Genomic DNA, 115343 nt, shown 5'->3' on the forward strand with positions numbered 1-115343 from the left:
CGATGCCGGCGAGGAAGCCACCGACCATGGTGGCGCGCAGCCTGATCAGAAGCACCGAATGGCCCATCGCACGCGCCGCGTCCGCGCTCTCGCCGGCGGTGCGGATCAACAGGCCCCAGCGCGTGGTCCTGAATGCCCAGTACAGCAGCGGCGCGATCGCGACGCCGATCAGGAACAGCACGTTGATGCGCAGCGCCGCGCGGAGCTGCGGGATGTCGCTCCACCAGCCGAAATCGATCGCCGGCAGCCGTGCCGCGGTCGGCTCGATCAGTGGCTTGCCGAGGAAGAACGCGAGTCCGGTGCCGAGCAGCATCAGCGCGATGCCGACCGCGATGTCGTTGACGCGCGGCAGCGAGCAGATCCCGGCATGCAGCGCGCCGAACAGCGCGCCGGTGATGCCGGCCGCGAGCACGCCGAGCCATGGCGAGCCGGAGAGATAGGAGATGCCATAGGCGCTCAGCGCGCCCATCACCAGCGTGCCCTCGAGACCGAGATTGATGCGGCCGGATCGCTCGGTGATGCACTCGCCGAGGCTGACGAACAAAAACGGCGTCGAGACGCGGATGGCGCCGCCGAACACAGCGAGCGGGACGGTCCAGAGCCCGAGCGATGCGTCCGCCATGTCAGGACTTTCCCTTCAGGAAGCCGATCCGTCCGTAAAGCGCGTCGCTCGCCAGTACGAACACGAAGATGATGCCTTGCAGCACCAGCACCGAGGCGTCGGGCAGGCCGAGCCGCCGCTGCAACAGTCCGCCGGAGGCCGAGATGCCGCCGAGCAGGATCGCCACCGGAATGATCGCCAGCGGATTCTGCCGCGCCAGGAACGCGACCAGGATGCCGGTGAAGCCGTAGCCCGCGGCGAGGTTGGCGTTGGTGCGGCCCTGCACCGCCGCGACCTCGATCATGCCGGCGAGCCCGGCGCAGCTGCCGGCGAGGAAGCAGACGGTCAGGATCAGCTTGCCGACCGAAAGCCCGACGATCTTGGCGGCGCGGATGTTGCCGCCGGCAACGCGCGCGGCGAAGCCGAACGTGGTGTGATAGATCAGGATGTAGGCGGCAATGGCTGCCACCAGGCCGAACACCAGGCCCCAATGCACGTCGGTGCCGGGAATCGTGCCGATCATGTTGGCGGCGCCGATCTCGCGGGTCGACGGCTTGTTAAGGCTCGCCGGATCGCGCATCGGTCCCTCGACCAGATGGTTGAGGATCGCCAGCGCGATATACACCAGCAGCAGGCTCGAGATCGTCTCGTTGACCCCGCGATACTGCCGCAGGCCGCCCGACAGCATGATCCAGAGGCCGCCGCCGATCATGCCCGCGATCACCATCGCGATCTGCACCACGAGCGGCGCCGCACCTTGCAGCGCCAGCGCCGCCGATGTCGCCGACAGCGCGCCGATCAGCAGCGCGCCTTCGCCTCCGATGATCACCATGCCGAGCTGCGCCGGCAGCGCCGTGCACAGCGCGGTCAGGATCAGGGGCGCGGCGCGGGTCAGCGTGTTCTGCCAGGAGAAGGCGGTGCCGAACGCGCCGTAATACATGTAGAAATAGAGATCGAGCGGGTTCTTGCCGTAGAGCGCGACGAAGATGCCGAACACCGCGAGCGCGCCGACCAGCGCCGCGCCGGGGATCAGGATATATTCGATGCTCGCGCCGTAGCGCTGGAGGAAGCCGGGATCGGCGGCCGGAGCAACGCCGGCCGCCTCCACCGATTCCGCCGCCTCGGTCGTCACGCGGTGGCTCCGATCACGCCCTCGACCAGATAGTCCATCTTCTCGAGTTCGGGATCCTGCTGGCCGCGATCGGTGCCGCCGGCGATCACCGTCTTGCCCTTGTTGTCGGCGATCGGGCCCTTGAAGATCGTGTATTCGCCGGACATGAACTTGGCCTTGACGTCGTCGGCATGCTTGCGTGCTTCCGCCGAGACCATCTCGCCATAGGGCGAGACCTTGACGATCTCTTCCTTCAGGCCGCCGCGATAGAAGTTCGGGATCGCTTCGCCCGCCACGATCATCTTGACGAACTTCGGATACAGCGCCTCCCAGTTCCACTCGGCGCCGGTGAGATAGGCCTTCGGGGCCAACGGCGACTGGTTGACGTGATAGCCGCACACCATCGCGCCGCGGCGCGCGGCGTTCTCGACCATCGTCTTCGGTCCGTCGACATGGCAGGTCAGCACGTCGACGCCCTGGTCGATCAGGCTGTTGGTGGCCTCGGCTTCCTTGACCGGCATCGACCAGTCGCCGGTGAAGATCACCTGCGTCGTCGCCTTCGGATTGGCGAGCCGGGCGCCGAGCGTGAAGGCGTTGATGTTGCGCAGCACCTGCGGGATCGGCTTGGCGGCGACGAAGCCGAGCTTGCCGCTCTTGGTCGAATAGCCGGCGACGATGCCGGAGATGTATTGCGCCTCGTCGATGTAGCCGAAATAGCTGCCGGCGTTCTTCGGGTCCTTGTCGGTCCACAGGCCGCCGCAATGCTCGAAGTGCATCTTCGGAAACTTGGCCGCCATCTTGAGAACGTGCGGGTTGTAGTAGCCGAACGAGGTCGGAAACAGCAGCGAGGCGCCGTCGAGGTTGATCATGGACTCGATGGTCTTCTCGACCGCGTCGGTCTCCGGCACCTTCTCTTCCTCGACCACCTTGATGCCGGGCAGCTTCTTCAGCGCCGCGGCGCCCTGGGCGTGGGCCTGGTTGTAGCCGTAGTCGTCGCGGGACCCGACATAGATGAAGCCGACCGTGGTTTCCGCAGCCGCAGCGCCGCGAACGCCGAGCGAGCTGCCTAGCGCCAATGCCGCGCTTCCCTGCAATAAATGCCTTCTCGAAATCCTGCTAAAATCCATCGCCTGCTCCCTCCGGCGGGGCGGGCCCGCCTGTCCTTGTGCAGCCGCCGTAACGGCGGCGCTTGACAGAGTGTCGCAAGCTTCATGCCAGAGCACGTTTGGCGATCACGGTTCCGTAAGTAGCTGATTATGAATGCGAACGACGGTCGACGTGGTTCGCCTTTGGAATCGGCAGAGCCAAAATTGCCTAATTTGTATGCGATCAATCCTCATTGTATGCAATGCCGTTAAGCAGCCGCTAACCGCCGAGCGGCCGATGCGCGCCCGGCCGGAAGGCGGCATTTGCCGGCTGGTGAATCGGACCGGGCCTGCTACGAGTGGAGTGGGCTCCGGCGCCGGTTCGACCGATGGGAAACAGTATGAGCGAGAAGAATCCGTCTTCCCTTGGCGACGAGATCGTGGCGCGGATCGATCAGCTCGCGGCGATCTCGGAGACGCCGGAGCATCTGGCGCGCATTTTCCTCACCGAGGAGCATCGCAAGGCGGCCGACCTCATCCTGTCCTGGATGCGCGAGGCCGGCATGAGCGCGCATCTCGATGCGATCGGCAATGTCTGCGGCCGCTACGAGGGCGAGCGGCCGGGCCTGCCGGCGTTGATGCTCGGCTCGCATTACGACACCGTGCGCGATGCCGGAAGGTGGGACGGCCCGCTTGGCGTCATCACCGCGATCGCCTGCGTCGCCGACCTCAACCGGCGGGGCAAGCGGCTGCCGTTCGCAATCGAGATCGTGGGCTTCGCGGACGAGGAGGGCGTGCGCTTCGCCTCGACCCTGCTCGGCAGCCGGGCGGTTGCCGGCACGTTCGACGAGAGCGTGCTCAACACAAGCGACCGCGCCGGCATCTCGATGCGCGATGCGCTGATCGCCTTCGGCCTCGATCCCGATCATATCGGCAAGGCGGCGCGCGTGCGTCGCGAGCTGCTCGGCTATGTCGAGCTGCACATCGAGCAGGGGCCCGTGCTGGAACAGAAGGCGCTGCCGGTCGGTGTCGTCTCCGCGATTTCAGGTGCGACGCGGCTCGCCGCCAGTCTCACAGGATTCGCCGGCCATGCCGGCACCGTGCCGATGCCGCTGCGGCGGGATGCGCTGGCGGGCGCCGCCGAATGCATCGTTGCGATCGAGCAATTCTGCCGGAGCGATGAAGCCGGCCTCGTCGGCACCGTCGGCTATATCAACGCGATGCCCGGCGCCACCAACGTGATCCCGGGCAAGGTGTCCTTCACCATGGACATCCGCTCGCAGAGCGACATGCATCGCAAACGCGCGGTCGCCGACATCGTGCGGCAGATCGAGGCGATCGCAAAGCGACGCGAGCTCGCGCTGCAGATCGACGTCACCCACGAGAACCGCAGCGTGCCCTGCGCGCCATGGCTGAAGGCGCAGATCGCCGAGGCTGTCGCAGCCGAGGGCCATACCGTGTTCGAACTGCCGAGCGGGGCAGGGCACGACGGCATGGCGATGGTCGATGTCGCCGATATCGGCATGATCTTCGTGCGCTGCCGCGGCGGGATCAGCCACAATCCGGCCGAGCACGTCGAGCTCGCCGACGCCGACACCGGCGCGCGGGTGCTGCTGCGTTTCGTCGAGAATTTCCGACCGCACGGTACAGTGAATATGTGAAGGTGCCGCGGCTGGGCGGTCGTCCGTCCGTGCCGAATCTGGACAGATTTGATCGCCGTTGCCTGGCACAGTCGGCCTATTTGCGCGCCGGCCGTGAACGGCTAGACTTGGTGCCAACGGGGGGAAGGACATGCGGTCGTCCGTCGTCCAGGACGTTCAGTTCCCAAAACAACCGGCGCTGCAGCTGATCTACGACACTGCACCGATCGGTCTCGCCTACCTCTCTCCGGACTGCCGTTATCTCCAGATCAATCAGCGGCTCACCGAGATCTGCGGCATCTCGGTCGAAGGCCATCTCGGACGCACCGTGCATGATTGCGTGCCCGCGCTGGCCACCGCGGTCGAAGGCATCGTTCGCTCGATCATGGAGACCGGCGAGCCCGTGACCGGCGTCGAGGTCTACGGCCAGCGTCCGGGCCACAATGACGAGCGATGCTGGATCACGCATTGGCATCCGCAGCGCGAGCCGAACGGCAGCATCGTCGGCGTCAACGTTGCGGCTGAGGAGATCACCGATCGCAAGCGCAGCGAACGCGAGATCCGCGCGGCGCGGGATGCGGCCGAGAAGGCCTTGCATCATCTGCAGGAGACCCAGGCGTCGCTGATCGAGGCGGAGAAGCTCGCGGCGCTGGGCCGGCTGGTGGCCGGCGTCGCGCATGAGATCAACAGCCCGGTCGGCACCAGCCTCACGGTCGCCTCGGTGCTGGAGCAGAAATGCGCCGACTTCGCCGCCGAGGCAGCGCGCGGCAAGCTGAAGCGCTCGAGTCTGAGCGATTTCATCGAGGTCGTCGAAAGCGCGTCGTCGCTCTTGGTCGGCAACCTCAAGCGCGCAGCGGACCTGGTGCAGTCATTCAAGCAGGTCGCCGTCGATCGCAGCTATTTCGATCGCAGCGCGTTCGATCTCGGCGAGGTGACGGAACAAGTTCTTTCGAACCTGCGCCCGGCGTTGCCGAAGAACAATCTGGCGCTCGAGGTCGATTGTCCGTCGGGTCTGGCGATGAACAGCTATCCCGGTCCTTACGGTCAGGTGCTGACCAATCTGTTCGTCAATGCGGTCGCGCATGCATTTCCGGACGGCAAGGGCGGCACCATCACGATCCGGCTGCGCGCGTCAGGCGCGGACCGGGTCGAGATCCTGTTCGCCGATGACGGCTGCGGGATGGACCGCGACGTGCTGCGGCAGGCCTTCGATCCCTTCTTCACCACGCGCCGCGACATCGGCCGGATCGGGCTTGGCCTGCACATCGTGCACAACATCGTCACCAACCGTCTGGGCGGAGAACTGCATCTCGACAGTGCCCCAGGCATGGGAACGCGCGTGCGGATCACGCTGCCGCTCATCGCCCCGCAGCGCGGGACGGACAGCTGAGGCCGGATCAGGTAGCCGAGAAGGAAATACTCCCCGGCCAGGGAGTCGGAAAACGTCCTTCCAAGGTACGGGTGCAAAAGGCATTCCGGGACCCTTGCTTCTGCCCCCGCCGTCGCGACATTGTCACGGCAGTCCCTGATGGTCGCGACGATGAGCCAATCCGCATTCGATCCCTTCGGTGAGCCGGTTCCCGCGGTCGATTCCTCGGCCGGGAGCGAGGCCGTGTCGAAATGGCTGAAGACCGCGGGCACCGGCGTGTTCTGGGTGCTGGTGGTCGGCATCGTGCTGGCACGCGCGGTGTATTTCGAGCCCGGCGTGTTCAGCTTCGAGCGTGTCGTTGCCTGGGCGCAGGGTCTGTTCGCCGCGCTCTGAGGCGCAGGATGGTTTGGTCTCGGCCTATCTCTCGTATAAGGGCTCTTACTCTCTCGATAGACCGTAATCACTCAACCGATTCGCTGCGTGATATGAAAGAAGCCGCGAACGGAGGCGGCTTCGGTTTGCAGAGCTAGCTGCGTCTAGCCTGCTCGGCTGCAAGACGAGCATCGATCGCGTCGAGGACGGCGAGTTGTGCCTGTTCGACCGACGCTATGGCGTAGTCGACGGCGAATCCGGCGTCTTCTTCCAGAAGGTTTGCGCGGTCCTCGGCGAGGTTCGCCTTGATATCATGCTTTGCCTGGAGCGCGTACGCCTTCAAGGTGTTCACGTCCGCAGTGATCTTTGCTTGCAGCGCTTGCCTGTCTCTGCTGGCAGACTCGCCGACCGACTTGATTTGCTGGCTGATCTTTTCGACTGCTGTCTTTGCAGCCGAAAGCGCCTCCGTTTTGCGCGCTTCGATCTTGTCACGCGCTTCCTTTTGTGCGGCTGCAAACGCAGCTTCGGCGTTTCTTGCGCGCACCGACAATTCGGCGAGTTGTTCAGAAAGGGGCTTCATGCGCTCCTCCTTCAGTTGAACGTTTCACGACCGGCTCGCAAATAACGTGCTCTCGTCCGAGCCATGTTGATTTGGATCAACTTACTTGGAAACGAGCAGTAAGCGGCCGCGCGGAGCGAAGTCTCTATTGGTCAAAAGCGTTGGTTTCAGCCATCCGGCATTCGGGTCCGGACCGTTCTCGAATCCGGCGGTACGTATGCGCTCCGCATTTTCGTTTAATCGCGTCTTCGGGTTACAAGAAGATGATATTGCCAGGGTCGGATCGCGTCTCGGCTTTGCCTGCGAAAGCGGGCGTTACTCCGGTCTCATCGCGCTCTGGCGGCCCGCGTCCGCGGCGCCGTGTTCGCGGCCCTTGTCTCCCGGATGATCCCCTCGAACGCGACCGCCGCCGGCACATCCAGCCGGCCGGGCGATTTGAGCTGCCACAGCGTGCGCTCGATGTGGACGCCCTTGATCGGGATCACCTTCAGTTTTCCGAGCTTGACCTGATCGTCGATCGTTGCAACCGATACGATCGCGACCCCGACACCCGCTGCGACCGCCTGCTTGATCGCCTCGGTGCTGCCGATCTCCAGCGTCCGCTGCGGCTCGACGCGGTGGGCGGCCAGCGCCTGTGCCACCACCTCGCGCGTGCCGGAGCCCGGCTCGCGCACGATCAGGATCTCTTCGTTGAGCTGGCGGACGTCGATCGGGCCTGCGGCAGCCGCGAAGCGATGATCAGGGCCTGCGATCAACACCATCACGTCGGTGCGCCAGGCGTCGCTGGTCAGGTTCTCGTCCTCGACCGGCCCTTCGACCAGCGCGATCTCGATCTCATGCCCGAGCATCAGCGCCGCGATGTCGCTGGTGTTGGCGCTCACGACATGCAGGTCGATGCCGGGAAAGGCGCGGTGGAACACGCCGAGATATTCCGGGACCATGTAGGTCGCGATCGTCGTGCTGGCGCCGATCCGCAGCGAGCCGCTGTCGAGGTTGCGCAGCGCCTGCAATTCGTCCTCGGCGGCGCGCTCGGCCGCGAACAGCGTCTCGGCATGCCGGGCCAGCGCCGCGCCCTCCCGGGTCGGCCGCACCCCCTTCGGTGTGCGGTCGAGCAGCCGGCAGCCGACCTGCAGCTCAAAATCCCGCACCCCCTTGGAGATCGCCGGCTGGCTGATGTGCAGGAGGTCGGCAGCGCGGGAAAAACTTCCAGTCCTCGCCACGGCCGCGAACAGGCGGAGCAGGTGCAGGTTGAGGGACATAACTTCTCTCTATCGGGGCAGTCCGAAAAGATATTAGCCAATGAGTGGGGTCTGGCGCATAAAATCTTCTCCGAAAAGAGGATTTTGTGCCGGAACAAGAACAACATCAGGGGCGGATGCAGGGGGTGCTGAAGGGCATCATCCTGCTCATTCCGGGCATTCTGCTCTGCGGAGCGGTCACCGTCATCTCACTCGGCATCCAGGCCGCCGAGGAGCGGGTTTTCGACCACCCCTATATCGAGGCGCTGGTGGTCGCGATCCTGCTCGGGATGGCGGTGCGGACCGCCTGGGACCCGTCCGAGCGCTGGCGCTCGGGGATCGCCTTCAGCGCCAAGCAGCTGCTCGAGGTCGCGGTGATGCTGCTCGGCGCGTCGATCAGCTTCGCCGCGATCCTGGCGTCGGGCTGGCTCCTGATCGGCGCCATCGCCGCGACGGTCGTGGTCATGCTGGCGGTGAGCTATGGCCTCGCCCGCCTGCTCGGGCTGAAGACCAAACTCGCGATCCTGATCGCCTGCGGCAACTCGATCTGCGGCAATTCCGCGATCGCGGCGGTGGCGCCGGTGATCGAGGCCGATGGCGACGACATCGCCTCGTCGATCTCGTTCACCGCCATCCTCGGCGTGCTGATGGTGCTCGGCCTGCCGCTCCTGATCCCGCTCCTGAAGCTGACCGCGACGCAATACGGCATTCTCGCCGGGCTCACGGTCTATGCCGTGCCGCAGGTGCTGGCGGCGACCGTGCCGGCCGGCATCGTCTCGACCCAGATCGGCACGCTGGTGAAGCTGGTGCGCGTCCTGATGCTGGGCCCGATCGTGGTCGCCCTCTCGCTGGTCGTGGCGCGGCGGCGCGAGGGCGGGCCGGCGAAGGAGGGCGCGGCAAAGACCGCCTCGATCAGCCCGTTCAAGCTGGTGCCGTGGTTCATCATCGGTTTCCTGGTGCTGGCCGCGCTGCGCTCGTTCCAGCTGGTGCCCGACATCGCGATCGCACCGGTGACCAGGACGGCGGCGATCCTCACCGTGCTCTCGATGGCCGCGCTCGGCCTTGGCGTCGATGTGCGTGTGCTCTCGACCGTCGGCGGCCGGGTGACGGCCGCGGTGACGCTGTCGCTGATGCTGCTCTTGGGCTTGAGCATCGGTCTCGTGCACTGCTTCAAATAGCCGCTTGCGGCGGCTATTCGGCGGCTTTCGCGGTCTTGCCGAACATCCGTGTCGGTGCGGCAAAGCCGCAGGACGTGCCGTCGGTGATCTTGACCTGATCCTCCCAGGGCAGACGGAAGCGGCCGGACACCATGTCCTGCATGAAGGTGTAGGGGCAATCCATCGCGCCGCCCTTCACCGCGACATAGCCGCGGTGCCACAGCTGATAGATGTTGTTCTCGACGCCCCAATTGATCCGCGCCTCGCGCACGAGGTCGGGCCGCACCTCGGCGGTGATGATCTCGTCGGCCCGCCCGGTGGTGCCGTGCGCGATGATGCTGCCGTCGAAATTGACGATCATGCCTTCGCCCATCGAGTCGAACGAGCCGTCCGAGCCGCACATGCAGACATTGGCGGTCACCATCAGGTTCTGGAACGCATTGGCCTGGTTGGTGAAGCGCCAGCTGTCGCGGATCGGCGCGGTGTATCCCGCGGTGCGGATCATGATCTCGGCGCCCTTGTAGGCGCATTCGCGCGCCATTTCCGGGAACATGCCGTCGTGGCAGATGATCAGCGCGAGCTTCGCGCCCTTCGGTCCGTCGATCACCGGAATGCCGATGTCGCCCGGCTCCCACGGCTCGACCGGAATCCAGGGATGGAATTTGCGGTAGTAGAGCTTGATCTCGCCGTGATCGTCGATGATCAGTCCTGAATTGTAGGGATTGCCGTGCGGGTTGAACTCCATGATGGAGAAGCAGCCCCAGATCTTGTTGTCGATGCAGGCCTGCCTGAAGGCTGCGACTTCGGGCCCGTCGAGCCGGCACATGATCTCCGGATTGGTATCCATCGAGAGGCCATGCAGCGAATATTCGGGAAACACGACCAAGTCCATGGTGGCGAGATTGCGCCGCGCCTTGCCGACCATCCAGACGATGCGCTCGGTCTGCCGCGCCAGATCGGCCCTGGTCGCGACCACGGGCAGCTGCAGCTGCACCAGTCCGATCACGACGCCGTTGGGTGACTTGTTGAGGCCGCCAAGTCCGTTCATGCCTGTCCTCCCGCCTGTTGAAATGGGCTGTCATTTCGCGAACGATGATCTTCGTTCGGTCGGGCTCCCAGCTAGCAACGATCATGCCAGCAGGATCGGACGATCGGCAAATCAGCTGCCGGTGATTGCGTCGTGGCACGCGGTTTGCTTAATCAAGCGCGGGTCTTCTCGCATTCGGAGCGTGCGCCATGGCGAATTCAGGCGGGACCATCGCGGCGGAGCCGGCGCCGATCACGCTCGACTGGAGCAGGACCGCGCTCGTCATCATCGACATGCAGCGCGATTTCATGGAGCCTGGCGGCTTCGGCGAGACGCTCGGCAACGACGTCAGCCAGCTCGCCCGCGCGGTGCAGCCGATCGCCGCGGTGCTCGCGGTGGTGCGCGACGCAGGCCTGCTCGTGGTTCATACCCGTGAGGGCCATCTGCCCGATCTGTCCGACGCGCCGCCGGCCAAGCTCGAGCGCGGCGCGCCGTCCTTACGGATCGGCGATCCCGGACCGATGGGACGGATCCTGATCCGCGGCGAGGCCGGGCATGACATCATCCCCGAACTCTATCCGCTGGACAGCGAGATCGTGATCGACAAGCCCGGCAAGGGCGCGTTCTACGCCACCGAGCTCAGTGACATCCTCAGGAAATACGGCATCGAGAATCTGCTGGTCTGCGGCGTCACCACCGAAGTCTGCGTCAACACCACGGTGCGCGAGGCCAACGACCGCGGTTATCGCTGCGTCGTGATCTCGGACGGCTGCGCGTCCTACTTCCCGGAATTCCATGAGATGGGCCTGAAGATGATCAAGGCCCAGGGCGGCATTTTCGGCTGGGTCGCCGATTCCGCCGCAGTGCTGAAGGCGCTCGCCGGCTAGGGCACGACGCCAAATTTCGGAATATTAGAATAATATCCCTGAGTTGCCCGACGTGTCAAGTTGCATCGTCGAAGGTTGGCCGCCGACGGCTACTTTGCATGGGGTTGTTTTGCGATATTTTGGCCGAGCCCCCGTGACGGCCGATAACTTCATATTGGCCTGGTCTAGCCACCCTTCACCGCGCCCGCCGTCAGCCCGGCGACGATCTGCCGCTGCGCCATCACTGTGAGCAGCAGCACCGGCGCCGTCACGATCAAAGCGGCGGCGGCGAGCGGGCCCCAGCTCAATTGGTCGAACGAGATCATGTTGTAGACTGCGACCGGCAGCGTGCGGGTCTCGCGCCCGGCCAGCACGATGCCGAAGACGAAGTTGTTCCAGGAGAAAATCACCGCGAGGATGAAGGCGACCGCAAGCCCGGGCCTCGCGATCGGCAGCGCGACATGGCGGAACACCTGCCACCGCGTGGCGCCGTCGATCAGCGCGGCTTCCTCCAGCTCCAGCGGCGTGGTCTCGAAATAGCCGATCATGATCCAGATCACGATCGGCACCGTGACCACGAGATGGATGATGATCTGCGGCACCAGCGTGCCGAGCAGGCCGAGCCACTGGAACAGCAGGAACAGCGGGATCAGATACGACAGGCCCGGCGTGATGCGCGCGATCAGGATCACGATCGCCGATTTGTGCGCCGCCATCCGCGCAATCCCGTAGCCCGCCGGCACGCCGACCAGCATCGCAAGGCCCGTGGCGCAGCCGGTGACGATCAGGCTGTTGCTGAAATAGGTCAGGAAGCGGTTGGACGCGAACACGTCGGCATAGTTCTTCCAGGCGATGTGCTCCGGGAAGAACACCGGCGGATAGGAGGCGTTGTCGATCTCGAATTTCAGCGACAGCGAGCCCATCCAGAGGAAGAACAGGATCGCCGGCGAGACGATGACGAACACCGACAGCCACAGCCCGATCTGCCCGAGGATCTGACGCAGGTTCATGCCTCGCTCCCGAGCTGCGAGGTCCACAGCAGGCGCTTGCGCAAGTACAGCAGCAGCGCCGCCAGCGCGACGATGAGGAGGAAGAACACCACCGCGATCGCCGAGCCGTAGCCGAGGTCGTAATAGACGAAGGCGACGCTGTAGAGATAGACGTTGATGGTCTCCGACGCCGAACCCGGCCCGCCCTGGGTGATCGCGAAGATGATGTCGAAACTCTTCACCGCATCGATCATCCGGATCATTCCGGCGATGAACAGGAACGGCATGATCAGAGGTAGCGTGATGAAGCGGAACACCTGCCAGAAATTGGCGCCGTCGATCTGCGCGCTCTCATAGGGTTCGGTCGGGATCGCGGCGAGGCCGCCGAGCACGATCAGCATCACCAGCGGCGTCCATTGCCAGGTCTCGACCAGCACCAGCGAGGGGATCACCGTCGTCGGGTTGAACACCCAGAGCTGCGGCGGCAGGCCGACCAACGACAGCAGATAGTTCAGCACGCCGAGCTGCGGGTGGAACATCATGGTCCACACCAGTGCGATCGCCACCGGGGTTGCCATCATCGGCATGATGAAGATGCCGCGCAGAAAGCCGCGCGCGGCGAATTTCTGGTGAAACACGACAGCCGCCAGCGTGCCAAACACCAGCGGCAGCACGACCGACAGCGCCGTGTAGGACAGCGTGTGGCCGACCGCTTCGACGAAGCGCGGATCGGTCGGCAGCCGCAAATAGTTGGCGAGCCCGACGAAGGTGGTGGGCGAGCCGACCTTCCATTCCTGGAAGCTCATCCAGATCGTGAAGACCCACGGGAAGATGATGACCGCGAGCACCACCACCAGGGCCGGGATCACGAAGGGCCAGTAGGATGGCTTGCGCCATTCGCGCTCCGGCGCGGCGGTTTCGGCCGCGGCCGGAGAAGCTTGTGTCACCACGCTCACGCTTTTTCACTGCGCTCCAGGATCGGGCGGAACTGATCGTGCGCCTTCTTCAATTCGGTGGCGGGATCGGCGCCCGACAGCGTCGCGGTCAGCGCCGCGCCGACGATGTCGCGATACTCGGCGACCGGGATGATCACCGGCAGGCCAAGCTTCGAGATCTTCGAGGAATCGATCACCGATTGCAGCCATTCCTTGGTCTTGACGCCCTTCGCAACCTCGGGATCGTCGACGATCGAGCTACGGAACGGCACGCCGCCACCAGCCTGGATCAAGCGCGTGCCCTGGCCGCGCGAGACCGCCCATTGGCAGAGCAGATAGGCGGCTTCCTTGTTCTTGCTGGCGGCGGCGATGCCGAGGCCGTCACCATACGTGGATGAGAAGTGGCCCTTGGGTCCGGCCGGGACCACGGTGTAGCCGACCTTGCCGGGCACGCGCGAGGCGGTTGGATCTTCGATCGGTGGCGCCCAGCCGGTGGCGTCGATCCACATCGCGGCGCGTCCCTGGGTAAAGGAAGCCATCGACTCCATCCAGTTGAAGCCGGCGACGCCGGGCGGCGCGCATTTGGTCAGCAGCCGCTGATAGAGTTTGGTGGCTTCAATAGCCTCGGGACCGTCGGACAGGATGTTGCCCTTGGCATCGAGGAATTCGCCGCCATAATTCAAATAGAAGTTGCTCCACATCGCCATGTTGGCGTTGCGCAGGCCGCGGCCGACGAAACCGTAGACGCCTTCCTTCGGGTCGGTCAGCTTCTCGGCAGCGACCGCCATCTCGTCCAGCGTCTTCGGGACTTCGACGCCCTTTTTCTGGAACAGATCCTTGTTGTAGTAGAGGATGAAGTAGTCGACCGACCACGGCAGCGACAGCATCTGGCCCTTGTCGTTGCGCGCATATTGCAGGCCAGCTGCGGAGAAGTCGCTCTCGACCAGATCCGGCAGCGTCAAGCTTGGATCCTTGAGGAAGCCCGACATGTCGGCGAGCCAGCCGGCTTTCTCGAATTGCCGCTTCTGCACGTGATAGCTGAGGTGAACGACATCGAAGCTCGGCTTGCCCGAGGACAGCTCGATCACGCATTTCTGGCGCTGCTGTTGCTCCGGGACTTGCTCCGATTCCACCTTGACGCCGGTGAGCTCGGTGAATTCCTTGATGTATTTTTGCAGATTGTCGCCGCGCGGTCCCTTGGCGAGGCTGACTTCGAGCGAGGTGCCGGAATATTTCTTCCAGTTGACCTCGGCGCGGGCCGGAAATCCGGCCAATCCAACCGCGCCTGCGGCTGCCGTGCCGGCCAGCATCTGCCGGCGCGAGATCAGGTGATGCGACATGTTTCTCTCCCCTGGGACGGTTCTTGTTTGGGAGAGATACTAGAGCATGATCTGGAAAAGTGAACACCGGTTTTCCGGACGGATCGAGCATCAACCGATGCAGGTACAGCATCGATGCGATCAAAGTTCGCATCGATGCTTGAGTGGCGACGCCGCATGATGCAGCGCCGCGCGACGTCGGGCAGCTATGCCTTGACGAAGGCGAGCAGGGTGCCGTTCGCGGAAGCCGGCGGCACGGTGATGCCGTTGCCGCCCTTCACGCCGGTCGCGCCGAGCGCTTTCTCGGTCGCGGCAAGGTCGGCTGCGATGACGAGGCCGGCGCCGCCGCGATCGGACAGGCCATCCAGCGACACGCCGGGATAGCGCTTGCCGAGTTGATCCCTGGTCAGGAACACGAAGTCGGCGCGATCGCCGCCGGACGGCATCGCAATCGCACCGTCGGCATCGTTCCTGACGGCGATGTCGATCATCTTGGAGAGATGCGCGGCGTCAGTCGCGGGATCGGGCGAGACGATGAGGACCTGCTTGAGGCGCTTTGCCCCATTGGCGTGCGTCATCAATTCGGGAATCCACACCGTCTCGCGGGTCTTGTGCTGGCAGGCGAAGATGCGGACGCCGCCGGGCGCTTCTGCCGTCGGCCATTGGAAGGTGCGGAATTTTGCCGCGGAGATGGTGCCGTTCGGCAAGGTCACCGGGCGCTCGAAATCGGTCGGCCCAACCGGCGGATAGCCGCGCGCGCGGATCTCCTCGGCGCCTTCGGCGGAATCCACCGCGGTGAACGCGATCCGCTCGATGCCTTCGCCACGCTTCTCGAGGAAGGCGCGCGCCGGGGCATTGTGTTCGGTCGGCGTCAGCACGCCGAGCAATTCCATGTAGTCGGGGTCGAACATGATGGTGTAGTTGCCCGATCCCATATGCGCGCTGTGGGTGCCGCGCGGCGACACGGTGAAGCCGAGCCGTTTGTAATTTTCGGCGGCCTTGTCGAGGTCCTTGACCATGACCACGGCGTGATCGATTCCGATGACGTTCTTGAGTGCCACTTCTTGTCTTCCCGGCTGGAATGAGTGAGTAGAGTAAAGCTAACCAGAATGACCGGGCACCCGCAAGAAAGGATCATGATGAGCAGCAATGCCGTGCGCTGGCCCAATTCGCTCTGGGCCGCCGTGACGCCGTCAGGCCCCGATTGCCCCGAATTGACCGGCGCGCAGCAGGCTGATGTCGTCATCATCGGCGGCGGCTTCACCGGGCTGTCGACCGCGCTGCATCTGCGCGAGGCCAATGTCGACGTCGCGATCGTCGAGGCGGCCGAGCCGGGCTGGGGCGCCTCGGGCCGCAACAACGGGCAGGTGATCCCGACGCTGTCGCGCCCCGATCCCGATGACATCATCAAGCGGCATGGCTCCGCCGGTGAGCGCTTCGTCGCGATGCTGCGCGACAGCGCGGCCATGCTGTTCGAAATCGTCAAGCGCTACGATATCGCGGCCGAGCAGGAGCAGGCCGGCTGGGTGCAGCCGGTGCACTCGCCTGGCCGCATCAAGATCGCGGAGCGGCGGGTGCAGCAATGGTCGAAATTCGGCGCGCCGGTCGAATTGCTCTCGCGCGACCAGACCCGCGACATGCTCGGCTCGGATGCCTGGTACGGCGGTTTCTGGAACAGGACCGGCGGTCACGTCAATCCGCTGGCACTGGCGCGCGGCCTTGCGCGCACCGTGCTCGGCCTCGGTGGACGGATCTATGCCCGTTCGCCGGCGCTGAGTTTCGAGCGCCGCGGCGATCGCTGGGTGGTGAAGACCGAGAAGGGCGAAATCTCGGGTCGTGCGCTGGTGGTCGCGACCAATGCCTATAGCGGCGAGTTCGCGAAATCGTTGGTGCCCGAGATCGCGACCGAGGTGATGCCGGTGCTGTCCTGGCAGATGGCGACGCAGCCGCTGTCGGACAACGTCCGCAAAACCATCATCCCCGGCCGGCAGGCGATGTCGGACACCCATGGCGAGCTGTATTTCGCGCGCTACGATGCCCGCAATCGCCTCGTCACCGGCGGCGCCGTGCTCGGGTTCGGCGACAAGACCGGGCGGCTGAAGGCGCGGTTGACCGAGCGGTTGCAGCGATTGTGGCCGCAGATCGGCGAGGTCTCGTTCGACTATGTCTGGAACGGCTATGTCGGGATGACCGCGGATTTCCTGCCGCGGATGCACCGGCTCGGACCGAACGCCTATGGCTGGACCGGCTGCAACGGCCGCGCCGTCGCGCTGACCATCCCGCTCGGCCGCGAATTGGCGCGGGCAGTCCAGGGCGTGCCCGACAATGAGCTGGCGCTGCCGTTCACCGAGCCGGTGCAGTATGTGGCGCACGGCTTGTTGCGCAAGCTCGCGCCCTGGATGCTGGTGCTCTACCGGCGCCGCGACGCCCAGGAACCGGTCAGGGGCGATCGCTTCGAGCTGCTGCGCTGGGCGGAGCAAGTGCTCGCCTCGCACCGCTCCAGGTAAGGACCGCCGCCAAGCGCGTGGCCCGATCAGGCGATCAAGGCATCGCGCTTGCGCGTGAAGTCGCCGCCGGGGATCGCCGAAAGCAGCGCCTGCGTATAGGGATGCTGCGGCCTGCCGAACACCTCGGCGGTCATCCCTTGCTCGACCACGGCGCCATCCTTCATGACCGCGATGAGGTCGCAGATCTGCGCGGCGACGCGCAGATCGTGTGTGATGAAGATGATGGACAGGCCGAGCTGCTGCCGCAGCTCGGCGAGCAACCTCAAGACTTGTGCCTGCACCGAGACGTCGAGCGCCGAGACCGGCTCGTCCGCGACCAGCACGTCGGGCCTGAGTGCCAATGCCCGTGCCAGCCCGATGCGCTGTCGCTGGCCGCCGGAGAATTCGTGCGGGAAGCGGTCGCCGGCGGAAGGGTCGAGCCCGACCAGCTCGAACAGTTTTCGTGCTTCCGCAATCGCGGTGGCGCGTCCGGTGCCATGCACGATCGGCCCCTGCGCCACCAGCTCGGTCGCCTTGCGGCGCGGATTGAGCGAGGCGAACGGGTCCTGGAACACCATCTGGATGTGGCGGGTCTCGCGCCTGATCTCGTCGCGGCCGAGCTTCGCCCAGTCCTTGCCGGCGAGTACGATCGAGCCGGCATCGGGGTCGATCAGCCGCACGATGCAGCGCGCCAGCGTCGATTTGCCCGAGCCGGACTCGCCGACGATGCCGAGCGTCGCGCCGCGCGGCAGGCGCAGCGAGACGTTCTTGACGGCTTCCGTGATCCGCGCGCCGCGACCGAGGAAGCCGCCGGTGCGATAGGTCTTGGAGACGCCGTCGATGGTCAGGATGGTCTTGCCGGACAGGATGCGCGGCGGTGGCGTCGTCAGCGGCGGCACGGCGGCAATCAATTGCCTTGTATAGGGATGCTGCGGATCGTTCAGTACCGTGTCGGCCGCGCCTTGCTCGACGATGGCGCCGTGCTGCATCACCACGACGCGATCGGCGATCTCGGCGACCACACCGAAATCATGGGTGATGAACAGCACCGCGGTCTTCTTGCGCTGCTGCAGATCGCGGATCAGTTTCAGGATCTGCGCCTGGGTCGTGACGTCGAGCGCGGTGGTCGGCTCGTCCGCGATCAGGAGTTTCGGGTCGAGCGCCAGCGCCATCGCGATCATGGCGCGCTGGCGTTGGCCGCCGGACAGCTCGTGCGGGTAGGCTTTCGCAGCCGCCTTCGGATCGGAGATCCGAACGTCTTCGAGCAGCGCCAGCACCCGCGCGTTGATCTCAGCCTTGGACAGGCCGGTGTGGATCGCAAACATCTCGCCGATCTGGTCGCCGATGGTGCGCAACGGATTGAGCGCGGTCATCGGCTCCTGGAAGATCATCGCGATCCCCGCGCCGCGGACCTCGCGCATGGCGGCGCCATCTGCGGCGCAGAGGTCGCGGCCCTCGAACATCATCCGGCCCCGTTCGATCGTCACCTCGTTGGGCAGAAGCCGCATGATGGCGTTGGCCATCATCGACTTGCCGGAGCCGGACTCGCCGACCACGCAGAGGATCTCGTTCGACGCGACAGACAATGAGACGTCGGACAGCGCATGCGGCCGGTCGGCGCCCCTGGGCAGGCGCACGGTCAGGCCGTCGAGCGAAAGGACAGCTTCGCTCATCGGCTCTTCAGCCTCGGATTGAGCGCATCGTTGAGGCCCTGGCCGACCAGCGACACCGCCAGCACGGTGACGAGGATCGCGATGCCGGGGATTGCCGAGACGTACCACTGCACGCGCAGCACGTCGCGGCCGAGCCCGATCAGATTGCCCCAGGAGGCGACGTTGGGATCGGACAGCCTTAAGAAAGCGAGCGCGCTTTCCAGCAGGATCGCGACCGCCATCACCACGCTGGCATAGACGATGACCGGCGGCAGCGCGTTGGGCAGGATCTCGCCGAGGATCAACTGGAGGTCCTTCATGCCGAGCGTCTTGCCGGCCTGGACGAATTCGCGGTTGCGCAGCGACAGGAACTCGGCGCGGGTCAGCCGCGCCGGCGCCGGCCACGACACCACGCCGACTGCAATGGTCACCGTGGTCAGGGTCGAGCCGAACACCGCGACCAGCACCAGCAGCAGCACGAAGTTCGGCAAGGTCTGGAACGCCTCGGTGATCCGCATCAGGACATTGTCGACCCAGCCGCCATAATAGCCCGCGAAGGCGCCGACCAGGATGCCGATCACGATCGCGATCACGGTGGCGACCCCGCCGATCAGGAGCGAAATCCGCGCGCCGTAGAAGATCTGGGCGGCGATGTCGCGCCCGGAATTGTCGGTACCGAGCAGGAATCGCGGGTTGGAGAACGGCCAGACCAGCGGCCGGCCCGCCAGCGCGAGCGGATCGCGCGGATACAGGAAGCCGGCGCTGACGGCCATCGCGATGATGAGCAGCAGCAGGATCAGGCCGATCACCGCAGCCGGGCTGCGGAAGTAGCGTTTCACCGCATCCATCGTCAGCCCTCCGCCGCGATGCGCGGATCGAGCCGCGCGTAGAGCAGGTCGACCACGAAGTTCACCGATATCACGAGCAGCGCGGACACGAAGACGATGCCGAGCAGTGTGTTGAGGTCGCGCTGCACGACCGATTCATAGGCGAGGCGGCCGAGGCCGGGCAGCGAGAACACGCTCTCCACCACGACAGAGCCGCCGAGCATGGTGCCGGCCTGCAATCCGATCAGCGTCACCATCGGCAGCAGCGCGTTGCGCAGCACGTGGCGGGTGATGACGTGCGTCTCGTCCAGCCCCTTGGCGCGGGCGGTGCGGACGAAATCGAGGTTCAAGACCTCGAGCATCGAAGCGCGCATAATGCGCAGATAGATCGCAAGGAAGATCAGCCCGAGCGTCAGCGTCGGCAGCACCAGGTGGGCGGCGATGTCGAGCACGCGCCAGATCCCGGTCTGCACGGTGCCGATGTCTTCGAAGCCGCCCGGCGGCAGCCATTGCAGATAGACCGAGAACACCACGATCGCCATCAGCCCGAACCAGAACGAAGGCGTGGCGTAGAAGATCAGGCCGAGTGTGGAGATCAGCGTATCCGGCCAGCGGTTGACGCCACGCGAGGCGATCACGCCGAACACGAGGCCGAAGAAGAACGCAAACGACAGCGACGCGGTCATCAACAGGATGGTCGGCGGCAGCCGTTCCAGGATCACGGTCGCCACCGGCTTGCCGTAGATCGAGGAGAATCCGAGATCGAGCCGCACCAGATGCCACAGATAATTGCCGAGCTGCGCCGGAACCGAGAGGTCGAGCCCGTAAAACTTGCGCAGCGCCTCGGCGGTCGCGGCATCGCCGCCGCCCATCTGCGCCATCAGCGCATCGACGGTGTCGCCGGGTGCGAGCTGCAACAGCAGGAACACGCCGATCAGGATCAGGAACAAGGTCGGAATCGAGGCGGCGAGCCGCCGCCCCGCAAGGCTCAGGATACGCATGCTTCATCTATAGCGGTTTCAGACGACGTGGACACTGGCCTCTCGGTCACCTCGCCCCGCTTGCGGGGAGAGGTCGGATCGCATCGTCAGATGCGATCCGGGTGAGGGGGTACAGGTCTGTCGATGGATCGAAATTGCGGAGAGGGCCCCTCACCACAACCCTCTCCCCGTGAAGAAACGGGGAGCGGGAGAAGCGGCCTCATGCACTCAGCCAAAGATCGTGCCAGCTCGCCGAGCCCCAGCGTGGGGTGTTGGAGTGGTTGCGCGCCTTGGCCGTAATCACGGTGACGAAGATCTGCTCGATCGGCATCCAGACCGGCAGCTCGGTGTTCACCTCCTTGACGAATTCGGCGTACAGCGCCTTGCGCTTCACCGGATCGACTTCGGTGGCGGCATTGTCGATGGTGGCATCGACGGTCTTGTCCTCCCAGCCCCATTGGTTGGTCCACGGCGCGCCCTTGGGCTGGCCGGAGCGGTACCACACCGTGGTCGAGACCGCGGGATCGTTGCGGTACTGGTGCCAGCCGGTGGCGAGGTCGAAGGCGTGATCGTCATAGACCTGCTTGAGGAAGCCGCCGCCGTCGTTCCGCACGATGTCGACCTGGATGCCGACTTCGCCCAGCGACTGCTGGATGAAGGTCGACCACAGCGAGATGTCCTCGCCCCACGGCGCCGGCAAGAGCTTCAGCGCGAAGCGGTTGCCGCCACTGGCCTTGAAGCCGGCCTCATCGAGCAGCGCGATCGCCTTGGCCTTGTCATAGGGATATTGCGGCGTGTTCGGCCCGGGATAGAAGTCGGTCGAGGTCGAGGGGATCGGGCCGGTGCCGAGCTTGGCGAAATCGCCCAGGAAATTCTCGATGAAGAACGGCACGTTGATCGCATGCGCGATGGCGCGGCGAACGCGGATGTCGGACAATTCCTTGCGGCGGAAGTTGAACTCGATGGTGTTGGTGCGGGCGTTGCCCTCATTGCCCTTGGTCTGGACGATGAAGCGCTTGTCCTTGCCGAGCCGGGCCATGTCCGAGATCGTCAGCCCGGAGAACGGGCTGTAATGCAGCTCGCCGGCCTCCATCTGCGCGGCCGCGGCGGCGCGGTCGGTGATCACCTTCCAGACGATGCGGTCGAGATAAGGCGCGTTCGGCCGCCAGTAATCCGGGTTGCGGTCGGCGATGATGTATTGCCCGCGCTCATATTTGACGAATTTGAACGGGCCGGTGCCGACCGGCGCCAGATTGGTCGGGTTCTGGCGGATATCGCCGCTCTCATAGAGATGTTTTGCGGAGACATAGCCGAGGTCGGGCAGGGCGCGGAGCAGCAGGTTCAGCGGCATCGGCCGCTCGTAGCGGAAGATCGCGGTCTGCGGATCGGGCGTATCGACCGAGGTGAGGAACAGCTGCAGCGTCGATCCGTAGTTGAGGATCTTCTTCCACATGTTCATCGCGGTGAAGGCGACGTCCTCCGAGGTGAACGGCTTGCCATCGTGCCATGTGATGCCCTTGCGCAGCTTGAAGGTGACGGTCTTGCCGTCCGGCGTCGCCTCCCAGCTCTCGGCCAGCACGCCGACCGGCTGTCCCTGGGCATCGAGGTCGACCAGGTTCTCCTGGATCTTGCCGCCGATGATGTAGACCCCGGTGGAGGCCTGGATGCTCGGATTGAGCTGGCGCTGCTCGGCGCCGTAGTGGACGTTGAACACGCCGCCCTTGCGCGGGGTCTCCTGCGCGAAGGCCCGCATCGGATTGATGACATTTGCCGCAATCGCGGCCGAGGTCAGCAGGGCCGTGCGGCGGTTGATCTCGAGGCGGCTCAAATCCATACGCGGGTCTCCAGAACTTACATAAAGGCTTGCATCGGGCGGCCGGCCGATCGGCGTGGCGCCCCTCTGTGATGTTACCTTGGAATGGGAACCCGAGTCGAACCCAAGTCGTTTTCTAATGGCTCGGCCTTTTGGAGGATCGTTTCCGAAACCTGAAGTGGCGCATTGCGGCGCGTCGCAACCCGGATTGCGCGCCGCGTCGTCGCAGGCCGGCGGCGCGAGATGTGTTCGGGTGATTCTCTCGAGCGGCCGCTTCGGGAGCCCCGAAGCCGCGCAAACGCTATAATTTTAGGGGTCGGAAGTGCCTTGACTGGAAAAAACACTGGAAAAATCACTGATTCGGGGGCTGTCCACAGCGATATTGCTGGGGTGAGTGCAGAAAACACTGTTTTTCTCGGCGTTTTCCGCCATATCGTGCCCACTCCAGAATCAATGGAGCAACCATGGCTACCCAACTGTCGAAGTCGCAAGTGATCGAGAAGATCGCGACCACCACCGAACTCTCCAAGCGCGACGTCAAGAACGTTTTGGACTCGCTCGTCGATGTCGGCCACAAGGAGCTGAAGAAGGCCGGGGTGTTCCTCGTCCCCGGCTTCGCGAAGTTCGTTGTCGTCAAGAAGCCTGCGACCAAGGCGCGCAAGGGCACCAACCCCTTCACCGGCGAAGAGATGATGTTCAAGGCCAAGCCGGCCCGGAAGATCGTCCGCGCACGGCCGGTCAAGGCCGCCAAGGACGCGGTTTAAGAATAGAAGGCCTCCGGTGACGGAGGCCTTTTGCTTTTGAGCCGTCGCTTCCTGCCGTAGGTTGCTGCCTGCCAAAGCAAGACCCTGGCACTTCGGCTTCGACTGGATCGAAGCCGAAGTGCTAGACCACCGGCGAGCGGCCACCGTCGACATTGATGGCGGTGCCGGTGATGTAGGATCCCTGTTCCGAGGCCAGGAAGCAGGCGAGGTTGGCGAATTCCTCCGCCGTGCCGATGCGGCCGAGCGGCGTCCCCCTGGCAAGGCCCTTGGCGAATTCCTCGAAATCCGTGTTCGGCGCCTGGGCAGCATGCCGCTTGACCCATTGATCGCTCATGATCAGGCCGACCAGCAACGCATTCACCAGGATGTTGTGCTCGCCGCCCTCATTGGCCATGACCTTGGTCAGCGCCATGCCGGCCGCGCGCGACACCGAGGTCGGCGCCGAATTGCCGGCCGGCGCCTTGGCGAAAGTGTTGAGCACGTTGATGATGCGGCCCCATTTGCGCTGCTTCATGCCCGGCCAGACCAGCCGGCTGAAGCGGATCGCGGCGAACAGTTTGAGGTCGAGGTCCTCCTGCCAGGCCTCGTCGCTGATGCTCTCGAACGCCAGCGTGCGCGCGGTGCCGGCGTTGTTGACCAGCACGTCGATCCCGCCGAGATCGGCGACGATCTTGTCATGGGCCTTGCTGATGTCGGCGGCCTTGGCGACGTCGCAGACGTAATCCCGCACCACGAGCCCGTCCTTGGCGAGCGCCTCGCGCGCCGCCGCGAGATCGGCTGCGCCGCGGGCGAGGATCGCGACCTTGGCGCCGGACTCCGCAAACCGCCGCGCCACCGCGATCCCGATGCCCTTGCTGCCGCCGGTGACCACCGCGACGCGGTCTTTCATCGATAGGTTCATTGTTGTTTTCTCCGATGGATCAAGGTCCCGGAGCGACGCTATCAAACCGACAGCGCGACCAACAAGGTCATGCAGAGCAGGTGTGCCGTGACGATCAGGGCGAGATGGAGCGGGCCGGACATCGGGGGTCTCCATGGTTATGCGGGGTGAGTCACCTCGTCAGGTGAGCACGTCGCTCGGCTCCCTCTCCCGCTTGCGGGGGAGGGTTGGGGTGCGGGTCTCTTCCCGAGGCATATCGTGGAGAGAGCCCCCACCCACCGCGCGCTGAGCGCGCGTCGGCCTCCCCCGCAAGCGGGAGAGGCGGAACGGAGTCTACGGACACCAACGTCATACGCGTCCTTTTCAAGGGGAGGTGTGCGCGCGGCCTAGTTCGAGCTCGCGCCAGCCGTAAAGCTGCGATCGACGGCCTTGCTGACATCGAGCGTCTTGCCGAGGATGCCATAGCGCGTGGCGCGGTCAGATGCGGCCTGTACCTCCTTCACCACGGCCTCGTCGATCGCGATCGGCGAGGTCTTCTGCGCGGTGTAGGCGGCGAGCAGCACGTCTTCCGGCAGCTTGGTGAGCTCGGCCGTGCTCCCAGCGTATTCCGCGAGATGGTCGAGTGACCACAGCCGCGCCTTGTTGAGCCGCTGCACAAGGTCCTGCACCGCGGCGCGCTTGGTCGCGATCGCGTTGTCGGATGCGACGATGAAGGTGATGGTCGGCGTCAGGCCCTCGCCGTCGGCGACGACCCGCGCCTTGTCCTTCAATGTCGCGTAGGAGATGTAGGGCTCCCACACCGCCCAGGCGTCGATCGAGCCGGCGAGCAGCGCGATCTTGGCATCGACCGGGCCGAGCGGGGCGAAGGTCGCATCCTCGATCCGGCTGCCGGCCTTCTCCAGCGTCGCGTTGATCAGGAACTGGCCCCAGCCGCCGCGCGTGCCGGCAAGGCGCTTGCCCTTCAGGTCGGCCGCCGACTTGATCGGCGAATCCCCGCGCACCAGGATCGCCTGCGTCCGCGCGTCGGACCGGGTGCCGCCGATCGCCTTGATCGGCGCGCCCGAGGCATAGACCGTAAGGAAGGACAGATCGCCGGTATAGCCGACTTCCAGCGCGCCGGCATTGATCGCTTCCAGGATCGGGGCAGCGGCCGGGAATTCCGACCACTCGATCTTGTAGGGCAGGTCCTTGGCGAGGCCGGAGATCTCGAGCAGCGAGCGGTTGCCTCCCTTCTGGTCGCCGACCCGCAGCACGATCGCGTCGGCCGCGAACGCCGCCGCCGATGTTGACAGCGTGATCACCGCCGTGATCAGCGCGGCCGCGGTGCGGCGAGTGAGGGAATGGCGAGAGCCCGAGCGGGCGAGTTTGTGCATGTCGGTTTTTCTTTCTGATTCAGTCGTTGCTCGGCGAAAGGCGCGGCAGCGTTCGACCAAGTCTATGAGCAAGCCGCTCGCCGTCAACGAAACGGAAATCTGAATTCGCGGACGCTACGACAAGGATGATCTCGTCGAGCAGGTCGCGCGTAGAAGACATCGTGCGTGCGGTCGCTAGCCGCTCAAATTTGATGCAATCGCAGTGTCCGCGCCGCGTCTCTGCGCCGTGCCGACAGCGAAAATCCTTTCATCGTCGCGCGATGCGATCGTGGAGAGATCGGCTGCCGCACCGACCACATTCGAAATTCCATTTCATTGACGGTGAACTTGTCGCGCCGCATCATTTGAGGGTTGCTTTGAGTGCAATAGCGCCGGAGAAATCCGCTTTTTCTGAACCTTGAGCTTCGAACGACGGGGCGTGCAGGTCATGACGATTTGCGCGTGGGGCGGAGCCTTGCCGAAATGCAGGAGTGAAAATGTCGACCAACAAGAAGACGGTGATGGATCGCCGCACATTGCTGCGTGCGGGCGCCGCAGCAGCCTTTGCCGCGCCGATCGGCGCCTATAGCGCGCAGGCCTTCGCGCCGCGCCCGATCACGCCGGCGATCGACTTCTCCGAATTCCCGATCTGCAAGACCGCGTCCGATACGCCGCCGCTGTCAGGTGCGCCGCGCAAGCTGAAACTGTCGTGGAACGCCGGTGCGGTCTGCCTCGCGCCGCTTCCGGTTGCGATCGACCACGGCTTCTTCCAGAAGCAGAACCTCGATGTCGAGCTCGTCAATTATTCCGGCTCGACCGACCAGTTGCTGGAGGCGATCGCCACCGGCAAGAGCGATGCCGGGCTCGGCATGGCGCTGCGCTGGCTGAAGCCGCTCGAACAGGGGTTTGACGTCAAGATCGCCGCCGGCACCCATGGCGGCTGCATGCGGGTGTTGACCCGCACCAGTTCCGGCATCGGCAAGCTCGCCGACCTCAAGGGCAAGATCGTCGCGGTCGGCGACCTCGCCGGCCCCGACAAGAACTTCTTCTCGATCCAGCTCTCCAAGCTCGGCATCGATCCGGTCAAGGACGTCGACTGGCGCGCCTATCCGGGCAATCTCTTGAACGTCGCGGTCGAGAAGGGCGAGGTGCAGGCGTTCCTGTCGTCCGACCCGCTGGCCTATCTCTGGCTGAAGGATACGCAATACAAGGAGGTTGCCTCCAATCTCGACGGCGAATACCGCGACAAGAGCTGCTGCATCGTCGGCCTGCGCGGCAGCCTGGTCCGCGAGGAGCCGCACGTCGCGCGTGCCATAACGCAGGCGCTGCTCGATGCCGCGATGTTCACCTCGCAGAACCCGGACAAGGCGGCGAAATCGTTCCAGCCCTACGCGCCGAAGGCGGCGAGCCTCGCCGATCTCGAAGCGATGGCGCGTTACCACACCCATCACCATCATCCGACCGGCGAGGTGCTGAAGCGCGAGCTGAAGGGCTACGCCGACGATCTGAAATCGGTGCAGGTGTTCAAGCAGAGCACGGATACGGCCAAATTCGCGGAGCGGATCTATGTCGACGTATTCAGTGTCTGACGCGACCGCCGCGGCCGCGCCGCGCGCTGCGGTCACATTCGCGGATATCTCCGGCAGCTACGGTGTCGGGCTTGCGGCTAGCCTTGCATGGGCGGCGTTCGGTCTCTCATGCCTCTATTGGCCCGATGTCGGTGACTGGTCGCGGACCGGATCGCTCGGCATCGGCGCCATCGTCATCGCGGCCTTTATCCTGTTCGGCACGTTCAGCGCGGATTATCTCGGCAGCGCCGGGCAGGCGCTGCGCAAGCGTGCGCCGTGGCTGCTGGCTTTCGGCGCCTTCGTCACGTTATGGGAGGTCGCGACCGCGAAATTCGCCTGGCTGCCGCTGCCGTTCTTCCCGCCGCCGCAGGCGATCCTTGAAGTCTATACCGACGACCTGCCAAAGCTGCTCGACAGCGTGTTCGCCTCGGTCAAGCTGCAGCTCGGCGGCTACATCATCGGCGCAACCGTCGGCTTCGTCACCGGCGTCTCGATCGGCTGGTCGCAGAAGATCGGCTACTGGGTGCATCCGGTGCTGCGCTTCATCGGTCCGCTGCCGGCCACGGCCTGGCTGCCGATCGCCTTCTTCACCTTCCCGTCGAGCTGGAGCGCCTCGACCTTCCTGATCGCGCTTGCCACCGGCTTCCCGGTGACGGTCTTGACCTGGTCAGGTGTCGCCAGCGTCAGCAGCGCCTATTACGACGTCGCGCGCACGCTCGGCGCCAAGCCGTCATTCCTGGTGCTCAAGGTCGCGATCCCCGCCGCGCTGCCGCATGTGTTCGTCGGCCTGTTCATGGGGCTCGGCTCGTCCTTTGCGGTTCTCGTCGTCGCCGAGATGATCGGCGTCAAGGCGGGGCTCGGCTGGTATCTGCAATGGGCGCAGGGCTGGGCGGCGTATTCCAACATGTATGCGGCGCTGATCGTGATGTCGCTGCTCTGCTCCGGCGCGATCACGCTGCTGTTCAAGACCCGCGACCGCCTGCTGGTCTGGCAGAAGGGCGTCGTCAAATGGTAGTGCAGTCCGCCGCCGAGGCGATCACCTATCCCGCCGTCGGCGCCGAGCTCGACATCGAGGGCGTCAGCCACGCCTTCGATATCGACGGCGCGACCCTGCCGGTGCTCGACAATGTCAGCCTTTCGATCGCACCCGGCGAGTTCGTCGCGCTGCTCGGCCCGTCCGGTTGCGGCAAGTCGACTTTGCTGCGGCTGGTCGCGGGGCTCGAGAAGCCGCGCGCCGGCTCGCTGCGGGAGGATGATGCGCGCATCACGGGCCCGCATCCGTCGCGTGTCGTCGTGTTCCAGGATCCGACGCTGTTTCCGTGGCGCACGGTCTGGGACAATGTGGCGCTCGGGCTGGAGGCGCAGGGCATCCTGAAGGCGCAACGGCACCGCGTCGATGAGGTCATCGAGCTGGTCGGCCTGTCCTCGTTCCGCAACGCCTATCCACACCAGCTTTCCGGCGGCATGGCACAGCGCGTGGCGCTGGCGCGCGCGCTGGTCAACGATCCGAAGATCCTGGTGCTCGACGAGCCGCTCGGCAAGCTCGACTCGCTGACGCGGATCGCGATGCAGTCCGAGCTCGTGGCGTTGTGGCAGCGCAAGGGGTTTACCACGCTGCTGGTCACCCATGACGTCGAGGAGGCGCTGGTGCTCGCCAACCGCGTCATCGTGCTCTCCGACCGGCCGGCGCGGATCAAGGCCGACATCGCGGTCGCCAGGCCGTATCCGCGGCATCGCGGCGATCCCTATCTCGCGGACCTGCGCAAGCAGATCCTCGGGCTGCTCGGGCTGGAGGCGACGTGGTGACGACGGCGGCGAGGGAGCTGCCGCAGGCGAATGAGCCGGAACACATTGCGCGTGCGTTGCGGCTCGCCGATGTGTTTGCCGGCCGTGCCGCCGCACATGACCGTGACGCCAGCTTTCCATTCGAGAATTTCGCCGATCTGTCGCGCGAAGGCCTGCTGGCGCTGACCGTGCCAGCGGCGCTTGGCGGGAGCGGGGCGGGCGCGCGCGATGCCACGCGCGTGCTCGGCATCATCGGCAAGGCCGATCCGTCGACCGCGCTGGTGCTGTCGATGCATTACATCCAGCATCTGGTGATGGCGCGCAGCACGCGTTGGCCTGCCCGGCTGTCGCGCAAGCTTGCGAAGGAGACGGTGGAGGGCGTGGCGCTGATCAACGCGCTGCGGGTCGAGCCCGAGCTCGGCTCGCCCGCGCGCGGCGGCCTGCCGGCGACCATTGCGCGCCGCACCGAAACCGGCTGGCGGCTGACCGGCCGCAAGATCTATTCGACCGGAGCCCCGATCCTGAAATGGTACGCGGTCTGGGCGAAAACCGACGAACAGGACACCCGTGTCGGCCAGTTTCTGGTTCCGGCCGGATTGCCGGGAACACGGATCGAGGAAACCTGGGATCATCTCGGCCTGCGCGCCAGCGGCAGCCACACCGTGGTCTTCGACGACGTCGTGTTCCCGTTGGACTACGAGATCGACGTCCGCAAGCCCGACGATTGGAAGGTTCCGGACGTTACCCAGGCGACCGTGCATGCGATCTTCGTTGCCGCGATCTATGACGGTATCGCCCGCGCCGCCCGCGACTGGCTGGTCAAATTCCTCAAGGAGCGGGTGCCCGCCAATCTCGGCGCGCCGCTGGCGACGCTGCCACGGATGCAGGAGGTGGCCGGCGGCATCGAGGCGCGGCTTGCGGTGAATGCGCGGCTGATCGACAGCTTTGCTTCCGATTTCGATAATGGCTTTCCGCTGTCCGCGATCGAGTCTAACATCATCAAGCTGACGGTGACCAATAACGCCGCAGCAGTGGTGGAGGATGCCTTGTCGCTGACCAGCAATCACGGCCTGTCGCGAACCAATCCGCTGGAGCGGCATTATCGCGATGTATTGTGCGGCCGCGTCCATACTCCGCAGGATGATTCCACCCGCGTCGCCGCCGGACGCTTTGCGCTGGGCGTCTGAAACAACGGCCAACAACAACGGAGTTATCAGCCATGCCGGTCGAGTTCATCGGCTTCATCACCAACAACAATGCGTCCGAGACCATCGTGCGGTCAGGTCCGGTGCTCGATCCGCCCTATATCGAGACGGTCGCCAAGGCCCATGAGCTGGCCGGCTTCGATCGCGCGCTGCTGGCGTTCCATTCGACGACTCCCGATGCCTTGCAGGTCGCGCAGCATGTGCTCACCATCACCAAGCAGCTGAAGGTGATGATCGCGCAGCGTCCGGGCTTCACTGCGCCGACGCTGTTGGCGCGCCAGCTCGCGACGCTGGACCAGTTCTACGGCGGCAGGGTTTCGCTGCATGTCATCACCGGCGGCAACGCGATCGAGCTGCGCCAGGACGGCAACACGCTCGACGACAAGGACGAGCGCTACGCCCGCACCAGCGAATTCCTCGACGTGGTCCGGCTGGAATGGACCAGCGAGAAGCCGTTCAGCTACAGCGGCAAGTATTACAATGTCGAGAACGGCTTCTCGCAGGTGAAGCCGTTGCAGAAGGGCGGCATCTACACCTTCGTCGGCGGCGGTTCGGATGCCGCGGTCGAGGTCGCCGGCAAGCACGCCGATACGTTCGCGCTGTGGGGCGAATCCTACGCCCAGGTGCGCGACGTCACCGCGCGGGTGCGCGCGGCCGCGGCCAAGCATGGCCGGCCGACGCCGCGCTTCAGCCTGTCGGTGCGGCCGATCCTGGCCGACACCGAGGAGAAGGCGTGGAAGAAGGCCGAACACATCCTCGAGCGCGCCACCGCGCTGCAGGACCAGACCGGCTACCGCCGTCCCAACCACGCGACCGACGGCGCCAAGCGGCTGCTGGCGCTGGCCGATCAGGGCCAGCGCATCGACAAGCGGCTGTGGACCGAGATCGCAAAGCTCACCGGCGCCAACAGCAACACGACAGCGCTGGTCGGCACGCCCGAGCAGGTCGCCGAAGTGTTCGGTGATTACTATGATCTCGGCGTCAGCCACTTCCTGATCCGCGGCTTCGATCCGCTGGTCGACGCCATCGACTACGGCCGCGCGCTGATCCCGTTGACCCGCAAGCTGATCGACGCACGCGACCAGCAGCGCGGGATCGCCGCCGAATGATCCGCTTCATCGTCGCGGCGGCGCTTGTGTTCGCCGCCATCGATGTCGCCGCCGCGCAGACCATCCTGCGTGTCGGCGACCAGAAGGGCAATTCGCAGGCCGTGATGGAAGCGGCCGGCGTCTTGAAGGACGTTCCCTACAAGATCGAGTGGAAGGAGTTCGCCGCGGCGGCGCCGCTGCTGGAGGCCTTGGGTGCGGGCGCGATCGACACCGGCCTGGTCGGCGATGCGCCGTTCACGTTCGCGGCTGCTGCCAAAATTCCGGTTAAGGCGATCGCGGCGGTACGCCAGTCGCGCGACGGGCTTGCGATCGTGGTGCCGGAAAATTCCGCGATCAAGAGCTTCGACGATCTGCGCGGCAAGAAGATCGCGACCGGCCGCGGCTCGATCGGCCATCAGCTGATCCTGGCGGCGCTGGAATCGAAGGGCTGGCAGGCGAGCGACGTGCAGATCGTGTTCCTCGCGCCGTCGGACGCCAAGGTCGCCTACTCGCAAGGCTCGGTCGATGCCTGGTCGACCTGGGAGCCGTATGTGAGTCAGGAAGAGGTGCTGTTCAAGTCGCGCCGCGTCATCACGGCCGACGGCATCACGCCCGGCCTCGGCTTCCAGGTCGCAACCCCGGACGCGATCAAGGCCAAGCGCGCCGAGCTCGAGGATTTCGTGCGCCGCCTCGCCACCGCGCGCGCCTGGTCGCAGCACAATGTCGAGGGCTATGCTGCGACTTGGGGCCGGCTGATGAACATCCCGCCCGCAGTTGCGGTGAACTGGCTGGCGCGCGCCAAGATCCGCATCGCGCCGATCGACGACGGCGTGGTCGCCGACGAGCAGAAGACCATCGACCTCTACGACCGCTGGGGCCTGATCCGGCAGAAGATCAACGCCGCCGATATTGTCGATCGCTCGTTTGCTGCGGCGGTGGAGAAGGGTGCGGGGCTGTAGAGCGCGACAGCATAGGCGGCAGGCGCTGCAAATCACCATCAGCGTCGTCCTGGCGAAAGCCAGGACCCATTACCCCAATCGTCTGTTTTGGACGAGGCTGGTGCCGCTATCCCGCTCATCATCAAATTCGGTGGTTATGGGTCCTGGCTTTCGCCAGGACGACGGGCGTGGAGAGGATGCGCTGACACTCATCACGCTAACGAATCCGTGATCACCAAAATATCCATTCGTCCCGCGCCAGCCGCACGGCAAGGATTTTCCTCACGTCGTACATTCCGGAACAGCAACGTTGCTATTTTCGCCGCGCCCTTGTCACCCCGGCCGCCGCCGCCAAGATCAAAAGCACCAACAATCGAGTCCGGGAGATCACCGTGGGCCTTCAAGAAACTCGCATCGAGTCGCTGCCGTTTGTGACCGCTGAACTGAATTACCTCGCGCCGACGCCGGGCAAGCCCCGGACTTACGCTTTCGATCCGCCGCCCGGCGAACCCAAATCCACCGCGCTGCCCGAACCCCACAATGTCCCGATCTTCGACGGGCGCCTGATCGCCGACAGCTTCTCGCTCGATCGCGAAGGTTTTGCGCTGGTCAAGCATCCGACCAGCGTGAAGGACTATTACGACGACAACGAAGTCCGCAACGTCTACTACCCCGCCGTCGAAGCCTTCCTGAAGGCGACGTTGAACGCGGACCGTGTCTTCATCTTCGATCACACCGTGCGCAAGCGCGTCGAGGGGGCGGCTGACATCCGCGGCGGCGGACCGCGCCAGCCCGCAACCCGCGTCCATGTCGACCAGACCGCCGTGTCGGGCCTCAACCGCGTGTTCGAGCATCTGCCGGACGAAGCCGAGCAGCTCGTCAAAGGTCGCGTCCAGGTGATCAATCTGTGGCGCCCGATCCGCGGTCCGCTGCGTGATTCACCGCTGGCGATGGCCGACGGCACCACCGTCGCGCCGGAGGATCTGATCGCCTCCGACCTGATCTACCCGAACCGCAGCGGGGAGACCTATTCGGTGAAGTACAATCCGAACCACCGCTGGTTCTACATTCCCGAGATGACGCCGGACGAGGCGATCCTGCTGAAATGCTATGATTCGGCGACCGACGGCCGCACCCGGTTCGGGCCGCACACCGCGTTCGTCGATCCGACCACGCCGGCGGACGCCGCGCCGCGCGAAAGCATCGAGCTCCGCACGCTGGTGTTTCATAAGCAGTAGTCGCGATCAGGTTAGCCGCAAATTCGGTGCGCTCCCTCTCCCGCTTGCGGGGGGGAGGGTCCGGGTGGGGGCTCTCTCCACGAGTTGCGTCGTGGAGAGAGCCCCCACCCGGACCGCATCGGACGATGCGATCCGGCCTCCCCCGCAAGCGGGAGAGGCAAGAAAGCTCAGCCCGATCCGCATGCCTATAAAGTTGGCAGCATCAGCCCAATAATGTTACGCCCTCCCCAAGGCTGCTTGGGAAATGGGCGATTCATGGACGGCGTGGTGACGAAGGAGGAGGCGGGGATCGGGTTCCGCGCCCTGGTTCTTGCGCTCCTGGCATTGGCCTCGGCCCACATGCTGTCGACGCTGCTGCGGACGATCCCGGCGATCAGCCTCGACCTGATGGCGCGGGATTTCGGTACCTCACCGCAGGCGCTGGCGAGCCTTACCTCGATCTATCATTTCTCCTTTGCCGCTTCGCAAATCCCGGTGGGCGCCGCGATGGACCGCTTTGGCGTGCGGCCGGTGTCGCTGAGCCTGCTCGGCGGTACCGTGGTCGGGACGCTGGTCTCGGCGCTGGCCACCGGCCCCGCGAGCTTCGTGCTCGGACAATTGATGCTCGGCATCGCCACCTCCGGCATGCTGATGTGCCCGATGACGCTCGCCGCCAAGCAGATGTCGGCGGCGAAGTTCGGCTTGTGGTCCGGCCTGATCCTCTCGATCGGCAATATCGGCATGCTGCTGTCGGCGAGCCCGCTCGCCTTCGTCGTCGATCAGTTCGGCTGGCGGGCCGGCTTCTGGGTTTCGGCTGGATTCGGAATTGCGGTGCTGATCGCGGTGTTTGCGCTGGTGCCGCGGCAGCCGGCGGTGCATGCGGATGATTCCTCGCCGCTGCATCAGATGGCCGAGGTGCTGCGGCTCGGCCTGTCGCGCGGCCTGCGCGGGCTGATCGCGCTGTCGCTGGTCTCGCTCGGCGCGTCGCTGGTGCTGCGCGGCCTGTGGGGCGGGCCGTGGCTGATGGATGTGAAGGGCTTGAGCCGGATCGAGGCCGGCAACGTGCTCGGCCTGTTCACGCTGGCGATGATCGTCGGCCCGGCCTGCATCGGCGCCTTCGATCGCAAGTTCGGGCACCGCCGCACCATGGTGGCGGCAACGCATGCCATCGCCGCATTGCTGTTGGTAGCGATGGCCGCCGGCGCGCCGCATTTCCCGGTCTCGAATCTGTTCGGCGTTGCCGTGATGCCGACGCAATATGACCTGGTGCTGCTGATCCTGATCGGGCTGGCGACGTCGGCGCAGCCGCTGATCTATGGCATGACGCGGCAGCTCGTGGACGCCCAGAACACCGGCAAGGCGCTGTCGTCGGTCAATCTCGCGTTCTTCCTCGGCGCAGCGCTGTTGCAATCGAGCACCGCCGGCGTTGCGGCGCTGTTCGGGCTGCCTGCCGTGCTGCTGTTCATCGCCGCCGCGCTGGTGATCGGGGTCGTGCTGTTTTGGGTCTATACCTCGACGGCGGTGACGATAAGATAGCGGTCTGTTCCACTGCTTCCGGAAGTCACGTGTCCACGCCTGCCAAGATCGATCCGATCACTCGTTCCGTCGTCCAGCACCGCCTGTCGTCGATCGTCAAGGAGATGGGCGAAGCCATGCTTCGCACCTCCTATTCGCAGATCCTCAATTCCAGCCGCGATTTCTCGCTGGCGATCTGCGATACCAGCGGGCGGTTGATCGCGCAGGCCGATCACATTCCGGTGCATGTCGGCGCGCTGCCGTGGGCGACGCTCGCGGTCGAAGAGCGCTTCAAGGATGTCGCGCCGGGCGACGTCATCCTGCTCAACGATCCCTATCAGGGCGGCAGCCATCTGCCCGATCTCACCGCCTTCGTGCCGGTATTCGATGGCGGAAAAAGGCTGCTATGGACCATCGTGCGGGCGCATCAGAGCGACATCGGCGGCGCCACCCATGGCGCTTACAATCCGGCGGCGACCGAGATCTATCAGGAAGGCATCCGGATTCCGCCGATCAAGCTCTATGAGGCCGGCAAGCCGCGCGAGGACCTGCTCGACCTGCTGGCTTTGAACATCCGCAACCCCCGCGAATTCCGCGGCGACCTCGCGGCGATGCTCGGCGCGGCGCATCTCGGCGAGCGGCGGGTCGCAAAGCTGTTCAGCGAATTCGGCGCCGAGACGGTCGAAGCCGCGATCGAAGCCATTCTCGATGCGACGGAGCAGCAGACCCGCGCCGTGGTGTCGACCTGGAGGGATGGTGTGTTCTACGGCGAGGCGCTGCTCGACGATGACGGCCACGGCCGCACCGACATCAAGATCGCCGCCAAGGTGACCAAGAAGGGCAGCGACATTGAGGTCGATCTCACCGGCTCCGATCCGCAGTCGACTAGTTTTGTCAATTCGTCGCACGCCAACATGCAGGCTGCGGTGGCGATGGCGTTTGCCTATCTGATCGACGCCGATATTCCCAAGAACACAGGCGCGCTGCGGCCGCTGAAAGTGGTGGCGAAGCAGGGCACCATCGTGTGGGCCGATCCCGGCCGTCCGGTGACCTTGTGCACCAGCCATCCCTCCAACGAAATCGTGGAGGCGATCATCAAGGCGATGTCGGCGTCCTGTCCGGATCGCGTGATGGGTGGCTGGGGGCGAAGATTCCGCATCGCGATCCAGGGCGAGGATCCGCGCAACGGACGCAATTTCATCTGGCACATGTTCCAGGCGCGGCCCGGCGGCGGCGCGTCGCCCGGCGGCGACGGCTATTCCTCGATCGGCGAGTGGCATTCGGTGGGCGGGCTCAAATTCGGCAGCATCGAGGTCGCCGAAGTGCGCTTTCCGCTGCATTTCCGCCAGCACGAGTTCCGGCCGGATTCCGGCGGCGATGGCCAGCATCGCGGCGGCCTCGGTGTGGCGCTCGACATGGTGCTGGAGACCGAGAGGCCGGCCAAGGGCAACACCGCCGGCGACGGCGCGCGCCACGGCCCGTGCGGCATGCTCGGCGGCAAGGATGGCGAGCCGCATCACTATCGCCTCCTGTCGGAAGGCCGCGCGCCGCGCGTGCTGAAGACCAAGGAGGTCGGCATAGAGCTGCGCCCCGGTGATTGCCTCGAGATCCGCTCGTCGGGCGGCGGCGGCTGGGGGCCGCCTGAGAAGCGCTCGGCTGAGGCGCGCGCGCGCGACGTCGCGCAAGGTCTGGTTTCGAAGGCGGTATAGGGCAGCGATGTATACGATTGGCGTTGACGTCGGCGGCACCTACACCGACCTGGTTGCGACTGATCAAAGCGGGCGAACCGTGTTCGCGAAATCGCCGTCCACGCCGGCCGATCAGTCGGTCGGCGTGATGGCCGGATTGGAAGAGCTGGCGCGGCGTCTCGGCGTCACGCGCGCGGCGATGCTGGCCGCCACCGATCGCCTGGTGCACGGCACGACGGTTGCGACCAACGCGTTGCTGGAACGCAAGGGCGCCAAGGTCGCGCTGCTCACCACCGAGGGGCATCGCGACGTCGTCGAGATGCGCGAAGGCCTGAAGCCGGATCGCTACGATCTGCGCACGCCGCCGCCCGAGCCGCTGGTGCCGCGCGAGCGCCGCTTCGGCGTGCGCGAGCGGCTGAAGGCCGACGGCAGCGCCGCTGTTGCGCTCGATGCCGCCGCGCTCGGCGATGTCATCGCCGAGGTCAAGCGCTCCGGCGCGAATTCGGTCGCGGTCTGCTTCCTGCACGCCTATCTCAACCCGGTGCATGAGCTTGCCGCGGTCGAGCGGCTGGCGAAGGAACTGCCTGATGTCAGCGTGTCGCGCTCCAGCGACGTGCTGCCGCAGATCAAGGAATATGAGCGCGTCTCGACCACGATCGTGAACGCCTATGTCGAGCCGACGGTGCGGCGCTATCTGACCAATCTGGAGCGCAGCCTGCATGAAGCCGGCTTCAAGGGCTCGCTGTTCGTCGTGCTGTCGCACGGCGGCATGGCGCCGGTGGAGGAAGCCTCGCGGCTCGCTGCCGGCACCGTGCTGTCGGGCCCGGCCGGCGGCATCTCCGGCAGCCGCCGCTGCGCCGAGATGCTTGGGATTCCCGATCTCGTGCCGTTCGACATGGGCGGCACCTCGACCGATATTTCCTTGATCGCTGACGGCCAGGCCTCCCTGTCGGCCGACGGCATGCTCGCCGGCCAGCGCATCGCGCTGCGCAGCCTCGACATCGCCAGTATCGCGGCGGGCGGCGGCTCGATCGCCAGCGTCGACGGCAGCCGCACGCTGCGGGTCGGGCCGGAGAGCGCGGGCTCGGTGCCGGGTCCCGCCTGCTACGGCAACGGCGGAACGGCTGCCACCGTCACCGACGCGAATGTCGTGCTCGGCTATCTCGATGCGGCGGCCTTCATGGGCGGCGCGCGGCCGCTCGATCGCGCCGCGTCGGAAGCCGCGGTTGACCGCATTGCGGCGGCGCTCGAGCTGTCGCGGATCGAGGCGGCCGCCGGCATCTACAAGATGATCAACCTGAAGATGGCCGACGGCATCCGCCTGATGACCTTGCGCCGCGGCGTCGATCCCCGCAAATTCGCGCTGCTCAGCTTCGGCGGCGCGGCCGGCATGCACGCCGCCGAGGTCGCGCGCGAGCTCGAGATCAAGCGCATCATCGTGCCGACGGTGGCCTCCGTGCTGTCGGCCTGGGGCATGCTGACCAGCGATCTGCGCTACGAGGTCAGCCGCACGCATTACGGTACGGGGCGGATTTCCGCCGACGAGGTGCGCGCCTTGTTTGCCGCGCTGGAAGCGCAGGCCGCGGGGCGGCTGCGCGACTGGTTCAAGGGCGACATCGCAATCGAGCGCTCCGCCGAGATGCGTTATGGCGAGCAGGTGTTCGAGATCGACGTGCCGCTCGGCGATCTCGATCTCGGCGCCGCTGACCTCGTGGCGCAGATCGAGGAGCGCTTCCATCGCCGCCATGAGGAGCTCTACACCTACGCCTCGCGCGGGCAGGAGGTGGTGTTCGTCAACGCCCGCGTCGCCGCGGTCGGCAAGGTCGCGCCACGCGGCAGCGATGCCGGAAAGGCCGGCTCGGCTGCGGCCTGCACGCCCCGCGGCAAGCGGCAGGCCTGGCTCGGTGGCTGGCGTGAAGTGCCGGTCTATGCGCTCGATGGCCTCAAACCGGGCCATTCGCTGGCCGGTCCTGCCATTATCGAGGCCGAAACCACCACGGTTCTGGTCGCTGATGGCGACCGCGTCACGGTCAATGCGCTGGGTTGGCTGGACATAACATTGCGCTGAGGTCCACCTCTGCCATCAACATTTCATTTTTCCGGCCTTGGCTTGGGCGATAAAGTCCGCTCGCTGGGAGGGAGCGCCGGTCTGCGCCGGCGTTGTGGCGATGTTGATGCAAACAAAAAGACAAACTGCGCTTTCGATATCGCTGGTCTTCGCAGCCGTTCTTGCGGCGGTGCCGATGCGCGCGCAGCAGGCGCAGGCAGCGCCCGAGGCGGCCGGCAGCGAAATCCGCATCGGCAATGTCATGCCCTACACCGGGCCGCTCGCCGCGTTCGCCACCATCGGGCGGGCGGAAGCCGCCTATTTCGACATGGTCAACGAGCATGGCGGCATCAACGGCCGCAAGGTCAGGTTCGTCTCGGTCGATGACAGCTCCAATCCGAAGACCGCGATGGAGCAGACCCGCGATCTCGTGGAGCATCAGGACGTGCTGTTGATGTTCGGCTCGTTCGGGACGCCGAGCAACCTCGCGGTCCGAAAATATCTCAACGAGAGGAAGGTCCCGCAGCTGTTCGTCGCCTCCGGCGACGAGGAGTGGGCGCATCCCACGAGCTTTCCCTGGACCATGGGCTGGCAGCCGACCTTCCGCGCCGAGGGACGGATCTATGCCAATTACATCCAGGCCGCCTATCCCTCGCGCAAGATAGCGGTGCTGTGGCAGAACGACCAGTTCGGCCGTGACCTGTTCAGAGGATTGCAGGAAGGGCTCGGCGACACCGCGGGCATGATCGTCGCCGACCTCGCCTTCGACGCATCGGAGACCGCGATCCAGAACCAGGTCGGAATCCTGAAAGGTTCCGGCGCCGACATCCTGGTGTTCGACGGCGCCCCGGCGATCGCGGCGCGCGCGATCCGCGTCGCCGCCGACCTCGACTGGCATCCGGTGTTCATCCTCGACAATGCATCGGCCTCGATCGCCAGCGCGCTGCGGCCCGCCGGCCTGCAGAATTCGCTCGGCGTGATCTCGACCTCGTTCCTGAAGGACGCCGGCGACGCCGCCTGGAAGAACGATCCGCAGATCAAGGCGTGGGACGCCTTCATGGACAGGTACTATCCCGACGGCGACAAGGACGACATCTACGCCGTGTTCGGCTATGCCGCCGCCGACACGCTGATGCAGGTGCTGCGGCAGTGCGGCGACGACCTGTCGCGCGACAACATCATGCGGCAGGCGGCGTCGCTGAAGAACTTTCAGAGCCCGATCGCGCTGCCTGGGATCGTGATCAACACCGGGCCGAAGGATTTCCGTCCGATCAAGCAGATGCGGCTGGTGCAGTTCGACGGCAACGCCTGGCAGCCGATCGGCGACGTGATCGAAAGCGCGTTCACAGCTGTCAGGGAGGATAATTGAGGGGGGCGCGGTAGTTGAGGAAGCGTCGTCCCGGCGAAGGCCGGGACCCATTACCACCGAAGCCTGTTGTTATAGCGGGCTGTGGCTCCAGCGCACCGGCTCACTCCCATTCGTGGTTATGGGTCCCGGCCTTCGCCGGGACGACGACGTGGAGAGGATCGGCGCAACGATTTCTACTTCTTCAGCCCGTAGTTCAACAGCCCGCCCTTGTTCTTCGGCGGATGCGCGCGCAGGCCGTCCTCGTTCGGCTCGGTGCCCCAGCCCGGGCGGTCCGGGATCACCAGATGGCCGTCGACGAATTCGGGCACATGGGTGAACAGCTCGTGGTCCCAGGCGAGGCGATCGATGTCGGTCTCCATGATCCGCAAATTCGGCACTGCCGCGCAGAAATGCGCGTTCATCATGGTGCAGAGATGGCCGTAGAAATTATGCGGCGCGACGTTGACCTCGAAATGCTCGGCGGCGGCGACGATCTTCATTGATTGCCAGACCCCGTTCCACGGCGTGTCGATGATCGCGACGTCCATCGCCTGCTCGGCGAAATAGGGGAGGAATTCGCGCAAGCCCAGCAGCGTCTCGCAGGACGAGATCGGGTGCGGGCTCTGGCGGCGGATGTAGCCGAGCGCCTGCGGGTTGAAGGTGTCGATCTCGACCCAGAACATGTCCATCTTCTCGATGGCGCGCAGGATATTCAGATAGCCCTCGGTCTTGGCGTTGAAGTTGAGGTCGAGCAAAAGGTCGACATCCGGCCCCGCGCCGTCGCGGATCGCCTCCAGATGCATGCATAGATTGCGCAGCACATTGCGGTCGACATTGATCTCGGGCTGGAACGGCACGCCGAAGCCGGGACGCCAGCCCGCGGGCTTGCCGTCGGTGTAGACGAAGATGTTGGTCTTCATCGCCGTGAATTTCTTCTCGCGCACCTCGGCGCCGATCGCCTTGACGCCGTCGAGATCGGTGATGGCCGGCTTGTACCAGTCGGGGTGATTGATGCGCCAGGTCGCGCAATGCGACCAGTAGACCCGCACGCGGTCGCGGATCTTGCCGCCGAGCAGATCGTAGCAGGGCACGCCGAGCGCCTTGGCCTTGACGTCGAGCAGCGCGTTCTCGATGGCCCCTAACGCCAGCGCCACCACGCCGCCGGCAGCGGGACGGGTCGCGGCGAACAGCTCGACATAAATCCGCTCGTGCTCGAACGCGTTCTTGCCGACCACCCGCGCCGACAGCCGTTCGATCGCGGCGGTCACGCCGGGCGCGCCAAAACCTTCGTCATACTCGCTCCAGCCGACCAGCCCATCCGAGGTCGTCACCTTGACGAAATGATAATTCCGCCAGCCGGCATCGCAGGCGAGCGTTTCGACGCTTTTGATGGTGGTTGATTTGCTCATGGTTTCCTGCCCCGCGCTTGTTGATGGTTGAAGGGAGCACAATAGCGGATCGAGCAATGCGTCAACCGCACGGCGGCAGACCGTCAACGCACGCTTGCTGCAAAGTGCTGCGGCAATCCAGCGAATTCCGTCAAGCGGAAGAAAATTCCACTTGCATCACACAGTCGGCGCGGCTTCAAGTTCAAGCAACAAGAAACTGAATCAGCCGATGTCATCGGCTGGTCATTTTGTCGCGAGGAAGCGTGATGGGCGCGTTGTCGCATCTGCGGATTGTCGAGATCGGAAGCGCGGCGGCGACGAGCTATTGCGCGCGGCTGTTCGCGGATTTCGGCGCCGATGTGCAGAAGGTCGAACCGCAGGCGGGCGATCCGCTTCGCCGCACCGCGCCGCTGACGCCGCAAGGGCACAGCGCGTGGTTCGCGTTTCTCAACTTCAACAAATCGAGCGTCGTCCTCGCGCAGCGCGATGCATCGCGCCTGCACGAGCTGATCGCAGGCTGCGACATTTTGCTCGACGGGCGCGGCGTCGCTGCGGCCGATTGTCCCGACATCGATCTCGATACGATCAGGCGCGACAATCCGGGGCTGATCCATCTCGACCTCGCCTGGTTCGGCGATCGCGGACCCTATGCCGATTTCGCCGCGACCGATTCCACGATCCGCGCGCTGACCGGACTCGTGAAGCTGGTCGGACCCGAGCAGGGGCCGCCGATGCACGCGCCGGACTTCCAGGTCGGCATCCTGGGCGGGCTGTGGGGCTTCATCGCGGCAGCCGCATCGGTGCTCGGCCGCATGCAGGACGGGCGCGGGCGCGAAAGCCATCTCAGCCTGTTCGAAGCCTCTATCGCGGTCACCGAATACATCATGTTCGAGGCGTTCCAGCGCGGCGACATCATGCGGCGGATCGGGGTCAACCGGTTCTGGCCGACTTTTCCGGTCGGCATCTACGAGACGAGGCAAGGCTGGCTCGGCGTCACCACGGTGACCCCGGCGCAGTGGCGCGCGTTCTGCGAAATGCTCGGGCTGAATGAATTGCGCGACGATCCGACGCTGGTCATGGGCGTCGACCGGTTGCAACGCGTCGCCGAGATCGAAGGCAAGATCCTGCCGAAGCTGAAGCAGCGCACCGCGCAGGAATGGTTCACCGAGGGTCTCAAGCGCAAGATCCCGATCGTGCCGGTGCCGGAGATATCGGACCTCATCGCCGACGAGGAGAAGCGCGCCCGCGGCGCCATCGTGCCGATCGCGGTCGGCAACGAGGCTGGTTTCAGCGCCGGCACGATGCAGCGGCTGACGGCAACGCCGCCGCGGCGCGGTGGCCGCGTGCCCGATATCGGCGAGCAGCAGGCGAGGCTCGAGGCCGCGCCGCGCCTGCCCACGCCGAAGCCGGCTCCGACCATTCGGTTGCCGCTCGAAGGCATCCGCGTCGTCGATTTCTCGATGGGCTGGGCCGGACCGATCTGTACCCGCACGCTCGCCGATCTCGGCGCCGACGTCATCAAGATCGAGGCGACGCAGTATCCGGACTGGTGGCGCGGCGTTGATCGGCGCCCGGCCTATGTGCTGGAGCAGATGTACGAGAAGTCGGTGCGCTACTGCATCATGAACCGCAACAAGCGCGGCATCACGCTCGACCTGACCCGGCCGAAGGGGCTGGCACTTGCAAAGCGGCTGCTCGCCGATGCCGACCTCGTGGTCGACAATTATTCGGTCGAGGTGCTGCCCAAGCTTGGGCTCGGTTACGACGTGCTGAGCAAGATCAATCCGAAGCTCGTGATGATGTCGATGTCGGCATTCGGCGCCGGCAGCGTGCATCGCGATTGCCGGGCCTATGGATCGACCCTTGAGCAAGGCTCGGGCCTGCCGAGCGTGGTCGGCGATGCCGGCGGGCCGCCGGTCATGAGCCATACCGCGTTCGGTGACGCCGTCGGCGGCCTCAATGGCGCCGTCGCGGTGCTGACCGCGCTGATCCACGCCAAACTCACGGGGCAGGGCCAGTTCATCGATCTCGCCCAGATCGAATGCATGATGCCGTTCGCAGCGCCCTGGATCGTCGCGCATTCGATCGACGGCAAGCAGCCTTCGAAATACGGCAACCGCCATCCGGATTTCGTGCCGCATGGCTGCTTCCGCTGCAATGGCGAGGACAACTGGATCGTGGTCGCGGTCTCCGACGACGCGATGTGGCTCAAACTTGCGCGACTGCTCGGCCGCGAGGATTGGGCGGCAGACCAAAAGCTCAGGACTGCCGCGGGCCGTCGTGCCATCGAGGCCGAGATCGAGGCTGCGATCACGGCCTGGACCTCCGCGCGCGATGCCGATGCGGCGATGGCCGCGCTGCAATCCGCTGGTGTTGCATCCGGCGTGGCGCGGCTGCCGATCGATCTGTTGAAGGATCCGCAGCTCCACGCCCGCGGCTTCATCCAGCAGGTCGACCGCGCCTTCATCGGACGGCATCCGCAGCCATCGATGCCGTTCCGTGAAGGCGACGCGCCGTTCGCGATCCGCTCGGTGCCGCCGACGCTCGGCGAGCACAACCGGGAAATTCTTGGCGGCATGCTCGGCCTGTCCGACGCCGAGCTCGAGGAGCTCAGCCGCGATGGCATCATCGGCACCGAGATGCTGATGGAGGAGCAGCTGGTGAAAGAGAAGAAGCGGGCGGCGGGCTGATGGGAGCAGCGCCACCGGCACAGCGCAAGGCGGAGGGCGCGCGCGATGGCGTGCGGCCGCTGCTGTCCGTGCGCGGGCTCGGCATCCGTTTCAGGACCGCGCAAGGCATCTGGCAGGCGACGCGCGGAATCGACTTCGACGTCGCGCCCGGCGAGCGCATCGGCATCGTCGGCGAGAGCGGCTGCGGCAAGACCATCACCGGGCTGTCGATCCTGCGCCTGTTGCCGGGCAATTTCGCCGGGCTCGACGGCAAGATCCTGTTCGACGGCATCGATCTGGCGTCCTGCAGCGCGCGGCAGATGCGCGCCATCCGCGGCAAGCGCATCGCGATGATCTTCCAGGAGCCCATGAGCGCGCTCGACCCGGTGTTCACCGTCGGCCACCAGATCGCCGAGACGCTGCGCGTGCATAGCGATGTTTCCTATGAGGAGGCGCGTACGAAGACGCTGGAGATGCTTCGCCGGGTCGGTATCGCCTCGCCGGAGCGGCGGATCGACGATTACCCGCACCAACTCTCTGGCGGCATGCGCCAGCGCGTGATGATCGCAGCCAGCCTGATCTGCGGGCCGCAGCTCTTGATCGCGGACGAGCCGACCACCGCGCTCGACGTCACCGTGCAGGCGCAGATCCTCGAACTGCTGCGTGACATCAGCGAGACCTCGAAGACCGCGCTGATGCTGATCACCCACGATCTCGGCGTCGTCGCCGAGACCTGCACGCGGATGATCACGATGTATGCCGGCGAGGTGATCGAGGATGCCACCGTCGACGAGGCGCTGGTGCGACCGCTGCATCCCTATACGTCGGGCCTGTTGCGCTCGCTGCCGCATTTGAGCCCGCGTCACGGCCGGCTGCCGTCGATCCGGGGCCGGGTGCCGTCGATATCAGAGATGCCGGCCGGCTGCCGCTTCCGCGCCCGTTGCGCGCATGCGGCCAAAGGCTGCGAGGCCGAGCAAAAGCTGCAGGATGCCGGCGGCGGCAGAAGAGTGCGCTGCCATCGCTTTGCCGAGCTCAATCTGCCAGGTGCACTGCATCCGCCGGATGCGCAGGTTGCCGCGAAGGTCGCGACGCAATGACCGCAGCTTCAGAACAGCGCCGCGACGCCATCGTCTCGGTGCGCGACCTCCAGGTCCGCTTCCAGACCTCGGACCGCCGCGCCACCGTGAAGGCGGTCGACGGCGTCAATTTCGACGTCCGTCGCGGCGAGACTTTCGGCATCATCGGCGAGTCCGGTTCGGGCAAGACCACGATCGGCCGCGCGCTGGTGTTCCTGCTGAAGCCCAGCGCCGGCTCGATCCTGCACGACGGCATCGATCCGCTGGCGCTGTCGCGCGGACAATTCCAGCACCATCGCCGCGATTACCAGATCATCTTCCAGGATCCGAACGCGGCGCTGAACCCGCGCATGACCATCCTCGCCTCGGTGCTGGAGCCGCTGGAGCTCGCCCGTATCGGCGACCGCGCCGCGCGCGAGCGGCAGGCGCGGGAAGCGCTGGAGCGCGTCGGGCTGCCGCAGGAGTTCGGCGAGCGCTATCCGCACCAGCTGTCCGGCGGCCAGAAGCAGCGCGTGGTGATCGCCCGCGCGTTGACCTTGAAGCCGAAACTGATCGTCTGCGACGAGGTGGTGGCGGCGCTAGACATGTCGATCCGCGGCGACGTGCTCAATCTGTTCGCTGATCTGCAGCGCGATCTCGGGCTGACCTACGTCTTCATCACCCATGATCTCGCGGTGGTGTCGCATATCAGCGAGCGCGTCGCGGTGATGTATCTCGGCCAGTTCGTCGAGCTCGGCCCGACCGGGGAGGTCGCCGAGCGGCCGCTGCATCCCTACACCATCGCGCTGCTCTCGGCCGAGCCGCGGCCGCTGCCGTCGTCGATGCGGCAGGAGAGCCGGATCGTGCTGCAAGGCGAGGTGCCGAGCCCGATCGATCCGCCGTCGGGTTGTCGTTTCCGCACCCGCTGCCCGCATGCGCAGCCGCTCTGCACCGAGCGCGTGCCGGAATGGCGCGAGCTGAAGCCCGATCACTGGGTGGCCTGCCATTTCGCCGACCGCCCGATTTTTTCGAACAACGTACCGGAGACAACGCCATGACGATGACGACCCGACGCGAGGCCATGGCGCTGATCTCGGCTGCGCTGGCGGGCACCACGCTCGGCGGCCGCGCATTCGCGCAAGCCGCGCCGAAGAAGGGCGGCACGTTGCGGATCTCCGCGCCGGCCAATCCGTCGAGCCTCGATCCCGCCACCGGCGGCGCCGGCTCCGACCACGCCTTCCTGTTCACGATGTACGACACGCTGGTCGAATGGGAATTCGAGACGCTGAAGCCGAAGCCGGGGCTTGCCGAGAGCTGGAAGTTCACCGATCCCAATACGCTGGTGCTCAACATCCGCTCCGGCGTCACCTTCCATGACGGCACGCCGCTCGATGCGGAGGCCGTCAAGTTCAACCTCGATCGCAACCGGAGCGATGCGAAGTCGAACATCAAGGCCGATCTGCTCTCGGTCGACGCGGTCGTGGTCACCGGGCCGCAGCAGGTGACGCTGAAGCTGAAAACGCCGGACACCGCGCTGCCTGGCATCCTCTCCGATCGCGCCGGCATGATGGTGTCGCCGACGGCCTTGAAGGTGGCCGAGGGCGGCGTCGTGACCCGCAAGCCGGTCGGCGCCGGCGCCTATGCGTTCGTGAGCTGGGCCGACGGCGAGAAGATCGTGGTCAAGCGCAACGAGAAATACTGGAAGCCGAACCGGCCGTATCCCGACGGCATCGAATTCTCGATCATTCCAGAACTCACCACCGGCGCGCGTTCGGTCTCCGCGAGCCAGAACGATCTGATCTATCAGCTGCCGCCGCGGCAGAAGGCGATCATCGAGCGTGCCTCGAGCGTCAAGGTGGTGCACGGCCCGACACTCTACGTGTTCCAGATCTTCCTCAACTGGGCGAAGCCGCCGTTCGACAACGTCAAGGTCCGCCAGGCGCTGAACTTCGCGATCGACCGCGAAGCCTTCGCCAAGGCCGCGCTCGCCGGCCTCGCCGAGCCGGCCTACATGAACCTGCCCAAGTCGCACTGGGCCTATGATGCCGAGGTCGCAAAACTTTATCCTTACGATCCGGACAAGGCGCGCAAGCTGCTCGCCGAAGCCGGCTTCAAGGAGGGCACCGCGATCGAGATCGGCGGCTACACCGATCAGGATTCGGTGCAGCGCGAAGAAATCCTGATCGAGCAATTGCGCAAGGCCGGTATCAACGTGAAGTTCGTCAACGGCACGGTCGCGGAAGCGTCTGCGGCCTTCTTCGGTGCGGAGAAGAAGGGGGCCGGGTTGCTCTCGGCCTGGACCGGACGGCCCGACCCGAGCCTGACCTATTCGCTGATGTTCACCAAGGACGCCTATTATAATGCCGGCCGCGCGCCGGTCCCGCCGGAGCTCGAGGCCGCGATCAAGGAGTCGCGCGCGTCCGAAGATATCGAGGTCAGGCGCAAGGCGTTCTCAACCGTGCAGCGGCTGGTCATGGAGAATGCCTTGGTGGTGCCGCTGGCGTTCCAGTTCGAGCTGGTCGCCATGAACAAGAAGGTGCAGGGCTATCGGCCCAACCTGCTCGGCAAGCCGAAATACGACGACGTCTGGCTGGAAAGCTAGCATGATCCGGAAAAGTGCGAAGCGGTTTTCCGAAAATGATCATGCTCAAAAAAGGAGCTAAAGCACGATGATGTTCCATCATAATTTCATCGTGCTTTAGCGATGGCGCGACGGTCACCGGTCAAGGTCATCGGCAGCCGCCTGTTGCAGGCGCTGCCCGTGATACTGCTTGCGACCCTGATGGTGTTCGCGCTGCTCAAGCTGGTGCCCGGCGACATCGCCGTGACCCTGGCGGGCGACAACGCCACCGATGCGCGGATCACCGAGATCAGGCAGCTCTACGGCCTCGACCGGCCGTTCCTGGTGCAATATGGCGCCTGGCTCGGCCATGTCGTGCAGGGCGATCTCTCGCAATCGCTGCTGACCGGCGAGAAGGTCGCCGATTCCATCGGCCGCGCCTTCCCGAACACGCTGCTGATCGTCGTGATCGCGCTGCTGCTGGCGCTGTTGACCGGCATCCCGATGGGCGTGATCGCCGCGATCAAGCCGAATGGCTGGATCGACAAGCTGATCAGCATGATCGCCTCGCTCGGCGTCGCCGTGCCCGGCTTCTGGCTCGCGATGATACTGGTGGCGGAGTTCTCGCTGAAGCTGAACTGGCTGCCGGCGACCGGCGCGAAATCCTTCAGCGTCTCGCCGATCGATGCGATCAGGCACGCGCTGCTGCCGGGGATTGCGATCGCAGCCTACGGCATGGCGGAGGTGGCGCGCCAGCTGCGCGGCGCGTTGCTCGAGGTGCTGTCGTCGCAATATGTCCGCACCCTGCACGCCAAGGGCCTGTCGATGTCCCGCATCCTCTGGCAGCACGGTTTGAAGAATGTCGGCGTCAACCTGCTCACGATCATCAGTCTGCTGGTCAACCGCATGCTGGCGGCGACCGTCGTGATTGAGGCGGTGTTCGCGATCCCCGGCCTCGGCAGCCTGATCGTGCGCGGCGCGATTCAGCGCGATTTCCCGATCGTGCAGGGCGTCGTCTTCACCATGGTGGTGGTGGTAATCGCGGTCAATCTGATTACCGACCTCTTGTGCGCCGCGGTCGATCCGAGGATCGAGCAATGACCGACACGGCGCTCGCATCCCTCAAAGCACCGGCCAAGCCGTCCCGGCTGCGGCGTTTGCTGCGCTGGCTCGCCGGCGATCTCAGAGCCGCGCTGTCGATCCTGGTGCTATCGGTGCTCGTCATCGTCGCGATCGGCGCGCCTTGGATTGCGCCCTATGCGCCGACCGCGCAGGACGTCAACAACATGCTGGCACCGCCGGGACAACTGCATCTGCTTGGGACCGACGATCTCGGCCGCGATGTGTTCTCGCGCCTGATCTACGGCGCGCCGGCGACCGTCTACGCCAGCCTGCTCGCGGTCGGCGTTGCGGTCCTGATCGGGCTGCCGGTCGGCCTGATCGCCGGCTATTTTGGTGGCTGGATCGACGACGTCGTCAGCCGCATCATCGACACCTTCCTGTCATTCCCGGCCATCGTGCTGGCGATCGCGGTCACCGGCGCGCTCGGCATCGGGCTCACCAACGGCATGATCGCGATCGGCATCACGATGTTTCCGGCACTGGCGCGCATCGTCCGCGCCCGCACGCTGATTGTGCGGCAAGAGCTCTATGTCGATGCGTCCAGAGGCTTCGGCGCGCCGACCTGGCACATCCTGTGGCGCCACGTGCTGCCGAACACCTTGCAGCCGGTCATCGTGCAGGTGACATTGCTGCTGGCTGCCGCGCTGCTCGCGGAGGCCAGTCTGTCGTTTCTCGGCCTAGGCATCCAGCCGCCGGATCCGAGCTGGGGCGCCATGCTGGCGCGTGCCTATCAATATATGGAAATTGCGCCTGAGCAGATGTATGCGCCGGGCCTTGCCATTCTCGTCGTCTCACTGGCGTTCAACGCGCTGGGCGAATCCTTGCGTGTCGTGCTCGATCCGACCATGAAGGATCGCTAGCTGTGCAATTGTTTACGGGCTGCCGCGACCTGTTCACCTCGCCCCGCTTGCGGGGAGAGGTCGAAATTTGCACGCAGCGCGAATTTCGGGTGAGGGGGACTGTCCGCGAGTTCGCTTGTGGAGACTCGCTCTCACCCGAACCCTACGCTTCGCTTCGGCTTCGACCTCTCCCCGCGAGCGGGGCGAGGTGAAGAAGATTATCGGTCGCCCAAGAGACGCACGGAACCACCATGTCCTTCAAGAAATTGCTGATTGCCAACCGCGGTGAGATCGCGATCCGGATTGCCCGCGCCGCCGCCGATAGCGGCCTTGCCACGGTCGCGATCTATCCCGCCGATGATGCGGCTTCGCTGCATGTCCGCTCGGCCGACGAGGCGCGGGAAATCCCCGGGCGTGGCGCGCGGGCCTATCTGGACATCGAGGCCGTGATCGCGGCGGCCAAGGCCGCCGGCTGCGACGCGTTGCATCCGGGCTATGGTTTCCTCAGCGAGAACACCCAGCTTGCCCGGCGCTGCGCCGAGGAGAAGATCACTTTCGTCGGCCCGTCGCCCGAAGCGCTCGATCTGTTCGGCGACAAGGCCAAGGCGAAGGAATTGGGGAAAACATGCGGCGTGCCGATCATCGCCGGCACCTCGGGCGCAACCTCACTCGACGAAGCTAAGGCGTTCTTCGCCTCCCTCGGCACGAACGCCGCCGTGATGATCAAGGCGATCGCCGGCGGCGGTGGCCGCGGCATGCGCGTGGTCGAGGACTTGGCCAAGCTCGACGAAGCCTATGCGCGCTGCCAGTCCGAGGCCAAGGCGGCGTTCGGCAGCGATGCTGTGTATGTCGAGCGGCTGATCCGCAAGGCCCGCCATATCGAGGTGCAGATCATCGGCGACCGCCACGGCGCGATCAGTCATCTCTGGGAGCGCGAATGCACCATCCAGCGCCGCAACCAGAAGCTCATCGAAGTGGCGCCGAGCCCGTCCCTGAGCGAGAGCCTGCGGGCGCGCATCATCGAGGCCGCAAAGCAGCTCGCGACCGCCGCGCGCTACGACAATCTCGGTACCTTCGAATTCCTGGTCGATGACGAAGCCGGCGAAGGCGAGGGCGCCTTCGCCTTCATCGAGGCCAATCCGCGGCTCCAGGTCGAGCACACCGTCACCGAGGCCGTGCTCGGCGTCGATCTCGTGCGTTCGCAGCTCGCGGTCGCGGCCGGCGCCACGCTGGCCTCGCTTGGCCTCGCGCAATCGGCCGTGCCGCTGCCGCGCGGCTATGCGATGCAGATTCGCGTCAATATGGAGGTGATGGACGAGAAGGGGCTGACGAAGCCGACCGGGGGCACGCTCAGCGTGTTCGACCTGCCGTCCGGGCCCGGCGTCCGGGTCGATACGTTCGGCTATTCCGGCTACCGGACCAGCGCCGCGTTCGACTCGCTGCTGGCAAAAGTCATCGTGCATTCGCCGAGCCCGAAATGGACCGACGTGGTGCACAAGGCGGCGCGCACCTTGCGGGAATTCCGCATCGGCGGCGTCGCCACCAACATCCCCTTGCTCGGCGCCATCCTGGTGCATCAGAGCTTTGCCCGGAACAAGATCAGCACCAACTTCATCGATACCCACGTGGCGGCGTTGGTCGGCGCCGCGAAGGAACATGCCGCGCCGCTGCTCGAGGTGAGCGAGGCGGCCGCGACGAAGGCCGTTGTCATCGAAGCCGCCCCGGAAGGATCGCTCCCGGTACCCGCGCCGCTGCAGGGCACGATCGTGGCGATCGAGGTCGCGGAAGGTGATCTGGTGCGACCCGGCCAGCAGATTGCGGTGCTGGAATCGATGAAGATGGAGCATCTGGTCGCAGCACCGCATGGCGGCCGGGTGACGAAGATCGCGGGCGGCGTCGGCGTCACGTTGATGCATGGCGATCCGATCCTGTATCTCGAGCCGGCCGAGGTCGATGGCCATCACGCGGCGGAAGAGGCCGCGATCGATCTCGATCACATCCGTCCCGATCTCGCCGAGCTGATCGCGCGCAAGGCGATCACGCTGGACGAGAATCGTCCGGCTTCGGTAGAGCGCCGCCGCAAGACCAACCAGCGCACCGCGCGCGAGAACATCGCGCAGCTGGTCGATGAGGGCTCGTTCGTCGAATACGGTTCGCTCGCGATCGCGGCCCAGCGTCGCCGCCGCAAGGTCGAGGACCTGATCAAGAACACCCCGGCCGACGGTCTGATCGCGGGCGTCGCCACCGTCAATGCGGGGCATTTCGGTCCCGAAGGCGCGCGCTGCATGGTGATCTCCTACGATTACACCGTGCTGGCCGGCACCCAGGGCCATATGAACCACAAGAAGATCGACCGCATGCTGTCGCTGACCGAGCAGTGGCGGCTTCCGCTGGTGTTCTACGCCGAGGGCGGCGGCGGCCGTCCCGGCGATACCGACCGGCTCGGCATGACCGGCCTCGACGGTCCGTCCTTCGTGCAGTTCGCAAAACTCTCGGGACTGGTGCCGGTGGTCGGCGTGGTCTCGGGCTATTGCTTCGCCGGCAACGCCGCGATGCTCGGCGTCTGCGACGTCATCATCGCCACCAAAAATGCCTCGATCGGCATGGGCGGCCCGGCGATGATCGAGGGCGGCGGGCTCGGCGTCTATCATCCGGCCGAGGTCGGCCCGGTTTCCTTCCAGTCGCCGAACGGCGTGATCGACATCCTGGTCGAGGACGAGGAAGAGGCCACGGCGGTGGCGCAGAAATATCTGTCCTACTTCCAGGGCGCCGTCGCCGACTGGAAGGCGCCGGACCAGCGGCTGCTGCGCCGCGCGATTCCGGAGAACCGTCTTCGGGTCTACGACATCCGCAATGTCATCGACCTGATCGCGGACGAAGACTCTGTGCTGGAGATCCGGCGCGATTTCGGCGTCGGCATGATCACCGCCTTCATCCGCATCGAAGGCAAGCCGTTCGGCCTGATCGCCAACAATCCGAAGCACCTCGGCGGCGCGATCGATGCGCCGGCCGGCGACAAGGCCGCGCGCTTCATGCAGCTGTGCGATGCGTTCGATATCCCGATCGTCTCGCTGTGCGACACGCCGGGCTTCATGGTTGGGCCCGAGGCCGAGAAGACTGCGATCGTGCGCCATGTCGCGCGGATGTTCGTCACCGGCGCCAGCATCACGGTGCCGCTGTTCGGCATCGTGCTGCGCAAGGGCTACGGCCTCGGCGCGCAGTCGATGATCGGCGGCGGCTTCCACGCTTCGTTCTTCACGGTGGCGTGGCCGACCGGCGAGTTCGGCGGCATGGGCCTCGAGGGCTATGTCCGGCTCGGCTTCCGCAAGGAGATGGAGGCGATCGAGGACCCGGTCGAGCGCGAGAAGTATTTCCAGACCAAGGTCGCCGAGCTCTACGCCAACGGCAAGGCGGTCTCGATCGCCTCGGTGCTTGAGATCGACGAGGTGATCGATCCCGCCGACACGCGACACTGGATCATGGCCGGCCTGCGCTCGGTGCCGAAGCCGGAGCCGCGCGCGACGCGGAAGCGGCCGTGTATTGATGCGTGGTGATGGCAGTTGAATATTCGGTGTCGTCCTGGCGAAAGCCAGGAGGTGGATTCACACTCGAAGTGCAACACTTGAGCAGCAAAGACCTCTGCCGGGGTCCTGAAGTCAAGGCATTTGCGCGGGGTGTTGTTGTAGGCGGCGATGGACTTGCGCAGGCGGCGGGTTGGCAGCTTTTCGAGGTCGGTGTTGCGCGGGATGAAGCGGCGCATGCGGCCGATGGCGTTCTCGATGCCCCCTTTTTGCCAGGGGGCGTGGGGATCGCAGAAGTACGTCTTGATCAAGAGGCTTTGCAAGGCAAGGTGAGATGCGAACTCGGTGCCGTTGTCGAAGGTGACGGTCTGGCGGATCGGCTGTGGCAGGACCTCGAACAGGCGTACGAGATGGTGAGCGACGCCGGAGGCGAGCTTGCTTGCGAGGGGGACGCCGAGCAACAGGCGGGAGGTGCGCTCATGCACGGCCAGGATCTGCTGACCGTATTTGGAGAACATCATGAGGTCGGCCTCCCAATGGCCCGGGGTCTTGCGATCGGCGACCTCGACGGGGCGCAGATCCAGCGAAACACGGCCTTCGATGAAGCTTGCGGGACTGCCGCCCCGCTTGCCGCGGCGACCGCGCTTGCTCTTGCCGCGCGGCAGGTAGCGCCGCCAGCTGAAGTCCGAGGTGCGGGTGAGCTGGGCATAAATGAAGCGGTAGATGCTCTCATAGGAGATCACCTTGCGGCCGTGCTCGCGAGCCAGCCGGCCGGCGACCTGCTCGGGCGACCAGCCCCGGCCAAGACGTTCCAACACCGCACGGCGCAGGCCGGGCTCCCGTTCGAGGCGAGAGCCCGTCCAGCGCCGCGCTCGCATCTGTTGCTGGGCATAGCTGGGCTTGTAGCCGACCTGAACGCCAGAATTACGGTTCAGCTCCCGAGAGATCGTTGATGGCGGGCGATCCAAAGCTGCCGCGATTTGCCGGATCGAGCTGCCACCGGCCGAAAGCCTGGCAATCTCGCATCGCTCCTCCAGGGAGAGCTGCTTGTAAGTCCGCCCCATGGCAACACCTCCAGTTGGAAGTGTTGCACTTCGTTTGTGAACTCAGGGGACCCATGACCCCAAATCTCTTTTGTTGTGCGACGCTGGGGCCGCTGTCTTGTTCACCACCGGAATGCGGTGGTTATGGGTCCTGGCTTTCGCCAGGACGACGGCGGTGGGTGGAGCGGGCGCCTCGCGCTACCGAGAGACCTACCCCAGCTTCAACTCCGCATACCCTGTCGCGGCCACCTCATCGCACCGCGCCCGGTACGCCGGCGCGCTGCCGCTGTAGCGGGCGACGATGCGCCTCTGCTTGCCCTCGACGTTGCGGTTGATGCCGGTCATCCAGGAATCGACCTCGTTGGAGAGCAGGCCGACGCCGAGTGCCTTGACATGATCGGTCCAGCCGGCGGTGCCTTCGGGCGTGGCGTCGAGGAAGGTCAGGCCTTTCTGCTGCGCGAAGCGGAGCAGGCCGGTGACCCAATCGACGCTGTATTCGATGCTGCGCGGGATGTTGCCGAGCGCGGTGTGCGGGCCCATCAGCATCATCATGTTGGGGAAGCCGTCGACCATCAGGCCGAGATAGGTTTCCGGCCCGTGCGTCCATTTTTCCTTCAGCCGGGCGCCATGCGCGCCGCGGAAATCGATCTTGTCGAAGCTGCCGGTGATGGCATCGAAGCCGGTGGCGTAGATGATGATGTCGAAGGCGTAGTCCTTCTCGGTCGTCCGGATGCCCTCCGGCGTGATCCGCTCGATCGGCGTTTCCTTGATGTCGACCAACTCGACATTGTCGCGGTTGTAGACCTCGTAATAGAAGGTCTCGAGCGGCAGCCGCCGGGTGCCGAAACCGTGGTTCTTCGGGATCAGTTTCTCGGCCACCGCCTGGTTCTTGACGCGCTCGCGGATCTTGCGCGCGACGAAATCGCTGATCGTGGCATTCGCCGCACGATCGATCAGGATATCCTTGAAATTGCCCTGCCAGATGCCGAAGCCCCGCTCGCCATAGAGCTTCTCGTAGAACGCCTCGCGCTCCTCGTCGCTCACCTCGAACGCGCCGCGCGGATCGGGCGTATGCACGAAGCAGGCGAAGGTTTCCTTGCAGCGGGCAAAGATCTCGCCATAGCCGGCCTTGATCCTGGCTTGCGTCTCCGCGTCGATCTTGCCGTTGTGCAGCGGCGCCGCCCAGTTGGCGGTGCGCTGGAACACGGTGAGGTGGCCGACCTCGCCGGCGATGGTCTGGATGGTCTGGATGCCGGTGGCGCCGGTGCCGATCACGGCGACGCGCTTGCCGGTGAAATCCACTTTCTCCTTCGGCCAGCGCGCGGTGTGAAACGATTGCCCCTTGAAATCGTCGATGCCCGCGATCCGCGGCAGGGTCGGGGTCGACAGCGGACCGATCGCGGTGATCAGGAAGCGGCAGCTGTGCTGCGCGCCGCTCTCCAGCGTGATCCGCCAGCTCCGCGTCTCGTCCTGGTAGATCGCCGACGTGACGCGGCTCGCGAACTGGATGTCGCGGCGCAGATCGAACTTGTCGGCGACATAGTTGCAGTAGCGCAGGGTTTCGGGCTGACCGGCGAAATGCTCCGACCATTCCCATTCCTGCAAGAGCTCCTTCGAGAACGAATAGCCGTAGGAATAGCTTTCGGAATCGAACCGCGCGCCGGGATACCGGTTCCAGTACCAGGTGCCGCCGACGCCGGTGCCCGCCTCGAATACGCGCGCGCTGAGGCCGAGCTCGCGCAGCCGGTAGAGCTGATACATGCCGGACAGGCCGGCGCCGATGATGATGACGTCGTAATCCAGCGCAGCCGTCTCGGGGCTGTTGTCCGGGCGCGATGCGGCCACCTGTCGTTGCTCCCTGGGTTGATTGCCGGCAAGGCTAGCCGGTCTTCCTGTCGCCGACAAACATCGCAGAGCGGGGCTGCCATCGGGATTTGCGGAGGGCTCCCTGCCCGCGCGCATTCCGCGCCGCGGACTGTCCGCCCCGCGGCTTTACTCGGCCGCGGGATACCCGCTATCGTCGGGTGGATAAGATCGCCCGCCAAGCGGCGACGGAACCAGCGGGAGTGAGGCGATGGGAGAGGCGCTGCGCAGGCCGACGTCGACAGATGTCAGCAACCCCTGGCTTTATCAGGACGACACCTGGCGGCCGCTGTTCGCGCAACTGCGTCGCGACGATCCCGTGCATTATTGCGAGACGTCGGCTTACGGCCCGTATTGGTCGGTGACGCGCTACGACGACATCTTCGCCGTCGAGCTGGATCACCAGAACTATTCCTCGGCCTCTGAGCTCGGCGGTATCCAGGTCGCTGACCAGCCGAAGGGGCAGGAGCGGCCGAGCTTCATCCGCATGGATCCGCCCGGCCACACCGCGCAGCGCCGCACGGTGGCGCCGATCGTGGCGCCGTCGAACCTCGCCAATCTCGAGGCCCTGATCCGCCAGCGCACGGCCACCGTGCTCGATGCGCTGCCGCGCAACGAGACCTTCGACTGGGCCGAGCGGGTCTCGGTCGACCTCACCAACATGATGCTGGCGACGCTGTTCGATTTTCCCGCGGAAGATCGCGCCAAGCTGACCTGGTGGTCGGATGTCGCGATCGCCAACATCGATTCGCCCGACGCGGTGGTGCATTCGGAGGCCGAACGCAATGCCGAGCTGATCAAGATGGGAGAAGCTTTCCGCAAGCTATGGGACGCCCGGATCGATGCGCCTCCGACCTTCGACCTGATCTCGATGCTGGCGCATTCGGAAGCGACGCGGAATCTGGATGCGCGCGAGTTCATCGGCACGATCGGGCTCCTGATCGTCGGCGGCAACGACACCACGCGCAACTCGATGTCAGCGGGGCTGATGGCGCTGTGCGAGAATCCGGAGCAGTTCGAGCTGGTCCGCGCCCGACGCGAATTGATCCCGAACCTGGTGTCCGAGACCATCCGCTACCACACGCCGGTGCTGCACATGCGCCGCACCGCGCGCAACGATGTCGAGCTTGCCGGCCGTCAGATCAAGAAGGGCGACAAGGTGGTGATGTGGTACATCTCCGGCAACCGCGACGAGGACAAGATCGAGCGCGCCGACGAATTCATCATCGACCGCGCCAAGCCGCGCCAGCATCTCGCCTTCGGCGCCGGCGTGCATCGCTGCGTCGGCGATCGCCTGGCCGAACAGCAACTCCGCATCCTCTGGGAGGAGGTTCTGGCGCGCGATCTGCGTTTTGAGATTATGGGCCCGCCGCAAAGGCTCTATTCCAATTTCATCCGCGGTATACGAAGCTTGCCGGTGAGAATCGTCAATTGAGCCGCATCACCAGCCGTCATTGCGAGCGAAGCGAAGCAATCCATGTCGCCACATGGGGAGAGGTGGATTGCTTCGTCGCTGTCGCTCCTCGCAATGACGAAAGAGGACATGCCAAGGAACAAGAATGAAGAACGATCCCGTTGACGTCCTGATCATCGGCGCCGGCGCATCCGGCGCGGCGGTGGCCTGGAGCCTTGCCGATACCAAGATGCACATCCTCTGCCTCGATCAGGGCGGCTGGATGAATCCGGCCGAATATCCGAGCACCGGGCGCGACTGGGAGGCGAAATTCTACGGCGAGTGGTCGTCCAGCCCGAATGTCCGCAAGCGGCCCGAGGACTACCCGATCAACGACGACAATTCGCCGATCAAGGTCGTCAACTTCAATGCCGTCGGCGGCTCGACCGTGATGTACACCGCGCACTGGCCGCGGCTGCATCCGTCCGACTTCAAGGTGAAGACGCTCGACGGCGTCGCCGACGACTGGCCGATCGATTACGACGCGCTGACGCCGTTCTTCGAGGAGAACGACCGCATGATGGGCGTCTCGGGCCTGTCGGGCGACCCGCTGTCGCCGCTGAGCCACCCGCCGATGCCGCCGCAGCCGCTCGGGCTGTCCGGCCCGCTGCTCGGCAAGGCCCTGAACAAGCTCGGCTGGCACTGGTGGCCGTCGGACACCACGGTCGCGACGATGGATTACGAGGGCAGGGCGCGCTGCATCAATCTCGGCCATTGCACGCCGGCCTGCGCGCAGGGCGCCAAGGCCTCGACCGACATCACCTATTGGCCGCATGCGATCCGCGCCGGCGTCGAGCTGAAAACCCATTGCCGGGTGCGCGAGATCCTGACCAACGAGCAGGGCATGGCCTCCGGCGTCGTCTATTACGACAAGGACGGCGTCGAGCAATTCCAGCCGGCCGAGGTCGTGATCATCGCCTGCAACGGCGTCGGCACGCCGCGGCTGCTGCTCAATTCGGTGTCGGGGAAATTCCCCAACGGCCTCGCCAACTCGTCCGGCCTGGTCGGCAAGAATTTGATGTTCCATCCCTATGCGCAGGTCTACGGCTTCGTGAAGGAGCCGACCGACAGCAACCGCGCGCCGCCGACCTGCCTGTGGAGCAAGGAGTTCTACGACACCGATCTGTCGCGCGGCTTCGTCCGCGGCTACGGCATCCAGTTCGGCCGCGGCGCCGGGCCGGTGTTCGAGGCGGTCGCGAGCGAGCAGAAGGGCATCCTGCCCTGGGGCAAGGACCATCACCGCGTGTTCCGAAGGCTGAACGGGCATCGCCTCGCGGTCTCCGCGATCTGCGAGGACCTGCCGGAGGAGCACAACCGCGTCACGCTCGATCCCGTGCTGAAGGACAGCCACGGCATCCCCGCGCCGAAGATCGACTACACGATCTCGGCCAACAGCCGCAAGATGATGGACCATGCGCTGGCGCGCGGCCGCGAGGTCCTCGATGCCGCCGGCGCCACCGACATCTGCATCAACGATCCGATCCCGTGGGGCGGCTGGCACCTGCTCGGCACCGCGCGGATGGGCACCGATCCGGCGCGCTCCGTGGTCAACGAATGGGGCCGCTCGCATGACGTGAAGAACCTGTTCATCGTCGACGGCAGCATCTTCGTCACCTCGGGCGGCGTGAACCCGACCTCCACCATCCAGGCCCTCGCGCTCTACATCGCCGACCAGATGAAGCAGCGCCTCGCCAACCTGTTCGATTGAGACCGTCCATGTCCGAAGCAACACAACTGACCGCAGCCCAGCGCGCCGATCTTCGCACCGTCGCCGCGATGATCGTTCCCGAAAGCGCCGAGTACAGGGTGCCGGGCGCGGACGACCCCGCGATCCAGGCCGACATGCTGGCAACGCTCGGCCGCGACACCGCGCTGGTCGCTCAGGCGCTGGATCATCTGGGAAAGCTCGCCGGCCAACCGCTCGCCGAGCTCGACGAGGTCAGGCGCGACGCGGTGGCGCAGGAGTTTCGCAAGCATGGCGGCGCGGCCGCGGCCACCCTCGTTCGTGTGGTTCTGCAATGCTACTACCGCGACGACCGCGTGCTGCGCTCGCTCGGGCTCGAGTTGCGGGCGCCGTTCCCGAAGGGCCATGTGCTGCCGGACGGCGACTGGTCGCTGCTCGATCCGGTGCGGGCGCGCGGCGGGGTGCTGCGGCGGGCGACCCAGGGCTGATGAGATTGGGCTGACCTCCACCGACGGCGGTGCTTCACCTCTCCCTTTGGGAGAGGTCGATTTGCGCAGCAAATCGGGTGAGGGATTACGGTCTATCGAGAGAACAAGAGCCCTCACCCGGATTGCACTGGACGATGCTTCGCATCGCCAGGCGCAATCCGACCTCTCCCCAATGGGGAGAGGTGAACCAAGCGCGGCCGAGCGGCTTCGATCCAGGACTTATCTTGCCCTAGCCACCCGGGCAGGCGGGTGGCGTAACCACTTGCGGCGGCGGGAGCCGGTCACCATCTGAGAGGACCAAAGGACTCTCACCATGTTGGATTTTACCTCAGATACCGCCGGTGACAGGCCGTCACCGCGAACGGCTGACGCTGCGCTGGTCGATGACCGGGCGTTGCTGGATGCCTATTCCAATGCCGTGATCGACGTCACCGACCGCGTCGGTCCGGCCGTGGTCCGGGTCGAGACCGGGCCGAAGGTGCGCAATGCGCGCGAGCGCGGCGGCCTCGGTTCGGGCATCGTGATCTCGCCCGATGGGCTCGTCGTGACCAACAGCCATGTGGTCGGCGCGTCGAAGGAGATCCGGCTGCGCGACACCGAGGGCTTCGTCACCGATGCCCATGTGCTCGGCGTCGATCCCGATACCGACCTTGCGCTGCTGCGGGCCGATGGCGCGCGCGATCTGCCTTACGCCTCGCTCGGCAACTCCAAGACGCTGCGGCGCGGCCAGCTGGTGGTCGCGATCGGCAATCCGCTCGGCTTCGAATCGACGGTCACCGCCGGCGTGGTGTCGGCGCTCGGCCGCTCGATCCGCTCGGTCAGCGGGCGCACCATCGAGGACGTGATCCAGACCGACGCCGCGCTGAACCCCGGCAACTCGGGCGGCCCGCTGGTGTCGTCGCACGGCGAGGTGATCGGCATCAACACCGCGATCATCAACGGCGCGCAGGGCATCTGCTTTGCCGTCGCCAGCAACACCGCGCAGTTCGTGCTGTCGGAGATCATCCGTCACGGCCATGTCCGCCGCGCCTATATCGGCGTCGCCGGCCAGACCGCGCCGGTGCCGCGGCGGCACGCGGTGCTCGCCGGCGTCGAGAACAAGATGGGTGCGCTGTTGATGCAGATCGAGCCGGACAGCCCGGCCGCGCGCGCGAGCCTGTTGCCGGGTGACGTGGTCATCAAGCTCGACGGCGTTGAGATCAACGGCGTCGACGACCTGATCCGCGCGCTCGATCACAGCCGGATCGACCGCACGCTGTCGATGGACGTGCTCCGCCTCGGCCGCCTCCGCGCGATCGATATCCATCCGATCGGGAGGAAGCCGGCGAAGCAGTGAGGGCAATCCCATCTGCATGCGAGATGCACTCAGGTGAGGGGTATCTCTCCGCGAGCTCAGCTGCGGAGAGAACCCCTCATCCGTCGCGGACTACGTCCGCGCCATCTTCTTCCACACAGGGAGAAGGAAAGGGGGAGTTCGCGGCAGCGCTACTGCAGCGCGGTCAGCAGCTCGTCGGGCTGCTCGACCATCATCATGTGGCCGGCGTCTGATCGCACGACAATGTCGGGTCTTGGAGGCGAAGCGGAGATTCCGCGCTCGTGCTTTACCGACTATGAGACCCCATAGCGGACATACGACCGCTACGATGGCGAAGCGGCTAAGGTCACACTTCGCCAGATTACTGGATTACCCTGCTGTTGTTGAAAACGAGCGCTACTTGAAACACACGCTCGGTATTGGTTCGTACTTCGACAACAAGGTCTCGCCGTTCATCCATAGGCAGGAGATTTCGGGTTAGATCCGCCAGTGTCTGAGCCGCTTCGACCTCAGCTTCGCGCTGAGTTCCGCACTCCAGTCCTTCCTCATCGGGATAAAGCCCGGTGTCGTCGCGGATATCGAAATAATAGCGCGTCACTCCGGCGCCTCATTGCTTCTGGCGCTGGTTCAACATCGGCGCCAGCCGGCTGTTCCCTGTCAGTGAGAGCGCCGCCGGCCGATAGGACAGCGTGAGTGTTGCTTTGTTCCCTCAGCCCGCGGACGCGGAAGTCCGCGGCAGGGACGGTTTGCGTTCGGGGAGCTTCTTCTTCGGGGGCGCCGGCAGCAGACCTTCCCTGATCGCTTGCTTGCGAGCGAGTTTGCGAGCCCGGCGAATGGCTTCGGACTTTTCGCGCGCCTTTCTCTCCGAGGGTTTCTCATAGGCACGACGCTGCTTCATTTCGCGGAACACGCCTTCACGCTGCATTTTCTTCTTCAGAACACGAAGTGCCTGGTCGACATTGTTATCGCGGACTACGACCTGCATTAAATCTCCTCGATGACTGCAAGCTGGGACGATCCTGCGCGCAGCCGGTTGCGCAGGAGTTCGTTGCAAATGGAAGAATGAGAGCGACCGCGCATTCCTCGCCAGCCTCGAACGAGCAATTTTGCTCGTCACGGCGATGCGGTTCAGTGGGAGGAAGTGACCACTCCCGCGAGAACAAGTCAAACGATAAAGGCCTGAAGTCCCATTGGAACTGCTGCCCCGAACGGAGCCGCAGCGGCGAGCTGAATCAAATTGTCAGGCTTCCTTGTAATATGGCGGTCATCGTGTATATTACCATTATTCGATTAGCCGCTGTGCCTTGTTGAACGTGCCCGCGGGCTCCTTTTCCAAAGACATCGACGAAGTTGAAATCGCCGCGCGATTGTCGCGCGAAACGCGTTTGCGCGCTTTGGAGAAGAAAATGACGACAGGTACGGTTAAGTGGTTCAACGGCCAAAAGGGCTTCGGTTTCATCCAGCCGGGCGACGGCAGCAACGATGTGTTCGTTCACATCAGCGCGGTCGAGCGCGCCGGCCTTTCGGGTCTCGCCGAGGGCCAGAAGGTCAATTACGAGCTCAAGACTGACAAGATGCGGGGCAAGGTCAGCGCCGAAAATCTCTCGCTGGCTTGATCTCGTCGCGCCGTTTCACGGATGTACTGAAACGGCAATGCTGCCCGCTCGATCCCTGGATTGAGCGGGTTTGCCTATTTTCAGCAGGTGAAGGATGAGCGCCAGGAAATCGGCAGTACCGTCACCTGAAGCGATCGCGCGCGCCGATCGTCAGCGCCTCGCCGCCGAAGAAGGCGTGCGGGCAATCGCGGATGTCGAACGCCAGGCGATCGAAGTGCGCAAGAACATGGCGCGCCTCCGCGAGCTACGCATGGCCAAGGAAGCTGCGGACGCGACCCTTGCAGCAGCCTCGCCGGCATTCCCGGCCAAGAAGCGCACGAGAAAGTTGTTGCGGTAGACACCCTCGACCAGTGTCGATGGACTTGCCGAGGACGGAGTGACAGCCGGGAGAGTGCTGATCGTGCCCAGAGCAAAATCGGACGGTGGTGGAACGATCACGTTCACCCTCGCGCTGGGGGCAGCGCGACAAATGTGCCGGCTTACGACGACGTTCCAAACCGACAAGCAGGCGTTCAGCTATCTGCACAAATACCGGACGGAATTCGAGAGGATCGCGCGAGCGCGCCTGGCTTTAGGAGAGCTCGAAGACGGAATCGTCATGCTCACGATGCTTTAGGTCGGTGCTTCGATAATGCCGGGCTATTCCGCAGGGGCTTCGCCGCAGCTTCCCGGGCCAGACGCTCAGCTTTCAGGCGCTCGCGATTCTCGTGAAAGGATTGCTCCGCCTTCGCGTAGTCGGTCATCGGTTTGGCATTGCTGATAGCCTTGAAAGCTTTGTCGGCTTCCCGCCGATGGCGGGTATTCGCTTCGTTTTTGGTCATTGTGACCTCCAGACTGGGCTTGTTTTTCCGCCGCGCCGCCCGGGGCGCGGGAAGGCTTCGAGATTGCGTCACCAGGCCAGCTTGAGAACGCTGACAAGCAGTGCCGACAGGACAGCAATTGTGAGCGCAATGTCGACAAGAGGAGCTGCTAGACAGGCGCGCGCCGGGTCGGCTTCATCTTGTCGGTTTCCTGCGAACCGCAGCGGGCATCGCCGGATTTCGGAATAATAGAATGTATCGCTGATTTGCCCGACGTGTCAAGTTGCTTGTCCAAGTGTGCTTATCCAAGTGTGCTTGTCCAAGTCCCGGCGGGCTCCCGGCTCCTTTGCATGGGGTTGTTTTCGATATTTTGGGAACGCTCGCGGTGCGCCACCTTCTCTCACAGCGGGAGAAGGCTTCGCGGCCGCCCTACTGCAACGCTGCCAGCAGTTCGTCCGGCGTCTCGACCATCATCATGTGGCCGGCGCCAGGCAGCACGACGGTCCGCGCGTTCGGCGTCGCGGCGGCGAGCGCCTTGCCGGCCTTGGCGGGGGTCATCATGTCGCGCTCGCCGAGGATGAAGGTCGCGGGCACCTTCACGGCCGCCGCGGCGGTCAACCCGTTCTGGTAGGCGTTGCAGGCGTTGAGGTCGTTGTAGAGCACGCCGGGCTTGGCCTCCTGCAGCACCCGCTGCGCGCCCTGGTGCATCCACAGCCCCGGTGCGAGGCTGCCGCCGAGCTCGGCCTTGAAGCCGAGGCCCCAGATCGAGACCATGTCGATCGCTGCGCCGTCATTTGCTTCGGCGGCTTTCAGCAGATCGAGGCCGACCGTCATGGTCGCGGCGGTGCCGATCAATGCGAGGCCGGAGACCTTGTCGGGATGTCGTGCCGAGGTCTCGATCGCGATCAGCGAGCCCATCGAATGGCCGATCAATCGGGCCTTGGTTGCGCCGGCGGCGGTGATCAGCGCGGCGATCCAGTCGGCCATCTCGGCGATGGTCGGCAGCGGCTTGCCGGCGGAGCGGCCGTGGCCCGGCAAATCAGGCGCCAGCACGGAATAGCCGTGATGGGCGAACCAGCGGCTGTGCAGCGCCCAGGTCGAAGAGTCGAAGCCGGCGCCGTGGATCATCACGACCGCCGGCAGCGAGGGATCGAACGGCTTGCCGCCGGTCGCGATGAAGGTGTCTGCACCGTTCACTGAAAGCTGCATGGCCTCAAGTCCTTTGCGAGGCGCGCAGCGCCTGGCCGAGATCGTCGGTGATATCGTCGGCGGTTTCGATGCCGACCGACAGCCGCACCAGCTCCTCGCCGATGCCGGCGGCCTTGAGCTGTTCGGCGTCCATCTGCTGATGCGTGGTGCTGGCAGGATGGATCACCAGCGTCTTGGCGTCGCCGACATTGGCGAGATGGCTGATCAACTTCAGCTGCTCGATGAACTTCTTGCCGGCGGCGCGGCCGCCCTTGATGCCGAAGCTGATGATCGAGCCGGCGCCGCGCGGCAGCAGCTTCTTCGCCAGCGCGTAATCGGGGTGCGTCTCCAGCGACGGATGCAGCACCCAGTCGACCGCCTTGTTCGCAGTCAGGAACTCCAGCACCTTTTGGGTGTTGCTGACGTGCCGGTCCATCCGGACGCCGAGCGTCTCGATGCCCTGCAACAGCTGGAAGGCGTTGGTCGGCGACAGGCAGGCGCCGAAATCGCGCAGGCCCTCGGTGCGGGCGCGCATGATGAAGGCGGCCTTGCCGAACTGCTCGTCGAAGACGATGCCGTGATAGCCGGCATAGGGCTCGGTGAGCTGCGGGAACTTGCCGGAGGCGCGCCAGTCGAACCGGCCACCGTCGACGATCACGCCGCCGATCGCGATGCCGTGGCCGCCCATCCACTTGGTCGCCGAATTCATCGTGATGTCGGCGCCGAGCTCGATCGGCTGGCTCAGATACGGCGTCGCGAAGGTGTTGTCGATCAACAGCGGGATCTTCGCGTCATGCGCGATTTGCGCCACCGCGGGGATATCGAGCACTTCGAGGCCGGGATTGCCGATGGTCTCGCCGATCACGAGCCGCGTGTTCGGCCTGATCGCGGCGCGGAACTCGTCGAGCGCGCGCGGCTTCACGAAGGTCGTGGTGATGCCGAACCGCGGCAGCGTATGTGCGAGGAGATTGATGGTGCCGCCATAGAGCGAGGCGGAGGCGACGATATGGTCGCCGGCATTGAGCAGCGTTGCGATCGCAAGATGCATCGCGGCCATGCCGCTCGCGGTGCAGATCGCACCGACGCCGCATTCGAGCGCGGCGATGCGCTCCTCCAGCACTGCGGTCGTCGGGTTGGAGATCCGCGTGTAGATGTGGCCGGCGCGTTCGAGGTTGAACAGCGCCGCGGCGTGGTCGGCATCCTGGAACACGTAGGACGTGGTCTGGTAGATCGGAACCGCGCGCGCACCGGTTAAGGGATCGGGGCGTTGGCCGGCGTGCAGGCTCAGGGTTTCGAAGGCAGGCGGCTTGGGTGCGGGCATGCGAGGCTCGTCAGGTCAGTCGATGAGGATATTTGGTCTGCAGCTCTATACGTGAACTGCGGTGCGGACGCGGCCGACATTGCCGAACACCCGCAGATAGCGCTCGACCTCCGAGGGGATGCCGGTCGCCTTCTCCGGATTGTCGGAGAGCTTCACGGCCGGTCGGCCGTCGACCGACGTCACCTTGCAGACGATCGAGATCGGATCGAGCTCGGCGGTGCCGTCAGGCGCGCAGCCGACGAAATCGTTGGTCAGGTTGGTGCCCCAGCCGAAGCTGACGCGCACGCGCCCCTTGAAGTGATGGAAGGTCTCCTCGATCGAGCCGACATCCATCGCATCCGAGAACACCAGCAGCTTCTCCTTGGGATCGCGCCCCTTCTGCTTCCACCATTTGATGATGTCTTCGCCGGCGGTGATCGGCGGCGCGCTGTCGGGGCGGAAGCCGGTCCAGTCGGCAACCCAATCCGGCGCGTCGCGCAGGAACGGCTTGGTGCCGAAGGCGTCGGGCAGTGCGATCAGGAGGTTGCCGCCATAGGCGTGTCGCCACTGGTCGAGGATGCGATAGGGCGCCCAGCGCAGCTCCTGGTCGTCATTGGCGAGCGCGGCGGCCACCATCGGCAGCTCATGCGCATTGGTGCCGATCGCCTCGAGGTCGTTGTCCATCGCCAGCAGCACGTTGGATGTCCCAGTGAACGACGAGCCGAGGCCTTCCTTCACCGCCTCGACGCACCAGCGTTGCCACAGGAAGCCGTGGCGGCGCCGCGTGCCGAAATCGGACAGCCGCAGGCCGTCGAGCTTGCGCAACCGCTCGACCTTGGCCCACAGCTTGGCCTTGGCGCGGGCGTAGAGCACGTCGAGCGCGAAGCGGCCGTAGGTCTTGGTCGCCGCGCGCGAGCGCAGCTCGTTGAGGATCGCAAGCGCCGGGATCTCCCACATCGTGGTGTGGGTCCACGGCCCGTGGAAATGCAGCTCATACTGGCCGTCGACCTTGTGCAGCTCGTATTCGGGCAGGCGGAAGGTCGAGAGCCAGTTGATGTAATCGGGCGAGAACATCTGGGTCTTGCCGTAGAACGTGTTGCCGGCGAGCCAGATCAGCTCCTTCTTGGAGAAGCGGATGGTGCGGGCGTGGTCGAGCTGGGCACGCAACTCGCCCTCGTCGATGACTTCGGCGAGCTTGATATGGGTCGACCGGTTGATCACCGAAAAGGTCGTGCGGGTGTCCGGATAGGATTCCCGGATCATCTGCTGCATCAACAGCTTGTAGAAATCGGTGTCGAGCAGGCTGCGCACGATCGGGTCGAGCCGCCAGCCGTGGTTGTAGGTCCGGGTCGCGATATCTGTCACGGTCATGCCGGAACCTTAGCCTGCCGGGCGCGGTCCGCCCAGTGGGTATCGGGCGGAACATGGCAGGTCAGCGCGCTATGGTCTGCCGTATACGGCCAACCGTGGCGGCGACATCGGCCCAGGCCGGCCTGGCGGGGGCAAACTGGCGCCGCAGGAAGCCGACAAGCTCAGCAACCTGGCTGTCGCTCATGCTGTCCTTGAAGGCCGGCATGTAGCCGAGATCGGTTGCGGCCGGCTTGGCGATGCCGTGCAGGATGACCTGGATCAGATTGTCGGGCACATCGCTGTGCAGATTGCTGTTCAGCGCCAGCGACGGCCGGCTGCCGAACAGCGGCGGCCCGCCGACCTCATGGCAGACCGCGCAGGCGCCTTGATAGATCCGCCCGCCGGCCGAGGCGGCCGTGGTGACGGCCGTGCTGGCTTCGAGCTTCGCGGCGAGCGCATCGTGAGCCGGCCGGTCGGCGGCTTCGTTGAACGAGGCGAGGTAGACCGCCATCGCGCGGATGTCCTGGTCGGGCAGCGCGGCGAGCTCCTTTACGACCGGCGCCATCGGTCCCGCGGCGACGCCATGCAGGCGTGACTCGCCGGTGCGCAAGTAAGCGTAGAGCTCGTCTTCGCTCCATGGGATCGGCGCCTTCGATAGCGAGGTCAGCGCCGGCGCCTCCCAGCCCTCCGCGAAGCCGCCGGCAAGATAGGCGCGCTGCCGTTCGGCGCCGAGCCCATTGCGTGGCGAATGGCAGGCGCTGCAATGTCCGAGGCCTTCGATCAGGTAGGCGCCGCGATTCCAGATCTCAGATTTCGATGGATCGGGCCGAAACGTATCAGGCCGATGGAACAGCGCATTCCATCCGGCGAGCAGCGGCCGCAGGTTGAACGGAAAGGCGAGCGTGTTCGCCGGCGTCGCCGCGCGCACCGGCGCCTGCGCCGTCAGGTAGGCATAGAGCGCCTGCAGGTCGGCATCATTGGTCCTGGCGAAATGCGTGTACGGGAATGCCGGGTAAAGATGGCGCCCGTCGCGGTGAATGCCTTCGCGCATGGCGCGCTCGAAGGCGGGATAGGACCAGGCGCCGATGCCGGTGTCGACATCGGGCGTGATGTTGGTCGTGTAGACGGTGCCGAACGGCGTCTCGAGCGGCCGGCCGCCGGCATTCACCACGCCATGCTCCGACGTGTGGCAGACGGCGCAGGCGCCGAGCGCCGCGAGCTCCTTGCCACGCGCGATGGTGGCCGCGGAATAGACCGAGGCATCGGGCTGGGCGATCGGCGCGATCGCACGCCAGGGCAGGACGGCGGCGCCGATCCCAAGCGCCGCGGCGCAGAGTGCGGCGATGCCGGCGAGTACGCCGCCGCGCTTTGCGAACGGATTTTGCCATCGGTTGAGCTCGGCCGGCCGCGCGGGCGGCGGCAGCGGTGCAGGCGCTGTGGGTTGCTCGCCGCGCAAGCCTTTCAAAATGCGCTCCGGCGTGAACGGCAATTCGCGAAAGCGCACGCCGGTAGCATCATAGATCGCGTTGGCGATCGCGGCCGCGCTCGGCACCGAGGCGGATTCGCCGACGCCGAGCGGCGGCTGGTCCTGCCGCGGCAGCATCAGCACATCGATTTTGGGCAGCTCAGGGAATTTGATGATGGGGTAGGCGCCCCATTCCCGCGCCGTCACCGCGCCGCGCTCGAAGGAGACCTCCTCCATCAGCGCGCGGCTGGTCGACTGGATCACATTGCCTTCGATCTGGTGTCGCACGCCCTCGGGATTGATCATCAACCCGGAATCCTGGCCGGCGACGACGCGGGTCACGCTGACATCGCCGGTCGCCTTGTTGACCGCAACATCGGCGATCCACGCCGACCATGCCGCGCCGTAACCGGGAAACTTGCTGTGCACGTAGAGCGCATAGGCGAAGCCGCGGCCGCGGAGGATGTCGCCGTCGGCCTCGGGCTCTTTCCGCACCGGGCGCGGCGTCCAGCCCGCGCGTTCGGCGACCGCGTTGACGAGATCGATCGCGCGCTTGTCTTTCAAATAGCGCAGCCGGTACTCGATCGGATCGACTTCGGCCTCGGCCGCGAGCTCGTCGATATAGGACTCGTGCGCAAAGGTGTTCGGCAGCGCCGAGACGCCGCGAAACCAGGAAGCGCGTACGATCGGCGGCATGTCGTTGGCGACCACGCGCATATTCTCGTAGTCGTAGGGCGGGATCGCGGTGCGGTCGCCCATCTCGAACATTGCGGCTTCAGGTGCGATCCGCCCGGTGAGCAGCAGCGCCAAGGTCGGCGCGCCGTTCGAGGGATAGCGCGTCGAGAAGTCATAAGCGGCGACGCTGCCATCGGCATTGAGCCCGCCATTGACGTCCATCAGCTGCGCGGTGCCTTTCGGCTCCCAGGCATGTTCCTGTTCGCGGGTGAGCTGCACGCGCACGGGCTTCCCGATCGCGCGCGACAGCAGCAGTGCGTCTGCGGAGACGTCGTCGGCGCAATTGCGGCCATAGCAGCCGGCGGCTTCCATCCGGATCACGTCGATCTCGGATTCCGGCCGCTGGATCAGGAGCGCGAGGTCGCCGCGCAGGATGTGCGGGTTCTGCGTGCCGGACCAGACGCGAATTCCATCGTCTCCGTAGCTGGCGACCGCGCAGGACGGGCCGATCGAGCCGTGCATCTGATAGGGCCAGAGATACGTCCGTTGCATCGGCTTGGCCGCCGCCTTAATCGCGGCATCAACATCGCCCTTGTCGATCAGCTGCCGTGGCGTCGATGGATTGGCGCGCAGCGCCTGCTCGATATCGGAGAGATCGGTCAGATCAGGTCCCGGCTTCCAGCTCACTTTGAGCTGCGCGGCGGCCTTGATCGCGTTCTCCTCGCGTTCGGCGACGACGCCGACGAAATCACCGATCCGCACCACCGCGACAAGTCCGGGAATATCCCGCACCGAGGCTTCATCGACCGCGATCAGGCTGGTGCCGACGAACGGGCCGGCGTCGACGCCGGCATAGGGTGGGCGGACGACGCGGCCGTGCAGCATGCCGGGCACGCGCACGTCGTGGACATAGACCAGCTCACCGGTGGCCTTTGCCGGCAGATCGACGCGCGGCACCGACTTGCCGACGACGGAATAGGCGCTCACCGCCTTGACCTGAACGTCGTCGGCGAGCTCGAGGCGGATGGTCTCGTCGGCGATCAGCTCGCCATAGCTGACGCTGCGGTTGTCGTGGCCACGGATCAGGCCGTCTTCGATGGTGAGATCATCGACCGGTAGCTCCAGCCGCTCGGCCGCGCGCGAGAGCAGGAAATGCCGGGCTTGCGCTGCGGCCTTGCGCAAGGGAACGGCGGTGATCTGGATCGTTTCGCTCGCGATCGTCGCGCCCTGGTTCGGCACCACGGCGGTGTCGCCGAGGATCACCACGACGCGGGCAAACGAGACGTCGAGCTCTTCGGCCACGATCTGTCCGAGCGCGGTGCGGATGCCGGTGCCGAGATCGACATGGCCGTTATAGGCGTTGACCGAACCTTCAGCCGTGACGGTGATGAAGGTCTCGAACGCGCCTTCCGCGCCAAGAACCGCGGAGCGAACCACCGACAGCGCGCCGCGCATGCGTTGCTCCGGACCCGCCATCAACCGCGCGCCTCGAGCGCGTGACCGGCGGCGCGCATCGCGGCGCGGATGATTTCGATATGCGCGCCGCAGCGGCAGAGATTGTAGCGCAGCGCTTCCAGCACCTCATGCTCGGAAGGATTGGGATTGCGCGTGAGCAGCGCCTTGGTGGTGATGATCATGCCGTTGAGGCAGTAGCCGCACTGCGCGGCCTGCTCGCGGATGAAGGCCTCCTGTACCGGGTCGGGATGTTCGCGGCTGCCGAGCCCTTCCAGCGTGACGATGTCGCGTCCCGCACAGCCCTCGATCGGAATCACGCAGGCGCGCGCGGCGACGCCGTCGATCAGCACCGCGCAGGCGCCGCACTCGCCGAGCCCGCAGCCATATTTCGGTCCGTTCAATGCGAGATCGTTGCGCAGCACGTAGAGCAATGCGGTGTCGGGAGCGGCGTCGACGTCATGATTCCTGCCGTTCACGGTCAGGCGCATTGCCCCGGTTCTCCCCTGATGTTTGCGCTGCAACGTCAGCGTCAAATCGAAGACGAGGATAACGTTTGTGTACAAACGTGCAAGCGGCGGCATGCCGCGCTGCAGCGCGTGCACGCTTTATGAACAGGGTGCGCAAGCGAAGGGCAGCTTTTGATTGCAAAGGCCGCTTGACAGGTCCCGGGCTCGCGCGCAGGATCATTCGTATACGAACGATAAGCACCGGAGGCGGAAGCGCAGTATGATCGACCGCCGCCACAAGTCCAGGTCTGGTCACGATGGCTGACACAATGACCGTCGCCGCCGGCGACAAGATCCGCTGCGATGCCTGTCCGGTGATGTGCTACATCAAGCCGGGCGCGGCCGGCGCGTGCGACCGTTACGCCAATCATGATGGCACGCTGGTGCGGGTCGATCCGCATGTCGTGCTGGAGCGTACCGTCTCGCATGGCGGCAAGCTGGTGCCTTTCCAGGTCAGCGGCGACTGGGACGGCAAGATCGTCCGGCAGCCCGACCTGTTCGTCACCGCGATCGGCGCCGGCACCACCTATCCGGACTACAAGCCGGCGCCGTTCATCGTGTCGTCGGAAGTCGACGGCGTCGACATGGTCACGGTGGTGACCGAGGGCATCTTCTCCTATTGCGGCGTCAAGGTAAAAATCGACACCGACCGCTATCTCGGTCCGGAGACCGCGACTGTGCGCGCGGACGGCGAGGCGGTCGGCCATGTCACGACCAGCGAATATGGCTCGCAGATGCTCTCGCTCGGCGGCGTGCATCACCTGACCGGTGGCTCCAAGAAAGAGGGCCGCGTCACCTGCGACACGCTAATGGATCTCTCCAATTGCAAGGCGGTGGAGCTGACCATCGATGGCGGCGCCACCGTCGTGGTGCAAGCGGGCAAGCCGCCGATCGTCAACGGTGTGGCCGAAGAGCGGATGCGGGTCGGCTGCGGCTCGGCCACCATCGGCATGTTCGCCAAGCAGTGGCACGGCAAGGTCGATGAGGTCGTGGTGGTCGACGACCACATCACCGGCGTGCTCAGCGAGCACCAGGCCGGCAAGCTGCTCGACATCGCCGACACCGGCATCAAGATGAAGGGCCGCCGTTCGACGCCCGGCCGCTATTTCCAGGTCGCCGATCCCGGCACCGGGTGGGGCGGCACCAACATCTCCGATCCGCTGTCGATCCTCGGTCCCTTCAATGCCAAGGAGGCGCGGCCCGGGCTCACCATGCTGATGGTCTCGACGACCGGCGAGCATGCATCGTACTACGTGCTCGACGAGGCGTTGCAGCCGGTCGAGACCGAGATGCCGGCCGATCTCCGATTCTCGGTCGAGCGCATCCAGGAGAATTGCGAACCCGCGCTGTGCACCGTGCTGTTCATGGGCGGCGCGGGCGGATCGCTGCGCGCCGGCGTCACCGACAATCCTGTGCGGCTGACGCGCTCGGTGAAGGACGCGCTGACGCGCGTGACCAGCGGCGGCGCGCCGGTGTACGTGTGGCCGGGTGGCGGCATCACCTACATGGTCGATGTCACGCAGATGCCGGCCGGCGCCTTCGGTTATGTGCCGACCCCGGCACTGGTGGCGCCGATCGAGTTCACGATGCGGCTGTCGGACTACGCGGCGCTCGGCGGCCATATGGATTATGTCCGTCCGCTGTCGTCGCTGCGGGACAGCGCCGACATCCGGCCGATGCCGTACCTGCCCGGGCGGCACGCATGACGCGGCTCCCGCAAATCGCGCTTCTTCCTGACGGCAAGCGGCTGCATTTGCAGGATGGGCCCATTGATCTCGTCATCGAAGCCAGGGGCAGGGATGCGGAAGTTCGATCCGCCTATCAGGCGGCGGCGGAGCACTTGACCGGTCTGCTCGATGAACTCTGCTCGGAACTTGCCGAACTGCGCAGCGCGGCGCATCCCGATCGCTGCTTGCTGAAGGGCGTGGTCGCGCGGCGCATGCATGCGGCGGTCGCGCCGTTTGCCGCGGATTGCTTCATCACGCCGATGGCCGCCGTCGCGGGCTCGGTCGCCGAGGAAATCCTCGGTACGATGTTGCGCGTAGCGGCGCTCGACCGCGGCTATGTCAACAATGGCGGCGATATCGCGTTGCATCTCGGCGAGGGCGAACAATTTACCGTCGGCCTGATGGACCGGCCAGACCGTCATGGCGTGATGCGCACGATGTCGGTCGATGCCGACATGCCGGTCCGTGGGATTGCGACCAGCGGCCGCCACGGCCGCAGCTTCTCGCTTGGCATCGCCGACGCCGTCACCGTGCTGGCGCGAACGGCATCGCAGGCCGATGCGGCTGCGACCGTGATCGCCAACGCGGTCGATCTGCCCGGCCATCCCGCGATCATGCGCGTTCCGGCCAACGAATTGCAGCCCGACAGCGACCTCGGTGGACGACTGGTGACGCGCGATGTGGAGAATTTGGCGGAACACGAGATTGGGCAGGCGCTCGAGGCGGGCGCGGCGCGGGCGCGCATGCTCCTGATGTCGGGATTGATCGAGGGCGCGGCATTGCGTCTACTGGGCGAAACGCGGCTTGTTGGTGCAACTGGGATCGGGGCGCCGAAGTCGCACGCGTTTCAGGAACGAACGATAGAACACATGCTGCAGGCATGACCGGGAGCGAGGCACAATGAGCGCCGTTATTCGCAAGATCGTCACCGTGGTCGAGGAGATCCATCTGGAGATGGGCAAGACCATCGCGCCGCCGACCCGCCGCGCCGCCGCCATCGCCGTGATCGAGAATCCCTTCGCCGGACGTTATGTCGAGGATCTGTCGCCGCTGATCGCGATCGGCGAGGAACTCGGTGAATTGCTCTCCAAGCGGGCCGTCGCCGCGCTCGGCATCGATGGTGCCAAGGCGCACAGCTACGGCAAGGCCGCCGCTGTCGGCGAGAATGGCGAGCTCGAGCACGCGGCCGCGATCCTGCATCCGAAAATGGGTGCGCCGGTGCGCAAGGTGCTGTCGAAGGGCGCGGCGCTGATCCCGTCGTCGAAGAAGCGCTCGGGGCCCGGCACCACGCTGGATATTCCGCTCGGGCACAAGGATGCGGCCTTCGTGCGCAGCCATTTCGACGGCATGGAGGTGCAGATCAACGATGCGCCGCGGGCCAACGAGATCATGGTCGCGGTTGCGGTCACCGACAGCGGGCGGCCGCTGCCGCGCGTCGGCGGGCTGACGGTCGGCGAAGTCAAAGGCGAAGACGGATTGCGTTAATCTCTTTCAAGGAAACTGGAGGACGGGATGCGTGGTTATTTCGTAGGGGCGGGATTGGCGATCGCGGTCGCGGCCATGGCAACGGGCGCCATGACGACGCAGGCCATGGCGCAGAGCGAAATCAAGATCGGCGAGATCAACTCCTATTCGCTGCTGCCGGCGTTCACCGAGCCCTATCGCAAGGGCTGGCAGCTCGCGGTGGAGGAGATCAATGCCGCCGGCGGCATCAATGGCAAGAAGCTCGTCGTCATTTCCAAGGATGATGGCGGCAAGCCGGCGGATGCGCAGACCGCGGCCAACGAACTGGTGTCGAGCGAGAATGTCGCGATGCTAACCGGTACGTTCCTGTCGAATATCGGCCTCGCGGTCTCTGACTTCGCCAACCAGAAGAAGGTGTTCTTCCTCGCGGCTGAGCCGCTGACCGACGCGATCACCTGGTCGAAGGGTAATCGCTACACCTTCCGCCTGCGGCCGTCGAACTACATGCAGGCCGCGATGCTGGTGGCAGAAGCCGCCAAACTTCCCGCAAAACGCTGGGCGACCATCGCGCCGAACTATGAATACGGCCAGTCGGCGGTTGCGGTGTTCAAGAAGCTGATGTCGGAGAAGCGGCCTGATATCCAGTGGGTCGACGAGCAGTGGCCGCCGCAGGGCAAGATCGACGCCGGCCCGGTGGTGCAGGCGACCGCCGCCGCGAACCCGGAGGCGATCCTCAACGTCACTTTCGGCGCCGACCTCGTCAAGCTCGTGCGCGAGGGCAACACCCGCGGCCTGTTCAAGGGGCGCACGGTGGTGAGCTTCCTGACCGGCGAGCCGGAATATCTCGATCCGCTGAAGGACGAGACGCCCGAGGGTTGGATCGTCACCGGCTATCCCTGGTATTCGATCAAGACGCCGGAGCACGACGCGTTCCTCAAGGCCTATCAGGCCAAGTACAACGACTATCCGCGGCTCGGCTCGATCGTGGGCTACCAGACCATCAAGGCGGCGGCGGCAATCCTCGCCAAGGCCGGCTCGAGCGATCCGGAGAAGCTGATCGCGGCGGCCGAAGGCATCTCGACGCCGTCGCCGTTCGGCGAGATCACCTTCCGCAAGATCGACCACCAGTCGACGCTCGGCGCCTTCACCGGCAAGACCGCGCTGAAGGACGGCAAGGGCATCATGGTCGATACCGCCTATCGCAAGGGTTCGGACTATCTGCCTGGCGATGCCGAGATCGAGAAGATGCGGCCGAAGGATTGAGGCCTCTTAGTTTCCCCTCTCCCTGTTCTTACGGGGAGAGGGTTAGGACGAGGGACGTCTCCAAGAGTGGGCTCGTGGAGAGTTCCCCTCACCCGAATTCAAGCTGCGCTTGAATTCGACCTCTCCCCGCAGGCGGGGCGAGGTGAAGAAAAACTCCAACGCGGACCGCCTATGGCCTTCTATATCGTCCAGTTCCTGACCGGTCTTGCCAGCGCGGCGTCGCTGTTCCTGGTCGCTTCGGGTCTGTCGATCATCTTCGGCGTGACGCGGATCGTGAACTTCGCGCATGGCGCGTTCTACATGCTCGGCGCCTATGTCGCCTTCACCCTGACCGAGCGTTTCTCGGGCGCATTCGGCTTCTGGGGCGGCATCGTCATCGCCGCGCTGGCGGTTGCCGCAATCGGCGTGCTGGTTGAGATGGTGCTGCTGCGCCGGATCTACCATTCGCCGGAGCTGTTCCAGCTGCTGGCGACCTTCGGCCTCACCCTGATGGTCGAGGACCTCGTGGTGCTGATCTGGGGGCCGGATGATCTCGTCGGCCGCCGCGCGCCGGGCTTCAAGGGCGCGATCGATTTCTTCGGCCAGAATATTCCGAGCTACGACCTGTTCCTGATCGTGCTCGGGCCGGTCGTGCTCGGCGTGCTCTGGCTGTTGTTCCAGCGCACCCGCTGGGGCGTGCTGGTGCGCGCGGCGACACAGGACCGCGACATGGTCGCGGCGCTCGGCGTCAATCAAAAATGGCTGTTCACCAGTGTGTTCGCGCTCGGCGTCTTCCTCGCCGCGCTCGGCGGCGCGCTGCAGATTCCGCGCGATGCGGTCAACCACGCGATGGACCTGCGCGTCATCGTCGAGGTCTTCGTCGTGGTCGTGATCGGCGGCCTCGGCAGCATCATCGGCGCCTTCGTCGCGGCTGTGCTGGTGTCCGAGCTCAACGCGTTCGGCATCCTGATCTTTCCGAAGATCTCCATCATCCTGGTGTTCCTGGTAATGGCGGTGGTGCTGATCGTCCGGCCGTGGGGGCTGTTCGGCAAGCCGGAGGCGCCGGCGCGGCGCACGCCGGGTCTCACCGTCAATCCATGGCGGCCGCTGACGACGAACGAACGGCTTGCCGCGATCGCCGTGCTCATCGTCGCCGCTGCGCTGCCGTTCGTCGCCGGCAACTACGTGCTCACCGTCGGCTCCGAGATCGCGATCTTCGTGATCTTCGCGGTCAGCCTGCATTTCCTGATGTCGGTCGGCGGGCTCGCCTCGTTCGGGCACGCGGCCTATTTCGGCCTTGGCGCCTATGGCGTGGCGCTGCTCGCCAAGATGGCGGGCTTGCCGATGATCGCCTGCCTGCTGCTCGGGCCGCTGCTCGGCCTTATGGGCGCCGCCGTGTTCGGCTTCTTCGCCGTGCAGCTCTCGGGCGTCTATTTCGCGATGCTGACCCTGGCCTTTGCCCAGATCGTCTGGTCGATCGCGTTCCAATGGGTGTCGGTGACCGGCGGCGACAACGGCATTCTCGGCGTCTGGCCGGAAAAATGGGCGGGGAGCCCGTCGCATTTCTATTGGCTGTCGCTCGGCATCGCCGCGCTTGCCGTGGTGATCCTCCGTATCATCGTGTTCTCGCCGTTCGGCTTTGCGCTGCGCGCGACACGCGATTCGCCGCTGCGCAGCGAGGCAATCGGCATCAACGGCAAGCGCATCCAGTGGACCGCCTTCGTGATCGCGGGCACGGTCGCAGGCCTCGCCGGCGCGCTGTTCGCCTATCTCAAGGGCAGCGTCTTCCCGGACAATATGGGCATCTCGCTGTCGGTCGACGCGCTGGTCATGGTGCTGCTCGGCGGCGTCGAGACGGTGTCCGGCGCGGTGGTCGGCGCCATCGTCTACAAGGCGCTGAACATCTGGCTGGTCAGCCAGACCGACTGGTCGAAGCTCGTGCTCGGCGGCTTTGTCGTGCTGATCGTGGTCGCGTTCCCGAAGGGCATCGTCGGTACGCTGGAAGCAGTCATGCGCCGGCGGCGTAAATCGCCCTCGTCGGCCTCGCCCCTGCTCACCTCCCGCATAGAGACCGCCGAATGAGCATGGTCCCCGCATTGTTGTCGGTCGAGGGGCTGACCAAATCCTATGGCGGCGTGCACGCGGTGCGCGGCGTCTCGTTCGAGTTGCGTGCCGGCGAGATCCTGGCGCTGATCGGACCGAACGGTGCCGGCAAGAGCACCTGCTTCGACATGCTGAATGGCCAGAACATTCCCGATAGCGGCCGCATCCGCGTGCTGGGCGAGGAGACCACCGGCAAGAAGCCGCGCGTGGTCTGGCGCATGGGGGTGGGGCGCACGTTCCAGATTGCAGCGACGTTCCCGACCATGACGGTGCGCGAGAATGTGCAGGTCGCGCTGGTGTCGCATGGCGGGCAACTGTTCAATCTGTGGGCTTCGACTGCGCGTCAGGCCCGCGACGAGGCCGGGCGGCTGCTCGATCTGGTCGGCATGGGTGCCTATGCGGAGCGGCCCTGCGGCGAGCTTGCCTATGGCGACGTCAAGCGGCTGGAGCTTGCGATCGCGCTCGCCAACCAGCCGAAGCTCTTGTTGATGGACGAGCCGACCGCCGGCATGGCACCGCGCGAGCGCATCGAGCTGATGCGGCTGACGGCGCGGATCGCCCGCGAGCAGTCGATCGGCGTGCTGTTCACCGAACATGACATGGACGTGGTGTTCGAGCATGCCGACCGGATCCTGGTGCTGAACCGCGGCAGCCTGATCGCCGAGGGCTCGCCCGAGGAGGTTCGCGGCAACGCGCAGGTGCGGGCGATCTATCTCGGCGAAGGCCTGCTCTACGACGCAAGGCACCGCGAGGGAGCATCGGCATGAAGCTCACGGTGAACGACCTCAACAGCTTTTACGGCCCGGCGCATATCCTGTTCGACATCGCGCTCGAGGTCGGCGAAGGTGAGGTGGTCGCATTGCTCGGCCGCAACGGCGCCGGCAAGTCGACCACGTTCCGCTCCATCGTCGGCCTGGTCGAGAACCGTTCCGGCCGCATCATGTTCGAGGGCAAGGACGTGTCAACGCTGCCGACGCATGCGATCGTGCGCGGCGGGCTCGGCTACGTCCCGGAGGAGCGGCGTATCTTCACGGATCTGACGGTCGAGGAAAATCTCGAGGTCGGCCGCCAGCCGAAGCGACCGGGCGCGCCGCAATGGGATCGCGACAAGTTGTTCAAGCTGTTTCCCAATCTCGGCGAGATGCGCGGCCGGCCCGGCGGGCGGATGAGCGGCGGCGAGCAGCAGATGCTGACGATCGCGCGCACGCTGATGGGCAATCCGTCGCTGGTGCTGCTCGATGAACCCTCGGAGGGCCTGTCGCCCAAGATCGTCGAGCAGATGGTCGATGCGATCCTGGCGATGAAGCAAGAGGGCGTCAGCATCGTTGTGTCAGAGCAGAACCTGCATTTCGCCCGGCTGATCTCGGATCGCGCCTACATCATCGAGCGGGGCCGGATCTGCTTCGGCGGCACCATGGCCGAACTTGATGCGCGTCCGGATGTCCGCGACGCGCATCTGTCGCTGTAAAGGGCAGGGGTTAAGACAATGGCGCGGAGTGCTGCACCGAAGCGAAGCGTGAAGGCCGCAAAGCCGGGCTATGTGCTGGACGAGCAGATCGGCTTCATCCTGCGCCAGGTGTCGCAGCGTCACGCCGTGATCTTCGCCCGCGAGATCGGCATCAGCCTGACGCCGACGCAATGGGCGGCGCTGTCGAAACTGTCTGAGGTCGGCGCGTGCTCGCAGAACCAGCTGGGGCGGCTGACCTCGATGGACGTTGCGACCATCAAGGGCGTGATCGACCGCTTGACCGCGCGCGGCCTGACCGAGACCGCACCCGATCCCAATGACGGCCGCCGGCTGCTGGTGAGCCTGACGCGCGCCGGCCAGCAGATGGCCGACAAGGCCGCGCCGAATGCGCTTGTGATCTCGAGGGAGACGCTGGCGCCGCTCGACGCCAAGGAGCGCGAGACGCTGATGGCGCTGCTCGGGAAGCTGCGGTGATGATACGTACTGCTCCATCTACGCGATTGCGAGCATAGCGAAGCAATCCATTTTCCGCCTGCGGCGATGTGGATTGCTTCGTCGCTTCGCTCCTCGCAATGACGACAGCGTGCCTACTTCGCCACGATCTCCGGCACCTTGCCCGCGGGCGGGGTGTTGCGGCTGCGCTGGGTGCGGACGATGCCGTCGATGATGGTCATGCCGATGCCGGGGAGGTCGCCGAGCTGAACGCTCTCCAGGATGTTCTTGCCCGGTGAATGCTGCGCCTTGTCCATCAGCACGAAATCGGCGGAGCGGCCGACCTCGATCAGGCCGCAATCGAGCTCGCGCATCCGCGCGGTGTTGCCGGTCGCAAGGCAGAACGCCAGCTCGGCGGGCAGCTCGCCGAGCGAGGACAACAGCGAGACCATGCGCAGGATGCCGAGCGGCTGTACGCCGGAGCCCGCCGGCGCATCGGTGCCGAGGATGACGCGGTGCAGGTCGCCCATCTCGCGCGCGGTGCGCAGCGTGAACAGCGCCGAGCGCTCATTGCCGTTGTGCACCAGCTCGAGGCCGCGCTTGCAACCCTCGCAGATGCAGCGGATCTGGTCGTCGGGCAGTGCGGTGTGGCCGCCATTGATGTGACCGACCACGTCGGTGTCGGCCTCCAGCACCACGTCCTTGTCGATCAGGCCCGATCCCGGTATCGACGGGCCGCCGGTGTGGATCGTGCTCTGGATGCCGTATTTGCGCGCCCAGCCGACCATTTTCCGGGCGGTGGGGCCGTCCTTCACGCCACCGAGCCCGACCTCGCCGAGCAGCTTAACGCCGGCGGCGGCCATCTCCTTGAAATCGTCCTCTACCATCTCGCATTCGATCACGGGCGCGCCAGCATGCACCTTCACACCGCCGGGCCGCAACGTCCAGAACGCGCGCTGCGCGAAGATCGCCATCGCCTTGACGCCGACCACGTCGCGCGGCCGGCCGGGCATGTGTACCTCGCCGGCGGAGATCATGGTGGTGACGCCGCCATGCAGATAGCTGTCGATCCAGTTGATCTGGTTCTGCCGCGGCGTCCAGTCGCCGGCGACCGGATGGACGTGGCTGTCGATCAGGCCGGGTGCGACCGTCGTTCCCATGGCATCGACGATCGTGGTGGCGCCTTCGGTATCGACGTCCTTGAAGCGGCCGATCGCTGATATCTTGCCGTTCTCGGCGACGATGGTATCGGCGTCCAGAATCGGCTTCTCCAGCGCTCCCGACAGCAACAGCCCGATATTGCGGATCACCAGCTTGCTGGGGCCGGTGGCCTGGGGCGCGTCGTGAGCCATGGGTGTTTTCCTTCTGTTTCTGCCGAATTGCCCGGGAATTTGAGCCCGGCTTGACTTTTGGATCAAGCCGGATTATTCATTCGTATACGAATGATCGTATACAAACGATCCGGCCGGTCAACAGGGTTCAAGTCCTTCCCCGCCGCAGCACAAATCAGGGATTGGTGCGATGAGCAATTTCAACCGGGAAAGCGTCCTCAGCGTTCATCACTGGACCGACACGCTGTTCTCGTTCAAGACCACGCGCAATTCGTCGTTCCGCTTCCGCAACGGCGAGTTCACCATGATCGGGCTCAAGGTCGGCGAGAAGCCGCTGCTGCGCGCCTACAGCGTCGCCAGCGCGAATTACGAGGACACGCTGGAATTCTTCTCGATCAAGGTTCCGGACGGCCCGCTCACCTCGCGTCTCCAGCACCTCAAGGAGGGCGACGAGATCATCGTCAGCCGCAAGGCTACCGGCACGCTTGTCATCGACAATCTCGAGGACGGCCGCAATCTCTATCTGATCGGCACCGGCACCGGCCTCGCGCCGTTCCTCAGCGTGATCAAGGATCCCGAGACCTATGATCGCTTCGAGAGGGTCGTGCTGCTGCACGGCTGTCGCCGCGTCAAGGAGCTCGCCTATGGCGAGATGATCACCGAGACGCTGCCGCAGGACGAACTGATCGGCGATCTGGTGCGCGACCAGCTGATCTATTACCCGACCGTGACGCGCGATCCGTTCCGCAACCGCGGTCGCATCACCGACCTCATCACCTCGGGCAAGCTGTTCGCCGATATCGGGCTGCCGGCGCTCGATGCCGCGCATGACCGCGTCATGATCTGCGGCTCGCCGGCGCTGGTCGCCGACACCCGCACGATGCTGAACGGCCGTGGCTTCGCCGAGGGCAATCACGGCGAGCCCGCCCAATTCGTGGTCGAGAAAGCGTTCGCAGAGCGTTGATCTTCGCAGTGATCCCTAGCCCCGTCATTGCGAAGGGTTCGCGACAAGATTGCACAGCAATCTTGCGCTGAAGCGACGAAGCAACCCATCTTCCGGTACAGCCGGGAGCAATGGGTTGCTTCGCGTCGTTTCCGGTGATGCGGTTAGCGTTACGGCCTGACGGCCGGCGTCTCCACCGGCATGCCGCGCGCCCGTGTCATCAGATAGAGCTCGAGCTCGACCAGCTCCGGCGAGCCGTAATCATAGGCCTGTGCCCGGATGCCGGTGATGCAGGCGCGCAGCCGGCGCTGCAGCGATCCGAGCGACTGCCATTCCAGCCGGTAGAGCGGATAGCCGGTCGGTTGTCCCTGCGTGATCGCGCTCCCCGCGAGCTTCTTGTCCCAATTGTCGTCGTGACAGTTGGCGCAGGCCAGGTTGAGCTGGCCCTGCCGCTGCACGAACAGCGCGTGGCCCTTCTCGACGAACGGCGTCAGCTCCGGATCGTCGCCGGCTGCGATCGGCTCGCCGCGCGATTGCTGCGCGACATAGGCCGTCAGTGCCAACAGCTCCCGGCTTTCGTAGGCGAAGGGCGAGGCCTGCTGGTGATTGGCACGACAGAGGTTGATCCGCCCTTCGAGGTCGACCGGCCGTCCCAGTGCCTTCTCGAACGCGGGATAACGCGCAGCGATACCCTTCATGGTGACGCGCGCATCGCTGTGGCAGTCAGCGCAGGCCTTGTCCGCGGTGCCGGCTTTGCGCTTCCACAAGGCCTCGCCGTCGAGCACGGAGAGCATGCCTGGATTGGCGGTGTCCTCGTCCTGCATTGCCCTGGTGTCCGGGCTCATGAAGCTATAGCCGGAGCGGCGCTGGTCCAGCGGAATCTCGGCAGCGAGCGCCGCGCCCGCCAGCGCCGTCAGCAGCGCAATGCAGAGCGCAATCCTCATTCGACCGTGATCGAAGCCTGCGCGGTCTCCGAAAATCCCTTGTCGCCGATCCATTCGAATTCGAACCTGCCGCTCTCGGTCACGGTGGTGAAGAAAGTGATGAACGGATTGGCCGCGATTGCCGGATAAAGGTCGGCGCGGAATACTTCCACGCCGTTGAAGCGGCAAGTGAAGCTCGTGATGATGTCGCGCGGCACCACGTCGCCGGAGGCGGTGTGGCGATAGCCTGTCTCCATGATGTGCGACATCAGCGTCTTGATCTCGATCACGTCGCCGCGCCTGGCCTTCTTCGGCACGTTGATCAGGGCCGACGGCATCAGATCGCCTCCTCGGTGCAGGCGGCGAGCGTCACCACGACGTCGGCGGTCGCGGACCAGAACGTGTCGTCGGACAGCCGCGCGATCGCGGTGACCTTCTGGCTGTCGGCGAGGCGAATGCGGGTCGACACCTGGGCGCGCCCGGCGCGCGGCCCGAGATAGAAATTGCCGATATTCGGCTGCGGGTTCTTCTCGTTGAAGACGTAGATGCTCTTCACATATGCCTCCGCCGTCATCGGGCCTTCGACGCTGACCGTCATCGGGACGGTGTTGCCGTTCTCGACCAGCGGCGGAATATCGAGCCTGACCTTGCCGGTCCGCACGTTGGCCTCGCCGACGATGTTGCGTATCGCCGCCGACTGCATCGCCGGTGTGGCGGCCACGGGACGGACGATGACCATCACGGCAGCACCGCCGGTAAGGCTCAGAAACGTTCGCCTGGTTTGATTCGAATCCACCATGCTTGATCCTAGTTCCGCAACGTTACCAGATAGGCCACGATATCCTCGATCTGCTCCGCCGACAGGATAGGCTTGCCGCGCCATGAATTGCCGACCCGTGTGAGACCGTCGACGCGATAATAGGACGGCATGATCGTCGCCGCATCGAGGTGCGACGCATCGACCAGCCGCAGCCGCAATTGTGTTTCCGACCAACGCGCGCCGCTTCCGGAGAGGTTCGGCGCGAGGTCGCCCTGGAACGCCTGCTCCGGAAATGGGCCGCTGTGGCAGAGGATGCAAGTGGACGAACGCTCGACGATCAGCGCGCGGCCGCGGGTGACGTCACCCTTGGTTCCCGTCAGCGATTGCGGGATGGCATCGCCCACCACGGCGTAAGGCCGTAGCGTCTCGGCGCCGGCAGGCGCGCAGGCCGCGAGCAGTCCGGCGGCGAGGAACATCGCGAGCGCGAGCCTAGCCAAAGGCCTCTCCCGTGATCGCCTTGAACCAGTCGACCGCCTGATCGGCCTCGTGCTGACGGAGCTCGCGCGGCGCTTCGACCGGGCTCGTGGTCACCTCGGCCTCGGCGTACTGATCGTCCTTCGGCTGATAGATGCCCTTCAACGAGAATGCGTAGCCGGGAGCCACGGTGTTGTAGCAGGCGCCATCGAGCCGTGGCGTGTCCGGCGCCTTGCCGGCCAGTGAATTCACGATCGCTGCCGCACAGGCGCGGCCTTGCGCTGCCGCGGCGGAGGCGGATTTTGGAATCCCGCCGGCGATTGCGGCATCGCCGATGACGTGGATATTTGGCACGAGTTTTGAGGCAAAGCTCACCGGATCGATCGGGCACCAGCCGGTGTGATCAGCCGCGCCGGCGATCTCGGCGATGCGACCGGCGCGCTGCGGCGGGATCACGTTGGCGACCGCCGCGGTGTAATTGCCGAAATCGGTGACGATCTCGTTGGTGGCCGGATTGACCGACGTGACGCGCCCGCCCTGCGACAGCGCGATCCGTTCGATCATGCCGGGATAGAGTTCGGCCCAGGCTTTCTCGAACAGTTTCTGCTGCGAGTAATTGTCCTTGGCGTCGAGCACCAGGATTTTCGACTTCGGCTTGTTCGCCTTCAGGTAATGCGCGATCAGGCTGGCGCGCTCGTAAGGCGCCGGCGGGCAGCGCAGCGGTGCGGCCGGCACCGCGATCACGACGAGGCCGCCGTCGTCCATCGCCTCGAGCTGCCGGCGCAGCAGCACCGTCTGCTCGCCGGCTTTCCAGGCGTGCGGCATCTTTTCGGCGTTGGCCTCGTCATAGCCGGGCAGGGCATCGAAGTGCATGTCGATGCCGGGGGCCAGCACAAGCCGATCGTAGGGGAGCGTCGTGCCATCAGCGAGTGCAATGCCGCGCGCCTGCGCGTCGATCTTGGTGGCCGCCTGAGCGGCGACCGTGATGCCGTCAGCCGCGACCTTGTCGTAGGTGAATTGCTGTGCGGTGAGTTCGCGCAGGCCGGCGATCACTTCATTGCTGAACGGGCACGCGGTAAAAGTCTTGTTCGGTTCGATCAACGTGACCTGGAGTTTTGCGTCGCGCCGCCGCAGCGCCCGCGCGCAGGCCGTTCCGCCGAAGCCGCCGCCGATTACCGCGATGCGCGGCGCTGCTTGCGCCAGCGACGGACGCGCCAATGCCGCCGCCGCGACGGCAGCGACGCCACGGATCACATCCCTGCGCGTCTGATGACGCGAGACGGCCATGCACGACAATCCGGAATAAGGAAGCGGCGGCCGCTCAGGCCGCCGCTTCGGGTTTGATCAGGCGAAGGAGATGTTCTGGTTGCGCAGCGGGAAAGAGCGGATGCGCTTTCCGGTCGCGGCGAAATAGGCGTTGAGCACCGCCGGCGCCGCAACGCCGATGGTCGGCTCGCCGACGCCACCCCAGAACCCGCCGCTCGGCACCATCACAGCTTCGACCTTCGGCATTTCGTTGATGCGCATTGAGTTGTAGGTGTCGAAATTGGTCTGCTCGATGCGGCCGTCCTTCACGGTGCAGCCGCCGTAGAACAGCGCGCTGAGACCATAGACGAAGGAGCCCGCGATCTGCCGCTCCACCTGCGCCGGATTGACGACATAGCCGGGATCGGTGGAGGCGACGATGCGATGCACCTTGATCTTGCTGCCGTCGGTCACCGAGATCTCGGCGGCGCCGGCAACATAGCTGCCATAGCCCATCACCTGCGCGATGCCGCGATAAACGCCCTGCGGCGCCGGCGTGCCCCAGCCGATCTTCTCAGCGACCGCATTGAGCACGGCAAGATGCTTGGGATTCTTGCCCATCAGCTTGCGCCGGAATTCGAGCGGGTCCTGGCCGACAGCCTGGGCAAGCTCGTCCATGAAGCATTCCATGTAGATCGCGTTGTGATTGACGTTGACGCCGCGCCAGAAGCCCGGCGGGACGTGCGGATTGCGCATCGAATGCTCGACCAGCAGGTTCGGCACCGAATAGCCGATCGCGGCTTCGCCGGATTGCGCGACGCCCTGGAACGCGGCGGGGTCCATGCCGTTCTGCAGCGCTTCCGGGCGCACCGAGAACAGGATGGATTGGCCGGACAACCGGTAGTGCAGCGCCACCAGGTTGTCGTCGGCATCGAACGCGCCGGTCAGCTTGCACTGCGTGACCGGGTGATATTTGCCGTGCTGCATATCCTCTTCGCGCGACCACAGCAGCTTGATCGGCGTGCCCGGCATCTGCTTGGCGATCGCCACCGCCTGCCGGACATAGTCGGTCATGCCGCGCCGACCGAAGCCGCCGCCGAGCATCAGCTTGTGCACGTCGACCTTCTCGGCGGGCAGGCCGGAGGCCTCGAGCGCTGCGGCGAACGCCGCCTCGCCATTCTGCGTGCCGCACCACACCTCGCATTTGTCAGGCGTGTAGAGCACGGTGGCGTTCATCGGCTCCATCGTGGCGTGGTTCTGGTAGGGGTAGCTGTAGACCGCTTCGACCTTCTTGGCCGCGCTTGCGATCGCTGCCTTGGCATCGCCGTTCTGGTTGCCGACATAGGCCGGCTGCGCATTGTCGAGACCTTCGGCAAGCCACTTCGCGATCGTCTCGCTGGAGACTTTTGCGTTGTCGCCTTCGTCCCAGACGATCGGCAGCGCATCCAGCGCAGTCTTGGCGCGCCACCAGGTGTCGGCGACGACGGCAACAGCGCTGTCGCCGACCGGCACCACCTTCTTGACGCCTTTCATGTTGGCGATCTTGGCTTCGTCAAAACTCTTCACCTTGCCGCCGAACACCGGGCAGTCCTTGATCGCGGCGTTCAGCATGCCCGGCAGCTTGACGTCGATGCCATAGATCATCTTGCCGGTGGTCTTGTCGACGGTATCGAGCCGCTTCAGGCCCTTGCCGGCGATGGTCCAGTCCTTCGGATCCTTCAGCTTGACGTCGGCCGGCGGCTCGAGCCTGGCGGCGGCTTCCGCGACCTTGCCGTAGGTCGTGGTCTTGCCCGACGCCGTGTGGGTGATGACGCCGTTGGAGACCTTGCACTCCGCGGCCGGCACCTTCCACTCATTGGCCGCGGCCTGGATCAGCATCACGCGCGCGGTGGCGCCGCCCTTGCGGACATAGTCCTGCGAGGTGCGGATGCCGCGGCTGCCGCCGGTCGAGAAATCGCCCCAGGCGCGCTTGCGGGCGACGCTCTGGCCGGGCGTCGGATATTCGGTGGTGACCTTCGACCAGTCGCATTCCAGTTCTTCAGCGACAAGCTGAGCGAGGCCGGTCAGCGTGCCCTGACCCATCTCGGAGCGGGCGATGCGGATCACCACGGTATCGTCGGGCCGGATCACGACCCAGGCATTCACTTCAGGCGCGCCATCGGCTGCGCGGACCACGGCTGGGCCGCCGAACGGCAGATCGAGGCCGAGCGCGAGGCCGGCGCCGGCGGTGGCCGTGCCGATCACGAAGGCGCGGCGATTGAGCTTGACGTGCTGGTTGACTTGCAGATTCATGGCTGCTTCCTCACGCGTTCGCGGCAGCATGGATCGCCTCGCGCACCTGCTGGAAGGTGCCGCAGCGGCAGATGTTGGTGATGGCGTCGTTGATGTCATCGTCTGATGGCTTCGGGTTCTCCTTCAGGAGTGCCGCGACGGCCATGATCATGCCGCTCTGGCAATAGCCGCATTGCGGCACGTCGCTGGCGATCCAGGCGAGCTGCACCTTGTGCATCACGCCGCCCGCCGCGAGACCCTCGATCGTGGTGATGTCCTTGCCGGCCACCTCGCCGACCGTGACACCGCAGGAGCGCATCGCGACCCCGTCGACATGCACGGTGCAGGCGCCGCATTGTGCAATGCCGCAGCCGTATTTGGTCCCCGTCAGTCCGACATTCTCTCTGATCGCCCAGAGCAGTGGCGTGTCGTCCTCGACGTCTACCGTGGTTGTCTTGCCGTTGATCTTGAGGTTTGCCATCGCGTTCCCCTGAATGGTCCAATCCTCCGACTGGACTTCAGCGCGATGTTGGCCTCGAAACTGGAACGGTTCAAATCAAGAATATGCGCTTGCAGTGCGGAAGAAAGTTGATGCAGCGGTGTAAGGTCGCGCCTCTGCGCGCGCTACATGCCTGTTATGTCTTTTGCGGTGAGGCGACGGCCAGGCGCAGGAAGCTCATCACGCTGCCGAGTGCGGCGAAGCCTGCGCCCAATGCCAGTGCGACGGTGGCGCCCTCGCGATCGGCCAGGGCAAAACAGAGGGCGGCGAGGGCGGCGCCGATCGTCTGCCCGGTCAGCCGCGCGGTCGCAACGATGCCGCTGGCGCTGCCGCTGCGATGCGACGGCGCACTCGCCATGATCGCCTTCATGTTGGGGGTCTGGAAGAAGCCGAAACCGATGCCGCAGATCATGGTGCGCCAGACGATGTTGGCGACGCTGGGTTCGGCCGGCAGGGTCGCGAGCAGCACCATGCCAAGGCCCAGCAACAGCATGCCGATGCCGCCGAGGATGCCGGCCGGATAGCGATCCGACAGCCGGCCCCCGATCGGCGCCATGAACGCAACCACCAGCGGCCAAGGCGTCATGAAGAAGCCGGTCTCGACCTGCGAGCGATGCAGGATGTCCTCGAAATAGAACGGCAGCGACACGAAGGCGAGGCCCTGCACAGCGAATGAGCAGACTGCGGTCGCGGCCGACAGCGCGAAGATCGGGCGGCGGAACAGGTCGATCGGCAGCATCGGCGCCGGATGATCGGCATGGCGGCGGGTCAGGATCCAGCCGAACAGGATGGCTCCGATCAGCTCGGCGATGACAAGCGATGGCGCGGTCTTGTGGGCGGCACTGCCGATGCCGATGATGAAGAGGCCGAGGCAGGCGCAGGCAAGGGCTGCACCGAGGAAGTCGAAGGCGTGTTTGGCGCGTGGCGTCTTCGGCAGCGTCTTCATGCCGATTAGCAATGCGATGATGCCGAACGGAATGTTGACGGCGAACAGCCACGGCCATGGGCCGAGCGCGAGGATGCCGGAGGCGATGGTCGGTCCCAATGTGAACGCCGTCGCAACGACCAGCGCGTTGTGGCCGAAGCCGCGGCCGAGCATCCGGCTCGGATAGACGAAGCGCACCAGCGCGGTGTTGACGCTCATCAGGCCGCTGGCGCCGAGCCCTTGCAGGGTCCGCGCGACCAGCAGGCTCGGCAGTGACCACGCCAGCGCACAGCCGAGTGACGCCAATGTGAACAGCAGCAGGCCGCCGAGATAGATCCGCTGGTGGCCGACGATTTCACCGAGCGCGCCGAGCGGCAGCAGCGTCGCGACCAGCGCGATCTGATAGACATTGACGACCCAGACCACTTCGGCAGGGCTTACATGCAGATCGCTGGCGATCGCGGGCAGCGCGATGTTGGCGATCGCGGTGTCGAGCGAGGCCATCGCCAGCGCCGTGAAGATCGCGGCCACCGCCCAGCGCCGCCGTTCCCACGGCAATCCATCGGTGATCGGCGCCGCTGCCGCGGTGGTCGGGGTCTTCTCGAGCATGCCTGAAACTGTCTCCGGGACCGCCATGTACTACGCCGGCATCCCGTTCCACAGCCGCAGCATTGCATGATGCATATGCGAAGTCCGCCGTCGTCCTGGCGAACGCCAGGACCCATAATCACGAATGGATGTTGTGAGAGGGATCGTCGCTACAGCGTCGTGCAACAATTGGCAGTCGGGGTAATGGGTCCTGGCTTTCGCCAGGACGACGGCGAGTTTGTTCACGCTCCAATAACAACAACTCGCAGAGATGGATTCTCGTGACGTGAATCGATCGAGCTTTGGATTTCGTTTCGCCCTCTCCACATGTCGTTCCGGGGCGACGCGTTAGCGTGGAACCCGGAATCCGTTCTTCCACGAACCATGCGGCCAAATGGATTCCGGGTTCTCGCCTGCGGCGAGCCCCGGAATGACGAAAGTGGGCATGCGGCGCGCTCTATTCTTCCATCACCAGCGCGCGGATGCTGCGGGCGAGACCGAGGATGCGCGGGCCGCATTCACGCTCGATCTGCTCGGCGCTGAAGCGATAGGAAGGGACGCCGCAATTGACCGACAGGCACTCGCCGCCCGGCGTGCGATAGAGCGGGGCGGCAACGCCGAAGATCTCGCGCCGCCATTCGCCGAGTGAGATGGCAAAGCCGCGCTGGCGGCATAACTCCACATCCGGCAACGTGCGCTTCTGCACGTAATCGAATTCATCTGGGCGCTCGGCCTTGACGCGCGCCACATAGGCGCCGAGCTCCGGCTCGGTGAATAACGACAGCAGAGCGCGTCCGACCGCGGTCGGCGCCAGTGTGCTGACGAAGCCGACGTCGGGCACATGCGGCGCCGTATCCGTCGTGCGCAGCGTCTCGACATAGATGAAGTCGATCCCGAACGGCATTGCGATCGACACCGTGCCGCCGGCATAGGTGGCGAAGTCGCGCATCAGCGGGCGGGCAAGCTGGCGCACCTTCAGCGAGGACAGTACCGGATAGGCGGCGGCGAGCGCGCCGAGCCCGAGCACGAAGCGGCCCTTGGCGTCGCGCCTGAGATAGCCGAGCTGCTCCAGCGTATAGGTCAGCCGCGACACCGTCGGCCGCGACAGGCCGGTGTGCAGCGCAAGCTCGGCATTCGACAGCGAGCCCGGGTGACGGCGGAAGGCCGCGAGCACGTCGAGCCCATGGGCCAGCGTGGTCGCAAAGGACGGATCCGCCTGAATTTCGGCAGGAGAAATCACTGTCATGCAAAATAATGATCTCCGGTTAGCCAATCTGTCAAGATATCGAAATGAATTTGCAAGTCGTGTCGAGATTTGTTTATCTGCCGGGAACAAGGACAAAAAAACCGCTGGAACGAGGCGCCCTTCCGATGACGATGACCGAGCAAGCCCGAGACGCAAAGCCCGCCGCGATCGACAAGGAGCGGTTGCGCTCGAAGTACCGCGAGGAGCGCGACAAGCGGCTCCGTCCCGACGGCAATGACCAGTATCTCCAGATCAAGGGCCAGCTCGCGCATTATCTCGAGGATCCCTACACGCCGGTGGTCGAGCGCGCACCGAAGACGGATCACGTCACCTTCGCCTTTATCGGCGGCGGCTTTGCCGGGCTCGCCACTGCGGCGCGGCTGACCGAGGCCGGCGTCAAGGATGTCCGCATCGTCGAGAAGGGCGGCGATTTCGGCGGCACCTGGTACTGGAACCGATATCCCGGCGCGCAGTGTGACACCGCGTCGATGGTCTACATGCCGCTGCTCGAAGAGACCGGCCACATGCCGTCGGAGAAATACGCGCATGCGCCGGAGATCCTGGCGCACTGCCAGCGGATCGGGCGGCAGTTCAATCTCTACGACAATGCGCTGTTTCACACCGAGGTGACGGGCCTCGATTGGGACGCCGCGCAATCGCGCTGGATCATCCGTACGACGCGGGGCGACACCTTCACCGCGCAATATGTCGGCATCGGCACCGGCCCGCTGCATGTGCCGAAGCTGCCCGGCATTGCCGGCATCGAGCGCTTCAAGGGCCACTCGTTCCATACCAGCCGCTGGGATTACGACTACACCGGCGGCGATCCCCGGGGCGCGCTGATGGACAAGCTTGCCGACAAGCGCGTCGGCATCATCGGCACCGGCGCAACGTCGGTGCAATGCATTCCGCACCTCGCGCGTGCCTGCAAGGAGCTCTACGTATTCCAGCGCACGCCGTCTTCGGTCGACGTGCGCGGCAACGGCCCGATCGATCCCGCCTGGTTTGCCGATATCGCAACCCCGGGCTGGCAACAGCGCTGGCTGGAGAACTTCACCGCCAACCAGGCCGGCGGATCGGCCGAAGAGGATCTGGTGCAGGACGGCTGGACCGACCTGTCGAAGCGGATCCGCGCCAAGATCATGCTGCTGCCGCGCGAGCAGCGCAGCGTGGAAAACATGCGGGCGGCGTTCGAGGATTCCGACTTCGAGAAGATGGAGGAGATCCGCAACCGGGTCGACACCATCGTCCGCGATCCCGAGACGGCCAGGAATCTCAAGGCCTGGTACGGCCAGCTCTGCAAGCGGCCATGCTTCCACGATGCCTATCTGCAGGCGTTCAACACCCCGGGCACCCATCTGGTCGATACCGACGGCAAGGGCGTCGAGGAGATCACCGAGAACGGGATCGTCGTCGCCGGCAAGGAATACAAGCTCGACTGCATCATCTACGCGTCGGGTTTCGAAGTCGGCACCGAATACAAGCGGCGGGCGGGATTCGACGCGACGGGCCGCGACGGCATCAAGTTGTCGGATTATTGGGGCGAGGGCATGCGCACCAAGCACGGCATCCACGTCCATGGCTTCCCCAACCTGTTCTTCGTGCAACCAACGCAGGGCGCCAATCTGATCTCCAACGTGCCGCACAATCTGACCGAAGCCGCGCGCACCATCGCCCTGATGGTCGGACACGCACAGGCCAATGGCTTCAGGGAAATCGAAGTCAGCAAGGACGCCGAGGACCGCTGGGTCGAGTTGCTGCTGACCGCGGTCGGCCGGATGATCGGCGGCCCCGATTGCACGCCCGGCTATTACAACAATGAGGGACGCGAGCCCGGGCCTGCGGCCAAGCTCAATGTCGGTTATCCGGCGGGCGCGCTGGCCTATTTCAAATATATCGACGAGTGGCGCAGCAGCGGCCAGTTCGAAGGCGTGCAATTCCGCTGAGTGAAGCACGGCCGGGACTGATGTCTGCCCAACGAGGGAGTGCTCGAGTATGACCCAGACAACCGCAGGTGAAACCTCGCACGATGGTCCGAAGGCGGCATCCGCGCCGGTCATCGCGCAGCACGAGGCGAGGTTGAAGGCGCTGCCGTTCGCCGACACCAGGGATTTCGACGATGCCGCGCGCGGCTTTCTCGGCACTATCGAGAACGCCCGCGTCACCTCGGCGCAGGGCAGGGTGGTCTGGAGCCTTGAGCCCTACGGCTTCCTGTCCGAGGAGAAAGCGCCCGCGACCGTCGACCCGAGCCTGTGGCGGCAGTCGCGACTGAACATGCATCACGGCCTGTTCGAAGTGGTGCCCGGTGTCTATCAGGTGCGCGGCCTCGACATCGCCAATATGACGCTGATCGAGGGCGACAAGGGCGTCATCGTGGTCGACACCCTGACCTCGATCGAGGGCGCCCGCGCCGCGATGGAGTTGTATTTCCAGCATCGCGGCAAGCGGCCGGTCGCCGCTGTCATCTTCACCCATACCCACACCGACCATTGGGGCGGCGCCCGCGGCGTGCTCGACGACGCCATGCTCGCGGCGGGCGTGCCAATCATCGCGCCGAACTTCTTCATGGAGCATGCGGTCTCCGAGAACATCATCGCGGGTCCGGCGATGCTGCGCCGCGCGCAATACCAGTTCGGGCCGTTCCTCGCCAAGGGCGTGCGCGGCCAGGTCGATTGCGGCCTCGGCAAGACCATGGCGGCCGGTGGCGTGGCGCTGCTGCGGCCGACCGACCTGATCATCGCGACCGGCGACAAGCGCGTGATCGACGGCGTCGAGTTCGAATTCCAGATGGCGCCGAACAGCGAGGCTCCGGCGGAGATGCACTTCTTCATCCCGCGCTACAAGCTGTTGAACCTCGCGGAAAACTGCACGCACAATTTCCATAATTTGCTGCCGTTCCGCGGCGCCGACGTGCGCGATGCGCTGGCATGGTCGAAATATCTCGGCGAAGCCTTGCAGATGTGGGGCGGCAAGGCCGAGGCAATGTGCGGCCAGCATCACTGGCCGGTGTGGGGGCAGGAGCGGATCGACACCATGATCCGCGAGCAGCGCGACCTCTACAAATACGCGCACGACCAGACCATCCGGCTGATGAACCACGGGCTGAATGCCGCCGAGATCGCCGAGACGATCCGGCTGCCGCAGAGTTTGGAGGGGGCCTGGCACGGCCGCGGCTATTACGGTCACATCCGGCACAATGTGAAGGCGATCTACCAGAAGTATCTCGGCTGGTACGACGCAAACCCCGTCAATCTCGATTCCTTGCCGCCGGTCGAGGCCGGCAAGAAATATGTCGAGTATATGGGCGGCGCCGACGCGATCCTGAAGCGCGCCGCGGCTGACTTCGCCAAGGGCGAATTCCGCTTCGTTGCGCAGGCCGTCAGCCATCTGGTGTTCGCCGAGCCCGACAACCAGGCGGCCCGTGCACTGCTGGCCGACACGTTCGAGCAGCTCGGCTACGCCGCGGAGAGTTCGACCTGGCGCAATGCCTATCTGTTCGGCGCCCAGGAGCTTCGGCAGGGCATGCCGAAGACGCCGCCGCGTTCGCCGATGCCGCGCGAGACATTGGCCGCGCTGCGCACCGAGCAGCTCTGGGACGTGCTCGGCATTCGCCTCAACGGCCCCAAGGCCGAAGGCAAGCGCATCGTGCTGAACTGGAATTTTACCGACACAGGCGAGAGCTTCGTGCTCAATCTCGAGAACTCCGCGCTGACCTACGTCAAGGGCACGCAGGCACCCGATGCGCACGCCGGCTTCACCTTGGCGCGCAGCGTGCTCGACGAGGTCATCGCCAAGCTGACCACGTTCCCGGAAGCCGTCGCCGCCGGCAAGGTCAAGGTGTCCGGCGAGCCGCTGCGGCTCGGCGAGTTGATGATGCTGATGGATGAATTCCCACGGATGTGGGAGATCGTCGAGCCGAAGCGGACTGTGGTGAGGTAGTGCCGAAACGAAGTCGTCATTCCGGGGCGCGCCTCTTGGCGCGAGCCCGGAATCCATCGGGCCGCAACCCCGCGGATCGATGGATTCCGGGCTCTCGCTTACGCGAGCCCCGGAATGACGAACGGACATCTCAAATCCCGAGATACGCCGCCTGCACCTGCTTGTTGTCGGCGAGCTCGGCGCTGGTGCCCTGCATGATCACATTGCCGCTTTCCAGCACATAGGCGCGCTGCACCAGCGACAGCGCGCGGCTGACATTCTGCTCGACCAGCAGGATCGCGGTGCCCATCTTGTGGATCTCGCCGATCTTCTCGAAGGTCACGTCGGTCATCACGGGTGCGAGGCCAAGCGAGGGCTCGTCCAGCATCAGCAGGCGCGGCTTCAGCATCAGGCCACGTCCGACCGCGACCATCTGTTGCTCGCCGCCGCTCATGGTGCCGGCAAGCTGTTTCCGGCGGTCGGCGAGCCGCGGGAAGATGCTGTAGACCAGCTCCATCGTGCGCGCGCGATCCGCCTTCGCTTTCGGCGTATAGGCGCCGATCTCGAGATTCTCCTGCACCGTCATCTCGGGGAAGACCTGGCGGCCTTCCGGGACGTGTGCGATGCCGAGCTCGGGGATCCGGTAGGGCGGCAGCGTCGCGAGGTCGACGCCGTCAAAGGTGACCTTGCCTGCGAACAGTTTGACGAGGCCGGAGACGGCGCGCAGCGTCGTGCTCTTGCCGGCACCGTTGGCGCCCAACAGGCCGACGGCTTCGCCCTCGCCAATGGCGATGCTGACATCGGTGATGGCAGGGACCGAGCCGTAGCTCGCGCTGACGCCGGAGAGCTCAAGCATGTGCGTCTCCCGGCGCCGGCGGATGCACGTAGGAGCCGAGATAGGCGCGGATCACCTCCGTATTCTCCACGATCTCCTTCGGCGCGCCCTCGGCGATCTTCTGGCCGTGGTCGAGCACCACGATGTGGCGCGCCACCGCCATGATCGCGCGCATCACATGCTCGACGATCACGATGGTCAGGCCGCTTGCGGAGAGTTTCTTGACCAGCGCCACCGCCTGATCGATCTCGGCCGGGTTGAGCCCGGCCATCACCTCGTCAAGCAGCAGGATCCTGGGCTGCGTCGCCAACGCGCGGGCCATCTCGAGCCGGCGCTGGTCGATGGTGGTGAGGTCCTTGGCCGGGGTCTGCTCCCTGGCGCCGAGGCCGACGAATTCGATTGCTTCGCGCGCCTTGCTGCGGGCGGCGGCGATATGGCGGTCGCGCAGGAACGCGCCGGTCATCACATTGGCAAGAACCGTCATCGCGCCGAACGGCTTTGCGACCTGGAAGGTGCGCGCCATGCCGAGCGCGCAGACGTCATGCGGCTTGAGCCCCACGACTTCCTGCCCGAAGGCGAGCACCGAGCCTGAGTCCGGCCGGTGAAATCCGGTGATCAAGTGAAAGCTCGTGGTCTTGCCGGCCCCGTTCGGCCCGATCAGCGCCACCGTCTCGTTCTCCTGCACGGTGAAGCTGACGTCCTGCACGGCGCGCAGGCCGCCGAAACGCTTGCTGAGACCCCTGACGACCAATGCTTCTGCCATCGGGGCGACCTCAGGCGCGCGCCGGCTGGCGCCGGACACAGCGGCGATAGAGATCGGTCGCAAACCCGATCAGCCCGGTCGGCCGCCACAGGATCACCGCCATCAGGATCAGGCTGTAGACCGTGAGCTGGATGCCGCCCACCGAGCTGCCGAGCCAGCTCTGCAGCAGCGCCGAGGTGGTTTCCAGCAGCACAGTGCCGATCACGGGGCCCCACAGCGTGCCGATGCCGCCGACGATCGACACCAGCGCGGCCTCGATCGAGACGTTGAAGCTGAACGCGGTCGCAGGATCGATGAAGTAGATGTACTGGGTGTAGAAGGTGCCGGCGAGCGCGGTCAGGAACGCGCTGATCATGTAGATGTCCCGCTTGACCTTCGGCGCGTTGACGCCGATCGCCTCAGCCGCATCTTCATCCTCACCGATCGCGACGAGGTAGTAGCCGATCCAGGATTTCTCGATCCTGTGGGTGATCCACAGTCCGACCACGAGCAAGCCGAGCACGACGTAGTAATACGACGACTTCTCCTCGAACTGCATCATCAGCGGCGCGCTGCCGAGGTTCGGGATCGTGGTGCCCTCGGCGCCCCAGGCGAAGTCGCGGAACTTGAGGAAGATCAGCATCAGCACCTGGGCCGTCGCGATCGTCGCGATGGTGAAATAGGGGCCGCGCAGGCGGAAGCAGAGCCAGCCGATCGGCAGGCTCGCCAGCATTGCCACCACACCGCCCGCGATCATCCCGATCCAGGGCGAGATGCCGTAATTCACTTGCATGATGGTCGAGGTGTAGGCGCCGAGGCCGAAATACGCGGCGTGCCCGAGCGAAAGCTGCTTGGCATAGCCGCCCATCAGGTTCCAGGCGACGCCGATGAACGAGAACAGCAAGATGCGGATCAAGATGTCGATCGCAAACGACGACGTGACGATTTGGGGCAGCGCCAGCATGACGACCGCGCCGATCGCGAGCCCAAGCCATTTCAATGTGCCTGACGTCTGCATCAGCGGCCCCTCCTGGCGCCAAGGCCGCTTGGCCTGAAGGCAAGCGTTAAGAGCAATAGCGCGAACACCACGATCAGCCCGGAATCGGCGCCGACGAACTGGATGCCGAGCGATTCCGCAATCCCCATCATCAGGCTCGCGACCAGCGCGCCCATCACATTGCCGAGCGTCCCCATCACGACGGCGACGAACGCCATCAGCACGAATACCTGGCCGACGAATGGATAGGCCGAATAGAACGGCATCAGGAGCGAGCCGGCGGCGCCTGCGAGCGCCAGCGCGGTGCCGAAGGCGACCGCGAACACGCGGTTCGGATTGATCCCCATCAGCATCGCGACGTCGCGGTTCTGCGATGCCGCACGCATGGCGCGGCCAAGATCGGTGGTGTGCAGGAATACCCAGAGCAGGCCGCTCAGCGCCATCGCGACCGCGAAGGCGATCAGCTTGGCCACGGGAACATACAGCCCGCCGATGTGCCACGCTTCGTCCGAATAGAAAGTGTGGACGGTGCGGTAATTGGCGCTGAACAACATCAGCGAGAGGTTCAACAGCAAGAGCGACAGCGCGAAGGTCAGGAAGATCTGCGGCATGTCGTTCGGTCCGAGCACCCTGCGGATCAGGAAATGCTGGATCAGGACGCCGGCGAGGAACAGCGCCGGCATCGAGACCACCAGCGAGACCAGCGGATCGATGCCGAACTGGGTGGCGAGGAAGAACGAGATGTACATCCCGATCATCACGAACTCGCCTTGGGCGAAATTGACGATCTTGACCACGCCGAAGATCAGCGTGACGCCGATGCTGACAAGCGCGTAGATGCCGCCGATGAGCAGGCCGTTGATGACAGCCTGGGCCAGTGTCTCCCACATGCGATGCGACCGTGGTTCAGGTCTTCATCAGCGGGGCGCGGGCGTCTTCCTTGGGGAAGATGCTGGCGAGGTCGGCGTTCTGCCACTGCACGCCGACCGGACGGCCATAGACGTTCTTGCCGTCGGGGCCGAACTTCACCTTGCCGCCCGGCGCCATCGCGGCAAAGCCCGAGGAGACGTCCAGGGTCGAGAGTGCCTCGCGCACCTTCTTCGGGTCGGCGGAGGCGGCGCGTTCCAGCGCGTCGGCCAGCATGAAGGTCTGCGCGACCAGCCCGCCGGCATATTCGAACGCGAACTCGCCGGTGCGCTTCTTGAATTCGGCATTGACCTTCTGCGCATCGTCGTTGACGTCGTGGTTCCAGTGCGCGACGCCCTGCAGGCCCTCGGCCGCCTTGCCGACGTTCTTGTAGAAGTCCGGCATCACAAAGCCGCCCGAGCCGCCATTGATCGCGATGTTGAGTCCGACCTGCTTCACGGTGCGCACGATCAGGATGAGATCGTTGAGGTAGGACAGCGAGAACAGCGTGTTGGCGCCGGAGGCCTTGACCTTGTTGATCAGCGGGCTGGCATCGGTGAAGCCGGCCGAGTAGGGCTCGAACATCACGATCTCGACGCCTTCGCCCGGCGCCAGCTCCTTCAGCCCGTTCGAGGTCGAGGTGCCGAACGCGGTGTTCTCGAAGATGACGGCGACCTTGGCCTGATCGCTGACGAGCTTGGCCATCTGCAACTGCGCCTTGGCGAATTGCGAGGCGCGTGCGAACGGCGTGAAAGTGTAGCTGCGTCCCTTGTTGAGCTGGTCGGAGCTCGATCCGGTGATGATCGGAACGTGAGCGCGCTCGCACACCTCGCTCGCGATCAAGGTCAGGGCGCTGGCGTAGCAGCCATGGATCGCCGACAGCTTGTTGCCGGTGATGAGACGGTCGGTCTCGGTGCGCGTCACCGTGGTGTCGCTCTGCACGTCGGAGACGATGAGGTTGAGTTTGGCGCCGCCGAGCGACTTGATGCCGCCGGCCTCGTTGACCATGTCGACCGCGAGCTTCGCCGCGGCCACGCAGCCGGTGCCGATCTGCGCCATGCTGCCGGTGGTCGGATAGAGCGCGCCGATATTGATCGGATCGGCGGCCCAGCCCCGGATCGGGACCGCGCCGAATGCGCCGGCTGCGAGCACGCCACCGGTCCGGGCGAGGAATTTGCGGCGGTTCAGCTTCTTCTGCGAGGCTTTGGACGGTGCGACATTATTAATGGCCGGCGGCTTGCGGTCCTCTGTCATGGCGTTCCCCCTGTGCGACCACGGCGCGGCTCTCCGTCCGCTCGCTTATTATTTTTGGCTCAAGCGGGGCGCATAAGAGCACGTAATTTGCCAATCGCAAAGACGATAGCCGCCGGGGCGCTGAGCAAACGCGTTGCGAGTGGTGCGTCGCAGCAATCACGCGACGCGCGTATGCCGACAACTTCGATGCGTGGGAGTTGCCGACGGACACGGCAGTATTATTGATAATCGGATGACCCAACGGACCGGCACGGACACTGCCGGCCGGCCTGCCGGATTATTCGATCGACCGCTGCAACTTCTATTCCGCGCTTGCCACCAGCTTGAAGCGCGGCTTGGCTTCCATCAGGCTGCGATAGGCGGCGAGATAATCGAGGGCCATCCGCCGTGCGGTGAACCGGGTCTCGAACTGCTTGCGGATCGCGTCGCGGTTGAGCATCGACAGGCGCCCGACCGAGGAGATCGCGCTGATCTCGTCCTCGACGATGAAGCCGGTCAGGCCATCTTCGATGATCTCCGGCACTGAGCCGCGGTTATAGGCGATGACGGGCGTGCCGCAGGCCATCGCCTCGATCATCACGAGGCCGAACGGCTCCGGCCAGTCGATCGGAACCAGCAGACCGATCGCGCCGCTGAGAAAGTCCGGCTTCTCGCGGTCGCTGATTTCGCCGATGAACTCGACCAGCGGATTGTCGGCGATCAGCGGCTTGATCAACTCGTCGTAATATTCCTGGTCGGCGCGATCGACCTTGGCCGCGATCTTCAGCGGAATGCCGCAACGGGTTGCGATCCTGATCGCGCGATCGACGCCTTTCTCCGGCGCGATGCGCCCGAGCACGGCGAGATAGGATTGCCTGGCCGGTTGCGGCGTCAGCAGATTCTCCGGCAGGCCGTGATGGATGGTGCGCACCCAGTGCGCCTGCGGCACCGGCCGGCGCTGCGCATTCGAGATCGAGATCACCGGGATCTTGGAGAAAGTGTTGAAGACCGGCTGATGCTCCGGCAGGTCGAGCCGTCCGTGCAGCGTGGTCACGAACGGCGTCGGCTGCCGCGCAAACAGCGACCACGGATAATAGTCGAGATGGCAGTGCAGGAAGTCGAACTCCTCGTCGTCGGCCTTCTGCCGCACGCGTTCCAGCATCACCATGTGCAGCGCATTGGGATCGCGGACGGAGCCGTCGAGGCGCAGTGCCTTCGGCCAAGTCGCATCGAGCTTCGCGGAGGTCTGTGAATCGCCACTGGCGAACAACGTCACGTCATGTCCAAGGGTTACCAGTTCTTCGGTCAGCCAGTGCACGACCCGTTCGGTGCCGCCGTAGAGCTTGGGGGGAACAGCCTCCGTCAGCGGGGCAACCTGCGCGATGCGCATTCTCCGTCTCCTGTTTGTAATGTGGAATGAACTGCCCTCAGCCCTCTGATGGCACCGACATGCCAAAGACGGGAACGTTCTCGCACGTGCGAGGTTCCTTAGGTGTGGGAGATCTGCCGCTTCTTTCTTCCATCACACTGTGGTCTTGCTGATGCCATCACGCTCCAACAGGTTTTCGCCGACGCCAGCGTTGCAAAATTGTTGCGCAGTGATGGCTGCATCAAGAAATCCAAGCGCCGCCCTTCGCGTCATCGTGCACGAGAGCTTCAATTAAAATTTTCTCGTTCACCTTCAACAGCTTTTGCAGGACGTCATGGACCATCTGTCAGGATACGCGCATCGCCCGTTCCCTTTTGTGCTGCGCTATCTGCGCCGGCGGCTTCCGTCGCATGTTGTAATCTTGTCGGCTGTCGTCGCAGCGGTTGCCTGCTCGGTAGGCACGCAATATGGCGTGAAGAACCTGGTCGACGCGCTGTCGGCCGGGCCGTCGGCCGCGCATGGCGTATGGCTGGCATTCGCGCTGCTCATGTCGCTGATCGCCGCCGACAACTTCCTGTGGCGGATCGCGAGCTGGACCGCGAGCTACACCTTCGTCAGCGTCTCCGGCGACCTGCGCCGCGACATGTTCCGCCATCTCACCGGCCACGCGCCGAGCTATTTCACCGACCGGCTGCCGGGCATGCTGACCAGCCGGATCACGGCGACGTCGAACGCGGTGTTTACAGTCGAGAACATGTTCGTATGGAATGTGTTGCCGCCGTGCATCGCAACCTTTGCCGCGATCACCCTGGTTGGGACCGTAAGCCTGACAATGTCAGCCGTGCTGATCCTGATCGCGGGAACCATGGTGGTGGCAATGTTCCGCATGGCCGCCGCCGGCCGACCCTTGCATGACGATTTTGCCAACCGGGCGGCCGCGGTCGATGGCGAGATGGTCGATGTGATCAACAATTTGCCGCTGGTGCGCGCGTTCTGCGGCCTCGGCTACGAGCACGACCGCTTCGATGCGACGGTGAATCGGGAACTGGTCGCGCGCGGCCGTTCCCTGCGCTATCTCGAAAAGCTCCGCCTCGTTCACGCTGCCGTGACCGTCGTTCTGACTATTGCGATGTTGGCCTGGGCGCTCTCGCTCTGGCAGCAGGGCCAGGCCACGACCGGCGACGTCGTGCTGGTCTGCACGCTCGGCATCTCGATCCTCAGCGCGACTCGCGATCTCGCCGTTGCGCTGGTCGACGTCACCCAGCATGTCGCGCGCCTCACCGAGGCGCTGGCGACGCTGTTGCAGCCGCACGAGCTGAAGGACCATCCGGAAGCCGAGGTGCTGGTGAAGAGCGGTGCAGCGATCGCGTTTAACAACGTGTCGTTCCGATATCCCGGCGGCCTGCAGGTGTTCGAGCGCTTCAGCCTCCGCATCCAGCCCGGCCAGCGCGTCGGCCTGGTCGGCCAGTCCGGCGGCGGCAAGTCAACACTATTTACCCTTCTGCAGCGCTTTTACGATGTCGAGCAGGGCAGCATCGCGGTCGACGGCCAGGATATCTCGCGCGTCACCCAGCAGAGCCTCCGTGCGGCAATCTCGGTGGTGCCACAGGACATCTCGCTGTTCCACCGTTCGATCCTGGAGAACATCCGCTACGGTCGGCCGGACGCCACCGACGATGAAGTGCTGCGCGCGGCGATCGCGGCGCGCTGCGACTTCATCGAGAGCCTGCCCGAGGGCATGAACACCATCGTCGGCGATCGCGGCGTCAAGGTTTCGGGCGGACAGCGCCAGCGCATCGCGATCGCGCGCGCGTTCCTGAAGGACGCGCCGATCCTGCTGCTCGACGAGGCCACGGCGGCGCTCGATGCCGAATCCGAGGAGGCGATCCGTGAGGCGTTGTCGCGCCTGATGCGCGGGCGTACGGTGGTCGCGATCGCACACCGCCTCGCGACGCTGCGCAGCTTCGACCGCGTGGTCGTGCTGCAGGGCGGCCGGATCGTCGAGGACGGTCCGCCCGATATCCTGGTGAAGGGAAGGGGTCCGTACCGCGACCTCGTGGCGCGCGAAATGGGCCGCCTTTCCACCAGCGCGGCCTGATCCCCGCGTCATCAAGCCTGTGCTTGCGTTCCCGTGCGTTCGTTGAGCTTAGGATTCGAGCTGAGAAGAGTCGCCAGAGGTTCAGATGGCAGCTGACGTCGTTACGCAGATCATCACCGCTCGTATCACTGAGCACGTAGCCGAATCGCCGTTCTACATTCCGATGACCGGGCCGGCGGCGCGGCCGCGGCGCTCGCTCAAGCATGACGACACCTTCATCGTGCTCGATAGCCATGGCGACATCGGCGCCTCGGCCGGCGGGCCGGACGGCCTGTTCAACGCCGACACCCGCTACCTCGCGCGGCTGGAAATGGTGCTGGAGGACGTGCAGCCCTTGCTGCTCGGCTCCAACATGCGCGACGACAATTCGGCGCTGACGGTCGATCTCACCAATTCCGACGTCTATCGCGACGGCCGCCTGACGTTGCAGAAGGACACGCTGCACATCGTGCGCTCGATCTTCCTGTGGCGCGGCACCGCCTATCAGCGCATTGGCCTGCAGAACCACGGCGATCATGCCGCGAGCTTCGATCTGACGCTGCTGTTCGACAATGACTTCGCCGACCTGTTCGAGGTGCGCGGCGAGCGGCGGCCGCGGCGTGGCATCGGTTCGAGCAAGCTGCTCGGCCCGACCGACGTGGTGCTGGAGTATTGCGGTCTCGACGAGCAGACGCGGATCACCGCGCTGCATTTCGATCCGCGGCCGACCCGGCTGTCGGTCAACGCCGCGACCTATCATTTCGATCTCGAGCCGGGGCAGCTCACCTCGTTGTTCGTTGCAGTGTCCTGCAACAAGCCGATCATGCAGAAGCCGGTGCCGTTTTTCCGCGGGCTCCTGGCGCACCGGCGCGAGATGCGGAATTCGTCGGCTGGTGCGGCCTCGATCGAAACCTCGAACAACATCTTCAACGAGGTGCTGTGCCAGGCGATGGCCGACCTCAACATGCTGATGACGGAGACGCCGCAGGGCCGTTATCCCTATGCCGGTATTCCCTGGTATTCGACGACGTTCGGCCGCGACGGCCTGATCACCGCGTTGCAGATGCTGTGGGTCGATCCGCGGATCGCCAAGGGCGTTCTGAAGCGGCTGGCGCTGTTCCAGGCCAAGGCGGTCGATCCGCTCGCCGATGCCGCCCCCGGCAAGATCCTGCACGAGATGCGCGGCGGCGAGATGGCCGCGCTGCGCGAGGTGCCGTTCGCGCAATATTACGGCAGCGTCGATTCGACGCCGCTGTTCGTGCTGCTCGCGGGGCTCTATCTGGAGCGCACCGGCGACGTCGAGACGTTGCGCGAGCTGTGGCCGGCGGTCGAGGCCGGATTGCAGTGGATCGACGGTCCGGGTGATCCCGACCGCGACGGCTTCGTCGAGTATCAGCGCGCCACCGAAAAGGGACTGCGGAACCAGGGCTGGAAGGACTCCTTCGACGCCATCTTTCACGCCGATGGCACGCTTGCCGAGGGCAATATCGCGCTGGCTGAAGTGCAGGGCTATGTGTTCGCCGGCAAGCAGCTCGCCGCGCGCGCGGCGCGCACGCTCGGCTTTGCGGACAAGGCGTTGAAGCTCGAAGCCGAGGCCGAACGGCTGCGCGCGCGGTTCGAGGAGGCATTCTGGTGCGAAGAGCTCGGCACCTATGCGGTCGCGCTCGACGGCGCCAAGCAGCCCTGCAGGGTGCGCACGTCGAATGCCGGACAGACCTTGTTTTCCGGCATGGTGCGCCAAGACCGCGCGCGACGGGTCGCCGCGGATCTGATGAGCCAAAAATTCTTCTCGGGCTGGGGAATCCGAACCGTCGCCGTCGGCGAAGCGCGCTACAATCCGATGTCGTATCACGACGGCTCGATCTGGCCGCATGACAACGCGCTGATCGCGCTCGGATTGGCCCGCTACGGCCTCAAGCGTTCGGTCGCGCATCTTTTCAAAGGGCTGTTCGACGCCGCGAGCTATATGGAGCTACGGCGGCTGCCCGAGCTGTTCTGCGGCTTCCGCCGCGAGCGCCGGCGCGGCCCGGTGCTCTATCCCGTGGCCTGCGCGCCGCAGGCGTGGGCCAGCGCGACGCCGTTCACGCTGCTGGAGGCCGCGCTCGGGCTGGAATTCGACACCGCGCGCGGCGAGATCCGCTTGCGTGATCCGTGCCTGCCGGAGTTCCTCAACGACGTGGTGCTGCGCGATCTCAGGCTCGGCGCATCCAGCGTCGATCTGCGGCTGCGCCGCCACGGCGATGAGGTGTCACTCGAAGTGTTGCGGACGCGCGGCCAGATCCAGGTGTCGATCGTGTTGACGCATTGAGCGTCGCTGCGCGGCACGCGCGCTACGGAAATTGTGGGGAGAGCAACATGCGTCCGAGGATCATGGTTGTTGCAGCGGCGTTGCTGACATGTGCTGGTGTCCGCGCCGCCGACGATGCGTCGCCGTCGCCGGTACCATCACCGCCGGCAGCGGCCCAAGCGCCGGCGGAAACTCCCGCGCCGCCAGCGGCCGCCGCGGCAAAGGAGTCTCCACCGCCGTCGGTGACGGTGATCGGCGCGCGTGACGCGCACGGCATTCTCGGGCGCGACGTGCGCAGTTCCGCCAATGAGGACATGGGTCGCATCGTCGACGTCATCGTCGACCGCGACGGCAAGGTGCGCGCCGCGGTGATCGATTTCGGCGGCTTTCTCGGGGTCGGCAGCCGCAAGATCGTGGTCGACTGGAACGCGCTGCGGTTCGCCGGCGTTTCCAGCAAGAGCGACAGCATCACGCTGGACCTCAACAAGCAGCAGGTGAGCGCTGCGCCTGAATACAAGGAAGATACGCCGCTGATCGTGCTGGGCGCGGCCGGCAATCTCCATCCATGGGATTACGAGCATTAGGGGGCAGAAGCTGGTCGCGCGTCCGAACTCTTCCTTCGAGGCGGTTGGCGACGATCGTGACGAGCGATCTGCCGGTGGCACTCATGTTGTGTCAATTGTCGCTGAACGGCCCGGCCCGGAGCAGCCGAGTGCGCCGTCGCGCGAAAGCCAGCGCGGGCTGGACTGGTTCGTCTTTTTCCTGGCCGACGTGCAAACCGGGTTTGGTCCGTTTATCGCGGTCTATCTGACGACCCAGAAATGGACCCAGGTCGAGATCGGCTTCGTGCTCTCGATGGGGGGCATCGTCGGCCTGCTCGGCCAGATACCCGGTGGTGCGATCGTCGATGCGGCGCGCTCGGAGCGCGTGGTCGCGGGCTGCGCGGTGGCCGCGATCGGGTCGGCTGCGCTGGCTTACGCGCTGTGGCCGATCTTTCCCGTGGTGACGCTCGCCGCGACGCTGCACGCGCTTGCAAGCTGCGTGCTGGGACCGGCGATCGCCGCGATCAGCCTCGGCCTGGTCGGGCCGCTGGCGATCGGCGAGCGGCTCGGCCGCAACGCGCGGTTCGCCTCGCTCGGCAGCGGCTCGGCCGCGGCGCTGATGGGGGCCTGCGGCTATTTCCTGTCGAGCCGTTCCGTGTTCCTCGTCACCTTCCTGCTGGCAATTCCGACGCTGTTGGCGCTGGCGCGGATCCGCGAGCGCGAGATCGACATCGCGCAGGCCCACGGTGCGGTGAAGCGCGAGGTGCCGGACAAGAAAGCAACCAGCGTCCTCGGCCTGGTCCGGCAGCGCTCACTGCTGATCTTCGCCGGTGCGATGCTGTTGTTCCAGCTCGCCAATGCCGCGATGCTGCCGTTGATGGCCGGCGTGGTGACGACGCGTTCGAGCCAATGGGCGCCGGTCCTGATCGCCGCCTGCATCATCGTGCCGCAGGCGATCGTCGCGTTGTGTTCCCCCTCGGTCGGCCGCAAGGCCCAGGCCTGGGGCCGGCGGCCGCTGCTCTTGATCGCGTTCGCCTCGCTGGTGATCCGCGGCCTGTTGTTCGCAACGGTGCGCGATCCCTATCTACTGGTCGTGGTGCAGGTCTTCGACGGCATCACTGCGGCGATCTTCAGCGTCATGGTGCCGTTGATCGTGGCCGACGTCGCGTTCGGCAGCGGCCATTTCAACCTGGCACAGGGCATCGTCGGCACCGCGGTCGGCGTCGGCGCTTCGCTCAGCACGGTGCTGGCCGGCTATGTCAGCGACAAGCTCGGCAGCGGCACGGCCTTCACGGGCCTCGCCGGCGTTGCCGCGCTCGGGCTGCTCGTGATCTGGCTGGTGATGCCGGAGACGCGGCGGACGGCATGACGGAGGCAGGTTTGGCTCCAGGCACCCTTCCTCACGCATGCGCCGTCATATATGAGTGATTTGCTGCTGGAACGAGCTGACAGTCCCCTGGATTAATCAATCCAAAATCGTGATCTGGTACGGATCGGCGTAGCGCGGGCAGGCATTTCGACCGAGGAACGGCATGGAAAATCGTAGGACGACGGCGCAAATCACCGGAACGATGCGGCGTTGGGGGCCTCCCGCCTTTGTGACTTTCGCGGCCATCGTCACACTTGCGTCATTGACCGGCGGCGTCGCTGCAAAGCAGCAGCGCCCAGCGGCAACTGCCGAGGCGACCGCGCCCCGCGCGGCGGGCGAGCCGATCATGGCGATCGTGTCGATCAGCGCCCAGAAGGTGACCGTCTACGACGCCGACGGCTGGATTTACCGCGCGCCGGTATCGAGCGGCGTCAAGGGACGCGAGACGCCGGCCGGCGTGTTTGCGCTGGTGGAGAAGGACAAGGACCATCACTCAACCATGTACGACGATGCCTGGATGCCGAACATGCAGCGCATCACCTGGAATGGCGTCGCGTTGCATGGTGGGCCGCTGCCGGGCTATGCGGCCTCCCACGGCTGCGTGCGGATGCCCTACGACTTTGCCGAGAAGCTGTTCGACAAGACGCGGATCGGGATGCGGGTGATCATCGCGCCGAATGACGTGGCCCCGGTCGATTTCAGCCATCCGGCGCTGTTCGTGCCGAACGCACAGGCCATTGCCGCCGCTCCGGCGCGTGCCGAGACGCTGGCCCGCGAGGCCGCGGATGCCGCCAAGGTCGCCGACGAGGCCAAGAAGGCGTCAGCCGCCGCCACGAAGGAAGCCGCACTGTTCACGCCGGCCTCGCTGCGCAAGCTGCAACAGGCCAAGGCCCGTGCCGATGCTGCCGTTGCGTTCGCCGACAAGACGCTCGCCAATGCCAAGACCGATCAGGCCAAGGCGCGCGCCGAGGATCTGAAGCAGAAGGCGGCTGCCAAGGCCGCGGAGGCGACCACGCAATTCGAGGCCGCCCAGGGCGACGCCAAGCCGAAGCTCGATGCCGCGGCAGCGGCAAAGGACGCGGCCAAGGCGGCCGAGGCCAAGAAGACCGAGACCCAGAAGGCAGCGACCGAAGCGAAGCTCGCGCTCGAGCCGGTCTCGGTCTACATCAGCCGCGCGACGCAGAAGCTCTACGTCCGGCGCAACACCCACAAGCCATGGGCCGACGGCGGCGAGGTGTTCGATTCAAGCATCGAGGTTCCCGTCACCATTCGCGATCCGGACCGGCCGATCGGCACCCATATCTACACGGCGATGGCGCGCAACGATTCCGGCCTGCGCTGGACCGAGGTGACGATCGACGACGGCGACAACGCCAAGGACGCGCTCGACCGCGTCACCATCCCGCAGGATGTGCTGGATCGGATCGCGCCGACCGTCGTGCCGCGCTCCTCGATCATCATCTCGGATGAGCCATTGAGCGCCGAGACCAACTATCGCACCGAGTTCGTCGCCGTTTTGAGCAACCAGCCCCAGGGCGGTTTCATCACGCGCAAGCCGACCAGGCCGATGGAGACCGACGACATGGTTGCGAGCTCGGACGACGACGGTTTCGGTTTCTTCTCCCGGCGCAGCTGGAATCCCCAGTCCGGTACCCAGTACGGCTATCCGCAATACGGCAATCCCCAGGCGCCGACCCAGTACGGCACGCCGTATTACGGCAATCCGCAAGCCGGCAATCCGCGCCGGCGCGGCGGCCAGTACTACTGGCAATCGCAACAGGACTGGTAGCCCGGCGCATTGTGAGCATGGACGGCGGCGTGACACCGCCGTCCATCGCTCGGGGCGACTACGGGCGCGCTTCCAGGATCAGGTTGAACGGCGTTTCCGCCGCGCGGCGGAAGCGCGAGAAGCCGCCCTGGCGTGCCACCTCGCGCAACCTGGCCTCTCCGGCCTGAGCGCCGAGCGCAAGCCCGACCTCCTGATCCAGCGACGCCGGCGTGCAGATCATTGTCGAGGCCGCGTAGTAGACGCGCCCGATCGGATTGAGGTTGTCTTCCAGCCGGTCGTTGGCGAACGGCTCGATCAACAGGCAGGTGCCGTCGTCGGCGAGGGTAGAGCGGGTGTGCTTGAGGGCGCCGACCGGATCTCCCATGTCGTGCAGGCAATCGAAGAAGCACACCAGATCGTACCCCTTGGCAGGGAATGTCTTGGCAGAATGGGTCTCGAAATGGACGCGGTCCGACAATCCGGCCTCTCGCGCGGATTGTCGCGCCGTCTGGATCGAGCCGTCGTGATAGTCGAAGCCGTAGAAGGTCGATTTTGGAAACGCTTCCGCCATCAACCGGGTCGAGACGCCGTGCCCGCAGCCGACGTCGGCGACGACGGCGCCCTTCTTCAGCTTGTCGACGACACCTTCGAGCGCCGGCAGCCATTCCTGCACCAGGTAGTGCTTGTAGCTGGTGCGGAAGAAGCGGGCAGTGCCGCAGAACAGGCACTCGTTGCGCTTGTTCCAGCCGACGCCCTTGCCGGTCTTGAACGCGTCGGTGATTTTCGGCTCGTCGAGAAACGTCGCGCCGACCAGGCTTCCCACCGCGCCGAGGAAGACCGGGCTGTCCTCGTCGGCAAGCGCGAGCGCCTGCTCGGGCAGCATCGAGAATTTCCCGGACTTGCTGTCATATTCGATGTAGCCGGAGGCGGCCTGCGCCGAGAGCCATTCCTGCACGTAGCGCTCGGCCGTTCCGGTCGCCTTGGCCAGCGCCGAGGCATTCATCGGTCCCTGCTTTGCGAGTGCCTGGTACAGCCCGAGCTTGTCGCCCAGCAGCATCAGCGAGGCGTTCATCGCCGCACCGACATCGCCAATCATCTTTCCCATGAATGAATTGAGGCGTTCTTGGTTGACGTCCATGATGTTTCTCCATCGCAATCGCGTTTGGTCAAAAGTCCATCATTCGCAATTTCATGCATGCGTCGTCCAGCCGTAGGGCGACGCGATCGCCGGAAAGGTTCGCAGCAATGAAGTGATTGTGACCGGCCCGCTGGGATCCCAGTCGATGCGATGTCGCGGGTGCGGGAAACGCCGGCTACGCCGCCTGCGGTATCACCAGCCGTCTGTAGAGCGCGCTGTAGCAGGCCGCCGACAGGTTCCAGCTGTAGGACTTGGCCATCGCGCTGGCGCGCATCGCGTTGAGGCGGTCTTTGGCGCGATAGGTGTCGAACGCACGCCTGACGCCGCCCAGGAAGGACTCCGCCGACGGCTGCGAGAACAGGAAGCCGGTCTCGCCGTCGGCGATGGTTTCCGCAAGCCCGCCGGTCTGGTGACCGATCGGGAGCGAACCGAAGCGCTGCGCGTACATCTGGCTGAGGCCGCAGGGCTCGAAGCGCGACGGCATCAGGGTGAAATCGCTGCCGGCGAAGATCCGGCGAGCCTGGCCGTCGTTGAAGCCGATGATGACGCCGATCGCGTCAGGGCGGCGCCGGTGCGCGGCCACCAGCGCGTCCTCGATCGCGGGCTCGCCGCTGCCGGTCACGACGATTTGTCCGCCGTCCCTGATGATTTCGTCGGCGGCCGACAGCACGAGGTCGACGCCCTTCTGATGCACGAGCCGCGCGACCAGGCCGAAGATCGGCCCGCGCGAGACCGCGAGCCCGAACTGCCGGCGGACATAGTCGGCGTTGGCCTGCTTGCCTTTCCAGTCGCCGGCGCCGAACGGCTGCGCGAGCTGCGCGCAGTGGCGCGGATCCCAGCTCTCGTCGATGCCGTTCAGGATGCCGGTCAGCTGGTGGGCGGCGGAGCGCACGCGCAGCAGCCCCTCCAGCCCGCAGCCGAGCTCCGCGGTCGTGATCTCCTTCGCGTAGGTCGCGCTGACGGTGGTCAGGTGCGAGGCGTAGACGAGCCCACCCTTGAGGAAGGAGAGCTTGTCGTAGAACTCCAGCCCGTCGATGTGGAATGAGCTGTCCGGTGCGCCGATCCGCCGCAGCGAGTCCTTCGGAAACAGGCCCTGATAGGCAAGGTTGTGGATGGTCAGGATCGACGGAATCCGCAGCTGACGCCAGGCGAGGTAGGCGGGTGTGAGCGCGGCCTGCCAGTCGTTGGCGTGAACCAGGTCGGCTGCCCAATTCTTGTCCAGCGTTCCGGCTGCAAGTTCGGCAGCGGCGGAGGCAAAGCGGCCGAACCGGATGTCGTTGTCGGGCCAGTCGCGGCCGGACTCATCGCCATAGGGATTGCCCGGCCGGTCGTAGAGCTCTGGACACAGCAGCACATAGACCGGCAGCCCGTCCTTGGTCGATGCGCGCCCGAGCGTGCAGGCCGGCATCTCGGCCAGGGCTGCGCATTGTCCAACGATTTCAATATGGGTGAACTGTTCGACCACATCCCGGTAGCCGGGAAGCATGATCCTGACGTCGCTCCAGGGGCGGAGCGCCCGCGGAAGCGCTGCGGAAACGGCGGCAAGTCCGCCGACACGGACGAAATCGTCCATTTCCGTCGTGACGAATAAGACCTTCAACAAGCGCCCTCGTTCCAGCCCATGACAGGGCCATGCAAGATCGGGTCCAATCTGCCTTTGAGTAAAATGCAAGACCGCCCGCGGGCCCGGCCTGGAGGAGACGCTTTCCTGTCGGGACGGCTCACTTTAGGGTCGCGCGACGCCAAACAATGACGAAGCTGGAGGAAGCCTTGGCAACGACAATAGCCGCTGACGATGAGGGGAATTTGACACGGAGCTTTGACGGCCTTCGGGTGCTCGATTTTTCGACCACGATCGCCGGACCTCATTGCACGCGGATGCTCGCCGACATGGGCGCGGAGGTGATCAAGATCGAGCCCAGTGAGGGCGAGACGATGCGGACGCGGCCGCCGCTGCGCAACAACTGCTCGACCGCGTTCGGCCAACTCAATATCGGCAAGCAGAGCCTGGTGCTCGACCTGAAGTCGCCCGCCGGCGTCGAGGCCGTGCGCCGGCTGATCGCGACCGCCGACGTGCTGGTGGAGAATTTCCGTCCCGGCGTGATGCGGCGGCTGAAGCTCGATTATGCCTCGGTCCGCGACATCAATCCGAAGCTGATCTTCTGCTCGATCTCGGGTTATGGCCAGACCGGGCCGTCGGCGGAATTGCCCGCCTACGCGCCGGTGATCCATGCCGCCTCGGGCTACGAGATGGCGCATCTCGCCTACCAGCCGGGCCGCTCGCGCCCGGACTATTGCGGCATCTACCACGCCGACGTGCTGACCGGCGTCTATGCGTTCGGCGCGATCTCGGCTGCACTCTATCAGCGCGCCGCCAGCGGCAAGGGCCAGCATATCGACGTCTCGATGCTGGAATCGATGCTGAGCCTGACCCTGAACGAGTTGCAGTGGTCGCAATTCGAGGTGAAGCAGACCCAGCGTCCGATGTTCGGCCCGATCGAGACCACCGACGGCTATGTGATGGTGGCCATCGCTAGCGAGAAGACGTTCCAAAACCTGATGCAGGTGATCGGCCGACCCGAATGGGTGTCCGATCCGCGCTTCGCCAAATATTCCGATCGGCGGGACAATTGGGCTGATCTGATGGAGGGCGTCGAGGCGTGGTCGCGCGCAGTCAGCACGCAGGCCTGTCTTGCCGCGCTCAATGAATATGGCGTTCCGTCGTCGGCCTATCGCACCGTGCGCGAGGCGCTCGCCGATCCGCAGATCGCCCATCGCGGCGCACTGGCTGAGGTCGCGGACGGCGGCGGCAGCTTCAAGGTGCTCAACCTGCCGTTCCGGATGTCGGGTGCAACGGTCGGTGCCCGCAAGCGGATGTCGACGCTCGGCGAGCACACGCTGTCATACCTGAAGGAGATCGGCCTCTCCGACGATCAGATCGCAGGCTTCGCAGCGCAACCGGCGAAGACGGCGCGAAGTTAAGCCTGCGGCTTTTCATCCGTTTTACGGTCTTGTCGCGCGCGGCGATTCCGGACAAGCTGCCGCCCGACATACGACGATCCGGAACACCGGACGTCGCCCACCTGGGAGGGAGCATCGATGAAGCTGGCCGGGCACGCGCACGCGGTTGCGCGCATATTTCTTGTGGCGGGATTAGCGGCCGCAACATTCGCTGCGCCTGCCCACGCGCAGAAGCCGGGCGGCACGCTGACCGTCGGCCAGGAACTTGATATCCCTGGCTTCGACCCGCTCAAGGTCGGCGTCTACGACACATCGGCCAACACCGCGGCGGCCGCGATCTTCGACACACTCATGACGCTCGACGACAAGGGTGAGCCGAAGCCGAAGCTCGCACTATCCTGGGAGCATTCCGAAGACTTCAAGACCTGGACCATCAAGCTGCGGCCCGGCGTCAAATTCCACGACGGCACGCCGTTCAATGCGCAGGCGGTGAAGGAGAACTTCGACCGCCAGAAGGATCCGGCCAACAAGTGCCGCTGCGCGTTCTACATCACCAGCATCAAGAGCGTGGACGTCATTGATGACCTCACGGTGCGCTACAATTTCAGCGATCCGGCGGTGAACTTCCCGGAGACCCAGTCGATCCAGAGCTCCAACAACGTGATGCAGTCGCCGACGGCCTGGAAGGCCAAGGGCGATGATTACAACCGCAACCCGGTCGGCACCGGTCCCTATGTCCTGAAATCCTGGACCGCCGGCGACCGCATGGTGCTGGAGAAGAACCCGGACTACTGGGACAAGGGCAAGCCCTATCTCGATCGTATCATCCTGAAGCCGTTGCCGGACGCGCAGTCGCGCTTTGCTTCGCTGCAATCGGGCGAGGCCGATGTCATCTGGGACGACGAGTACGACGCCGACAACATCGTGAAGGCGCAGAAGGACAAGAGCCTGAGCGTGAACACCTATGCCGGCTCAGGCGCGCAGGTCTACGCCTTCAATACCAAGGCGGCGCCGTTCGACGACGTCCGCGTGCGTCAGGCGCTGGTGATGGCGCTCGACCGCAAGAAGATATCGCAGGCGATCACTAACGGCTTGGCGCGGCCGGCCACCAATCCCTATGGCGACGGCTCCTGGGTCAAGTGCAAGGACGACGGCGCGCTGCCCGAAGACATCAACAAGGCCAAGGCGCTGCTCAAGGATTACGGCAAGCCGGTCGATTTCAAGATGATCGTATCGGCGACGCCGCGCGGCCGCACCGTCGGCCAGGTGTTGCAGCAGCTATGGAAGCGGGTCGGCGCCAACATGGAGATCGAGCAGGTCGATCAGGCCACGATCGTGCCGCGCGCCTTCATGCGCCAGTTCCAACTGACGCCGTGGCGTATCGTCGATCTCGCCGATCCCGACCCGCAGATGTACGCCAACTTCCACACCGGCAGCCCGGTGGCGCTGGCGAACTTCTCCGATCCGGAACTCGACCGGCTGCTCGAGCATGCCCGAACCACCGCCGACGTCGCCCAGCGCACCGAGGACTATTGCGCGGTCAGCCGACTGATCAACAAGGAGGCGATCTGGTTCTGGACCTTCCAGAATACCTACTACGCGATATCGAGCGCGAAGGTGAAGGGCGTGCCAAAGATGTTCAACGGGGTGCTCGACGTCTCCTACGCCTGGAAGGAATAGCCTTTCATGCTGTTGTTCGTCGCGCGCAGGCTCCTGTACCTGGTACCGGTGCTGATCGCGGTCTCGGTGCTGACCTTCGTGATCGCCTCGCTGCTGCCCGGCGATCTCGCTTACGTGATACTTGGCGACCAGGCGACGCCTGAGAACGTCGCGGCGCTGCGCCACGACATGGGGCTCGATCAGCCGATCTGGCTGCGTTATCTGGGCTGGCTGTGGCACATCCTGCAGGGTGATTTCGGACGCTCGTTCCGCACCGGGCAGACCGTGTGGCAGGCGGTCAGCGAGCGCATCCCGGTCTCGTTCGAGCTGATGATCCTCGCCGAGCTGATCGGGCTTGCGATCGGCGTGCCGCTCGCAATCGCCTGCGCGGCCAAGGCCGGCAGTGCGTTCGACCGTCTCATGACTGGATCGGCCTTCGGCATGCTGTCGGTGCCGACCTTCCTGTCGGCGATCCTGCTGATCTATCTGTTCGCGGTCGAGCTGCGGTTGTTGCCGGCGACCGGCTACGTGCCGTTCACCGAGGACCCGATCGCCAATCTGCGCTTCATGGTGCTGCCGGCGCTGACGCTCGGGCTTGCGGAATGGCCCGGCATCATGCGGGTGCTGCGTTCGGACATGATCGCGGCGCTCCAGGAGGACTATATCGCGCTCGCCAAGGCGAAGGGCCTGAAGCCGTCGCGCATCCTGTTCGTGCACGCGCTGAAGCCGTCCTCGCTGACGCTTGTCACCATCACCGGCATCAACATCGGCCGCCTGATCGGCGGCACCGTCATCGTTGAATCGATCTTCGCGTTGCCGGGGATCGGCCGTCTGCTGGTCGGCGCGATCTATACCCGCGACCTGATCATCCTGCAGGGCGTGGTGCTGCTGGTCGCGGCGGGCTTCGTGATCATGAACTTCATCGTCGATTTGCTTTACGCCGTGCTCGACCCGAGGATCCGCCATGGCCACGCTTGAGCTCAGCCTCGATGAGACCAATGCGGCACCGGTGCGGCGCAAGCGCCGGCTCGGCGCGCTGTTCTGGGTCGCGATCGGCTGGATGGTGCTGGTGTTCGCGGTCGCGATCTTCGCCGATCTGCTGCCGCTGCCGAGCCCGACTGACAT

At 65.2% G+C, this 115343-nt stretch carries 96 protein-coding genes and 1 pseudogene (2 of these 97 only partly in view); 52 read left to right on the plus strand and 45 right to left on the minus strand.

Annotated features, from left to right (window positions below):
* The 3 genes in view from JQ507_08305 to JQ507_08315 are tightly spaced (at most 1 nt apart) and all read right to left on the minus strand, a layout consistent with a single transcriptional unit that may run on beyond the window.
* Positions 1-622: the 5' portion of an ABC transporter permease gene (locus JQ507_08305; protein ID QRI71461.1), read on the minus strand. Its footprint begins 305 nt before the window's first position; the window shows 622 of its 927 coding nt (coding positions 1-622); it begins with the start codon at positions 620-622; its stop codon lies beyond the left edge, outside the window.
* Between the two features lies 1 nt (position 623).
* Entirely contained in the window at positions 624-1733 is a 1110-nt protein-coding gene (locus tag JQ507_08310; protein QRI71462.1) for an ABC transporter permease, read from the minus strand.
* Positions 1730-2839, minus strand: a complete 1110-nt coding sequence (locus JQ507_08315) for a BMP family ABC transporter substrate-binding protein (protein QRI71463.1) — start codon at positions 2837-2839, stop codon at positions 1730-1732. The genes JQ507_08310 and JQ507_08315 overlap by 4 nt, the downstream gene beginning before the upstream one ends.
* A 359-nt stretch (positions 2840-3198) precedes the next feature.
* Between JQ507_08315 and JQ507_08320 the strand changes: the two genes are divergently transcribed.
* From JQ507_08320 to JQ507_08330, 3 genes are all read left to right on the plus strand, one after another.
* A complete protein-coding gene (locus tag JQ507_08320; protein QRI71464.1) occupies positions 3199-4458 on the plus strand; it encodes an allantoate amidohydrolase in 1260 nt (419 codons plus the stop codon).
* 130 nt (positions 4459-4588) lie between these two features.
* Positions 4589-5827 carry a PAS domain-containing protein gene (locus tag JQ507_08325; protein ID QRI71465.1) on the plus strand — a complete coding sequence of 413 codons (1239 nt, stop codon included), beginning with the start codon at positions 4589-4591 and terminating at the stop codon, positions 5825-5827.
* 150 nt (positions 5828-5977) lie between these two features.
* Entirely contained in the window at positions 5978-6199 is a 222-nt protein-coding gene (locus JQ507_08330; protein QRI71466.1) for a hypothetical protein, read from the plus strand.
* Positions 6200-6332: 133 nt separating this feature from the next.
* Here the strand turns inward: JQ507_08330 and JQ507_08335 are convergent, their stop codons facing one another.
* Both JQ507_08335 and JQ507_08340 read right to left on the minus strand, forming a co-directional pair.
* Complete coding sequence (locus JQ507_08335) at positions 6333-6758, minus strand: hypothetical protein (GenBank protein ID QRI71467.1); 426 nt, start codon at positions 6756-6758, stop codon at positions 6333-6335.
* A 305-nt stretch (positions 6759-7063) separates the two neighbouring features.
* Positions 7064-7996, minus strand: a complete 933-nt coding sequence (locus tag JQ507_08340; GenBank protein QRI71468.1) for a LysR family transcriptional regulator — start codon at positions 7994-7996, stop codon at positions 7064-7066.
* 116 nt (positions 7997-8112) lie between these two features.
* Between JQ507_08340 and JQ507_08345 the strand changes: the two genes are divergently transcribed.
* Entirely contained in the window at positions 8113-9153 is a 1041-nt protein-coding gene (locus tag JQ507_08345; protein ID QRI73256.1) for a putative sulfate exporter family transporter, read from the plus strand.
* A 13-nt stretch (positions 9154-9166) separates the two neighbouring features.
* On the opposite strand, the gene JQ507_08350 is transcribed toward JQ507_08345, so the two are convergent.
* Entirely contained in the window at positions 9167-10180 is a 1014-nt protein-coding gene (locus tag JQ507_08350; GenBank protein QRI71469.1) for a formamidase, read from the minus strand.
* A 188-nt stretch (positions 10181-10368) separates the two neighbouring features.
* Between JQ507_08350 and JQ507_08355 the strand changes: the two genes are divergently transcribed.
* On the plus strand, positions 10369-11046 hold the full coding sequence (locus tag JQ507_08355; GenBank protein ID QRI71470.1) for a cysteine hydrolase: 678 nt from the start codon (positions 10369-10371) through the stop codon (positions 11044-11046).
* 164 nt (positions 11047-11210) lie between these two features.
* On the opposite strand, the gene JQ507_08360 is transcribed toward JQ507_08355, so the two are convergent.
* The 4 genes from JQ507_08360 to JQ507_08375 form a co-directional block, all read right to left on the minus strand.
* Positions 11211-12035, minus strand: coding sequence for a carbohydrate ABC transporter permease (locus JQ507_08360; protein QRI71471.1), 825 nt, complete (start codon positions 12033-12035; stop codon positions 11211-11213).
* Positions 12032-12970: a sugar ABC transporter permease gene (locus JQ507_08365; protein QRI71472.1), complete on the minus strand. Its 939-nt coding sequence runs from the start codon at positions 12968-12970 to the stop codon at positions 12032-12034. The genes JQ507_08360 and JQ507_08365 overlap by 4 nt, the downstream gene beginning before the upstream one ends.
* Positions 12967-14289 (minus strand): sugar ABC transporter substrate-binding protein, encoded by a 1323-nt coding sequence (locus JQ507_08370; GenBank protein QRI71473.1) that lies wholly within the window; start codon positions 14287-14289, stop codon positions 12967-12969. Before JQ507_08370 ends, JQ507_08365 begins: the two co-directional genes overlap by 4 nt.
* Positions 14290-14474: 185 nt before the next feature.
* The gene (locus JQ507_08375) at positions 14475-15329 is read right to left on the minus strand and encodes a VOC family protein (protein QRI71474.1); all 855 of its coding nucleotides are present in this window, start codon (positions 15327-15329) and stop codon (positions 14475-14477) included.
* 78 nt (positions 15330-15407) lie between these two features.
* On the opposite strand from JQ507_08375, the gene JQ507_08380 reads away from it, so the two are divergent.
* The gene (locus tag JQ507_08380; protein ID QRI73257.1) at positions 15408-16775 is read left to right on the plus strand and encodes an FAD-binding oxidoreductase; all 1368 of its coding nucleotides are present in this window, start codon (positions 15408-15410) and stop codon (positions 16773-16775) included.
* A gap of 26 nt (positions 16776-16801) precedes the next feature.
* On the opposite strand, the gene JQ507_08385 is transcribed toward JQ507_08380, so the two are convergent.
* The 4 genes from JQ507_08385 to JQ507_08400 form a co-directional block, all read right to left on the minus strand.
* Entirely contained in the window at positions 16802-18427 is a 1626-nt protein-coding gene (locus JQ507_08385; protein QRI71475.1) for an ABC transporter ATP-binding protein, read from the minus strand.
* Entirely contained in the window at positions 18424-19254 is an 831-nt protein-coding gene (locus JQ507_08390; GenBank protein ID QRI71476.1) for an ABC transporter permease, read from the minus strand. The genes JQ507_08385 and JQ507_08390 overlap by 4 nt, the downstream gene beginning before the upstream one ends.
* Before the next feature lie 2 nt (positions 19255-19256).
* On the minus strand, positions 19257-20234 hold the full coding sequence (locus JQ507_08395; protein QRI71477.1) for an ABC transporter permease: 978 nt from the start codon (positions 20232-20234) through the stop codon (positions 19257-19259).
* 199 nt (positions 20235-20433) lie between these two features.
* The gene (locus tag JQ507_08400) at positions 20434-22047 is read right to left on the minus strand and encodes an ABC transporter substrate-binding protein (GenBank protein ID QRI71478.1); all 1614 of its coding nucleotides are present in this window, start codon (positions 22045-22047) and stop codon (positions 20434-20436) included.
* Between the two features lie 443 nt (positions 22048-22490).
* Between JQ507_08400 and JQ507_08405 the strand changes: the two genes are divergently transcribed.
* Positions 22491-22790, plus strand: coding sequence for an HU family DNA-binding protein (locus JQ507_08405; protein ID QRI71479.1), 300 nt, complete (start codon positions 22491-22493; stop codon positions 22788-22790).
* 121 nt (positions 22791-22911) lie between these two features.
* On the opposite strand, the gene JQ507_08410 is transcribed toward JQ507_08405, so the two are convergent.
* Both JQ507_08410 and JQ507_08415 read right to left on the minus strand, forming a co-directional pair.
* Positions 22912-23691 carry an SDR family oxidoreductase gene (locus JQ507_08410; GenBank protein ID QRI71480.1) on the minus strand — a complete coding sequence of 260 codons (780 nt, stop codon included), beginning with the start codon at positions 23689-23691 and terminating at the stop codon, positions 22912-22914.
* 365 nt (positions 23692-24056) lie between these two features.
* Complete coding sequence (locus JQ507_08415; protein QRI71481.1) at positions 24057-25043, minus strand: ABC transporter substrate-binding protein; 987 nt, start codon at positions 25041-25043, stop codon at positions 24057-24059.
* Between the two features lie 476 nt (positions 25044-25519).
* Here JQ507_08415 and JQ507_08420 point away from each other — a divergent pair, with 476 nt between their 5' ends.
* The 11 genes from JQ507_08420 (at position 25520) to JQ507_08470 (ending at position 39442) form a co-directional block, all read left to right on the plus strand.
* Positions 25520-26611 (plus strand): ABC transporter substrate-binding protein, encoded by a 1092-nt coding sequence (locus JQ507_08420; protein QRI71482.1) that lies wholly within the window; start codon positions 25520-25522, stop codon positions 26609-26611.
* Positions 26589-27605, plus strand: coding sequence for an ABC transporter permease subunit (locus JQ507_08425; GenBank protein ID QRI71483.1), 1017 nt, complete (start codon positions 26589-26591; stop codon positions 27603-27605). Before JQ507_08420 ends, JQ507_08425 begins: the two co-directional genes overlap by 23 nt.
* Positions 27599-28396, plus strand: a complete 798-nt coding sequence (locus JQ507_08430) for an ABC transporter ATP-binding protein (protein QRI71484.1) — start codon at positions 27599-27601, stop codon at positions 28394-28396. Before JQ507_08425 ends, JQ507_08430 begins: the two co-directional genes overlap by 7 nt.
* Positions 28390-29562, plus strand: a complete 1173-nt coding sequence (locus tag JQ507_08435; GenBank protein QRI71485.1) for an acyl-CoA/acyl-ACP dehydrogenase — start codon at positions 28390-28392, stop codon at positions 29560-29562. The genes JQ507_08430 and JQ507_08435 overlap by 7 nt, the downstream gene beginning before the upstream one ends.
* Positions 29563-29594: 32 nt before the next feature.
* Positions 29595-30689 carry an LLM class flavin-dependent oxidoreductase gene (locus JQ507_08440; GenBank protein ID QRI71486.1) on the plus strand — a complete coding sequence of 365 codons (1095 nt, stop codon included), beginning with the start codon at positions 29595-29597 and terminating at the stop codon, positions 30687-30689.
* Positions 30686-31627 carry an ABC transporter substrate-binding protein gene (locus tag JQ507_08445; GenBank protein ID QRI71487.1) on the plus strand — a complete coding sequence of 314 codons (942 nt, stop codon included), beginning with the start codon at positions 30686-30688 and terminating at the stop codon, positions 31625-31627. The genes JQ507_08440 and JQ507_08445 overlap by 4 nt, the downstream gene beginning before the upstream one ends.
* A 371-nt stretch (positions 31628-31998) precedes the next feature.
* Entirely contained in the window at positions 31999-32844 is an 846-nt protein-coding gene (locus tag JQ507_08450) for a methyltransferase (GenBank protein ID QRI71488.1), read from the plus strand.
* Positions 32845-33099: 255 nt separating this feature from the next.
* Entirely contained in the window at positions 33100-34359 is a 1260-nt protein-coding gene (locus JQ507_08455; GenBank protein ID QRI71489.1) for an MFS transporter, read from the plus strand.
* 47 nt (positions 34360-34406) lie between these two features.
* Positions 34407-36047: a hydantoinase B/oxoprolinase family protein gene (locus JQ507_08460; protein ID QRI73258.1), complete on the plus strand. Its 1641-nt coding sequence runs from the start codon at positions 34407-34409 to the stop codon at positions 36045-36047.
* A gap of 7 nt (positions 36048-36054) precedes the next feature.
* Positions 36055-38094 carry a hydantoinase/oxoprolinase family protein gene (locus JQ507_08465; protein ID QRI71490.1) on the plus strand — a complete coding sequence of 680 codons (2040 nt, stop codon included), beginning with the start codon at positions 36055-36057 and terminating at the stop codon, positions 38092-38094.
* Positions 38095-38200: 106 nt separating this feature from the next.
* A complete protein-coding gene (locus tag JQ507_08470) occupies positions 38201-39442 on the plus strand; it encodes an ABC transporter substrate-binding protein (GenBank protein QRI71491.1) in 1242 nt (413 codons plus the stop codon).
* A 173-nt stretch (positions 39443-39615) separates the two neighbouring features.
* On the opposite strand, the gene JQ507_08475 is transcribed toward JQ507_08470, so the two are convergent.
* Positions 39616-40830 (minus strand): mandelate racemase/muconate lactonizing enzyme family protein, encoded by a 1215-nt coding sequence (locus JQ507_08475; GenBank protein ID QRI71492.1) that lies wholly within the window; start codon positions 40828-40830, stop codon positions 39616-39618.
* Between the two features lie 245 nt (positions 40831-41075).
* On the opposite strand from JQ507_08475, the gene JQ507_08480 reads away from it, so the two are divergent.
* The 7 genes from JQ507_08480 (at position 41076) to JQ507_08510 (ending at position 52608) form a co-directional block, all read left to right on the plus strand.
* On the plus strand, positions 41076-43499 hold the full coding sequence (locus tag JQ507_08480) for a CoA transferase (GenBank protein QRI71493.1): 2424 nt from the start codon (positions 41076-41078) through the stop codon (positions 43497-43499).
* A complete protein-coding gene (locus JQ507_08485; GenBank protein ID QRI71494.1) occupies positions 43499-44575 on the plus strand; it encodes an ABC transporter ATP-binding protein in 1077 nt (358 codons plus the stop codon). Before JQ507_08480 ends, JQ507_08485 begins: the two co-directional genes overlap by 1 nt.
* Positions 44572-45591: an ABC transporter ATP-binding protein gene (locus JQ507_08490; GenBank protein QRI71495.1), complete on the plus strand. Its 1020-nt coding sequence runs from the start codon at positions 44572-44574 to the stop codon at positions 45589-45591. The genes JQ507_08485 and JQ507_08490 overlap by 4 nt, the downstream gene beginning before the upstream one ends.
* Positions 45588-47135, plus strand: coding sequence for a peptide ABC transporter (locus JQ507_08495; GenBank protein QRI71496.1), 1548 nt, complete (start codon positions 45588-45590; stop codon positions 47133-47135). Before JQ507_08490 ends, JQ507_08495 begins: the two co-directional genes overlap by 4 nt.
* 102 nt (positions 47136-47237) lie before the next feature.
* On the plus strand, positions 47238-48194 hold the full coding sequence (locus JQ507_08500; GenBank protein ID QRI71497.1) for an ABC transporter permease: 957 nt from the start codon (positions 47238-47240) through the stop codon (positions 48192-48194).
* Positions 48191-49075 (plus strand): ABC transporter permease, encoded by an 885-nt coding sequence (locus JQ507_08505; GenBank protein QRI71498.1) that lies wholly within the window; start codon positions 48191-48193, stop codon positions 49073-49075. Before JQ507_08500 ends, JQ507_08505 begins: the two co-directional genes overlap by 4 nt.
* A gap of 230 nt (positions 49076-49305) precedes the next feature.
* A complete protein-coding gene (locus JQ507_08510) occupies positions 49306-52608 on the plus strand; it encodes an ATP-grasp domain-containing protein (protein ID QRI71499.1) in 3303 nt (1100 codons plus the stop codon).
* Between the two features lie 74 nt (positions 52609-52682).
* Here JQ507_08510 and JQ507_08515 read toward each other — a convergent pair.
* Positions 52683-53639 (minus strand): annotated as a pseudogene (locus JQ507_08515) (IS30 family transposase).
* Positions 53640-53828: 189 nt separating this feature from the next.
* Entirely contained in the window at positions 53829-55463 is a 1635-nt protein-coding gene (locus tag JQ507_08520) for an NAD(P)/FAD-dependent oxidoreductase (protein ID QRI71500.1), read from the minus strand.
* A 229-nt stretch (positions 55464-55692) separates the two neighbouring features.
* Between JQ507_08520 and JQ507_08525 the strand changes: the two genes are divergently transcribed.
* From JQ507_08525 to JQ507_08540, 4 genes are all read left to right on the plus strand, one after another.
* Positions 55693-56916, plus strand: coding sequence for a cytochrome P450 (locus tag JQ507_08525; GenBank protein ID QRI71501.1), 1224 nt, complete (start codon positions 55693-55695; stop codon positions 56914-56916).
* 124 nt (positions 56917-57040) lie between these two features.
* Complete coding sequence (locus tag JQ507_08530; protein QRI71502.1) at positions 57041-58642, plus strand: GMC family oxidoreductase; 1602 nt, start codon at positions 57041-57043, stop codon at positions 58640-58642.
* Between the two features lie 8 nt (positions 58643-58650).
* Positions 58651-59106 (plus strand): hypothetical protein, encoded by a 456-nt coding sequence (locus tag JQ507_08535; protein ID QRI71503.1) that lies wholly within the window; start codon positions 58651-58653, stop codon positions 59104-59106.
* Between the two features lie 313 nt (positions 59107-59419).
* Positions 59420-60442 (plus strand): trypsin-like peptidase domain-containing protein, encoded by a 1023-nt coding sequence (locus JQ507_08540; protein ID QRI71504.1) that lies wholly within the window; start codon positions 59420-59422, stop codon positions 60440-60442.
* A 340-nt stretch (positions 60443-60782) separates the two neighbouring features.
* Here JQ507_08540 and JQ507_08545 read toward each other — a convergent pair whose 3' ends face one another.
* Positions 60783-61019, minus strand: a complete 237-nt coding sequence (locus JQ507_08545; protein ID QRI71505.1) for a hypothetical protein — start codon at positions 61017-61019, stop codon at positions 60783-60785.
* Between the two features lie 111 nt (positions 61020-61130).
* A complete protein-coding gene (locus JQ507_08550) occupies positions 61131-61406 on the minus strand; it encodes a 30S ribosomal protein S21 (protein ID QRI71506.1) in 276 nt (91 codons plus the stop codon).
* A gap of 421 nt (positions 61407-61827) precedes the next feature.
* On the opposite strand from JQ507_08550, the gene JQ507_08555 reads away from it, so the two are divergent.
* From JQ507_08555 to JQ507_08565, 3 genes are all read left to right on the plus strand, one after another.
* Complete coding sequence (locus tag JQ507_08555; GenBank protein ID QRI73259.1) at positions 61828-62037, plus strand: cold-shock protein; 210 nt, start codon at positions 61828-61830, stop codon at positions 62035-62037.
* A 94-nt stretch (positions 62038-62131) separates the two neighbouring features.
* Positions 62132-62374, plus strand: a complete 243-nt coding sequence (locus tag JQ507_08560) for a transcriptional regulator (protein QRI71507.1) — start codon at positions 62132-62134, stop codon at positions 62372-62374.
* 54 nt (positions 62375-62428) lie between these two features.
* Entirely contained in the window at positions 62429-62653 is a 225-nt protein-coding gene (locus JQ507_08565) for a hypothetical protein (protein ID QRI71508.1), read from the plus strand.
* Here the strand turns inward: JQ507_08565 and JQ507_08570 are convergent.
* The 6 genes from JQ507_08570 to JQ507_08595 all read right to left on the minus strand — a co-directional run bounded on the left by JQ507_08570 (position 62640) and on the right by JQ507_08595 (position 70758).
* A complete protein-coding gene (locus tag JQ507_08570) occupies positions 62640-62858 on the minus strand; it encodes a hypothetical protein (protein ID QRI71509.1) in 219 nt (72 codons plus the stop codon). The two genes, JQ507_08565 and JQ507_08570, sit on opposite strands and share 14 nt — an antisense overlap.
* Before the next feature lie 408 nt (positions 62859-63266).
* Positions 63267-64046, minus strand: a complete 780-nt coding sequence (locus JQ507_08575) for an alpha/beta hydrolase (GenBank protein QRI71510.1) — start codon at positions 64044-64046, stop codon at positions 63267-63269.
* Between the two features lie 4 nt (positions 64047-64050).
* On the minus strand, positions 64051-65346 hold the full coding sequence (locus tag JQ507_08580) for an O-acetylhomoserine aminocarboxypropyltransferase (GenBank protein QRI71511.1): 1296 nt from the start codon (positions 65344-65346) through the stop codon (positions 64051-64053).
* A 45-nt stretch (positions 65347-65391) separates the two neighbouring features.
* On the minus strand, positions 65392-66696 hold the full coding sequence (gene pncB / locus JQ507_08585) for a nicotinate phosphoribosyltransferase (GenBank protein QRI71512.1): 1305 nt from the start codon (positions 66694-66696) through the stop codon (positions 65392-65394).
* A gap of 61 nt (positions 66697-66757) precedes the next feature.
* Positions 66758-70291 carry a molybdopterin-dependent oxidoreductase gene (locus JQ507_08590; GenBank protein QRI71513.1) on the minus strand — a complete coding sequence of 1178 codons (3534 nt, stop codon included), beginning with the start codon at positions 70289-70291 and terminating at the stop codon, positions 66758-66760.
* Positions 70291-70758, minus strand: a complete 468-nt coding sequence (locus JQ507_08595) for a (2Fe-2S)-binding protein (protein ID QRI71514.1) — start codon at positions 70756-70758, stop codon at positions 70291-70293. Before JQ507_08595 ends, JQ507_08590 begins: the two co-directional genes overlap by 1 nt.
* A gap of 275 nt (positions 70759-71033) precedes the next feature.
* Here JQ507_08595 and JQ507_08600 point away from each other — a divergent pair, with 275 nt between their 5' ends.
* From JQ507_08600 to JQ507_08635, 8 genes are all read left to right on the plus strand, one after another.
* The gene (locus tag JQ507_08600) at positions 71034-72482 is read left to right on the plus strand and encodes a 6-hydroxynicotinate reductase (GenBank protein ID QRI71515.1); all 1449 of its coding nucleotides are present in this window, start codon (positions 71034-71036) and stop codon (positions 72480-72482) included.
* Entirely contained in the window at positions 72479-73387 is a 909-nt protein-coding gene (locus JQ507_08605; GenBank protein QRI71516.1) for a UPF0280 family protein, read from the plus strand. Before JQ507_08600 ends, JQ507_08605 begins: the two co-directional genes overlap by 4 nt.
* Before the next feature lie 16 nt (positions 73388-73403).
* Positions 73404-73988, plus strand: coding sequence for an amino acid synthesis family protein (locus JQ507_08610; protein ID QRI71517.1), 585 nt, complete (start codon positions 73404-73406; stop codon positions 73986-73988).
* Positions 73989-74015: 27 nt separating this feature from the next.
* A complete protein-coding gene (locus tag JQ507_08615; GenBank protein QRI71518.1) occupies positions 74016-75230 on the plus strand; it encodes an ABC transporter substrate-binding protein in 1215 nt (404 codons plus the stop codon).
* A gap of 171 nt (positions 75231-75401) precedes the next feature.
* A complete protein-coding gene (locus JQ507_08620; GenBank protein QRI71519.1) occupies positions 75402-77291 on the plus strand; it encodes an ABC transporter permease in 1890 nt (629 codons plus the stop codon).
* Entirely contained in the window at positions 77288-78079 is a 792-nt protein-coding gene (locus tag JQ507_08625) for an ABC transporter ATP-binding protein (GenBank protein QRI71520.1), read from the plus strand. Before JQ507_08620 ends, JQ507_08625 begins: the two co-directional genes overlap by 4 nt.
* The gene (locus JQ507_08630) at positions 78076-78780 is read left to right on the plus strand and encodes an ABC transporter ATP-binding protein (GenBank protein ID QRI71521.1); all 705 of its coding nucleotides are present in this window, start codon (positions 78076-78078) and stop codon (positions 78778-78780) included. The genes JQ507_08625 and JQ507_08630 overlap by 4 nt, the downstream gene beginning before the upstream one ends.
* Before the next feature lie 18 nt (positions 78781-78798).
* Positions 78799-79254, plus strand: a complete 456-nt coding sequence (locus tag JQ507_08635) for a winged helix-turn-helix transcriptional regulator (GenBank protein QRI71522.1) — start codon at positions 78799-78801, stop codon at positions 79252-79254.
* A 113-nt stretch (positions 79255-79367) separates the two neighbouring features.
* Here the strand turns inward: JQ507_08635 and JQ507_08640 are convergent, their stop codons facing one another.
* Entirely contained in the window at positions 79368-80564 is a 1197-nt protein-coding gene (locus JQ507_08640; GenBank protein ID QRI71523.1) for an amidohydrolase family protein, read from the minus strand.
* A 169-nt stretch (positions 80565-80733) separates the two neighbouring features.
* Between JQ507_08640 and JQ507_08645 the strand changes: the two genes are divergently transcribed.
* Entirely contained in the window at positions 80734-81507 is a 774-nt protein-coding gene (locus JQ507_08645; protein QRI71524.1) for a ferredoxin--NADP reductase, read from the plus strand.
* A 149-nt stretch (positions 81508-81656) separates the two neighbouring features.
* Here JQ507_08645 and soxA read toward each other — a convergent pair whose 3' ends face one another.
* From soxA to JQ507_08690, 9 genes are all read right to left on the minus strand, one after another.
* On the minus strand, positions 81657-82430 hold the full coding sequence (gene soxA / locus JQ507_08650) for a sulfur oxidation c-type cytochrome SoxA (GenBank protein QRI71525.1): 774 nt from the start codon (positions 82428-82430) through the stop codon (positions 81657-81659).
* Positions 82427-82747, minus strand: coding sequence for a thiosulfate oxidation carrier complex protein SoxZ (soxZ, locus tag JQ507_08655; protein ID QRI71526.1), 321 nt, complete (start codon positions 82745-82747; stop codon positions 82427-82429). Before soxZ ends, soxA begins: the two co-directional genes overlap by 4 nt.
* The gene (locus tag JQ507_08660) at positions 82747-83208 is read right to left on the minus strand and encodes a SoxY-related AACIE arm protein (GenBank protein QRI71527.1); all 462 of its coding nucleotides are present in this window, start codon (positions 83206-83208) and stop codon (positions 82747-82749) included. The genes soxZ and JQ507_08660 overlap by 1 nt, the downstream gene beginning before the upstream one ends.
* A gap of 8 nt (positions 83209-83216) precedes the next feature.
* Positions 83217-83645, minus strand: a complete 429-nt coding sequence (gene soxX / locus JQ507_08665) for a sulfur oxidation c-type cytochrome SoxX (GenBank protein QRI73260.1) — start codon at positions 83643-83645, stop codon at positions 83217-83219.
* Between the two features lie 13 nt (positions 83646-83658).
* Positions 83659-84930: an FAD-dependent oxidoreductase gene (locus JQ507_08670; protein QRI71528.1), complete on the minus strand. Its 1272-nt coding sequence runs from the start codon at positions 84928-84930 to the stop codon at positions 83659-83661.
* A 57-nt stretch (positions 84931-84987) separates the two neighbouring features.
* Complete coding sequence (locus JQ507_08675) at positions 84988-87210, minus strand: xanthine dehydrogenase family protein molybdopterin-binding subunit (protein ID QRI71529.1); 2223 nt, start codon at positions 87208-87210, stop codon at positions 84988-84990.
* Entirely contained in the window at positions 87191-87640 is a 450-nt protein-coding gene (locus JQ507_08680) for a (2Fe-2S)-binding protein (GenBank protein ID QRI71530.1), read from the minus strand. The genes JQ507_08675 and JQ507_08680 overlap by 20 nt, the downstream gene beginning before the upstream one ends.
* 154 nt (positions 87641-87794) lie before the next feature.
* Positions 87795-89192 carry an MFS transporter gene (locus JQ507_08685; protein QRI71531.1) on the minus strand — a complete coding sequence of 466 codons (1398 nt, stop codon included), beginning with the start codon at positions 89190-89192 and terminating at the stop codon, positions 87795-87797.
* Positions 89193-89628: 436 nt separating this feature from the next.
* Positions 89629-90417, minus strand: coding sequence for an IclR family transcriptional regulator (locus JQ507_08690; GenBank protein QRI71532.1), 789 nt, complete (start codon positions 90415-90417; stop codon positions 89629-89631).
* Positions 90418-90542: 125 nt separating this feature from the next.
* On the opposite strand from JQ507_08690, the gene JQ507_08695 reads away from it, so the two are divergent.
* Both JQ507_08695 and JQ507_08700 read left to right on the plus strand, forming a co-directional pair.
* On the plus strand, positions 90543-92363 hold the full coding sequence (locus JQ507_08695) for an NAD(P)/FAD-dependent oxidoreductase (GenBank protein ID QRI71533.1): 1821 nt from the start codon (positions 90543-90545) through the stop codon (positions 92361-92363).
* 49 nt (positions 92364-92412) lie between these two features.
* Positions 92413-94356, plus strand: coding sequence for an MBL fold metallo-hydrolase (locus tag JQ507_08700; GenBank protein QRI71534.1), 1944 nt, complete (start codon positions 92413-92415; stop codon positions 94354-94356).
* A 130-nt stretch (positions 94357-94486) separates the two neighbouring features.
* Here the strand turns inward: JQ507_08700 and JQ507_08705 are convergent, their stop codons facing one another.
* The 6 genes from JQ507_08705 to JQ507_08730 form a co-directional block, all read right to left on the minus strand.
* A complete protein-coding gene (locus tag JQ507_08705; protein ID QRI71535.1) occupies positions 94487-95191 on the minus strand; it encodes an ABC transporter ATP-binding protein in 705 nt (234 codons plus the stop codon).
* Positions 95184-95933 carry an ABC transporter ATP-binding protein gene (locus JQ507_08710; protein QRI71536.1) on the minus strand — a complete coding sequence of 250 codons (750 nt, stop codon included), beginning with the start codon at positions 95931-95933 and terminating at the stop codon, positions 95184-95186. Before JQ507_08710 ends, JQ507_08705 begins: the two co-directional genes overlap by 8 nt.
* Before the next feature lie 10 nt (positions 95934-95943).
* The gene (locus JQ507_08715; protein ID QRI71537.1) at positions 95944-96930 is read right to left on the minus strand and encodes a branched-chain amino acid ABC transporter permease; all 987 of its coding nucleotides are present in this window, start codon (positions 96928-96930) and stop codon (positions 95944-95946) included.
* Positions 96930-97799 carry a branched-chain amino acid ABC transporter permease gene (locus tag JQ507_08720; GenBank protein ID QRI71538.1) on the minus strand — a complete coding sequence of 290 codons (870 nt, stop codon included), beginning with the start codon at positions 97797-97799 and terminating at the stop codon, positions 96930-96932. Before JQ507_08720 ends, JQ507_08715 begins: the two co-directional genes overlap by 1 nt.
* Before the next feature lie 16 nt (positions 97800-97815).
* Positions 97816-99069 (minus strand): ABC transporter substrate-binding protein, encoded by a 1254-nt coding sequence (locus tag JQ507_08725; protein ID QRI71539.1) that lies wholly within the window; start codon positions 99067-99069, stop codon positions 97816-97818.
* 301 nt (positions 99070-99370) lie between these two features.
* Positions 99371-100438 carry a glycosyltransferase family 4 protein gene (locus JQ507_08730; GenBank protein ID QRI71540.1) on the minus strand — a complete coding sequence of 356 codons (1068 nt, stop codon included), beginning with the start codon at positions 100436-100438 and terminating at the stop codon, positions 99371-99373.
* A gap of 313 nt (positions 100439-100751) precedes the next feature.
* Here JQ507_08730 and JQ507_08735 point away from each other — a divergent pair, with 313 nt between their 5' ends.
* The 5 genes from JQ507_08735 (at position 100752) to JQ507_08755 (ending at position 108481) form a co-directional block, all read left to right on the plus strand.
* A complete protein-coding gene (locus tag JQ507_08735; GenBank protein QRI71541.1) occupies positions 100752-102515 on the plus strand; it encodes an ABC transporter ATP-binding protein in 1764 nt (587 codons plus the stop codon).
* Positions 102516-102600: 85 nt separating this feature from the next.
* Positions 102601-104802, plus strand: a complete 2202-nt coding sequence (locus tag JQ507_08740; GenBank protein QRI71542.1) for an amylo-alpha-1,6-glucosidase — start codon at positions 102601-102603, stop codon at positions 104800-104802.
* 47 nt (positions 104803-104849) lie between these two features.
* Entirely contained in the window at positions 104850-105365 is a 516-nt protein-coding gene (locus tag JQ507_08745) for a PRC-barrel domain-containing protein (GenBank protein ID QRI71543.1), read from the plus strand.
* Between the two features lie 88 nt (positions 105366-105453).
* Positions 105454-106692 (plus strand): MFS transporter, encoded by a 1239-nt coding sequence (locus JQ507_08750; protein ID QRI71544.1) that lies wholly within the window; start codon positions 105454-105456, stop codon positions 106690-106692.
* A 163-nt stretch (positions 106693-106855) separates the two neighbouring features.
* The gene (locus tag JQ507_08755; protein QRI71545.1) at positions 106856-108481 is read left to right on the plus strand and encodes a L,D-transpeptidase; all 1626 of its coding nucleotides are present in this window, start codon (positions 106856-106858) and stop codon (positions 108479-108481) included.
* A 58-nt stretch (positions 108482-108539) separates the two neighbouring features.
* Here the strand turns inward: JQ507_08755 and JQ507_08760 are convergent, their stop codons facing one another.
* Both JQ507_08760 and glgA read right to left on the minus strand, forming a co-directional pair.
* A complete protein-coding gene (locus JQ507_08760) occupies positions 108540-109598 on the minus strand; it encodes a methyltransferase domain-containing protein (GenBank protein ID QRI71546.1) in 1059 nt (352 codons plus the stop codon).
* Positions 109599-109773: 175 nt separating this feature from the next.
* A complete protein-coding gene (gene glgA / locus JQ507_08765; protein ID QRI71547.1) occupies positions 109774-111198 on the minus strand; it encodes a glycogen synthase GlgA in 1425 nt (474 codons plus the stop codon).
* 149 nt (positions 111199-111347) lie between these two features.
* Here glgA and JQ507_08770 point away from each other — a divergent pair, with 149 nt between their 5' ends.
* From JQ507_08770 to JQ507_08785, 4 genes are all read left to right on the plus strand, one after another.
* A complete protein-coding gene (locus tag JQ507_08770) occupies positions 111348-112580 on the plus strand; it encodes a CoA transferase (GenBank protein ID QRI71548.1) in 1233 nt (410 codons plus the stop codon).
* A 117-nt stretch (positions 112581-112697) separates the two neighbouring features.
* Positions 112698-114239 carry an ABC transporter substrate-binding protein gene (locus JQ507_08775; GenBank protein QRI71549.1) on the plus strand — a complete coding sequence of 514 codons (1542 nt, stop codon included), beginning with the start codon at positions 112698-112700 and terminating at the stop codon, positions 114237-114239.
* 6 nt (positions 114240-114245) lie between these two features.
* The gene (locus tag JQ507_08780) at positions 114246-115196 is read left to right on the plus strand and encodes an ABC transporter permease (protein ID QRI71550.1); all 951 of its coding nucleotides are present in this window, start codon (positions 114246-114248) and stop codon (positions 115194-115196) included.
* Positions 115183-115343, plus strand: the start of a protein-coding gene (locus tag JQ507_08785) for an ABC transporter permease (GenBank protein ID QRI71551.1). Its footprint extends 709 nt past the window's final position; the window shows 161 of its 870 coding nt (coding positions 1-161); the start codon lies at positions 115183-115185; its stop codon lies beyond the right edge, outside the window. The genes JQ507_08780 and JQ507_08785 overlap by 14 nt, the downstream gene beginning before the upstream one ends.

It is taken from the genome of Bradyrhizobium sp. PSBB068 (assembly GCA_016839165.1).
Taxonomy (GTDB): Bacteria; Pseudomonadota; Alphaproteobacteria; order Rhizobiales; family Xanthobacteraceae; genus Bradyrhizobium.

Bases quoted from the DNA above. Each gene is read 5' to 3' on its own strand.
- JQ507_08725 (QRI71539.1), bottom strand. From the start codon at position 99,069: ATGACAGAGGACCGCAAGCCGCCGGCCATTAATAATGTCGCACCGTCC.
- JQ507_08775 (QRI71549.1), top strand. From the start codon at position 112,698: ATGAAGCTGGCCGGGCACGCGCACGCGGTTGCGCGCATATTTCTTGTG.
- JQ507_08350 (QRI71469.1), bottom strand. From the start codon at position 10,180: ATGAACGGACTTGGCGGCCTCAACAAGTCACCCAACGGCGTCGTGATC.
- JQ507_08700 (QRI71534.1), top strand. From the start codon at position 92,413: ATGACCCAGACAACCGCAGGTGAAACCTCGCACGATGGTCCGAAGGCG.
- JQ507_08600 (QRI71515.1), top strand. From the start codon at position 71,034: ATGGCTGACACAATGACCGTCGCCGCCGGCGACAAGATCCGCTGCGAT.
- JQ507_08695 (QRI71533.1), top strand. From the start codon at position 90,543: ATGACGATGACCGAGCAAGCCCGAGACGCAAAGCCCGCCGCGATCGAC.
- JQ507_08615 (QRI71518.1), top strand. From the start codon at position 74,016: ATGCGTGGTTATTTCGTAGGGGCGGGATTGGCGATCGCGGTCGCGGCC.
- JQ507_08705 (QRI71535.1), bottom strand. From the start codon at position 95,191: ATGCTTGAGCTCTCCGGCGTCAGCGCGAGCTACGGCTCGGTCCCTGCC.
- JQ507_08505 (QRI71498.1), top strand. From the start codon at position 48,191: ATGACCGACACGGCGCTCGCATCCCTCAAAGCACCGGCCAAGCCGTCC.
- JQ507_08315 (QRI71463.1), bottom strand. From the start codon at position 2,839: ATGGATTTTAGCAGGATTTCGAGAAGGCATTTATTGCAGGGAAGCGCG.
- JQ507_08635 (QRI71522.1), top strand. From the start codon at position 78,799: ATGGCGCGGAGTGCTGCACCGAAGCGAAGCGTGAAGGCCGCAAAGCCG.
- JQ507_08345 (QRI73256.1), top strand. From the start codon at position 8,113: ATGCAGGGGGTGCTGAAGGGCATCATCCTGCTCATTCCGGGCATTCTG.
- JQ507_08475 (QRI71492.1), bottom strand. From the start codon at position 40,830: ATGAGCAAATCAACCACCATCAAAAGCGTCGAAACGCTCGCCTGCGAT.
- JQ507_08580 (QRI71511.1), bottom strand. From the start codon at position 65,346: ATGCCCGCACCCAAGCCGCCTGCCTTCGAAACCCTGAGCCTGCACGCC.
- JQ507_08355 (QRI71470.1), top strand. From the start codon at position 10,369: ATGGCGAATTCAGGCGGGACCATCGCGGCGGAGCCGGCGCCGATCACG.
- JQ507_08360 (QRI71471.1), bottom strand. From the start codon at position 12,035: ATGAACCTGCGTCAGATCCTCGGGCAGATCGGGCTGTGGCTGTCGGTG.
- JQ507_08670 (QRI71528.1), bottom strand. From the start codon at position 84,930: ATGGCCGTCTCGCGTCATCAGACGCGCAGGGATGTGATCCGTGGCGTC.
- JQ507_08625 (QRI71520.1), top strand. From the start codon at position 77,288: ATGAGCATGGTCCCCGCATTGTTGTCGGTCGAGGGGCTGACCAAATCC.
- JQ507_08535 (QRI71503.1), top strand. From the start codon at position 58,651: ATGTCCGAAGCAACACAACTGACCGCAGCCCAGCGCGCCGATCTTCGC.
- JQ507_08415 (QRI71481.1), bottom strand. From the start codon at position 25,043: ATGCACAAACTCGCCCGCTCGGGCTCTCGCCATTCCCTCACTCGCCGC.
- JQ507_08480 (QRI71493.1), top strand. From the start codon at position 41,076: ATGGGCGCGTTGTCGCATCTGCGGATTGTCGAGATCGGAAGCGCGGCG.
- JQ507_08575 (QRI71510.1), bottom strand. From the start codon at position 64,046: ATGCAGCTTTCAGTGAACGGTGCAGACACCTTCATCGCGACCGGCGGC.
- JQ507_08745 (QRI71543.1), top strand. From the start codon at position 104,850: ATGCGTCCGAGGATCATGGTTGTTGCAGCGGCGTTGCTGACATGTGCT.
- JQ507_08455 (QRI71489.1), top strand. From the start codon at position 33,100: ATGGACGGCGTGGTGACGAAGGAGGAGGCGGGGATCGGGTTCCGCGCC.
- JQ507_08320 (QRI71464.1), top strand. From the start codon at position 3,199: ATGAGCGAGAAGAATCCGTCTTCCCTTGGCGACGAGATCGTGGCGCGG.
- JQ507_08335 (QRI71467.1), bottom strand. From the start codon at position 6,758: ATGAAGCCCCTTTCTGAACAACTCGCCGAATTGTCGGTGCGCGCAAGA.
- JQ507_08595 (QRI71514.1), bottom strand. From the start codon at position 70,758: ATGCGCCTGACCGTGAACGGCAGGAATCATGACGTCGACGCCGCTCCC.
- JQ507_08560 (QRI71507.1), top strand. From the start codon at position 62,132: ATGAGCGCCAGGAAATCGGCAGTACCGTCACCTGAAGCGATCGCGCGC.
- JQ507_08660 (QRI71527.1), bottom strand. From the start codon at position 83,208: ATGGTGGATTCGAATCAAACCAGGCGAACGTTTCTGAGCCTTACCGGC.
- JQ507_08500 (QRI71497.1), top strand. From the start codon at position 47,238: ATGGCGCGACGGTCACCGGTCAAGGTCATCGGCAGCCGCCTGTTGCAG.
- JQ507_08770 (QRI71548.1), top strand. From the start codon at position 111,348: ATGACGAAGCTGGAGGAAGCCTTGGCAACGACAATAGCCGCTGACGAT.
- JQ507_08390 (QRI71476.1), bottom strand. From the start codon at position 19,254: ATGGATGCGGTGAAACGCTACTTCCGCAGCCCGGCTGCGGTGATCGGC.
- JQ507_08610 (QRI71517.1), top strand. From the start codon at position 73,404: ATGAGCGCCGTTATTCGCAAGATCGTCACCGTGGTCGAGGAGATCCAT.
- JQ507_08690 (QRI71532.1), bottom strand. From the start codon at position 90,417: ATGACAGTGATTTCTCCTGCCGAAATTCAGGCGGATCCGTCCTTTGCG.
- JQ507_08340 (QRI71468.1), bottom strand. From the start codon at position 7,996: ATGTCCCTCAACCTGCACCTGCTCCGCCTGTTCGCGGCCGTGGCGAGG.
- JQ507_08710 (QRI71536.1), bottom strand. From the start codon at position 95,933: ATGGCAGAAGCATTGGTCGTCAGGGGTCTCAGCAAGCGTTTCGGCGGC.
- JQ507_08540 (QRI71504.1), top strand. From the start codon at position 59,420: ATGTTGGATTTTACCTCAGATACCGCCGGTGACAGGCCGTCACCGCGA.
- JQ507_08525 (QRI71501.1), top strand. From the start codon at position 55,693: ATGGGAGAGGCGCTGCGCAGGCCGACGTCGACAGATGTCAGCAACCCC.
- JQ507_08755 (QRI71545.1), top strand. From the start codon at position 106,856: ATGGAAAATCGTAGGACGACGGCGCAAATCACCGGAACGATGCGGCGT.
- pncB (QRI71512.1), bottom strand. From the start codon at position 66,696: ATGACCGTGACAGATATCGCGACCCGGACCTACAACCACGGCTGGCGG.
- JQ507_08685 (QRI71531.1), bottom strand. From the start codon at position 89,192: ATGCTCGAGAAGACCCCGACCACCGCGGCAGCGGCGCCGATCACCGAT.
- JQ507_08730 (QRI71540.1), bottom strand. From the start codon at position 100,438: ATGCGCATCGCGCAGGTTGCCCCGCTGACGGAGGCTGTTCCCCCCAAG.
- JQ507_08780 (QRI71550.1), top strand. From the start codon at position 114,246: ATGCTGTTGTTCGTCGCGCGCAGGCTCCTGTACCTGGTACCGGTGCTG.
- JQ507_08470 (QRI71491.1), top strand. From the start codon at position 38,201: ATGCAAACAAAAAGACAAACTGCGCTTTCGATATCGCTGGTCTTCGCA.
- JQ507_08640 (QRI71523.1), bottom strand. From the start codon at position 80,564: ATGGCTCACGACGCGCCCCAGGCCACCGGCCCCAGCAAGCTGGTGATC.
- JQ507_08410 (QRI71480.1), bottom strand. From the start codon at position 23,691: ATGAACCTATCGATGAAAGACCGCGTCGCGGTGGTCACCGGCGGCAGC.
- JQ507_08465 (QRI71490.1), top strand. From the start codon at position 36,055: ATGTATACGATTGGCGTTGACGTCGGCGGCACCTACACCGACCTGGTT.
- JQ507_08645 (QRI71524.1), top strand. From the start codon at position 80,734: ATGAGCAATTTCAACCGGGAAAGCGTCCTCAGCGTTCATCACTGGACC.
- JQ507_08425 (QRI71483.1), top strand. From the start codon at position 26,589: ATGTCGACGTATTCAGTGTCTGACGCGACCGCCGCGGCCGCGCCGCGC.
- JQ507_08380 (QRI73257.1), top strand. From the start codon at position 15,408: ATGAGCAGCAATGCCGTGCGCTGGCCCAATTCGCTCTGGGCCGCCGTG.
- JQ507_08440 (QRI71486.1), top strand. From the start codon at position 29,595: ATGCCGGTCGAGTTCATCGGCTTCATCACCAACAACAATGCGTCCGAG.
- JQ507_08495 (QRI71496.1), top strand. From the start codon at position 45,588: ATGACGATGACGACCCGACGCGAGGCCATGGCGCTGATCTCGGCTGCG.
- JQ507_08405 (QRI71479.1), top strand. From the start codon at position 22,491: ATGGCTACCCAACTGTCGAAGTCGCAAGTGATCGAGAAGATCGCGACC.
- soxA (QRI71525.1), bottom strand. From the start codon at position 82,430: ATGAGGATTGCGCTCTGCATTGCGCTGCTGACGGCGCTGGCGGGCGCG.
- JQ507_08430 (QRI71484.1), top strand. From the start codon at position 27,599: ATGGTAGTGCAGTCCGCCGCCGAGGCGATCACCTATCCCGCCGTCGGC.
- JQ507_08530 (QRI71502.1), top strand. From the start codon at position 57,041: ATGAAGAACGATCCCGTTGACGTCCTGATCATCGGCGCCGGCGCATCC.
- JQ507_08550 (QRI71506.1), bottom strand. From the start codon at position 61,406: ATGCAGGTCGTAGTCCGCGATAACAATGTCGACCAGGCACTTCGTGTT.
- JQ507_08630 (QRI71521.1), top strand. From the start codon at position 78,076: ATGAAGCTCACGGTGAACGACCTCAACAGCTTTTACGGCCCGGCGCAT.
- JQ507_08325 (QRI71465.1), top strand. From the start codon at position 4,589: ATGCGGTCGTCCGTCGTCCAGGACGTTCAGTTCCCAAAACAACCGGCG.
- JQ507_08490 (QRI71495.1), top strand. From the start codon at position 44,572: ATGACCGCAGCTTCAGAACAGCGCCGCGACGCCATCGTCTCGGTGCGC.
- JQ507_08385 (QRI71475.1), bottom strand. From the start codon at position 18,427: ATGAGCGAAGCTGTCCTTTCGCTCGACGGCCTGACCGTGCGCCTGCCC.
- JQ507_08485 (QRI71494.1), top strand. From the start codon at position 43,499: ATGGGAGCAGCGCCACCGGCACAGCGCAAGGCGGAGGGCGCGCGCGAT.
- JQ507_08420 (QRI71482.1), top strand. From the start codon at position 25,520: ATGTCGACCAACAAGAAGACGGTGATGGATCGCCGCACATTGCTGCGT.
- JQ507_08395 (QRI71477.1), bottom strand. From the start codon at position 20,234: ATGCGTATCCTGAGCCTTGCGGGGCGGCGGCTCGCCGCCTCGATTCCG.
- JQ507_08720 (QRI71538.1), bottom strand. From the start codon at position 97,799: ATGTGGGAGACACTGGCCCAGGCTGTCATCAACGGCCTGCTCATCGGC.
- JQ507_08715 (QRI71537.1), bottom strand. From the start codon at position 96,930: ATGCAGACGTCAGGCACATTGAAATGGCTTGGGCTCGCGATCGGCGCG.
- JQ507_08555 (QRI73259.1), top strand. From the start codon at position 61,828: ATGACGACAGGTACGGTTAAGTGGTTCAACGGCCAAAAGGGCTTCGGT.
- JQ507_08680 (QRI71530.1), bottom strand. From the start codon at position 87,640: ATGGCAAACCTCAAGATCAACGGCAAGACAACCACGGTAGACGTCGAG.
- JQ507_08735 (QRI71541.1), top strand. From the start codon at position 100,752: ATGGACCATCTGTCAGGATACGCGCATCGCCCGTTCCCTTTTGTGCTG.
- JQ507_08330 (QRI71466.1), top strand. From the start codon at position 5,978: ATGAGCCAATCCGCATTCGATCCCTTCGGTGAGCCGGTTCCCGCGGTC.
- JQ507_08740 (QRI71542.1), top strand. From the start codon at position 102,601: ATGGCAGCTGACGTCGTTACGCAGATCATCACCGCTCGTATCACTGAG.
- JQ507_08590 (QRI71513.1), bottom strand. From the start codon at position 70,291: ATGGCGGGTCCGGAGCAACGCATGCGCGGCGCGCTGTCGGTGGTTCGC.
- JQ507_08675 (QRI71529.1), bottom strand. From the start codon at position 87,210: ATGCTGCCGCGAACGCGTGAGGAAGCAGCCATGAATCTGCAAGTCAAC.
- JQ507_08370 (QRI71473.1), bottom strand. From the start codon at position 14,289: ATGTCGCATCACCTGATCTCGCGCCGGCAGATGCTGGCCGGCACGGCA.
- JQ507_08620 (QRI71519.1), top strand. From the start codon at position 75,402: ATGGCCTTCTATATCGTCCAGTTCCTGACCGGTCTTGCCAGCGCGGCG.
- JQ507_08605 (QRI71516.1), top strand. From the start codon at position 72,479: ATGACGCGGCTCCCGCAAATCGCGCTTCTTCCTGACGGCAAGCGGCTG.
- JQ507_08510 (QRI71499.1), top strand. From the start codon at position 49,306: ATGTCCTTCAAGAAATTGCTGATTGCCAACCGCGGTGAGATCGCGATC.
- soxZ (QRI71526.1), bottom strand. From the start codon at position 82,747: ATGCCGTCGGCCCTGATCAACGTGCCGAAGAAGGCCAGGCGCGGCGAC.
- soxX (QRI73260.1), bottom strand. From the start codon at position 83,645: ATGTTCCTCGCCGCCGGACTGCTCGCGGCCTGCGCGCCTGCCGGCGCC.
- JQ507_08400 (QRI71478.1), bottom strand. From the start codon at position 22,047: ATGGATTTGAGCCGCCTCGAGATCAACCGCCGCACGGCCCTGCTGACC.
- JQ507_08760 (QRI71546.1), bottom strand. From the start codon at position 109,598: ATGGACGTCAACCAAGAACGCCTCAATTCATTCATGGGAAAGATGATT.
- JQ507_08445 (QRI71487.1), top strand. From the start codon at position 30,686: ATGATCCGCTTCATCGTCGCGGCGGCGCTTGTGTTCGCCGCCATCGAT.
- JQ507_08570 (QRI71509.1), bottom strand. From the start codon at position 62,858: ATGACCAAAAACGAAGCGAATACCCGCCATCGGCGGGAAGCCGACAAA.